111 protein-coding genes (2 of these 111 cut by a window edge) are annotated in these 113,809 nt (G+C 66.3%); 50 read left to right on the top strand and 61 right to left on the bottom strand.

Annotated features, from left to right (window positions below; all coding sequences use genetic code 11):
* The 4 genes in view from I1A62_RS21415 to I1A62_RS21400 are tightly spaced (at most 6 nt apart) and all read right to left on the bottom strand, a layout consistent with a single transcriptional unit that may run on beyond the window.
* Positions 1-797, bottom strand: partial view of an amidase gene (locus I1A62_RS21415; RefSeq protein WP_219459693.1) — the 5' portion only. The gene continues 475 nt to the left of window position 1, outside the view; only the first 797 of its 1,272 coding nucleotides appear in the window; it begins with the start codon at positions 795-797; the stop codon falls past the left edge of the window.
* On the bottom strand, positions 794-2,344 hold the full coding sequence (locus I1A62_RS21410; RefSeq protein WP_124394703.1) for a cation acetate symporter: 1,551 nt from the start codon (positions 2,342-2,344) through the stop codon (positions 794-796). The genes I1A62_RS21415 and I1A62_RS21410 overlap by 4 nt, the downstream gene beginning before the upstream one ends.
* Before the next feature lie 6 nt (positions 2,345-2,350).
* Positions 2,351-2,644, bottom strand: coding sequence for a DUF485 domain-containing protein (locus I1A62_RS21405; protein WP_124394702.1), 294 nt, complete (start codon positions 2,642-2,644; stop codon positions 2,351-2,353).
* A 2-nt stretch (positions 2,645-2,646) separates the two neighbouring features.
* A complete protein-coding gene (locus I1A62_RS21400; protein ID WP_219459692.1) occupies positions 2,647-3,240 on the bottom strand; it encodes a flavin reductase in 594 nt (197 codons plus the stop codon).
* A gap of 224 nt (positions 3,241-3,464) precedes the next feature.
* Here I1A62_RS21400 and I1A62_RS21395 point away from each other — a divergent pair, with 224 nt between their 5' ends.
* A complete protein-coding gene (locus tag I1A62_RS21395; protein ID WP_072936999.1) occupies positions 3,465-4,085 on the top strand; it encodes a response regulator transcription factor in 621 nt (206 codons plus the stop codon).
* 4 nt (positions 4,086-4,089) lie between these two features.
* On the opposite strand, the gene I1A62_RS21390 is transcribed toward I1A62_RS21395, so the two are convergent.
* From I1A62_RS21390 to I1A62_RS21360, 7 genes are read right to left on the bottom strand one after another with little or no spacing between them, the layout of a single operon-like run.
* Positions 4,090-5,049 (bottom strand): PDR/VanB family oxidoreductase, encoded by a 960-nt coding sequence (locus tag I1A62_RS21390; protein WP_219459691.1) that lies wholly within the window; start codon positions 5,047-5,049, stop codon positions 4,090-4,092.
* Between the two features lie 46 nt (positions 5,050-5,095).
* Positions 5,096-5,836: an SDR family NAD(P)-dependent oxidoreductase gene (locus I1A62_RS21385; RefSeq protein ID WP_124394699.1), complete on the bottom strand. Its 741-nt coding sequence runs from the start codon at positions 5,834-5,836 to the stop codon at positions 5,096-5,098.
* A gap of 28 nt (positions 5,837-5,864) precedes the next feature.
* Entirely contained in the window at positions 5,865-6,368 is a 504-nt protein-coding gene (locus I1A62_RS21380; RefSeq protein ID WP_219459690.1) for an aromatic-ring-hydroxylating dioxygenase subunit beta, read from the bottom strand.
* Positions 6,358-7,644: a Rieske 2Fe-2S domain-containing protein gene (locus I1A62_RS21375; RefSeq protein ID WP_219459689.1), complete on the bottom strand. Its 1,287-nt coding sequence runs from the start codon at positions 7,642-7,644 to the stop codon at positions 6,358-6,360. Before I1A62_RS21375 ends, I1A62_RS21380 begins: the two co-directional genes overlap by 11 nt.
* A 10-nt stretch (positions 7,645-7,654) precedes the next feature.
* On the bottom strand, positions 7,655-8,143 hold the full coding sequence (locus I1A62_RS21370) for a nuclear transport factor 2 family protein (protein ID WP_124394786.1): 489 nt from the start codon (positions 8,141-8,143) through the stop codon (positions 7,655-7,657).
* A 5-nt stretch (positions 8,144-8,148) separates the two neighbouring features.
* Positions 8,149-8,514 (bottom strand): hypothetical protein, encoded by a 366-nt coding sequence (locus I1A62_RS21365; protein WP_124394696.1) that lies wholly within the window; start codon positions 8,512-8,514, stop codon positions 8,149-8,151.
* Positions 8,515-8,557: 43 nt separating this feature from the next.
* Positions 8,558-9,721 (bottom strand): acyl-CoA dehydrogenase family protein, encoded by a 1,164-nt coding sequence (locus tag I1A62_RS21360; RefSeq protein ID WP_124394695.1) that lies wholly within the window; start codon positions 9,719-9,721, stop codon positions 8,558-8,560.
* 199 nt (positions 9,722-9,920) lie between these two features.
* Here I1A62_RS21360 and I1A62_RS21355 point away from each other — a divergent pair, with 199 nt between their 5' ends.
* Positions 9,921-11,426 carry a PAS domain-containing sensor histidine kinase gene (locus tag I1A62_RS21355; protein WP_219459688.1) on the top strand — a complete coding sequence of 502 codons (1,506 nt, stop codon included), beginning with the start codon at positions 9,921-9,923 and terminating at the stop codon, positions 11,424-11,426.
* A gap of 98 nt (positions 11,427-11,524) precedes the next feature.
* The gene (locus tag I1A62_RS21350; protein WP_083395744.1) at positions 11,525-11,794 is read left to right on the top strand and encodes a hypothetical protein; all 270 of its coding nucleotides are present in this window, start codon (positions 11,525-11,527) and stop codon (positions 11,792-11,794) included.
* A 75-nt stretch (positions 11,795-11,869) separates the two neighbouring features.
* On the opposite strand, the gene I1A62_RS21345 is transcribed toward I1A62_RS21350, so the two are convergent.
* The 8 genes from I1A62_RS21345 to styD all read right to left on the bottom strand — a co-directional run bounded on the left by I1A62_RS21345 (position 11,870) and on the right by styD (position 21,403).
* Positions 11,870-13,579: an amidohydrolase gene (locus I1A62_RS21345; protein WP_124394693.1), complete on the bottom strand. Its 1,710-nt coding sequence runs from the start codon at positions 13,577-13,579 to the stop codon at positions 11,870-11,872.
* 34 nt (positions 13,580-13,613) lie between these two features.
* Positions 13,614-14,144: a DUF5134 domain-containing protein gene (locus tag I1A62_RS21340; protein ID WP_219459687.1), complete on the bottom strand. Its 531-nt coding sequence runs from the start codon at positions 14,142-14,144 to the stop codon at positions 13,614-13,616.
* Between the two features lie 8 nt (positions 14,145-14,152).
* Positions 14,153-15,592, bottom strand: coding sequence for an APC family permease (locus I1A62_RS21335; protein WP_124394691.1), 1,440 nt, complete (start codon positions 15,590-15,592; stop codon positions 14,153-14,155).
* A complete protein-coding gene (locus tag I1A62_RS21330) occupies positions 15,585-17,543 on the bottom strand; it encodes a primary-amine oxidase (RefSeq protein ID WP_219459686.1) in 1,959 nt (652 codons plus the stop codon). The genes I1A62_RS21335 and I1A62_RS21330 overlap by 8 nt, the downstream gene beginning before the upstream one ends.
* Before the next feature lie 169 nt (positions 17,544-17,712).
* Positions 17,713-18,282: a TetR/AcrR family transcriptional regulator gene (locus I1A62_RS21325; protein ID WP_219461305.1), complete on the bottom strand. Its 570-nt coding sequence runs from the start codon at positions 18,280-18,282 to the stop codon at positions 17,713-17,715.
* Between the two features lie 53 nt (positions 18,283-18,335).
* Entirely contained in the window at positions 18,336-18,656 is a 321-nt protein-coding gene (locus tag I1A62_RS21320) for a multidrug efflux SMR transporter (RefSeq protein WP_206009000.1), read from the bottom strand.
* Positions 18,657-18,759: 103 nt separating this feature from the next.
* The gene (locus I1A62_RS21315; RefSeq protein WP_009475608.1) at positions 18,760-19,875 is read right to left on the bottom strand and encodes an NDMA-dependent alcohol dehydrogenase; all 1,116 of its coding nucleotides are present in this window, start codon (positions 19,873-19,875) and stop codon (positions 18,760-18,762) included.
* 40 nt (positions 19,876-19,915) lie between these two features.
* Positions 19,916-21,403: a phenylacetaldehyde dehydrogenase StyD gene (styD, locus tag I1A62_RS21310; protein ID WP_219459685.1), complete on the bottom strand. Its 1,488-nt coding sequence runs from the start codon at positions 21,401-21,403 to the stop codon at positions 19,916-19,918.
* A 171-nt stretch (positions 21,404-21,574) separates the two neighbouring features.
* On the opposite strand from styD, the gene I1A62_RS21305 reads away from it, so the two are divergent.
* From I1A62_RS21305 to I1A62_RS21295, 3 genes are all read left to right on the top strand, one after another.
* The gene (locus tag I1A62_RS21305; protein WP_012689757.1) at positions 21,575-22,240 is read left to right on the top strand and encodes an XRE family transcriptional regulator; all 666 of its coding nucleotides are present in this window, start codon (positions 21,575-21,577) and stop codon (positions 22,238-22,240) included.
* A gap of 360 nt (positions 22,241-22,600) precedes the next feature.
* Entirely contained in the window at positions 22,601-24,085 is a 1,485-nt protein-coding gene (locus tag I1A62_RS21300; protein ID WP_257890956.1) for an acetyl-CoA hydrolase/transferase family protein, read from the top strand.
* A gap of 237 nt (positions 24,086-24,322) precedes the next feature.
* The gene (locus I1A62_RS21295; RefSeq protein WP_124393994.1) at positions 24,323-24,910 is read left to right on the top strand and encodes a transcriptional regulator; all 588 of its coding nucleotides are present in this window, start codon (positions 24,323-24,325) and stop codon (positions 24,908-24,910) included.
* Positions 24,911-24,979: 69 nt separating this feature from the next.
* Here the strand turns inward: I1A62_RS21295 and I1A62_RS21290 are convergent, their stop codons facing one another.
* Positions 24,980-26,335: an ammonium transporter gene (locus I1A62_RS21290; protein ID WP_219459683.1), complete on the bottom strand. Its 1,356-nt coding sequence runs from the start codon at positions 26,333-26,335 to the stop codon at positions 24,980-24,982.
* 181 nt (positions 26,336-26,516) lie between these two features.
* Between I1A62_RS21290 and I1A62_RS21285 the strand changes: the two genes are divergently transcribed.
* On the top strand, positions 26,517-27,065 hold the full coding sequence (locus I1A62_RS21285) for a HutD family protein (RefSeq protein WP_219459682.1): 549 nt from the start codon (positions 26,517-26,519) through the stop codon (positions 27,063-27,065).
* Between the two features lie 295 nt (positions 27,066-27,360).
* Here I1A62_RS21285 and I1A62_RS21280 read toward each other — a convergent pair whose 3' ends face one another.
* The 6 genes from I1A62_RS21280 to I1A62_RS21260 form a co-directional block, all read right to left on the bottom strand.
* Positions 27,361-27,615 carry a hypothetical protein gene (locus I1A62_RS21280; protein ID WP_219459681.1) on the bottom strand — a complete coding sequence of 85 codons (255 nt, stop codon included), beginning with the start codon at positions 27,613-27,615 and terminating at the stop codon, positions 27,361-27,363.
* A 151-nt stretch (positions 27,616-27,766) separates the two neighbouring features.
* Positions 27,767-27,901 (bottom strand): hypothetical protein, encoded by a 135-nt coding sequence (locus I1A62_RS46430; protein ID WP_257890856.1) that lies wholly within the window; start codon positions 27,899-27,901, stop codon positions 27,767-27,769.
* Between the two features lie 201 nt (positions 27,902-28,102).
* A complete protein-coding gene (locus I1A62_RS21275; protein WP_219459680.1) occupies positions 28,103-28,456 on the bottom strand; it encodes a hypothetical protein in 354 nt (117 codons plus the stop codon).
* 259 nt (positions 28,457-28,715) lie between these two features.
* Complete coding sequence (locus tag I1A62_RS21270; protein WP_192581986.1) at positions 28,716-28,862, bottom strand: hypothetical protein; 147 nt, start codon at positions 28,860-28,862, stop codon at positions 28,716-28,718.
* 178 nt (positions 28,863-29,040) lie between these two features.
* Complete coding sequence (locus I1A62_RS21265; RefSeq protein ID WP_124393990.1) at positions 29,041-29,535, bottom strand: hypothetical protein; 495 nt, start codon at positions 29,533-29,535, stop codon at positions 29,041-29,043.
* Between the two features lie 129 nt (positions 29,536-29,664).
* On the bottom strand, positions 29,665-31,209 hold the full coding sequence (locus I1A62_RS21260) for an MDR family MFS transporter (protein ID WP_124393989.1): 1,545 nt from the start codon (positions 31,207-31,209) through the stop codon (positions 29,665-29,667).
* Between the two features lie 137 nt (positions 31,210-31,346).
* Here I1A62_RS21260 and I1A62_RS21255 point away from each other — a divergent pair, with 137 nt between their 5' ends.
* A complete protein-coding gene (locus tag I1A62_RS21255; protein ID WP_219459679.1) occupies positions 31,347-31,946 on the top strand; it encodes a TetR/AcrR family transcriptional regulator in 600 nt (199 codons plus the stop codon).
* A gap of 77 nt (positions 31,947-32,023) precedes the next feature.
* Here the strand turns inward: I1A62_RS21255 and I1A62_RS21250 are convergent, their stop codons facing one another.
* From I1A62_RS21250 to I1A62_RS21230, 5 genes are read right to left on the bottom strand one after another with little or no spacing between them, the layout of a single operon-like run.
* On the bottom strand, positions 32,024-32,599 hold the full coding sequence (locus tag I1A62_RS21250; RefSeq protein WP_219459678.1) for a TetR/AcrR family transcriptional regulator: 576 nt from the start codon (positions 32,597-32,599) through the stop codon (positions 32,024-32,026).
* Positions 32,596-33,585 carry a DUF3445 domain-containing protein gene (locus I1A62_RS21245; protein WP_124393986.1) on the bottom strand — a complete coding sequence of 330 codons (990 nt, stop codon included), beginning with the start codon at positions 33,583-33,585 and terminating at the stop codon, positions 32,596-32,598. The genes I1A62_RS21250 and I1A62_RS21245 overlap by 4 nt, the downstream gene beginning before the upstream one ends.
* On the bottom strand, positions 33,582-34,559 hold the full coding sequence (locus I1A62_RS21240) for a PDR/VanB family oxidoreductase (RefSeq protein WP_124393985.1): 978 nt from the start codon (positions 34,557-34,559) through the stop codon (positions 33,582-33,584). Before I1A62_RS21240 ends, I1A62_RS21245 begins: the two co-directional genes overlap by 4 nt.
* The gene (locus tag I1A62_RS21235; protein WP_219459677.1) at positions 34,556-35,086 is read right to left on the bottom strand and encodes a dimethylamine monooxygenase subunit DmmA family protein; all 531 of its coding nucleotides are present in this window, start codon (positions 35,084-35,086) and stop codon (positions 34,556-34,558) included. The genes I1A62_RS21240 and I1A62_RS21235 overlap by 4 nt, the downstream gene beginning before the upstream one ends.
* Positions 35,087-35,092: 6 nt before the next feature.
* Positions 35,093-35,476 carry an ethanolamine utilization protein gene (locus I1A62_RS21230; RefSeq protein ID WP_009475598.1) on the bottom strand — a complete coding sequence of 128 codons (384 nt, stop codon included), beginning with the start codon at positions 35,474-35,476 and terminating at the stop codon, positions 35,093-35,095.
* Between the two features lie 319 nt (positions 35,477-35,795).
* Here I1A62_RS21230 and I1A62_RS21225 point away from each other — a divergent pair, with 319 nt between their 5' ends.
* From I1A62_RS21225 to I1A62_RS21200, 6 genes are all read left to right on the top strand, one after another.
* Positions 35,796-36,989 carry an FAD-binding oxidoreductase gene (locus I1A62_RS21225; protein ID WP_219459676.1) on the top strand — a complete coding sequence of 398 codons (1,194 nt, stop codon included), beginning with the start codon at positions 35,796-35,798 and terminating at the stop codon, positions 36,987-36,989.
* 45 nt (positions 36,990-37,034) lie between these two features.
* On the top strand, positions 37,035-38,396 hold the full coding sequence (glnT, locus tag I1A62_RS21220; RefSeq protein ID WP_219459675.1) for a type III glutamate--ammonia ligase: 1,362 nt from the start codon (positions 37,035-37,037) through the stop codon (positions 38,394-38,396).
* Between the two features lie 24 nt (positions 38,397-38,420).
* Positions 38,421-39,317 (top strand): glutamine amidotransferase family protein, encoded by an 897-nt coding sequence (locus I1A62_RS21215; RefSeq protein WP_124393981.1) that lies wholly within the window; start codon positions 38,421-38,423, stop codon positions 39,315-39,317.
* The gene (locus tag I1A62_RS21210; protein WP_219459674.1) at positions 39,305-40,003 is read left to right on the top strand and encodes a protein glxC; all 699 of its coding nucleotides are present in this window, start codon (positions 39,305-39,307) and stop codon (positions 40,001-40,003) included. The genes I1A62_RS21215 and I1A62_RS21210 overlap by 13 nt, the downstream gene beginning before the upstream one ends.
* Positions 40,004-40,012: 9 nt before the next feature.
* Positions 40,013-41,329: an FMN-binding glutamate synthase family protein gene (locus I1A62_RS21205; protein ID WP_005569862.1), complete on the top strand. Its 1,317-nt coding sequence runs from the start codon at positions 40,013-40,015 to the stop codon at positions 41,327-41,329.
* 95 nt (positions 41,330-41,424) lie between these two features.
* Positions 41,425-42,654 (top strand): allantoate amidohydrolase, encoded by a 1,230-nt coding sequence (locus I1A62_RS21200; RefSeq protein WP_219459673.1) that lies wholly within the window; start codon positions 41,425-41,427, stop codon positions 42,652-42,654.
* A 43-nt stretch (positions 42,655-42,697) separates the two neighbouring features.
* On the opposite strand, the gene I1A62_RS21195 is transcribed toward I1A62_RS21200, so the two are convergent.
* Positions 42,698-43,294: a TetR/AcrR family transcriptional regulator gene (locus I1A62_RS21195; RefSeq protein WP_219459672.1), complete on the bottom strand. Its 597-nt coding sequence runs from the start codon at positions 43,292-43,294 to the stop codon at positions 42,698-42,700.
* Between the two features lie 80 nt (positions 43,295-43,374).
* On the opposite strand from I1A62_RS21195, the gene I1A62_RS21190 reads away from it, so the two are divergent.
* Complete coding sequence (locus tag I1A62_RS21190; protein WP_219459671.1) at positions 43,375-43,761, top strand: DUF1304 domain-containing protein; 387 nt, start codon at positions 43,375-43,377, stop codon at positions 43,759-43,761.
* Positions 43,762-43,786: 25 nt separating this feature from the next.
* The gene (locus I1A62_RS21185) at positions 43,787-44,794 is read left to right on the top strand and encodes an NADP-dependent oxidoreductase (RefSeq protein ID WP_124393976.1); all 1,008 of its coding nucleotides are present in this window, start codon (positions 43,787-43,789) and stop codon (positions 44,792-44,794) included.
* Between the two features lie 60 nt (positions 44,795-44,854).
* Here I1A62_RS21185 and xylB read toward each other — a convergent pair whose 3' ends face one another.
* Genes xylB through I1A62_RS21165 form a run of 4 tightly spaced genes read right to left on the bottom strand, consistent with a single transcriptional unit; the run spans position 44,855 to position 49,650 of the window.
* Complete coding sequence (xylB, locus tag I1A62_RS21180) at positions 44,855-46,237, bottom strand: xylulokinase (protein ID WP_124393975.1); 1,383 nt, start codon at positions 46,235-46,237, stop codon at positions 44,855-44,857.
* Positions 46,234-47,157 carry a carbohydrate kinase gene (locus I1A62_RS21175; protein ID WP_124393974.1) on the bottom strand — a complete coding sequence of 308 codons (924 nt, stop codon included), beginning with the start codon at positions 47,155-47,157 and terminating at the stop codon, positions 46,234-46,236. The genes xylB and I1A62_RS21175 overlap by 4 nt, the downstream gene beginning before the upstream one ends.
* Positions 47,154-48,635, bottom strand: coding sequence for a mannitol dehydrogenase family protein (locus I1A62_RS21170; RefSeq protein WP_219459670.1), 1,482 nt, complete (start codon positions 48,633-48,635; stop codon positions 47,154-47,156). The genes I1A62_RS21175 and I1A62_RS21170 overlap by 4 nt, the downstream gene beginning before the upstream one ends.
* A 10-nt stretch (positions 48,636-48,645) precedes the next feature.
* Positions 48,646-49,650, bottom strand: coding sequence for an NAD(P)-dependent alcohol dehydrogenase (locus tag I1A62_RS21165; RefSeq protein WP_219459669.1), 1,005 nt, complete (start codon positions 49,648-49,650; stop codon positions 48,646-48,648).
* A 150-nt stretch (positions 49,651-49,800) separates the two neighbouring features.
* Here I1A62_RS21165 and I1A62_RS21160 point away from each other — a divergent pair, with 150 nt between their 5' ends.
* Genes I1A62_RS21160 through I1A62_RS21140 form a run of 5 tightly spaced genes read left to right on the top strand, consistent with a single transcriptional unit; the run spans position 49,801 to position 55,178 of the window.
* Entirely contained in the window at positions 49,801-50,823 is a 1,023-nt protein-coding gene (locus tag I1A62_RS21160; RefSeq protein WP_124393971.1) for a sugar-binding transcriptional regulator, read from the top strand.
* Positions 50,824-50,875: 52 nt separating this feature from the next.
* A complete protein-coding gene (locus tag I1A62_RS21155) occupies positions 50,876-52,201 on the top strand; it encodes a sugar ABC transporter substrate-binding protein (protein ID WP_219461304.1) in 1,326 nt (441 codons plus the stop codon).
* On the top strand, positions 52,198-53,163 hold the full coding sequence (locus I1A62_RS21150) for a carbohydrate ABC transporter permease (protein ID WP_124393970.1): 966 nt from the start codon (positions 52,198-52,200) through the stop codon (positions 53,161-53,163). Before I1A62_RS21155 ends, I1A62_RS21150 begins: the two co-directional genes overlap by 4 nt.
* Entirely contained in the window at positions 53,163-54,041 is an 879-nt protein-coding gene (locus tag I1A62_RS21145) for a carbohydrate ABC transporter permease (protein ID WP_124393969.1), read from the top strand. Before I1A62_RS21150 ends, I1A62_RS21145 begins: the two co-directional genes overlap by 1 nt.
* Positions 54,042-54,092: 51 nt before the next feature.
* Positions 54,093-55,178, top strand: a complete 1,086-nt coding sequence (locus I1A62_RS21140) for an ABC transporter ATP-binding protein (RefSeq protein ID WP_219459668.1) — start codon at positions 54,093-54,095, stop codon at positions 55,176-55,178.
* Positions 55,179-55,462: 284 nt separating this feature from the next.
* Here the strand turns inward: I1A62_RS21140 and I1A62_RS21135 are convergent, their stop codons facing one another.
* Complete coding sequence (locus tag I1A62_RS21135) at positions 55,463-56,917, bottom strand: amidohydrolase (RefSeq protein WP_219459667.1); 1,455 nt, start codon at positions 56,915-56,917, stop codon at positions 55,463-55,465.
* Between the two features lie 123 nt (positions 56,918-57,040).
* Complete coding sequence (locus I1A62_RS21130; protein ID WP_219459666.1) at positions 57,041-58,507, bottom strand: MFS transporter; 1,467 nt, start codon at positions 58,505-58,507, stop codon at positions 57,041-57,043.
* Positions 58,508-58,717: 210 nt separating this feature from the next.
* Between I1A62_RS21130 and I1A62_RS21125 the strand changes: the two genes are divergently transcribed.
* Entirely contained in the window at positions 58,718-59,623 is a 906-nt protein-coding gene (locus I1A62_RS21125) for an Lrp/AsnC family transcriptional regulator (protein WP_257890855.1), read from the top strand.
* Positions 59,624-59,784: 161 nt separating this feature from the next.
* On the opposite strand, the gene I1A62_RS21120 is transcribed toward I1A62_RS21125, so the two are convergent.
* The gene (locus I1A62_RS21120; protein WP_192581984.1) at positions 59,785-59,925 is read right to left on the bottom strand and encodes a hypothetical protein; all 141 of its coding nucleotides are present in this window, start codon (positions 59,923-59,925) and stop codon (positions 59,785-59,787) included.
* A 169-nt stretch (positions 59,926-60,094) separates the two neighbouring features.
* Here I1A62_RS21120 and I1A62_RS21115 point away from each other — a divergent pair, with 169 nt between their 5' ends.
* The 6 genes from I1A62_RS21115 to I1A62_RS21090 all read left to right on the top strand — a co-directional run bounded on the left by I1A62_RS21115 (position 60,095) and on the right by I1A62_RS21090 (position 66,648).
* On the top strand, positions 60,095-61,648 hold the full coding sequence (locus I1A62_RS21115) for an AMP-binding protein (protein ID WP_219459664.1): 1,554 nt from the start codon (positions 60,095-60,097) through the stop codon (positions 61,646-61,648).
* A 13-nt stretch (positions 61,649-61,661) separates the two neighbouring features.
* On the top strand, positions 61,662-61,799 hold the full coding sequence (locus I1A62_RS21110; protein WP_219459663.1) for a hypothetical protein: 138 nt from the start codon (positions 61,662-61,664) through the stop codon (positions 61,797-61,799).
* A 311-nt stretch (positions 61,800-62,110) separates the two neighbouring features.
* Positions 62,111-62,857, top strand: coding sequence for a FadR/GntR family transcriptional regulator (locus I1A62_RS21105; RefSeq protein ID WP_124393400.1), 747 nt, complete (start codon positions 62,111-62,113; stop codon positions 62,855-62,857).
* The gene (locus I1A62_RS21100; protein WP_124393399.1) at positions 62,854-63,609 is read left to right on the top strand and encodes a hypothetical protein; all 756 of its coding nucleotides are present in this window, start codon (positions 62,854-62,856) and stop codon (positions 63,607-63,609) included. Before I1A62_RS21105 ends, I1A62_RS21100 begins: the two co-directional genes overlap by 4 nt.
* Before the next feature lie 299 nt (positions 63,610-63,908).
* Positions 63,909-65,240: an FAD-dependent oxidoreductase gene (locus tag I1A62_RS21095; RefSeq protein ID WP_124393398.1), complete on the top strand. Its 1,332-nt coding sequence runs from the start codon at positions 63,909-63,911 to the stop codon at positions 65,238-65,240.
* 58 nt (positions 65,241-65,298) lie between these two features.
* A complete protein-coding gene (locus tag I1A62_RS21090; protein WP_124393397.1) occupies positions 65,299-66,648 on the top strand; it encodes an MFS transporter in 1,350 nt (449 codons plus the stop codon).
* A 70-nt stretch (positions 66,649-66,718) separates the two neighbouring features.
* Here the strand turns inward: I1A62_RS21090 and I1A62_RS21085 are convergent, their stop codons facing one another.
* Positions 66,719-67,810 carry a CdaR family transcriptional regulator gene (locus I1A62_RS21085; protein WP_192581935.1) on the bottom strand — a complete coding sequence of 364 codons (1,092 nt, stop codon included), beginning with the start codon at positions 67,808-67,810 and terminating at the stop codon, positions 66,719-66,721.
* Between the two features lie 315 nt (positions 67,811-68,125).
* Between I1A62_RS21085 and I1A62_RS21080 the strand changes: the two genes are divergently transcribed.
* A complete protein-coding gene (locus I1A62_RS21080) occupies positions 68,126-69,595 on the top strand; it encodes an amino acid permease (RefSeq protein WP_124393395.1) in 1,470 nt (489 codons plus the stop codon).
* A 66-nt stretch (positions 69,596-69,661) separates the two neighbouring features.
* Here the strand turns inward: I1A62_RS21080 and I1A62_RS21075 are convergent, their stop codons facing one another.
* Positions 69,662-70,057, bottom strand: a complete 396-nt coding sequence (locus I1A62_RS21075) for a WhiB family transcriptional regulator (RefSeq protein WP_124393394.1) — start codon at positions 70,055-70,057, stop codon at positions 69,662-69,664.
* Between the two features lie 191 nt (positions 70,058-70,248).
* On the opposite strand from I1A62_RS21075, the gene I1A62_RS21070 reads away from it, so the two are divergent.
* Complete coding sequence (locus I1A62_RS21070; protein ID WP_192581934.1) at positions 70,249-70,926, top strand: GntR family transcriptional regulator; 678 nt, start codon at positions 70,249-70,251, stop codon at positions 70,924-70,926.
* Positions 70,927-71,052: 126 nt separating this feature from the next.
* On the opposite strand, the gene I1A62_RS21065 is transcribed toward I1A62_RS21070, so the two are convergent.
* The gene (locus tag I1A62_RS21065; protein ID WP_192581933.1) at positions 71,053-72,564 is read right to left on the bottom strand and encodes an aldehyde dehydrogenase family protein; all 1,512 of its coding nucleotides are present in this window, start codon (positions 72,562-72,564) and stop codon (positions 71,053-71,055) included.
* 223 nt (positions 72,565-72,787) lie between these two features.
* Between I1A62_RS21065 and I1A62_RS21060 the strand changes: the two genes are divergently transcribed.
* Positions 72,788-73,477: a GntR family transcriptional regulator gene (locus tag I1A62_RS21060; RefSeq protein WP_124393401.1), complete on the top strand. Its 690-nt coding sequence runs from the start codon at positions 72,788-72,790 to the stop codon at positions 73,475-73,477.
* A 427-nt stretch (positions 73,478-73,904) separates the two neighbouring features.
* Positions 73,905-75,269 (top strand): MFS transporter, encoded by a 1,365-nt coding sequence (locus I1A62_RS21055; RefSeq protein ID WP_124393392.1) that lies wholly within the window; start codon positions 73,905-73,907, stop codon positions 75,267-75,269.
* A gap of 116 nt (positions 75,270-75,385) precedes the next feature.
* Here the strand turns inward: I1A62_RS21055 and yddG are convergent, their stop codons facing one another.
* From yddG to I1A62_RS21030, 5 genes are all read right to left on the bottom strand, one after another.
* Positions 75,386-76,444 carry an aromatic amino acid DMT transporter YddG gene (gene yddG / locus I1A62_RS21050; RefSeq protein ID WP_219459662.1) on the bottom strand — a complete coding sequence of 353 codons (1,059 nt, stop codon included), beginning with the start codon at positions 76,442-76,444 and terminating at the stop codon, positions 75,386-75,388.
* Between the two features lie 252 nt (positions 76,445-76,696).
* Positions 76,697-76,933 carry a hypothetical protein gene (locus I1A62_RS21045; protein ID WP_124393390.1) on the bottom strand — a complete coding sequence of 79 codons (237 nt, stop codon included), beginning with the start codon at positions 76,931-76,933 and terminating at the stop codon, positions 76,697-76,699.
* A gap of 151 nt (positions 76,934-77,084) precedes the next feature.
* Positions 77,085-78,545: an APC family permease gene (locus I1A62_RS21040; protein ID WP_124393389.1), complete on the bottom strand. Its 1,461-nt coding sequence runs from the start codon at positions 78,543-78,545 to the stop codon at positions 77,085-77,087.
* Between the two features lie 28 nt (positions 78,546-78,573).
* Positions 78,574-78,882 carry a hypothetical protein gene (locus tag I1A62_RS21035; RefSeq protein WP_124393388.1) on the bottom strand — a complete coding sequence of 103 codons (309 nt, stop codon included), beginning with the start codon at positions 78,880-78,882 and terminating at the stop codon, positions 78,574-78,576.
* A gap of 45 nt (positions 78,883-78,927) precedes the next feature.
* Complete coding sequence (locus tag I1A62_RS21030) at positions 78,928-80,226, bottom strand: NAD(P)/FAD-dependent oxidoreductase (protein ID WP_124393387.1); 1,299 nt, start codon at positions 80,224-80,226, stop codon at positions 78,928-78,930.
* A 283-nt stretch (positions 80,227-80,509) separates the two neighbouring features.
* On the opposite strand from I1A62_RS21030, the gene I1A62_RS21025 reads away from it, so the two are divergent.
* Both I1A62_RS21025 and I1A62_RS21020 read left to right on the top strand, forming a co-directional pair.
* Positions 80,510-81,100, top strand: a complete 591-nt coding sequence (locus tag I1A62_RS21025; RefSeq protein WP_124393386.1) for a TetR/AcrR family transcriptional regulator — start codon at positions 80,510-80,512, stop codon at positions 81,098-81,100.
* A gap of 98 nt (positions 81,101-81,198) precedes the next feature.
* Positions 81,199-81,372, top strand: coding sequence for a hypothetical protein (locus tag I1A62_RS21020; protein WP_192581932.1), 174 nt, complete (start codon positions 81,199-81,201; stop codon positions 81,370-81,372).
* Between the two features lie 10 nt (positions 81,373-81,382).
* Here I1A62_RS21020 and I1A62_RS21015 read toward each other — a convergent pair whose 3' ends face one another.
* The 5 genes from I1A62_RS21015 to I1A62_RS20995 form a co-directional block, all read right to left on the bottom strand.
* Positions 81,383-83,032, bottom strand: a complete 1,650-nt coding sequence (locus I1A62_RS21015; RefSeq protein WP_219459661.1) for an AMP-binding protein — start codon at positions 83,030-83,032, stop codon at positions 81,383-81,385.
* A gap of 189 nt (positions 83,033-83,221) precedes the next feature.
* Positions 83,222-84,022: an SDR family NAD(P)-dependent oxidoreductase gene (locus I1A62_RS21010; protein WP_219459660.1), complete on the bottom strand. Its 801-nt coding sequence runs from the start codon at positions 84,020-84,022 to the stop codon at positions 83,222-83,224.
* The gene (locus I1A62_RS21005; RefSeq protein ID WP_219459659.1) at positions 84,019-84,951 is read right to left on the bottom strand and encodes an acyl-CoA dehydratase activase; all 933 of its coding nucleotides are present in this window, start codon (positions 84,949-84,951) and stop codon (positions 84,019-84,021) included. Before I1A62_RS21005 ends, I1A62_RS21010 begins: the two co-directional genes overlap by 4 nt.
* Positions 84,952-84,996: 45 nt before the next feature.
* Positions 84,997-86,337 (bottom strand): 2-hydroxyacyl-CoA dehydratase subunit D, encoded by a 1,341-nt coding sequence (locus I1A62_RS21000; RefSeq protein WP_219459658.1) that lies wholly within the window; start codon positions 86,335-86,337, stop codon positions 84,997-84,999.
* 28 nt (positions 86,338-86,365) lie between these two features.
* Positions 86,366-87,538: a 2-hydroxyacyl-CoA dehydratase subunit D gene (locus I1A62_RS20995; protein ID WP_219459657.1), complete on the bottom strand. Its 1,173-nt coding sequence runs from the start codon at positions 87,536-87,538 to the stop codon at positions 86,366-86,368.
* Between the two features lie 141 nt (positions 87,539-87,679).
* Between I1A62_RS20995 and I1A62_RS20990 the strand changes: the two genes are divergently transcribed.
* The 11 genes from I1A62_RS20990 (at position 87,680) to I1A62_RS20940 (ending at position 99,371) form a co-directional block, all read left to right on the top strand.
* Positions 87,680-88,777 carry a CaiB/BaiF CoA-transferase family protein gene (locus I1A62_RS20990; RefSeq protein ID WP_219459656.1) on the top strand — a complete coding sequence of 366 codons (1,098 nt, stop codon included), beginning with the start codon at positions 87,680-87,682 and terminating at the stop codon, positions 88,775-88,777.
* A gap of 59 nt (positions 88,778-88,836) precedes the next feature.
* Positions 88,837-89,727, top strand: coding sequence for a PaaX family transcriptional regulator C-terminal domain-containing protein (locus tag I1A62_RS20985; RefSeq protein WP_124393379.1), 891 nt, complete (start codon positions 88,837-88,839; stop codon positions 89,725-89,727).
* A gap of 153 nt (positions 89,728-89,880) precedes the next feature.
* On the top strand, positions 89,881-91,125 hold the full coding sequence (locus I1A62_RS20980; RefSeq protein WP_219459655.1) for a CdaR family transcriptional regulator: 1,245 nt from the start codon (positions 89,881-89,883) through the stop codon (positions 91,123-91,125).
* A gap of 216 nt (positions 91,126-91,341) precedes the next feature.
* Positions 91,342-92,451, top strand: coding sequence for an ABC transporter substrate-binding protein (locus tag I1A62_RS20975; protein ID WP_219459654.1), 1,110 nt, complete (start codon positions 91,342-91,344; stop codon positions 92,449-92,451).
* A 4-nt stretch (positions 92,452-92,455) separates the two neighbouring features.
* A complete protein-coding gene (locus tag I1A62_RS20970; RefSeq protein WP_124393376.1) occupies positions 92,456-93,346 on the top strand; it encodes a branched-chain amino acid ABC transporter permease in 891 nt (296 codons plus the stop codon).
* Between the two features lie 7 nt (positions 93,347-93,353).
* On the top strand, positions 93,354-95,000 hold the full coding sequence (locus I1A62_RS20965) for an ATP-binding cassette domain-containing protein (protein ID WP_219459653.1): 1,647 nt from the start codon (positions 93,354-93,356) through the stop codon (positions 94,998-95,000).
* A complete protein-coding gene (locus I1A62_RS20960) occupies positions 94,969-95,727 on the top strand; it encodes an ABC transporter ATP-binding protein (protein WP_072937083.1) in 759 nt (252 codons plus the stop codon). The genes I1A62_RS20965 and I1A62_RS20960 overlap by 32 nt, the downstream gene beginning before the upstream one ends.
* Positions 95,728-95,774: 47 nt before the next feature.
* Positions 95,775-96,773 carry a hypothetical protein gene (locus I1A62_RS20955; protein WP_124393374.1) on the top strand — a complete coding sequence of 333 codons (999 nt, stop codon included), beginning with the start codon at positions 95,775-95,777 and terminating at the stop codon, positions 96,771-96,773.
* Complete coding sequence (locus tag I1A62_RS20950; RefSeq protein WP_219459652.1) at positions 96,770-98,002, top strand: phosphotransferase family protein; 1,233 nt, start codon at positions 96,770-96,772, stop codon at positions 98,000-98,002. Before I1A62_RS20955 ends, I1A62_RS20950 begins: the two co-directional genes overlap by 4 nt.
* Positions 97,999-98,544: a hypothetical protein gene (locus I1A62_RS20945; protein ID WP_219459651.1), complete on the top strand. Its 546-nt coding sequence runs from the start codon at positions 97,999-98,001 to the stop codon at positions 98,542-98,544. Before I1A62_RS20950 ends, I1A62_RS20945 begins: the two co-directional genes overlap by 4 nt.
* A complete protein-coding gene (locus I1A62_RS20940; protein WP_219459650.1) occupies positions 98,541-99,371 on the top strand; it encodes a 5'/3'-nucleotidase SurE in 831 nt (276 codons plus the stop codon). Before I1A62_RS20945 ends, I1A62_RS20940 begins: the two co-directional genes overlap by 4 nt.
* Here I1A62_RS20940 and I1A62_RS20935 read toward each other — a convergent pair.
* The 5 genes from I1A62_RS20935 to I1A62_RS20915 form a co-directional block, all read right to left on the bottom strand.
* Positions 99,313-99,567 (bottom strand): hypothetical protein, encoded by a 255-nt coding sequence (locus I1A62_RS20935; protein WP_219459649.1) that lies wholly within the window; start codon positions 99,565-99,567, stop codon positions 99,313-99,315. The two genes, I1A62_RS20940 and I1A62_RS20935, sit on opposite strands and share 59 nt — an antisense overlap.
* A gap of 71 nt (positions 99,568-99,638) precedes the next feature.
* Positions 99,639-101,075: an aldehyde dehydrogenase gene (locus I1A62_RS20930; RefSeq protein WP_219459648.1), complete on the bottom strand. Its 1,437-nt coding sequence runs from the start codon at positions 101,073-101,075 to the stop codon at positions 99,639-99,641.
* 35 nt (positions 101,076-101,110) lie between these two features.
* Positions 101,111-102,217 (bottom strand): NAD(P)-dependent alcohol dehydrogenase, encoded by a 1,107-nt coding sequence (locus I1A62_RS20925; RefSeq protein ID WP_219459647.1) that lies wholly within the window; start codon positions 102,215-102,217, stop codon positions 101,111-101,113.
* Between the two features lie 59 nt (positions 102,218-102,276).
* Positions 102,277-103,506: an NAD(P)/FAD-dependent oxidoreductase gene (locus I1A62_RS20920; RefSeq protein WP_219459646.1), complete on the bottom strand. Its 1,230-nt coding sequence runs from the start codon at positions 103,504-103,506 to the stop codon at positions 102,277-102,279.
* A 4-nt stretch (positions 103,507-103,510) separates the two neighbouring features.
* Positions 103,511-104,833 carry a cytochrome P450 gene (locus I1A62_RS20915; protein ID WP_124393366.1) on the bottom strand — a complete coding sequence of 441 codons (1,323 nt, stop codon included), beginning with the start codon at positions 104,831-104,833 and terminating at the stop codon, positions 103,511-103,513.
* A 344-nt stretch (positions 104,834-105,177) separates the two neighbouring features.
* On the opposite strand from I1A62_RS20915, the gene I1A62_RS20910 reads away from it, so the two are divergent.
* Positions 105,178-105,498, top strand: a complete 321-nt coding sequence (locus I1A62_RS20910; RefSeq protein WP_219459645.1) for a 2Fe-2S iron-sulfur cluster-binding protein — start codon at positions 105,178-105,180, stop codon at positions 105,496-105,498.
* A gap of 20 nt (positions 105,499-105,518) precedes the next feature.
* On the opposite strand, the gene I1A62_RS20905 is transcribed toward I1A62_RS20910, so the two are convergent.
* Complete coding sequence (locus tag I1A62_RS20905; RefSeq protein WP_219459644.1) at positions 105,519-106,457, bottom strand: LuxR family transcriptional regulator; 939 nt, start codon at positions 106,455-106,457, stop codon at positions 105,519-105,521.
* On the bottom strand, positions 106,450-107,577 hold the full coding sequence (locus I1A62_RS20900) for a helix-turn-helix transcriptional regulator (RefSeq protein WP_124393363.1): 1,128 nt from the start codon (positions 107,575-107,577) through the stop codon (positions 106,450-106,452). The genes I1A62_RS20905 and I1A62_RS20900 overlap by 8 nt, the downstream gene beginning before the upstream one ends.
* Positions 107,578-107,826: 249 nt before the next feature.
* On the opposite strand from I1A62_RS20900, the gene I1A62_RS20895 reads away from it, so the two are divergent.
* Both I1A62_RS20895 and I1A62_RS20890 read left to right on the top strand, forming a co-directional pair.
* A complete protein-coding gene (locus I1A62_RS20895; RefSeq protein WP_072937093.1) occupies positions 107,827-108,606 on the top strand; it encodes an enoyl-CoA hydratase/isomerase family protein in 780 nt (259 codons plus the stop codon).
* A 108-nt stretch (positions 108,607-108,714) separates the two neighbouring features.
* Entirely contained in the window at positions 108,715-110,397 is a 1,683-nt protein-coding gene (locus tag I1A62_RS20890; RefSeq protein ID WP_124393362.1) for an AMP-binding protein, read from the top strand.
* A 64-nt stretch (positions 110,398-110,461) separates the two neighbouring features.
* On the opposite strand, the gene I1A62_RS20885 is transcribed toward I1A62_RS20890, so the two are convergent.
* Positions 110,462-110,878, bottom strand: coding sequence for a MaoC/PaaZ C-terminal domain-containing protein (locus I1A62_RS20885; RefSeq protein WP_219459643.1), 417 nt, complete (start codon positions 110,876-110,878; stop codon positions 110,462-110,464).
* Entirely contained in the window at positions 110,875-111,327 is a 453-nt protein-coding gene (locus I1A62_RS20880; RefSeq protein WP_124393360.1) for a MaoC family dehydratase N-terminal domain-containing protein, read from the bottom strand. The genes I1A62_RS20885 and I1A62_RS20880 overlap by 4 nt, the downstream gene beginning before the upstream one ends.
* A 62-nt stretch (positions 111,328-111,389) precedes the next feature.
* Between I1A62_RS20880 and I1A62_RS20875 the strand changes: the two genes are divergently transcribed.
* Both I1A62_RS20875 and I1A62_RS20870 read left to right on the top strand, forming a co-directional pair.
* Positions 111,390-112,565: an acyl-CoA dehydrogenase family protein gene (locus I1A62_RS20875; RefSeq protein ID WP_124393359.1), complete on the top strand. Its 1,176-nt coding sequence runs from the start codon at positions 111,390-111,392 to the stop codon at positions 112,563-112,565.
* A 2-nt stretch (positions 112,566-112,567) separates the two neighbouring features.
* A protein-coding gene (locus I1A62_RS20870; RefSeq protein ID WP_219459642.1) for an AMP-binding protein crosses the window boundary here: on the top strand, positions 112,568-113,809 show its 5' portion. The gene runs 714 nt beyond the window's last position; the window shows 1,242 of its 1,956 coding nt (coding positions 1-1,242); the start codon lies at positions 112,568-112,570; the stop codon falls past the right edge of the window.

Genomic DNA, 113,809 nt, shown 5'->3' with positions numbered 1-113,809 from the left:
GACTGCGCGGTACCCGCGGTGGTCCTGAGCGCCGCGGTCATGTCCGGGGACACCTCGCCGAGTTCGAACCCACTCCACAGGCGGAGCCGGCGCGGCGCGGAAGGCTCGAGTACGGGCGCCCGGGTGCCGTCGCGCAGCGCCGTCCACGCGAAGTGCAGATCGGACACCGTGCGTGCCAGCAGCCCCACCGTGTCGAGACGGGGACTCAATCCGGTGATGCCCGCGGTCGGGAATTCGCCGTGGGCGGTGACGAAACCCGCGACTCCGCAGAACGACGCCGGCCGGGTCAGCGATCCCGCGGTCTGCGTGCCGAACGCCAGCGGCACCATGCCGGCGGCCACCGCTGCCGCCGAGCCGCTCGACGACCCGCCGGGCGTGTGGTCCACGGCGCGCGGATTGCGGGTGGGCCCGGGCTTGAAGTACCCGAACTCGGTGGTCACGGTCTTGCCGACCGGGAGCGCACCGAGTGCACGCACACGCGCCACACAGTCGGCGTCCGTCGATGCCGGTTCCGCGCTCCGCAGCTCACTGCCGCAGCGCGTCGGCATGCCGGCGACGTCGATCAGATCCTTGACGCCGACGGGAACACCCCACAGCACGCCGCCGGGATCGCTAATTTGGATCCGGGCGGCCGCAGACCGCACCGCGTCGGGATCGAGGTGGGCCCAGGCGTGGATCGCCGGGTCCAGGTCCGCGATCTGCGCGAGTGCCGCGTCCGCCACGTCGATCGGCGTCGTCGAACCCGCCGACAGCTGTTCGACCAGGTCCCGAAGTGGTGACCGTAGTTCCGTCTTCATTGCATCGCCGCCATCGTGTCGTCGTTCTTCGTCTCGGTCTGTCCGGTGAGCGCCCGGGTGCGCATCACCGAGAAGAGGCGGTCGGCCCGTGCCTTGGTCTCCCCGGACGGCGCCGACAGCAGCGCGACGACGACGGACACCGCCAGCGAGAGGGGCGCCACGGCGAGTGCCGGGTTCGAGAATCCGAGGATGGAGTCCGGCCCCTGGACGACCGGGCTGAGCAGGATGACGGTGATCGACAGCACCAGCCCGACGACGATGCCGGAGATGACGGCACGCGCCGTCATGCGCTTCCAGTACATGGTCAGCAGCAGCGCAGGCAGGTTCGCGCATGCGGCGATGGACATTCCCAGCGACGCGAGGAACGCGACGTTCTGCTTCTGCGCCGCGAACGCGATGGCGACGCCGATGACGCAGGTCGCCACGGTCGCCACCCGGGCCGCGCGGTGCTGGGCCTTCGCCGACACCGATCCGTTGCGGATCACCTGCCCGTACAGATCGTGTGCGATCGCACCCGACGTCGCGATCACCAGGCCGGACAGAGCGGCCAGAATAGTCACGAACGCCACGGCCGCGACGAACGCCAGCAGCACTCCGCCGCCGACGGTTTCGGCGAGTTGGGCGACCGCGAGGTTGCCGCCGCGGTTCTCGGACTTGATCACCTCGACCCCGACCAGCTTGGCGGCGCCGTAGCCAAGCACGGGAACGAGGAGGTAGAACGCGAAGAAGATCCAGATCGCCGTGTAGGCAGACGTTCTCGCCTGCTTCGCGTCCGGGACGGTGAGGAATCGGATCATGACGTGCGGCAGGCCGAGCACGCCGAGAACGAGCCCGACAGTCTGCGACAACTGGTCGAACGACGCCGTGCCCGACGTGCGCTGCGGTGCGACGAACGACTGACCGAATTCGGCGAGCGCGGTGCTGAACGGGCCGAAAGGGTTGAAATCGAAGCGCACCAGCACGAGAACGAACAGCACGACGGCGCACACCATGAGCAGACCGGTCTTGATGATCTGGATCCAGCTGGTGGCGAGCATCCCACCGACGAGCGTGTATGCGGTGGTGAGTGTTCCGATGATCAGCACGGCCACCGCGTAGTCGAGGTCGAACAGCAGCGACACGAGCAGTGCGGCGCCGACCAACTGCGACACGAGGTAGACCACGCTGATCACCACCGTGCTGAGCGCCATCATCGAGCGCACGTCCTTGCCGGGGAAGCGGGTGGCGAGGACATCCGCCAGCGTGAAGCGGCCGAGGTTGCGCAGCGGTTCGGCGATCAGCAGCATCGCGAGTACGAACGCGACCGGCACGAAGACCGCGAGGTAGAACCCGTTGAAACCGGTCAGGGCGATCGCGCCGGTGACGCCGAGAAACGAGGCGGCAGAGATGAAGTCGCCGGCGATTGCGACACCGTTCTGCCGGCCGGTGAGGCTGCCGCCCGCGACGTAGTGATCGGCGGCCGACTTGTTCCGTTTGGACGCCCACGCGGTGATCATCAGGGTGACGGCGACGAGCGCCGCGAAGAGTGACGCAGAGACGAGGTTCACGGCGCGTTATCCTTTCGCCAGGGACGCGGTTCGGGCGTCGAGTTCGGCGGCACGCGCCATGTAGTACCGGGCCACGACGATGGCGACGGCGAATTGCGCGACGGCGTAGATCCACGCCACGGTGACACCGCTGAACACGACGCCGTCCAGCAGCGAGGTGAACCCGCCGAGAATCGGCAGTGGCAGGAACAGGGCGAGGACCAGGGCGCTGAGACGGAACGTCAGGGCGGCGCGGGTATCTGCGAGCTCCTGCAGGTCGAGGTCCTGGGGGAGGTCTTCGGGTGGTGACGAGGTGTCCATGTCTATCTACCTCCGGCTGCGGCGGGAACGAGGGCGGGTGTCACGGTGATCGGATCGGACCATTCGTCGTAGAACAGCCAGTCGGGGGACTCGACCGGGACCGACAAACGGTGGAACTTGCGCTGGAAGTAGACGAGGCTGTCGCCCTGTTCGCGCGTCCGGACGCGGTCGAGTTCGATGAACATCACCGAATGCGATCCCATTGTCTTGATGTCGGCGATCCGGCCCGCGAGCACCACGTGGGCGGCGCGCAGGATCGGGACACCGTCACCGGTGTCCTCTTCCCAGATGTCCCACTGGAAGCGTTCCGCCATCGCTACTTTCGTCGCGCCCGCGAAATGCATGGCCAATTCTTCGTCGTCGCCGGAGAGCACGTTGATGCCCACCCGGCCGTTCTCCCGGAACACGTTGTGCATCGCGCTGTTCTGGTTCACGCACACGAGCGCCGTGGGCGGGGAGTCGGTGACCGAGCAGACGGCGGTGACGGTCATTCCGCAGCGCCCGGCGGGGCCGTCGGTGGTCACGACGTTGACCGCGGCGGGTAGATTCGCCATGGCGGTGCGGAAGTTCAATTGCATGGGAGTGAGTTCGGGCATTTCAGCCTCCGTGAGTCGGAACGGGAAGTCGTGTCACCACGTGGCGCCGGCGATCCTGAAGAAAAGGATATGACGCGCTCGTGCGCTGGAACATTGGCGGCGACGCTACTTTCTCGCAGTAAGTCGCGTACCCGGGTAGGGGATTTCTTCAGTTGGCTGTCGCTTCCGTTACGGTCGGTGTTGACTGGACGGAGAAGCAAGCGATCTGTGCGAGGCAGGATTCGATGGAGCAGCAAGAGACACGGGTTTACATCGTCGACGACGATCAGGAGTTGTGCGCATCGCTTGCGTGGCTACTCGATTCGGTCAACATCACGTCCGAGTACTACTTCTCGGTGCAGTCGTTCCTCGAGGAGTACCGCCGCGACATCCCGGCCTGCCTCGTCCTGGACGTCCGGATGCCGGAAGTCGGGGGATTCCAGCTCCAGGAGACACTCCTCGCCGACGAATCCCCGATTCCGATCATCTTCGTGTCGGCGCACGGTGACATCAAGATGTCGGTGCGGGCACTGCAGCGGGGCGCGCTGACGTTCATCGAGAAGCCCTACGATCCGCAGCACATGCTCGACGTGATCCAGGATGCGCTCCGGGTCGCGCGGCAACGATTCGGCGAGCGTCGCAACCGAACGGAATTGCAGGGTCGGATCGACGCGCTGACGGTGCGGGAACGGGAAATTCTCGCACTCGTGCTCGACGGGCTGCCGAGCAAGAACATTGCGAAAGAGCTGGGTATCAGCGTGAAGACGGTCGACGTGCATCGAACGCGCATCAAGGAGAAGACCGGAGCAGAAAGCATTGCGGTTCTCGTGCGCGACATTCTGCAGGCCGGACTTTCCGTGACCTGACAGTTCAGGGAAGCTCGACGACGAGTCGCGCGGACTTCGCGCGCGACACGCACGCGGCAATTCTGTCTCCCGCCTTTCTCTCACTCTTGGTGAGGCAATTGTCCCGGTGGTCGGGTTCGCCCTCGAGCACGTCCATCACGCACGTGCCGCAGATCCCTTCCCGGCACGAGGTGTCGATCTCGATGTCGTTCTCTTCGAGTACGTCGGCGATGGATTTTCCGGCCGGCACCTCGAACACCTCGCCCGTGTCGAGTTCCACCTCGAACGCCGTATCCGACTCGGTCGCGAGGGGTGTCGCCGCCTCGAAGTGTTCGAAGTGGACCGCGTCCTCGCCGACCGCAGGTTCGGCCAGCAGGCGCACCCGATCCATGAAACCTTCGGGGCCGCACGTGTAGACGTGGGTGGCGGCGGACGCGTCCGCCAGGATCTTCTCGAGCGCCGAGAACTGGTCGTCGCGCGTGAGGCCGAAGTGCTGGTGCACGTCCTGCCGGAAGTCCGAATTCTCCAGCAGGTCGACGAACGCGGCCTGCGCCCTCGTCCGCGCGAAGTAGTGCAGGTCGAATCGCTGCCCCTGCCGATGCAACGCGAACGCCAGACTCAGCATCGGCGTCAGCCCGATCCCCGCCGCGACGAGGATGTGCCGATCGGCGCCCTCGGCGAGCGTGAGCAGTGTCCGCGGCCCGCTGATCCGCAACTCGCTGCCGGTCGTCACGTGTTCGTGCAGCGCGGCCGAGCCGCCGCGCGGACCGGTCTCGCGTTTGACGGCGACGACATACGATTCGGGCTCGTGCGGCGGGCTGCACAGCGAGTACTGGGTGAGGACCTCGGTGGGTCCGAGGATGTCGATGTGGGCGCCCGCAGGGTACGGGTCGAACGGTGCACCGTCCGTGCGGACCAGCCGGAACGACTTGATGTCCGGCGTTTCCTCGACGATCTCCGCGACAGTGACAGTGAACATGCTCATGGTGATTCTTCCTCCGGTGCTGCGACCCGTCGCCCTCGAGCGGGGGTCAGCGCATGTACAGGCCGCCGTTGACGTCCCAGCAGGCTCCGGTCACCGACGCGGCGGCCGGGGATGCGAGGAGGGCGACCGTCTCGGCGATGAATTCGGGCGACCCCAGTGTGCCCACCGGGATGGTGGTGAGAATGGCCGCCAGTTTGTCGGCGGGCACCGTCTCGCGCACCACCGGCAGGTCCAGCGGTCCGGGGGACACCGCGTTGACGGTGACACCCGACGGTGCGAGTTCCCGGGCGAAGACCTTGGTCAGCGTTCCGACGCCGCCCTTCGCGGCCGCGTAGTGGGCCCCGGTCGCCGTGCCGCCGTTCTGGCCGGCGAGCGAGGCGATGTTGACGATGCGGCCGTAGCCGCGTTCGGCGAAGTGGCTCCCGAACACCTGGCAGCCGAGGAACGCGCCGTTCAGATTGATCTCGACGATGTCCGAGAACTCCTCCGGCCCGATGTCCATCAACGAGCCGGTCTGGGAACGGCCGGCGTTGTTGACGAGAACGTCCGCCCCGCCCCAGAGGTCGACGACCCGGTCGCGCAAGGCCTCGAAGTCGGACTTCTTCCGAACGTCGAGGACGGCGGCGACGGCGGTGTTACCGGAGGAATCCAGGCTCACCGCAGTCTCTTTCGCGGCGGCCTCGTCGATGTCCGCGACCAGTACGCGATATCCGCGGTCGTGCAACGCGCGGGCGATGGCGGCTCCGAGTCCGCGTCCGGCGCCGGTGACTACTGCGACGTGATCCATGTCGAACTCCTATTTCTGGAGGGAAAGGTCAGAGGAGGTAGCCGGAGGCGTTGACCGCGCCCTGCGAGTTGACGAGCCGGATGACCTTCAAGTCCAGCCGCGGCCCGGTCTCGGTGTAGCGGATGCGGTGCGTGACGTCGGCCGCGAGGGTCTGCTGGTCGTCGCGTTTGAAGCCCACGAGGATCTGTGCGGACCTCAGCGTGATCGAGTCGTCGGTGCGGTCCTCGACGGTGAAGCGGGAGACGGTGCGGACGGTGCGGGCCGCGGCGAGCGCGGACATCGAGTAGCCGGAGGTCAGGCGTTCGATCCGCATGCGCCGCATCCGGGTGTCGTCGTTGACCATGTTCAGCGATCCGTCGAAATCGTCGGTGTCGGGGTCGATGGGAATGACGTACCGGCCTTCGTCGGTCCAGAGCGCGTCCCAGGTCTGGTAGTCCTTGGCGTCGAGCAGGGCCGCTTCGTGCCAGACGAGTTCGATCGCCTGCAGTACCCGGGTGTCGGACAGTGCGATCGTCAGGAGGTCAGTGCTCATCGGTCATCATCTTCTTCCACATTGCGTACGCCTCGCGCATTCCGGTTTCGTCGGTGACGTGCGAGGTACGGTGCCCGTCGCTGTCGAGTGCTTCGCGGTTCAGGCCGCGGTTGACCATGATCGGCATTCCGGGTGCGCCGCGGGAGCCGCGCTGAACCCGGTCCCAGGCCTCGGAGTCGTCGGGGCTGCCGAACCCGAACGGGCCCTGGAAATGTTCGTGGATGCGGAGACGTTCGCGGTTGACGATCTCGGGTCCGCCGTCCATGCCGAGGGCGATGTGCCGGATCTCGGTCTCGTCGACCGCGATCGGGCGCAGTACCCGGAAGAACGACATCGACATCGCGACGTTGGGGAAGATGTTGAGGTTGAACCCGGCGCCGTGCATGGACCGGACGATGCGGCGGACCTGGTCGGCGGGCATCGTCTTCGACAGCTCCTCGACGATGTGGTCGAAGCGGGCCTGAATCTTCTCGGTGCCGTCGTCGTGGTCGAGGTCGACGTGTTCGGGGACCATGATGGCGACGCTGTGACCGTTGCCGAGCGCGTGGGTGACGGCGTTGTCGTCGGTCATGAAGGAGAGCATGTCGGCGGTTTCGGCGTCGACGGAGGACATCCAGGATCGGTGCACGATGGGGAAGTGGTAGCCGTCGGTGGTGTTCTCCAACTGGATCTTCCAGTTGCCACGGAAGCGGAAGCAGTGCTCGCCCTGGGTCTTGATCGGGTAGCCGGCGCCCTGCTTCATGAACAGGTCGATCCACACCTTCGCGTCACCGAGGAAGTCGTCGAGGGGTTCGATGTCGGGGTTGAAGCTGGCGAAGATCATGCCCGCGTACGACTCCACCCGCAGGCTCTGCAGCGGGAGGTCCTTCTTGTCGAGGTCCTCGTCGTAGCCGTCGGGGTAGGGGATGCCGCGCAGCCGCCCGTCGAGGGCGTACGACCAGCTGTGATACGGGCAGGTGAACCCGTTCGCCTTGCCCTTGGGGACCTCGCAGACGCTGGCCCCGCGGTGGCGGCACCGGTTCAGCAGGACGTTGAAATTTCCTTTGCGGTCGCGGTTGACGATCACCGGCTGCCTGCCGATGGTCGCCATCTTGAAGCTTCCGGCTTCGGGGATCTCGCTCTCGTGGGCGACCCACACCCAGGTGCGGTAGAAGATCCGCTCGAGTTCGGCCTCGAACATGTCGGGGTCGGTGTACAGCGATCCGTCCACGCGGTCGTCGGTGGCGAGGTCCGCGAAGTTGGTCTCCGACAAAGTCGGATCCAGTGAAGTGGTCATGGTGTCTCTTTCAATTCGATTCGAGCAGTCGCGGTGCCTCGTCGAGGCGGGTGGCGAACAGCTTCTGGGTCGTGAAGTGGCTGATCCGGGCGGCGCCGTCCCGGACTTCGCACTCGGCGGTGATGCGGGCGACGAGCAGTTCGGCCGATTCGTCCTCGTACCGCGACAGCTGTTGCATGACCCACCGCCCGTGCGCGGTGGGTCCGTCCACGTCGATCTGCTCGTTGCCGAGAAGGTGCGCATTTCCCCGGAAATGGGAGCTCGGTGGCAGGTACGCGGTGAGCATTCCGACGATCTCCCGGCGGCCCTGCCGCCTGCCGAACTTGTGCGCGTAGTCGCTGCCGACGCCTTCCCACACCGCGTCGCGGGTGAAGAGGGAGCCGAGTTCTTCGGCCGAGAACTGCACGGACGGAACGTCACACAGTTCCATGTAGCGGCACATCACCCGGTGAACGGCCTCGCGCGTCTCGCTGCGCTCGGACGTGCTCGCACGGTGCATGTCGCTCACACGCCGAGGTCGACGTCTTCGCGGACGGTGAGCGCGCGGCCGATGCGGGCTTCGATCTTCGCGTAATGCCACAGCGTGTACTCCCCGACCGTGGTGGTGCGGAAGAGGTTGCAGACGTCCTTGACGGTCTGCTGGGTGTCGACGTCGGCGAGGATGTAGCACGTCCACGGCCAGCCGTCCGACGGTCCGACCATGTGACTGTCGTCGTCGATGTCCCCGATCACCCGGACGCCGGGCGTCTCGGCCAGCGCGTCCATCATCCCGGAGAACGCCTTCCACACCAGGCCGCCCTGGCCGGTCGGGAGGTCGAAGAAGTTCTGGTTGATGCCGATGCAGAACAGCACTCGCAGTGGTGCGGTCATGGTTGTACTCCTGAAGGGTCGGTGGTCGGGGTGTGGTCGGTGCTCAGATGAAGCCGGGGAACGGCGGGATTTCCATGAGCACCGCACCGGCGCTGTCGTAGATGCCGTCGCCGAGGAAGGCGTGCTGCGGCGGGACCAGAGCCTCGCGCATGTACCGCTGCATGGCGTTGCCGTCGTAAATGGCGCCGGTGCCCGACAACTGGAAGGCAGTGTGCACGGCGGACGCCCCCGCCTTGGCGACGTGGGTCGAGGACAGGCGGAGAAGTGCCGCAAGCTTTTCCGGGACAGGATCGCCGGCGACCACCGTGGCGTATGCCTCGTCGGTGACCTCGTAGAAGAAGGCGCGGGCGGACCGCAGCGTCGCCTCCGCCTTGGCCAGGTCGATACGGTAGTAGGCGCGGTCGGCGAGTTTGGGCGCTCCGGTGATCCCGGTGCGTCCCGCGCCGACCTTGATCGCGTAGTCGAGCGCCGCGCGTCCCACCCCGAGATTGACGACGGCCAGCACCTGGGCGGCGTACGCGATGGAGGGATAGCGGTAGAGGGGTTCGTCGACGGTGGGGGTTCCGCCGCGGATGAACGTCCAGTCCTCGGGCACGACGACGCCGTCGACCTTCAGTTCGTGACTGCCAGTTCCCGAGAGACCGACCACGTCCCAGTTCTCGACGATCTCGACGTCCTTCGGCCACAGCAGGGCAGTGCGCGGCTTCCCCGCGGTGGAGTCGCCGCCGCGGATGCCCACACCAAGGATGTCGGCGCCCTTGCATCCGCTGGCGAACTTCCACTGCCCGCTGATCTTCAGGCCGCCCGGCACCTGTTCGGCGGGTTGCACCGGGAACAGGCCGCCGGCGAAGACGAGGTCGGGGCTGTCCTTGTACAACTCGGCCTGCGTCGAGAGGGGCAGCGCCGCCAGATAGACGAGGGCGGAGCCGAAACTCGCGACCCAGCCCGCCGACGCGTCCACCGCGGAGATTCGTTCGATCATCCGCAGGAACTCGCTCGGGGGCAGTGCATCGCCGCCGAACTGCCGGGGGGTCGCGGCGCGGTAGATGCCGACCTGCTTGAACTCGTCGATCATGTCGCGAGGCACGAACTTCTGTGTTGCGAACTCTTCCCGCCGCAGTGCGACGTGCTCGAGGACGTCCTCGAACGACAGCGTCCCGTTCGCGGCGGTGCCCGTCGTGTCGAGGGTCGGTGCGGTGGTGGTCATCAAATACTCCGATCGACGCGAAGTAGAAGGGGTGGGGCGTGTTTCGTGTCGAGTTCCACGCTATTGCGGTGGCGGGCATCACTCAATCGGTGCTTCCTCCCGCACACGTGCAGAGATGTCGCCTCGGAGTAAAGGAATTCCCTATCGTGTCCGCGGTCTGCACGCTCAGTAGACTCGACGTGAGCCCAAGGAGGCCGCATTGTCCGATCTCGCGCCGTCCGACTACGAACAACTCGTCGAGTCGCTCCGCTACTGCGTCCTGGTCCACGATGCGGCGACCAAGGACATCCTCTGGGCCAACAGGGCCGCGTCGGAACTGCTGGAGTTCACGGTCGAGGAACTCAAACCGCTCAAGGCCCCCGACATGAGTTCCCCGGCGAAGCGCTACCGCCGGTCGGTGGGACGGCGGTGGCTGCAGGAGGCCGTCGACAACGGGGCGGCGGTCACCGAGTGGGCGTATCGCGCGAAGAGCGGGCGGGAGGTCCTGACGGAGGCGATCGCGATCCGGGTCGAGCTGAGCGCCCGGACCGTGGTGATGGTGCAGTTCCGCGACATCGAGCAGGAGACGTCGATGCGCCGCGACCTCACGCGCACCGAGGCCGATCTCAGCCGCACCGAGGCCCGCCTGGCCGCGTTCCTGCGGAACATGGCCGAAGGCATCCTCGTCCTCGACGACGACAGCCGCATCACGTATGCGAGCGAGGCGGCCTCCGAACTCCTGAAGGTCCCGGTGGCATCGCTTGTCGGCGAACGTTTCACGGAGTTCTGCCGGGCGGGGCAGTCACGGGAGAGCGTGCGGCGGGCCCTGGACCTCACCACCGCCGACGGGGGTTCCCAAAGCCTGCGCTACGAGGTGGAACTGACAGCCGAGGAGCGCCGCTGGCACGCGGGAAGCTGCCAGCACATCGCGATCGAGAATGATCTGAGCGGGCACCTGCTGCTCTTCCACGACGTCACCGAGCACGTCCGCACCGAGCAGGAGCACGAGCGGGACTCGCAATACCTCAACTACCTGGCCCGCTACAACGCGATGGGCGACATGGCCATGGCCATCGCACACGAGCTGGCCCAGCCGCTCGCGGCCGCCACCAATTTCATCGCCGGAACGCAGAGCCGCCTCGGTGACGGGCAGAGCAGTCGCGACGAGGTGAGTTGGGGTCTCGGGGAGGCTCGCAAGCAGATCGACCGGGCCAATCAGATCGTCCGGAGCCTGCGCGAATACGTGACGCAACTCGAGGAGTCCCAGCAGATCGTCGACCTCAACGACATCGTCGACGAATGCGCGTATTTCGCCGACATCCGCGCGCGGCAGAAGGGCGTTCACGTCGAATACCTCCGCGCTCCCGGACCGGTCGCCGTCGTGTGCGAACGGGTGCTCACCGGACAGGTCATCCTGAACCTGTGTTTCAACGCCATCGACGAGATGGCGGAGTGGCCGGCCGCCGACCGCATCGTGACTGTCCGCACCGAGGCCACCGGGACGGAGGGCGTCGTGAGCGTCGAGGACCACGGCAAGGGTCTCTCGCACGTCCCGGACGGCCGAATCTTCGACGGCGCGTTCACCTCGAAGTCCACGGGCCACGGAATCGGACTCGCGCTGAGCCACCGCATCATCACCCGCCAGGGCGGGGCGATCACCGCGCGCGAGAACGAGCCGCACGGGGCGGTCTTCACGTTCACGCTACCGGTCGACCCGAACCGCTGAGCGGCCACGACTCGCAGGGGTAAAGGTTTCTTGGATTCCGTTGAGCACGATCCGGTTCTAGCGTTATGGGAAAAACACCGCGGCCCCGGAGGTACCTCGTGGACTATTCGCATCACCATCGCACATTCCTGACCTGTTACGCCGACACCCACCGCTACGGCTGGCATCACGTCGACCTGTTCGTGCACGACGAGCACGGCAACGAAGTGAACTGGGTGCACTGGCAGGTGCGGGAGGACGGACCGGACGGCGCCGACGTGGCCACCGCGCGCGTCGAGCCGAACCTGCGGCGGACCACCGACTGGCAACGCGGAATCAGCGCCGACGGAAGCGAGTACTGGATCGCGGAGGCCGCCTGGGCGCAGTGACGTGCCCGGACACCGAACGGCCGGTTCACCTACAGCAGTGGTGAACCGGCCGTTCGGATGTCGTCGGTATCGGGCCTACGCGACACTCTCCGTGACGCGCTCGAACACGACCTTCCCACCCAGCACGGTCGTGACGACCTGCATCGCGGGGATGTCGTGCGGGTCGATGGTCTCGAGGTCGCCGTCGAGGATGCACAGGTCGGCCACCTTGCCGGCCTCGAGTGATCCTTTCCAGTCCTCGGCGAAGTCCTGCCAGGCCGCGTTGATCGTATATGTCCGGACGGCGTCGGCGAGCCCGATGGTCTGGTCGGGTCCGCTCACCGCGCCACTGGCCTTGCTTTCCCGCAGGATCATCGTCGAGATGCCCTGGCGCCAGTCGGGTGGTGTGACCGGTGCGTCGGAACTGCTCATCAGGTGCACCCCGGATTCGACGGCGCTGCGGTACGGCCACTCGTAGGCGGCGCGTTCCGTCCCGACCACCCCCACCTCGAGGTCGGCGATCGTCCACTTGATCGTCGGGTTCATGTTGACGCCGATATCGTTGTCGGCCAGTCGCTGCAGGGTGGCTTCACTGATGAAGTCGCCGTGGATCAGGTAGTGCCGGGCATCGTCGCGGGGGTGCGCGTTCTGTGCGGCGATGATCGCCTCGGCGACGGTGTCGATGGCGCGGTCGCCGGTGACGTGCACACCGATCTGGTAGCCGGCCTCGTGGCCGATGCGGACCATCTCGGTCACCTCGTACACCTGCCGTTCGTCGGTGTCGCCGCCGACGCACAGGGAGCCGCAGCCGCCGCCGACGTACTCCTCGTGCATCCACGCGGTCTTGCTCGGCGGGATGCCGTCGGCGAACACCTTCACCCCGAGGACCCGGAACATTCGTGGGTCCACCGTGTCCGGGACGTCGATGCCGGCGAGGTTCTTCCCGAAATCCTCGGCGGAACCGGACATTCCGGTGGGCAGGAGGAGAAGGTTGACGCGGGCGCCCAGTTCTCCGCGGCGGGCGAGGTCGGCGTACACCGACAGGCCCTCCGCACCCATCGCGCCGCCGGCGAGGGCTTCGCCGCCGGGGCCGATCGCGGGGTCGGTGAAGCTGGTGATTCCTTCGCTCTGCAGGATCGAGATCGCCGAGCGGAGTGCTTCCTCCCGGCGCTCCCGGGTGAGGGCGGGCAGCACCCTCTGCACGAGGGCCTGCGCCCCCTCCATGACGATGCCGGTCAGCAGGCCGTCCTCGCCAATGGGCATGAGGCTGCCGGGCGGCAACGGGGTGGTCTCGTCCACCCCGGCGAGGGCGAGTGCCGCGCTGTTCACCCACGACGTGTGACGGGAAAAATCCTGCAGGAACACGGGATTGTTCGGGGACACCTCGTCGAGGTCCCAGCGGGTCGGCGTCCGCCCGTCCTCGGCGAGGCATTCGTCGAGATAGCCGTCGTCCCAGCCCGTTCCGATGATCCAGGCGCCGTCCTCGGCGGCCGAGGCGGCCTCCCGCACGCGTTCGCGGACATCGGAGATCGACCGGACGGCCGGGAACGACACGTCGAGCGAGAGCGGCGGCGTGTCGAGTCCGTAGGCGATGGCGTGCAGGTGCGAATCGTTGATCCCCGGGAGGATCGTCTTCCCACCGAGATCCGTGACCACGGTGTCCGGTCCGATCAGGGTTTCGATCTCCGCGTCGGTGCCCACCGCGTGGACGAGTCCGTCGCGGACCGCGAGGGCGGTGGCGATGGTGAAGTCCTCGTCGACGGTGAAGACCTTGCCGCGGGTGTAGACGGCATCGGCGTAACTCATCGGTTCCTCCAGGGTGCTGTCGGTGGGAGGGCGGTCAGGCGGCCATCGGGGCCATGCCCAGGATCATCAGTGCGGATCCCGCTGCCGCGGTCTTGACGCCGGAACGGCGCTCGCGGCGCGGGGTGGAGCGGAAGAGATACAGGGTCGACAGTGCCCAGCACACGAGCACGACGAGGGGAAGCCAGCCCGTCGAGATTCCTGCGCCACCGTGGTGGTGGCCGGAGGGTGTCGGCGCCGACGCCGCCGACGCCGCCGGGGTGGTAGCGGACATCGGCGCCAGGAGCAGCAGCACCCCCATGGCCGTGAGGTCGACCGCGCACGGAATCGCGGTCCGGCGGTGCATGGTCTCACCGGTGACGAACACAGCGAGGCCGATGAGGACGGCGCCCTCCAGCAGGTGGATCCCTGCCGGCACGCCGGGGATCATCATCGCGACCATGGACAGCGCCATCGCACCGTGCGCAATCTGGACCCGGCAGTCGGTTCCGTGCGCCCGCCACATCGGGACGAGGGCCCCGACCGCTCCGACTAACATCGCCGCGTGCACGGCAGGGATCTCGAACATCGTCGGACTCAGACCGTGGGAGTGAGTTCGCGGTGCTGCCCGACGTCGGCGCGGCTCTGCCGGGTGACCCGGGCGACGACCAGTCCGGCGACGAAGAACAGAGCGATCACGGCCAGCAGGATGTCCGCGAGCAGTTCCGACCCGCCGATCAGGGTGGTGAAGTTGTCGAGCACCAACCAGGTGACGGCCACCAGACCCACACATCCGAGCACGGGGGCGATGCGGGTGTGCCAGAGCCGGGTGTCCAGCCGGGTGCGGGCGAAGAACGCGATGATCGCGACGCTGGTGAGCACCATCAGCACCAGGATGCTCACGGTGGCCAGACCCGCCATCCAGGTGAACAGTTGCAGCACCGGGTCCGCGCCGGCGAGTGCGAACACCCCGACGACCACCGTCGCGGAGATCGTCTGGGCGATCGAGCCGACGTGCGGGGAACCGTGCTTGGGGTGGGTGCGGGCCAGTGCCCGCGGGGCCGCACCCTTGCGGGCGAGGGCGAACACGTACCGGGAGATGGCGTTGTGGAACGCCAGCAGCGCGGCGAACAGACTCGTGACCAGCATGATCGCCATGACGTCGGCGGCGGGTCCGCCCAGGAACTGCGCGGCGGCGGCGAACGTCAGCCCGGCAGGGTCGGCGGCGGCCGCGTCGGACACGTTGTCGCTGCCGAACGCGAGCACCACGGCCCAGCTGGCCAGGGCGTACACCAGTCCGATGACGATGACGGCGGCGTACGTCGCGATCGGGATCGTGCGCCGGGGGTTGCGGGCTTCCTCGCCGTAGATCGCGGTCGCCTCGAAGCCGATGAACGACGCGATCGCGAACATCAATGCGACACCGGGGGATCCGCTGAAGAACGACGTCGGGGTGAACGACGCGAAGTCGATGCCCGCGGCTCCGCCCTTCACCAGGACGCCGAACGACAGCGCGAGGATGATGCCGATTTCGAGGACGAGGAGAACCCCGAGCACCTTGGCGCCCAGATCGATGCTGCGGTACCCCAGCACGGCCACGAGAGCGATGAGGACCAGCGCCCACATCCACCACGGCAGGTCGGGTCCGCCGTACTGGACGACGAGGCCCTGAATGGTCGCGGCGGCCAGGCCGTACACGGCGGCCTGGATGGCGGTGTAGGTCAGCAACGCGAGGCCGGCGGCCCCGAGTCCGCAGGATTCGCCGAGACCCTTGGCGACGTAGGCGTAGAACGCGCCGGTGTCGACCATGTGGCTGCTCATCGCCGCGTATCCGACGCTGAAGACGAGCAGGACCAGCGCGGCGATGAGGTAGGCGGTCGGGGCGCCCGCGCCGTTGCCGATCGCGATCATGACGGGCAGGGCGCCGCCGATCGCCGTGAGGGGAGCGGCGGCGGCGATGACGAGGAAGACGATCCCGACGACGCCGATGGATCCGCGCAGCTTGCCGGGTCCGGAACCCGTGGTGGTGTCAGACATGAGTGCCTCCGTCCGAGTGGCAGCCGCTGCCTCCGGTCGAGCAGTGCTTCGACGTCGTGCGGGGCACGTCGAGAGAGGGGTTGCGGTCGAAGAAACCGTTGGGCTTCAACGTGAATCCGGTGTAGTCGACGGGCATGATCGGCCAGTCCTCCGGGCGCGGGAAGTGGGTGAGACCGAACGTGTGCCACACGACGAGGTCCTCGTTCTCCAGATCGCGGTCGCCGGCCACGAAGCTGGGCAGTCCGGCGCCGCCGGCGTGCTGGTTCACGAAATCGCCTGCCGCGTACCGCTCCTTCTCGTCGAACTGCGTGACCCACAGGTGCTTGGTGGCGAACGTCGCCCGCGCCGCGATCGACGAGTCGTCGTCGGCCAGCAGGATCGGCTGTCCCTCCGGGTGCAGTGCGTACGCCACCGGCTTGCCCAGACGGTTCAGCTTGTTCGGGTTGCTGATGTGCCACACGCGTCCGACGCTGTTGTCCGCGAGGCGCTGAGCCTCGGATTCCTTCGTCAGCGGTGTGCGCTCGAGGGTGAACGCATTGCCGTGCAGGTTCCCGGGGCCCATCTTCACCCGCTTGGTCTGCACTTCCTCGACGGAGTTGCGGTCGCCGTCGATCATCATGTCGAGGCGGGCGCTGAACAGGTGCTGGTGGTACGGGGCGCCGAGGCCGGGGGCGATCTCCGACGCGTACGGGTAGTCGCCGCCCGGGTGACCCGACGTGAACACGACGCCGGTGGCCTTGACCTCGAATTCGATGGTGCCGTCGAGGTAGAGGTACCAGAAGAAGCCGTAATCGTAGTTGCCGATCGTGGTGAAGAAGGAGACGACCAGGCGGCGCTGGCGGCGCGTCTCCGCCGAGCCGGCCCACAGGTCGGTGTGCTTCCACAGCACGCCGAAGTCCTCCTCGTGCATGCACACGGCGTTCTTCAGCGTCTTGGGGCTGCCGAACTCGTCGGCGATGACGGCGTCGAAATAGGTGATGTCGCCGACGCAGTCGCAACCGAGTTCCAGGGCGTTCGCGTAGCGGCCCACCATGTACTCGCCGGTGTCGAAGTAGTTCTGCCACGACCGGACCGGCGAGGGGTCGCCGTAGGGCACGACCATCTCGGCGATGGACGCGCGGTGGATGATCGGGCGGACCCGGTCGCCGTCGGCGAATCCGAGCTGATGGAGGACGAGTCCCTCGCGGGCGTCGAAGCCGACGCGGAACGACCACTTCTCCCAATCGACGCGGTTGCCGTCGACGACGAAGCTGGGGCCCTCGGGCTGGGTGATCTCGATGGGCTTCTGGGTGGTGCGCAGCGGGCCGGTGACGGCGAGGTCGTCGAAGTTGCCGGACTCCTCGGGGATCGGGACGGCGCCGAGGTCGAGGACGTCGGTGACGGTCCGGTTCATGACGTCGACGAAGCCGACGAGCCCGTCGATCGGGTGGGCCCAGGCGTGGTCCTTCGGGTGGTCCTGGCGGAACGCGAGCCCGCGGAGGATCCGCTTGCCGGTCTCGCCGGGGTAGTCGAAGACGCCGGCCGAGAGGGGAGCGACCCGGACGTCGGCGACGTCGAGTCCGCGCGCGGCAAGCGCGGCGAGCCAGCGTTCGTCGGTGGACAGAACCTGCTCGACGAGTTCGAATTCCTCGTCCAGGACCGGCATCTGACCGTCGCGGGTGGCGTCGAGGGTGACCGAGCTGATCACCGACCGCTGGGTCACGGACACCACGACGTCCACGGCGTTGGGCGACGAGATGTCGTGCAGCAGAACGCGGAATCGGCGATCGGTGTCGTTGGTCTCGGCCGGGTACAGCGTCGACTTGTCCGGTTCCTCGAGACCGACGTAGACGAATCGCGTCTGCTCGGTCAGCGCGTCGGCGGCCTCGAGGATCTCGCGGAGCGATGCGATCTCTTCGACGGTCGGCAGCGACAGCGGGTGGTCGATACGCGCAGGGGAAAGGGTGGGCATGTCGCGATCCTTTGGTTCTACGGGTGTTGAATAAAAAGCTTAGTGACGTACGTTACAACCGAGGTGCCCTCGTGTAAACAGTGAATTTCGGATCCGGACATACTGGGCGTCCGGTCAAAGGTGCGCTATCGGACTCCGCAGCAACGGAATTGGACGAGCGTACGAAAAATCAGAGAGTGGTGACGAACCGCTCGAGCATCTCCAGCTGACGCTCCGACGACGTCTCGCCCGGCGTGAGGACACCCAGAATCTGCATGCCCATCATCATGTTGAGCAGTTGCTCGACCACGATGGTGACGTCGATGTCGCCGACGGTGCCCTCCTCGCGGGCCTGCTCGAGGAATATCGCCATCTGCTCACGCCAGCGGTCCATCGTCCGCCGGTTGGTCGCGGCCATCTGCTCGTCGTACATGGCCCGCGGCCACAGGGAGGCGGCGATCCGGGCCTCGAGGAGTTTCTCCTCGTTGAGCGGCATCACCTCGCGGCACAGGATGCGCAGGGCGTCCAGGCCGGTCGCGTCGCCGAGTGCCTCGGTGATCCGGCGATCGGTGGCCTCGGAGATGTGCTCGTACGACGTCCGGAGGATCTCGTCCTTGCCGGCGAAGTAGTGGCTCAGCGCGCCGTTGGTGTACCCGGCCTCGGTGGCGATGTCGCGCATGTTCGCGGCCTCGATACCGCGGGCAGCGATCAGCCGCCAGGCGGCGGCGGTGATGCTTCGCCGACGTTCGTCGTGATCCACGAGCTTAGGCACGACGTGTACCTGCCCCACCAGCGATCATGCGACCCACGGTATCAATGAGCTCCGCCGAGATTGAGCACGACCACTCCGGAGACGACGAGACCCAGTCCGAAGATCTTCGTCGCGGTCAGCGGTTCACCGAGGAATGCGGCCCCGATCGCGACGATCGCCGCCGTCCCGAGCCCCGACCACAGGGCGTAGGCGATCCCGACCGGCACCGTCTTGACCGCCTGCGACAGGAACAGGAACGCGACGACGTACCCGGCCAGGCACCCGACCGTCGGCCACAGCCGGGTGAAGCCCTCGGTGGACTTCAGCAGGCTCGTGCCGAACACCTCGGCGGCGATCGCGGCGAGCAGGAACACGTACGGCATGGCACTCCATCACGAATCAACGGACATATCGGGCGTCCGTGACAGAGAACCACGCCGGGGGCGGTGGCGCGCACGCCGCCCCACCGCTCCCGGGTGCGAGCACCTACGAGTACATGATGACGCCGCGGACGTTCTCGGCCTTCCGCATCGCCTCGTAGCCGTCGTTGATCTGATCGAGTGTGTATGTCCTCGTGATCATCTCGTCCAGCTTCAGCTGACCCTCCATGTACAGGCGGAGCAGATGCGGGATGTCGAACCGGATGTTCGCGTTCCCGAACCACGCGCCCTTGAGGGTCTTGCGCATCGCCGTCAGATCGAACAGGTTCAGATCGACGTCGTTCTGGGTGACGTCGCCGACCGACACGTGGACGCACGTGCCCCCCTTCGCCACGAGGCTCATCGCCGGAGCGATGATGCGGCCACTCGCATTCGCGACGGTGATGAGCACCTTGTCGGCGAGTTGGCCCCACGTCAGGTCCTGGAGGAGGGGGAGTGCCTCGTCGATGCTCGCCGCGGTGTGGGTCGCGCCGAAAATCTTGGCCTGTTCCCGCTTGAACTCCGAGGGGTCGACGACCACGACGTGCCGGGCGCCGGCGAGCGCGGCGCCCTGAACCGCCCCGCACCCGACGCCGCCCATGCCGATCACCACGACGGTCTCACCGGCCTGGACGCCGGCGGCGTACACCGACGACCCCCAGCCGGTCGTGACACCGCAGCCGACCAGCGCCGCCTTGTCGAGCGGGATGTCCTTCGTGATCTTGACGCAGGACGCCTCGTTGACCACCGTGTACGGCGAGAACGTCCCGATCAGGCACTGGATGGCAGCGTCCTTGCCGCGAACGTGATGCCGCGCCGTGCCGTCCGAGATCTGCCACCCCTCGAGCAGGTGGGCACCGAGGTCGCAGATGCTGGACTGTCCGGTCGCGCACTGCCGGCACCGCCCGCACGCGGGGATGAATCCGAGTGCGACGTGATCGCCCTTCTCGACGCTGGTGACGCCCGGTCCGACCTCGAGCACCACACCGGCGCCCTCGTGCCCACCGATGAACGGGTAGTACTCGAGCGGCAGACTGCCGTCCCGGACGTGTTCGTCCGAATGACACATCCCCGACGCCGCCAACTGCAGCAGCACCTCCCCGTGCTTCGGCGGGTCGAGTTCCAGTTCTTCGATCTGCCACGGCTGACCGGGCTCCCACAACACAGCGGCCTGGGTCTTCATGTGTCCTGCTCCTGTCCGACGACGTCGATGCTGTACGGGATCAGAGAATGATGGTGACGACCTTCTCCTCGGTGTTGGCTTCGATTCCGGCCCAGCCGAGTTCGCGGCCGGTGCCGCTGGTCTTCATGCCGCCCCAGGGCAGGGCGGGATCGATGGGTGCCCAGCCGTTCACCGCGACAGCTCCGGCGCGGACCTTGCCGGCGAGGATGTGGGCGTGGGACACGTCGCGCGTCCAGATCGAGGCGGCGAGCCCGTAGTCGGTGGCGTTGGCGATCGCGATCGCCTCGTCGGTGGTGTCGAACGCGATGACGGTGCCCACGGGGCCGAAGATCTCCTCCCGCGCGATCTTCATGTCGTTGTTCGCGTCCGCGAAGATGGTCGGCTGGACGAAGAACCCGTCCCCGTCCGGGCGGCCACCGCCGGCGGCGACCCGGGCGCCCTCGCTGCGTCCGGCCGCGATGTAGTCGAGGACGGTGTCGCGCTGCTTCGCGTTGACCAGGGCGCCCATCGTGGTGGCTGGGTCGAACGGGTCGCCGAGGACCTGCGCGGACGCGGCGGCGGCGAGACCGTCGACGACCTGCGAGTACAGCGACCGGTGCACCAGGATGCGGGTGCCCGCGGCGCAGACCTCGCCCTGGTTGAAGAACAGTCCCATGGCGGTGCCGCCCACGGCGGCCTCGAGGTCGGCGTCCGGGAGGATGATCTGCGGGGACTTGCCGCCCAGTTCGAGGGTGGTGCGCTTGAACGTGTCCGCGGCGCGCTTGGCGATGATCCGGCCGACGCGGGGGCTGCCGGTGAAGCTGATCTTGTCGACGCCGGGGTGGGCGGCGAGTGCGTCGCCGGCGATCTCGCCGAGGCCGGGCACGATGTTGACGGTGCCTGCGGGCAGTCCGGCCTCCTCGAGCAGCGTCGCCAGGTGCAGGATCGACAGCGGTGCGTCCTCCGGCGGCTTCACCACCAGGGTGTTCCCGGCGGCCAGGGCGGGGGCGATCTTCCACGCCGAGATCATCAGCGGGGTGTTCCACGGGACGATCGCGCCGATCACACCGACCGGTTCACGGACGGTGTACGAGTGGGTGGGCTGACCGAAGTAGCCGGCGGTCGGGATGGACTGGCCGGTGATCTTGTCGGCCCAGCCGGCGAAGTGCCGGAACGTGCCCGCGGCCATCGGGATGTCGAGCATCGTGGGCTGGCCGACGGGCTTGCCGACGTCGAGGGCCTCGAGCCGCGCGAGGATCTCGGCGTCGCGCTCGATGAGATCGGCGACCTTGTTCAGGATCCGTCCGCGGGCGGCGCCGGGCAGTGATCCCCATTCACCGTTCAGCTGCGACCGCGCCGCGGCGACGGCGTCGTCGATGTCCTGCCCGGTTCCGGCGGCCACGTCGACGAGGGGGCGGCCGGTGGCCGGGTTCAGGTCCGTGAACGTTCCGCCGTCCGAGGCCGGACGCCACTGCCCGCCGATGAACAGCTGCGTGGCGGTTCCATCAGGAAGCCCTGTGGCACTGACGTTCTCGTGTACTGCGGTCATGGCGTCAACTCTCCCGGTGGTGTTGTGATGGCTGTCACAAGCATGCGGGCGAGGGGGCGGCGTCGTCTTGCACGCACGCGCATGGTTGTTGCTCGTATGCGCACCGATTCACCATCCGGGGCCACTGAGTCGCGGTTTCCTGACAGTAAACAGCGCTGTTACGATGCGGACGTGACGACTCGACCCGAGACCGAGGTTCACCGCGACACGGGAGACCCCGCGCCCGTCGAGCGGGAGGTGCCGTCCGACACGCCGACCGGGCCCGATCTGGAGAAGGTGATCGCCCGGCAGGTCCGGGCGCTCCGCAAGGCCAGCGGCCTGTCCGTCGGCGACATGGCGGCCAAGGTCGGGATCTCGAAGGCGATGCTGTCGAAGATCGAGAACTCGCAGACCTCGTGCAGTCTGTCGACGCTGGCGCGTCTCGCCGCCGGACTCGACGTGCCCGTGACCTCCCTGTTCCGGGGCGCCGACACCGCCCGCGACGCCGTGTACGTCGAGGCGGGCCACGGCGCGGTCATCGTCGGGCGCGGCACCCGGGTGGGGCACCACTACGAACTTCTCGGCGCCCTGCGCGGGCAGCACAAGCGACTCGAACCGGTGCTGGTCACGCTCACCGACGCCAGCGAGACGTTTCCGCTGTTCCAGCACGCGGGCACCGAACTGCTGTACATGCTCGAAGGCGTCATGGTCTACGGACACGGCGAGGCCGAGTACACGCTGCGGCCGGGCGACTCGCTGCTCCTCGACGGCGAAGGCCTGCACGGTCCCAACGACCTCGTGCGGTTGCCCATCCGGTTCCTCGCCGTCACCGCGTACCCGGACCATCACGAGGAGTAACGACCAGAACGGCGGCCTGCGCTGCTGCTTGTGACCGAGCGTCGGAAATAAGGGGAGGATCGTTGTGCTCCCCGCTCGCGGCACCGAGAGGCGTGGTGGTGACGAGGATCACGCGTCGGCGAGACTTCGAGCGCTATTTCGACGGGCGTGCCGACTCTGCCGACGAGCGGCGCGCCGCTCGCGACGAACGGTAGTGGGTCGCCGTCGCCGGCGCGTTACCCCTATGACCTGGCGAACATCCCCCCTTTTCGGGGTGTCCGCATCACATCCCGCGCTCCTACACTGGCCGCCGTGAACATCCAGATCAGTGCCCCCGCGTCGCAGTCGAGCCGGATTCGAAACTCGGTATTCCTGCAGAAGATGACTGTGGCGGAGGAGGCGGTGAAGGTCATCGGTCACGGTGACACCGTCGCGGTGAGCGGCTTCGCCAGTGCGGGCACACCGAAGGCGATCATCCCGGCACTGGTCGGCCGAATTCACGCTGCCCGCGCGGCAGGCTCGAACTTCACCATCGACCTGCTGACCGGGGCGTCCGTCTCGACCGAGACAGAGCGAATGCTTGCCGAGGTCGACGGAATCGCGCTGCGGATGCCCTACCAAGCGGAATCCACGGCTCGGCAGAAGATCAATGCGGGGCGGATGGACTACGTCGACATACATCTGTCGCACGTGGCGCAGCAGGTGTGGGAGGGCTATTACGGCCCGGTGGACGTCGCCGTCGTCGAGGTCGCCGGCATCACCGAGACCGGCGAATTGATTCCGTCCGCGTCCGTCGGAAACAACAAGACCTGGCTCGATGTCGCGGAGAAGGTCATTCTCGAGGTCAACTCGTGGGTCCCGGACGCGATGGACGGCATTCACGACATCTACTACGGCACCGCACTGCCCCCGCACCGCCGGCCGATCGAGCTCACCGACGTCGAGGACCGTATCGGTCAGCCCCACTACCGGGTGGACCCGGGCAAGGTGATCGCGGTCGTGGAGACGAACGCGCCCGACAGCGCCAGCCCGCTGACGGCCCCCGACGCGGTCAGCGAGGCGATCGCGGCCCACGTGCTGGAGTTCTTCGACCACGAGGTCCGGCGCGGACGCCTCCCCGAGAACACGTTGCTGCCGCTGCAAGCCGGCATCGGGAACGTCGCCAACGCCGTTCTCGGTGGTCTCGACCGGGGCCCGTATCGGGGATTGACCTGCTATTCCGAGGTGATCCAGGACGGCATGCTGCATCTGATCAAACACGGCACCGTCCGGTTCGCGTCGGCAACGGCGCTGGCGCTCTCGGAGGCCGGGATCGCCGAGCTGACGTCCAACATCGACTTCTACCGCGAACACATCCGCCTCCGCCCGCAGGAGATCAGCAACCACCCCGAGGTGGTACGTCGGTTGGGGATCATCGCGATGAACGGGATGTTGGAGGCCGACATCTACGGAAACGTCAATTCGACGCACGTGATGGGGACCAAGATCATGAACGGCATCGGCGGGTCGGGGGACTTTGCGCGCAACGGCTATCTGTCGATGTTCCTGAGCCCGTCCACGGCGAAGAACGGGGCGATCTCGTCGATCGTCCCAATGGCCCCGCACGTCGATCACACCGAGCACGACACCCAGGTAGTGGTGACCGAGCAGGGCCTGGCCGACTTGCGGGGGTTGTCGCCACGTCGCCGGTCCAGGGTGATCATCGAGCGCTGCGCGCATCCCGAATTCCGGCCGCTGCTCACCGACTACGTCGAGCGGGCGCAGGCCGCTCCGGGGGCCGCAGGCCATACTCCGCATCTGCTCGGGGAGGCATTCTCGTTCCATCAGCGGTACCTCGCGACCGGCACCATGCGAGCCTTTCACTGAAAACGAGGTGACTGCCGAGGGTGCGGACAGGTGACCTGGCGGAGCAGCGCCTCGGGGATCTCCGTCCCGGGATCCGACGACCCGTACCTGTCCGCGTGGCGGCTGGGGCGCCGCGTCCGGATTGTCGGGTAGGGCGCTTACCCGGACCATCACGAGAAATGACCCGCACGATTTCGTCCTTCCTCCACGCCGTGTGCCGGGCGTAGAGTGGCGAGTGGTCGAAAGGTCGTGGTAGCAATGTTGGCGACAGTTCAGATAGCGTCCGGCGGAAAAGCGGCGCTGCCCTTCGATCCCGCCGAGCCGGTCAGCCTGGCCACCGCGGGGGCGATCGGTCTCTACTATTTCGATTACGGCACCGATGCGCGGATGAATGCGGATGATCACGGCGACTTCTACGTCGTTCAGATCCCTTTGTCGGGCACGGCCCGAATTACCTGCGGTGCAGAAGAATTCGACTCGACCATGACGGTCGCGTCGATTTTGTCGCCGGGACGCCCCGCCACCATGGAGTGGCACGAAGGGCATTCTCAGTTGATCGTCCGACTGGCGCGCCGCACCCTCGAGGAGCACTTGCAGGAAATTCTCGGGAGTCCGCTCGAGCAACCGCTGCGATTCGAGCCGCAGATGGAACTCGGTAGCCCTGCTGTGTGCAGGTGGCGTGAGGCGGTCGAACTGCTCGAACACGAAGTCGCGAATCATGCAGCAATCACTGGTGATTCGGCCGCGATGGAGGAATTCGATCGAATCGTGCTGACCCAGTTCCTGTCCGCCCAGCCGAACAACTACAGCGACCGGCTTCGGAGTCTGGCTCAGAGCCTGACATAGTCGGCGACGCAGCAGGGCCCTGCCCGCGGAATGCTGCGGACAGGGCCCGGTTTGCGTTGGGGCGCTGGATCAGGCCTTCGCGGCGTCTCCCACCGCTTCGGCGGTGATGGCTTCCGCGCCGAGCACCGCGTCCGCGCCGTGCTTGGATGCGCCGGTGAGGCCGACGGCGTCGAGCACGTATGCCGTCTCGCCGTGGACGGACACGTCGAGGCCGTCGTATTCGCTGTCCTGGTCGGCTCGGATGCCCATGAACTTCTTCAGTGCCAGGACGATCACCAGGGTGACGACGAAGCAGTAGGCGAGAACGGCTGCCACGGCGACGCATTGGCGCCACAGCACGTCGAAGCCGCCGCCGTACAAGAGTCCCGCCGCGCCGTTTGGTGCGGCCGGATCCGCGAGGAACCCGATGAGGACGGTGCCGAGGATGCCACCGACCAGGTGCACACCGACGACGTCGAGCGCGTCGTCGTAGCCGAGCCGGTACTTCCAGGAGACCGCGAAGCAGCAGACCGCACCGGCCGCGGCGCCGACCGCCAGCGCGCCGAGGGGCGAGACGGCGCCGCAGGCGGGCGTGATCGCGACCAGGGCGGCGATCAGTCCGGATGCCGCGCCGAGCGACGTGGCCCGGCCTTCTCGCAGCTTCTCGACGGCCAGCCACGCGCAGATACCTGCGCACGCGGCGGCGACCGTGTTGAGGATGACGACCGACGCGCTGTTACCGGCGGACAGCGCCGAGCCGCCGTTGAACCCGAACCAGCCGAACAGCAGGATGCCGGCGCCGAGCATCGTCAGGGGAAGGCTGTGCGGGCGCGGCGAGACGGGGAACGTCTTGCGGGTCCCGAGAACCAGGACGACGGCGAGGGCGGCGATGCCGGCGTTGATGTGCACCGCCGTGCCGCCGGCGAAGTCGATGGCGCCGAGGGTGTTGGCGATCCATCCGCCGATCACCGATCCGTCCGCCGAGTCGAACGCGAACACCCAGTGAGCGACGGGGAAGTAGACGAACGTCGCCCACAGTCCGGCGAACAACATCCATGCGCCGAACTTCATCCGGTCGGCCAGCGCACCCGAGATGAGCGCCACGGTGATAGCGGCGAACAGCAACTGGAATCCGGAGACCAGCGCGGGTGGAAGTCCCGGTTCGGCGGGGGCCTCCAGAAGCGAACTGGAGCCGAAGAACTCGAGTGGGTCGCCCAGGAGGCCGAGGCCGCCGAGGGAATTGCCGAGCACGGCCGAGTAGCCGAACACGATCCACAGCACTCCGACGACGGCGAACGCGCCGAACGTCATCATGGCCATGTTGAGCGTGTTGCGCACGCTGACCATCCCGCCGTAGAACATGGCCAGGCCCGGCACCATCAGGCTCACCGCCGTGAAGGCCGCCAGAATCCAGGCGGTGTCGGCCGCAGCGACTGCTTCGTTCATAGTCGTCCACCTTGATCGAAGATGGCGAGACACGCGCAGTGTCCGCCGATGGGAATCAATGTCTATCGACAGTGAACCAAAGCTGAGATTGCAGAAATAGTGCGTTGCGTGACGAATATGTTAAGGATAGGTCTGAGAAACAAAGTATCTTGATAGTGGACAATTCTGGTGAGGGGGAACGGTGGCAGCAGCTCGCGAGGCACGCATCATCCGTCGCGCGGATCGTCGCGTCACGCCGTGGGCCAACGGTGCAGGGACGACCGCGGAGATCGCCGCCGGAGCCGCGTCCCGGTGGCGGTTCAGCGTCGCGATGCTCGACGGGAGTTCGACGTTCTCGCCGTTCCCCGAGGTGGACCGCATCTTCACGGTGATCGGCGACCATCCGGTGTCCCTCGACTTCGGCAATGCCCCGATGGTGATCCCGCGCCTCAGCCCGACCCCCTTCGCCGGCGAGGACGGCCCTGCCTGTGTGGCGGCCGGGGCGACCGAGGCGTTCAACGTCATGGTCCACCGGTCCACGACCGCCGCCTCGGTGGACATCGTCGAGATCGGAACGGCGCACGAGATAGCCGCCCACGGGCGGGTCGCCGTCCTCCTCCTGGTCCTGAGCGGAGGCCTCACGACGGACCTCGGGCCGCTCGAACCCGGCGACTGCCTCCTCGTCGAACAGGGGTCCGTCCACCTGTCGGGCCCGGCGTCGGTCGTGTTCGCCCAGATCCTCCCCAGGTGAGCGCCAAAGCGTGCCGGGGCACATTTTGGCACTCACCTGGGGCATGACCTCGCGGTCGATCCGCACCGTCAACGCGTCGGGTGATGCGCGGTGCATCACCGAGGGTCGCGGCCAGATGGGAGCGGCTCCAATCCGAAATCGTCGTGCACTCTCTCACTCGGTTCGATGGGAAATGGTTGCACCGAGGGGTTGTGGCGGCGGTGATGCGCGGTGCATCACCACGGAATTTGGTGATGCACCGTGCATCACCACTCCGGTCTCTTTCGCAGATTGTCGTTTTCGCGCTGAGTGTTGATCAGATCGTCGAGGCCAGGGTCGCGTTGTAGTGCGCGAGCATCCGCTCGACGAGTGTCAGGCCGATCGTGCTCTGGAGTGGCACGGAATCATCGCTGTTGACGGTGAGAGCGGGATGGGCGGTCCGGGTGGGATTCTCGCCCAGATCCTCCCTAGGTGAGCGCCAAAGCGTGGCGGGGCACATTTTGGCACTCACCTGGGGCATGACCTCGCGGTCGATCCGCACCGTCAACGCGTCGGGTGATGCACGGTGCATCACTTGTGGATGCCGGTGATGCACGGTGCATTACCGAGGGTCGTGGCCAGATGAGAGCGGCTCCAATCCGGAATCGTCGTGCACTCTCTCACTCGGTTCGATGGGAAATGGTTGCACCGAGGGGTTGTGGCGTCGGGTGATGCACCGTGCATCACCACTCCGGTCTCTTTCGCAGATTGTCGTTTTCGCGCTGAGTGTTGATCAGATCGTCGAGGCCAGGGTCGCGTTGTAGTTGCGCGAGCATCCGCTCGACGAGTGCCAGGCCGATCGTGCTCTGGAGTGGCACGGAATCATCGTTGTTGACGGTGAGAGCGGGATGGGCGGTCCGGGTGGGATTCTCGCCCAGATCCTCCCTAGGTGAGCGCCAAAGCGTGGCGGGGCACATTTTGGCACTCACCTGGGGGATTCACCTCGCGGTCGATCCGCACCGTCAACGCGTCGGGTGATGCACGGTGCATCACCACGGAATTTGGCGATGCACCGTGCATCACCACTCCGGTCTCTTTCGCAGATTGTCGTTTTCGCGCTGAGTGTTGATCAGATCGTCGAGGCCAGGGTCGCGTTGTAGTTGCGCGAGCATCCGCTCGACGAGTGCCAGGCCGATCGTGCTCTGGAGTGGCACGGAATCATTGCTGTTGACGGTGAGAGCAGGATGGACGGTGTGGGTGGGATCGGTGGTGAGCATCCAGGCGAACCTGCCCTCGTTGTGCCTACAGCGGTACACCAGTCCGTCGGCCGACGGTGCCGCGGCGAACAGTGCGTGCGCCCAGGTTCGGGTGTTCGCGCCCGGATCCTCCCTAGATGAGCGGCAAAGCGTGCCGGGGCACTCTTTGGCACTCACCTGGGTGATTCACCTCGCGGTCGATCCGCACCGTCAACGCGTCGGGTGATGCACGGTGCATCACTTGTGGATGCCGGTGATGCACGGTGCATCACCGACGGTCGTGGCCAGATGAGAGCGGTTCCAATCTGGAATCGTCGTGCATTCTCATCCACTTCGATGTGACATGGCTGCATTAAGGGGTTGTGGCGGTGGTGATGCACGGTGCATCACCACTCCGGTCTCTTTCGCAGATTGTCGTTTTCGCGCTGAGTGTCGGTCAGACCGTCGAGGCCAGCGTCGAGTTGTAGTGCGCGAGCATCCGCTCGACGAGCACCAGGCCGATCGTGCTCGGGAGTGGCACGGAATCATCACTATTGACCGTGAGAGCGGAATGGACGGTGTGGGTGGGATCGGTGGTGAGCATCCGGGCGAACCTGTGGCGAACAGTGCGTGCGCCCAGGTTCGGGTGTTCGCGCCCGGATCCTCCCTAGGTGAGCGACGAAGCGTGCCGGGGCACACTTTGGCACTCACCTGGGGGATTCACTTCGCGGTCGATCCGCACCGTCAATGCGTCGGGTGATGCACCGTGCATCACCACCGGTTCAGTCCGCCAGCAGGTCGTGGGCGATGGCGCGGATCCGATCGTCCTGCCCGCCCTCCGCAGCGAGGTTGGCGGGCGATTGCCCGTCCGGGAGCCACCCGGATGGGCTGAGCCACCAGGAACTCACTCCCCAGGGGTCGTGCTTGGCGTTCAGGAGCTGGTTGATCTCCGCGACGACAGGCCGGACCTTCGCGGTCGCCGAGTCGAATTGGAAGCTGGGGTAGAGGTAGCGGCCGCCGATCTCGTAGCCGACGATGTCTCCGCGTTCGCGTAACCGGCTGGCGGGGCTGCGTCGGTTGCTGTCGCGGGAACGCAGGACATCGGCGATATCACTCGCTTCGAGATGCGGACGCTCGAAGATCGCCTGTCGTGCCGTGGTCTCGATCCGGGCCCGCGCGATCGACTCCGTCATCGTGTGCGCGGGCACCGCCGAGGCGATGGAGGCACCGTCGGGCAGGGCACGGAGTTCCGCGCCCGGGTCATGGTCGATGCCCATGCTCGTCTCCCTGCGTGCGACGGTAACAGCAGCATACGTCGTTGTCGCTTCTGTGCTTTCGTCTCGTCCATCTCAAACCCATAGCTCGAGAGCATGACTTCAGCCGCCCAAGATTTCGGCGGCCGGCGGTCAGTGTCCGATGCTGTCGGCGGGCTCGGCGACGTCGTCCGGGGTGAGGGTCTCCCGGAGCGGTACTTCCTTGATGAGCCAGGCGAGGACGAACGCGGCGGCGGCGATGACGGCCCCCCACAGAAAGATCGCGTGGGTGCCGTTGACAACGGCTTGTTTGAACACGATCTGCACGGCCTCGGGAAGTTGATGCAAGGCTGCCGGGGTCATCCCGGATGCGCTGGGCGTTCCCTGCCCGCCGGTGTCGCCCAGCGACGACGTGAGCTGGTTGGCGTAGATCGCACCGAGCAGGGCGACTCCGATCGATCCGCCCATGTTGCGGGCGAAGGTGGCGGTGCCGGTCGCGGTGCCCATGTCTCGGATCGGCACGCTGTTCTGCGCGATCAGGTTCGTCGTCTGCATCAGGCAGCCCATTCCGACGCCGAGCGCCACCATGTAGAGACCGGTCTGCGCGACCGAGGTGTTCGCGTCCATGGTGGAGAACAGCCACAGGCCCACCACCAGCATGGCGGCGCCGACGATCGGGATCGCCTTGTAGCGCCCGGTCTTGGTGATGAGCAGGCCGCCGGCGAGTGAGACGACCATGGCCGAGATCATCATCGGCATCAGCAGCAGCCCGCTGTTGGTGGCGGATTGGCCCTGAACGAACTGCTGGAACTGCGGCAGGAAGGTGACTCCACCGAACATGGCGAACCCGACCACGAATCCGAGGGCGCTGGCCACGGAGAAGTTTCTGTTGGAGAACAGTTGCAGGGGGATGATCGGCTCCGCGGCCCGGCGTTCGACGATCAGGAACAGGGCAAAACCGGCGATGGCCACGACCGCGAGTCCGATGATCTGCCACGAGCCCCACGCGTACTGGCTGCCACCCCAGGTGACCGTGAGGACCAGCGCGGTGATCCACACGCTGAGCACGCTCGCGCCCAGCCAGTCGATGGACAGTTGGGCGGCCTTCTTCGTGACCTCGCCCGGCAGGGTCAGGGTGGCCCACACCACGACCAACGACAGCAGCCCCAGGGGGAGGTTGACGTAGAACACCCACCGCCAGGACAGGTTGTCGGTGATGAAACCGCCGATCAACGGTCCGCCGATCATCGCCGCCGGCATCACGGCCATCATGATGCCCTGGTACTTGCCGCGTTCACGGGGGGAGACCATCAGCCCGATCACCGACATGATGCCCACCATCAGACCGCCCGCGCCGAGCCCCTGGATGGCCCGGAACAGGATCAACTGGAGCATGTCCTGGCTCATCCCGCACAACGCGGACCCGATCAGGAAGATCGTGATCGAGGACATGAACGTCGCCTTGTGGCCGAACAGGTCGCCGAGCTTGCCCCAGATCGGGGTGGCCACCGTCGAGGCGAGGATGTAGCCGGTCACCACCCAGGAGAGGTGGTCCAGCCCGCCCAGGTCGCCGACGATGGTCGGCAGGGCCGGGGAGACGATCATGTTGTCGAGCATCGCCAGAAGCATCGCGATGACCAGTCCGCTCATGGCGGTGATGATCTGACGCGGCGTCAGCGCAGCGGTTGCCTCGGGCATGTCGATGGCCTTCCGGATCACGTGTGTGCGGTCGAGTACCCTGAACCCGGGTCACTAACCGATCGGTAAGTCACGCTACTCACTAACCGATCGGTCAGCAACCCTGGTCCGATCCGGGAACGCGAGAGGAGGTCACTGTGAATGCACCGGAGGATTCCAGCCGGACCGGCACCCGTGAGCGGATCCCTGCCGTCGCATTGAAGTTGTTCGCGGAGAAGGGCTACGACGCGACCTCGATGCGCGAGATCGCCGAGCAGCTGAACATGACCAAAGCGGCGCTGTACTACCACTTCGACAGCAAGGAAGACATCGTCCGGGTCCTGGTGGCCGGCCTGCTCGAGCAGATCGTCGAACTCGTCGACTGGGCCCGCACGCAACAGCGCGGCCCGGACCTGCGGATGGAAGTGCTCTCACGATGGCACGACATCATGCAGGCGCGCGGCCTGGCACTGTTCCGCTTCGCGGTCGCCAACAACCGGGTGTTCAAGGAAGCCGGCCCGGACAAGCTCAGCATGACCCGGCACCTCGCCGACCTCTACGACATCCTCACCCCCACCGACGCGACGGTGGAAGATCGACTACGCATCCGGCTCGCCCTGATGTCGATGAACATGGCCGGCATCGCCGCGAACACCATCGACGCCAGTGACGACGAAATCCTGTCCGCGGCCCGCAAGATCGCATCCGAACTGATGCCCCGCGACCTCGACCACGACAGCGGCGTCGACGGACGATGACGGACGGGGTTCTCGCCCAGCTCCCCAGGTGAGTGGCAAAGCGTGCCGGGGCACACTTTGCCACTCACCTGCGGGAGTCACCGCGCCGTCGACAGAATCCGGCGCAGGCGCTCGATGGCGCGCTCGGTGGCGGGGCGATCCTTCGCGATGAGTTGGTGCATGATGAAGCCCTCGATCGCCGAGTACACCAGCAGGGTCAGATCTTCGTCGGCGATGATGCCCAGGCGGGTCAGGGCCTGGGACGTCGCCTCGATGTACGTCGCGTAGAGCAGCTTCACGTGTGGGTCGAGACGCGGTGTCCGTCTCGATTCGAGCATCAGTTCGTACTGGAAGACCTGCAGGTCGGGGTCGCGGGCGACGAGGTCCGTGAGGTGCTCGACGAAGTGGTCGAGTGACGACCCGTCGGCGATGTCGGCGAAGACGCTCGCGCTCTTGTCCAGCGCGTACCGGAGTGCGGCGTCGACGAGGGCGTCCGTCGACGCGAAACTCTGCCGGACTTCCGCTTCCGTGATGCCCGCCTCCGCGGCGACGGCCCGGACCGTCAGACCGCGCAGACCGTCGCGGGCGATCACGGAGACTGTCGCGAGGACCGTATCGAGTCCCGGATCGCCGGGGAGCGCCACAGTGCGCGGTCGCCGCTCGGTGAGCGTCACGGCTCGACGTTCCCGTGCGCGGCAAGCCATCTCATTCCGGGCTCGCGGGTGCGGCTGATGCCCTTGTATTCGGCCATGTCCACCGGAAGATCCTCGAGGACCTTGTACAGCCGTGCACCCCACTCCGGGACGGACGCGACGTCGCGGAGCGGGAGCAGGTAGGTGCGGATGAGGAACATGACGGCGCCGGAGTGCGCGAGCCGGATCAGATGCTGCACTTCGGTTCTCAGGAACAGTCGGTCGCCGACCTCGTCGAGCGGTCCGTCGGCGAGGGTGCGACGGTCCTTCCCCCACTCCGGATAGGTCTCGGTCGACGTGTCGAGTTTGCCGTCGACGGTCAGGGTCCAGTTGGTGCGCCGGTAGCTCTGGCCGGGTTCGAGCCGCATCAGGAAGTTGTGGGCGCGGGTGATGATCTTCTCGGTGTGGACCCGCGGGACGGGGCCGTGGATCTCGAGGAAGCTCATCCCGACGTCGAATCCGAAGGACCAGTCCGCCGCGAACGTCACCAGTCCGGCGTCGCCCCACAGTTGTCCCTCACGCTGGTCGAGCAGCACGACGTCTTCCTGGATCTGGCCGCAGATGTAGACAAGTGGCGGCGCCGGCAGCGTGGCGAGGTCGCCGAACACGAAGCTGTGCTCGATCCCGAGGAGGTCGTTCCGCCAGAACCAGCTGTCCCCGCGACGTTCGAGGGCCATGGTGTCTGGGTATTCGGCGGCGAGGGTGCGCATCAGAGTGAGCATCGCGTCCCATGCGGTCGGGACCATGTGAGGTAGAACTTGGTGGCGAGAGGGGTCGTCCGCGAGGATTCGTTCGCGCTCGGCGAGTTCCTCGTGGTACCGGGAATCGATCTCCAAGTGCGTGGTGCCCCAACGTCCCGCCACGGTCGTAGCGGTGTTCCCGGCGGGCTCGACGTTGGTGCTGTAGCGGTACTGGTCGCGAGGAAAGGGGAAGGGAAAACGCGCGATACGCGAGTCGGTCGAGGTCACAGTTCCAGCTCCAATCGGTCTCCTACGGCCCGTGACACGCACGGCATGATCGAATCTCCGGACGCCTTCTCCTCGTCGGTGAGGTACAGGTCGCGGTGCTCGACCTCGCCGCCGCGGACCGACAGCCGGCATTCGCCGCACACCCCCTGGCGGCACAGGTTCGGGACGGTGATTCCCTTGTCCAGCAGGGCTTCGAGAAGGCTGGTGCCCGAAGGGACGGGGAGGATCATCCCGGTGCGTCCGAGCTTGGCGGCGAACGGGTTTCCTTCGGGCAACGGGCCCGCGCCGAACGCCTCCGAGTGCACCCGGCCCGGCGGCCAGCCGCAGTCGCGGGCCCACTCGGCGACCGCGGCGATCATCGGCGCGGGTCCGCAGGTGTAGACGTGGGTGCCGAGTGGTTGATCGGCCAGTGTCGGGACGAGGCGCTCGGCGAGTTCCCCGGGGGTGGACACCGTGACGAGCCGGTCGCCGCACAGCGCCGCCAGTTCGTCGGCGTGCGCCCCCTGACGGTCGCGGAAGGAGTAGATCACCTCGAACGACCGACCCCACTCGAGGGCGGCCCGCACGTGCGACAGGATGGGGGTGACGCCGATCCCGCCCGCGACCAGGATGTGGTGCCGCGCGTTGAGGATCGGCGCGAACGCGCTGCGCGGACGGCTCACCCGGACCGTCTGCCCCGGCTGGAGGTCATGGACCCAGCGCGAACCGCCGTGGCCGTTCTCGTCGAGCCGGACCGAGATCGCATAGTGGTCCGGCTCGATCGACGGCCCCGTCAGCGAGTACGAGTTGTGCCTGCCCTCGGACCAATTCACCGCGATATGGCTGCCCGGGGTGAACGTCGGCAGGGCGCGGCCGCCCGGGTCCGCGAGGACGACGTGCCGGACACCCGGACAGAGTAGTCGGGCCCCGCTCACCGTCAGGGCAAGCGCGCCGGAAACATTATCGCCCGCAACCGTTTCGAGCACCATGGTCATGGCAGTTCCTCCGCGTCGGCTCGGTAACCCAGGTACGCGCTGTGGCGCCGGGAGAAGTGGTAGTAGACGGTCAGCTCTTCGGAACACCCTGTGCACGGCGTCTGCCCGCCCACGGTCACCGGGACGTTCGGCGACGTCGTGTGGCAGTGCGCGCAGTACACGTCGCGCACCCCGGTGTCCCCGTCGCTGATCACGGCGGCGATCTCCGCGGGCAGCGCGCCCGCGGAGATCAGGTGGGAGCGCACCGCCCCCACCGTCCGCTCGGAACCCGCCACCACGAATCGCCATCCGATGCGCGCTTCGGACAGCAGGTCGTCGAACCCGGATCCGTCGACGTTCTCGACGGCCAGCGTGCGAGTCGGTACCGGGGCGACCCGCTCGGACAGTTCGCGCAGCACCCGAGCGCCGACCGAACCGTCCGAGACGAGCACGTAGAAGGTGACGAGAGCGCCGGCCGCCAGGTCGTCGACGGCCGAGTAATCGGACCGCCACCGTGGGACGCTCGTCGACCTCATCGAGACGGCCATCGCAGATCAGGGTGCGAAGGAACGGTGGCCGACGAAGTAGGCCAGCGCGCGGTCGGGGGTGGTGAAGCGGATGCGCGACCCCTTGGGGAAGAAGATCGCATCCTTCGCCTTCGCCACCTCGACCTGGCCGGTGTCGAGGTTCTCCAGGGTGAACTCGCCTTCGAGGACGACCTTCATCTCGTCGTACGCGTAGTAGTAGTCGAGCGGGGCGTCGGTGCGCTGGAGTTCGAAGTAGCCGGCCGACATCTCGGAGCCGTCCGGGTTGGCGAAGACGTCGTCGATGTATCCCTTGGTGCCCGGGTACTCCGAGACCGGCATTTGCGGCAGGTTCTCGTGGAATCCGGCGGTGACGCGGAATGGGACGGCGGTGGGCTTGTCGGTCGTGGTCATGGAGTCTCCTGTGAGAGGCGATGGAGGGTGCAGAAGAGCAAATCCCCTTCGTGAAACTCGGGGTAGCAACAGGAAACCACATCGCACATTTCCACGGCGTAAATCTAGTCGTCGGCCCGAAGAATGTGCTGTTCAGGACCGCATTATCCTGCAGAAGCCTTAATCGAGCGGCAGATTTTGGTGATTCGGCCACAACATTGCCGTAACGCGATGGACATAGTAGAACTGTTTCATGGTGAACAACAGCGATTCATGAGGTGAAACGAACCGCTACCGCAGCCACCAGAGCCCGACCGTCCGGCCGAATGAAGGAAGCAACGTGACAGAGACAGCAAAGTTCGTGATCGTCGGTGGAGGACTCGAGGGTCTCGCCATCGCGTGGTCGCTCGCGGACCGCGGCGAGACCGACGTCCTGGTCCTCGAGCGCGACACCTTGTGCTCGGGCATGACCGGCAAGTCGTCCGGCGTGGTCCGGTGCCACTACGGGACGCCGTCGCTGGCGGCGATGTCCTGGTACGGCGTCGACATCTTCACCCGGGCCACCGAGATCTTCGGCGACGACATGGCGTTCCGCCAGTGCGGGTACGTCGTCGGCGTCGGCGAGAACAACATCGACCCGCTCAAGGCGAACGTCGCGATGATGCAGGGCCTCGGCATCGACGTCGACTACATCGGCCACGACAAGATGGCCGAGCTGTGGCCGGGCCTGCACCTCGACGATTTCGCCGCCTTCGCCTACGAGCCCCTCGGCGGCCGCGGCGAGGCGTACATGGCCGGTATGGCGTTCGGCGCGTCCGCCCGCAAGCTGGGCGTCACGATCCGCCAGAGCACTCCGGTGACGTCGCTGCTGCAGAACGCCGACGGCCGCGTCTACGGCGTGACCCTGGGTAGCGGCGACCAGGTGCACGCCGAGCACGTGATCCTCGCGACCGGCCCGTGGGCGCCCGAACTCGGTGCCGGAGTCGGCGTCGACATCCCGGTGAAAGCCCAACGCGCGCAACTCGTCCTGATCGACCAGGGGGTACCGACACCGGAGGTGCCGGTGCTGTCGGACCTCGCCGGACTGCAGTACATCTGCCGCGAACCCAACGGCGAACTGCTCGTCGGGAACAGCGACCATGCCGCGCCCGAATACATCGACCCCGACAAGTACAGCAACCGCGCGGACGACAGCACCATCGAGAAGAACATCATGAAGCTCGGCAACCGGCTGCCGGACATGCCGGACCCGCGCATCACGTCCTCGTACGTCGGGGCGTACGACGTCACCCCCGACTACAACCCGATCATCGGGCCCGCACCCGTCGACGGGCTGTTCCTGGCCACCGGGTTCTCCGGTCACGGTTTCAAGATCTCACCCGCGGTCGGGCGCCTCGTCGCCGACATGCTGCTCGACGACGGCAAGACCACCCTCCCGAACGTCGAGCCGTCCGACTTCCGCTACTCGCGCTTCGAGGAGGGCGATCTCCTCTTCAGCCTGCACCCCTACGAGGGCGCCGGCGAGATGCGCTGACCCACAGACCACCTCACCCGTAGACCACCAGTTCAGGAGCTCCCCATGGCTGTCGACACTGCTGACGCGTTCACCGCGCAGAACATCGTGACATCCCCACCGCAGACCTTGTCCGAGGTGGCCCGGGCCACCGGAACCACCTTCATCCTCGCCCTGTTCGTCACCCTGTCCGGGAAACCGTGCGCCAAACTCGTCCCGATCGAGGCCGTCGAGCAACTTCAGGACGACGGCGTGGGCTTCGCCGGCTACGCGGCCGGGCACATGGGGCAGGAGCCGAAGGACTCCGATCTCGTTGCCGTGCCCGACGTCTCGTCGTTCACGCCGATCCCGTTCGTGAAGCCCGGCCTCGCGATCGTGCACTGCGACCCCCACGTGGAGGGCGCACCGTGGCCGTATGCGCCGCGGGTGATCCTGAAGGAGACGCTGAAGAAGGCGGCCGAACTCGGCCTGTCCGTCAACGTCGGGGCGGAGATCGAGTACTTCCTCGTCAACCGCACCGGCGACGGTCCCCTCACCACCGCGGACACTGACGACGTCAGCCGTCAGCCGTGTTACGACGCCCGCGACGTCACCCGGATGTACGACCACCTCACCGAGGTGTCCGTGGCCATGAACACGCTGGGGTGGGGCAACTACGCCAACGACCACGAGGACGGCAACGGGCAGTTCGAGCAGAACTTCGACTACGCCGACGCGATGACCACCTCGGACCGGGTGATCACCGCCCGGTACCTGTTGTCGGTGATCGCCGAGAAGCGGGGCATGAAGGCCACGTTCATGCCGAAGCCGTTCTCCGACCGCACCGGGTCGGGCATGCACCTGCACCTGTCGCTGTGGAACGAGGGCGGTTCGGTGTTCCCGGACGGTGACGACCCCAAGGGGCTCGGACTGTCGAAGACCGCGTACGCGTTCATCGCCGGCATTCTGGAGCATGCGTGCGCGCTGCAGGGTGTGATCGCCCCGACGGTCAACTCTTACAAGCGAACCGGCGCCACCTCGACGAGCAGCGGCGCCACCTGGTCGCCGCGGTACGCCACGTACGGTGGCAACGACCGCACCCACTACCTGCGGGTGCCGGACAAGAACCGGGTGGAACTGCGCGGCGGCGACGGCTCCGCCAACCCCTACCTCGCGGCCGCCACCGCCATCGCCGCCGGCCTGGACGGCATCGCCCGCGACCTCGACCCGGGCACCCCCGGATCCGGCGACAGCCCCAGCGACATGCTGCCGATGACGCTGCTGCACGCGATGGACGCGCTGGAATCGGATCCGATCGTGACGGGCGCCCTGGACGTCGCGGGCCCCGGCGTCGCCGAGTACTTCGCGAAACTCAAGCGCGAGGAGTTCTTCGCCTGGCACAACACCGTCTCCCCCTGGGAACTCGACCACTACCTGACAGCGTTCTGACAGACCTCCCGAAAGGAGACATCCATGTGTGGAATCGTCGGACTTCACCTGCGTGAGCCGTCCCTCTACCCACAACTCGGCGCCCTGCTCACCGACATGCTCGCGCAGATGTGCGACCGTGGACCGGACTCGGCCGGGATGGCCATCTACGGCGACCGCACCTGGTCGCCGGAAGGGGAGTCGACGGTCTCGCTGCTCGACTGCCCCATCCCCGCAGCGGATCTCGCCGCGACGCTGTCGTCCACCCTCGACACGACGATCACCGGACTCGACCTGGACCCGACCACGATCCTGCACGGGGTCGTCGGCGCGGAGGATCTCGCGGCGGCCGTGCGCAGCCTCGTCCCCACGGCACGGGTCATCGGCTTCGGCGAGGATCTCACCGTCCTCAAGGGCGTCGGGAACCCCGTCGATCTGGCGAACCGGTTCGGGCTGCCCGCCGCCACCGGCTGGCAGGGCGTCGCCCACACCCGGATGGCCACCGAATCCGCCGTCACCGCCGAGGGTTCGCACCCGTTCTCCGTCGGCCCCGACGAGTGCCTGGTGCACAACGGGTCCTTCTCGAACCACATGAGCATCAAGCACCAACTCGAGCGCGACGGCGTCGTGTTCGACAGCGCCAACGACACCGAGGTCGGGGCGCGGTTCGTCGCCAAGCAACTCGCCGAGGGCGTCGACCTGGAGAAGGCGCTGCTCATGCTCAACGAGACGTTCGACGGCTTCTACACCCTCCTCGTCTCCACCGCAGACTCGTTCGCCGTGGTCCGCGACGCCATCTCCTGCAAGCCCGCCGTCATCGCCGAAACCGATCAGTGGGTCGCGATGGCCTCCGAATACCGCGCCCTGGCGAACCTGCCCGGCGTCGACAACGCCCGAATCTTCGAGCCCGAACCGGAAGAGGTGTACGTATGGCACCGGTAGCCACCACCGAAGCAACTGTCCTGAACCTCGCGTCGTCGAGCACCCGGTCCGTCAACGAGCGGCTCACCTCGCCCGAGGCGCCGAGGACGGTCACCGTCACCGGCCCCCAGGGTGCGCACGCTCTCGCCTGCGGCCTCGACTCCGACATCGACGTCACGATCGAGGGCCACGTCGGCTACTACTGCGCCGGCATGAACCAGCACGCCACGGTGACGGTGACCGGCAACGCCGGCGTCGGGGTCGCCGAGAACATGATGTCGGGGACGGTGCACGTCAAGGGCGACGCGTCGCAGTCCGCGGGCGCCACCGCCCACGGAGGGCTGCTCGTGATCGACGGCAACGCCGCCGCCCGCTGCGGCATCTCGATGAAGGGCGTCGACATCGTCGTCGGCGGCAACATCGGGCACATGTCCGCGTTCATGGGTCAGGCCGGACGTCTCGTCGTCCTCGGCGACGCCGGCGAGGCCCTCGGCGACTCGCTGTACGAGGCCCGGATCTATGTGCGCGGCACCGTCGCGTCCCTCGGCGCCGACTGCATCAAGAAGGAGATGCGCGACGAGCACCTGACGGAACTGCGGGAACTGCTGGATCAGGCCGGTTTCGACGCCGACCCGTCCGAGTTCACCCGCTACGGGTCCGCCCGCCAGCTCTACAACTTCCACGTCGACAATGCCAGCGCCTACTAGGAGAACGTCATGAACACCCCGAACCCGGCCCTGCGCGAATCGGCGACCTTCGACCGCGGCGTCATCTCCGAGATCCAGCGGGCCGCCGAGACCGGCATCTACGACATCCGCGGCTGGGGCGCCAAGCGGAAGCTGCCCCACTTCGACGACCTGCTGTTCCTCGGGGCGTCGATGTCGCGATACCCGCTCGAGGGGTACCGGGAGAAGTGCGACACCGACGTCGTCCTCGGCGACCGCAACGCGAAGTTCCCGCTGCACCTCGACATCCCGATCACCATCGCCGGCATGAGCTTCGGCGCACTGTCCGGGCAGGCGAAGGAGGCCCTCGGCCGCGGCGCCAGCGAGGTCGGCACGTCCACCACCACCGGTGACGGCGGCATGACCCCCGAGGAACGGGGGCAGTCGAAGAACCTCGTCTACCAGTACCTGCCGTCGCGGTACGGGATGAACCCCGACGACCTCCGCAAGGCCGACGCCATCGAGATCGTCCTCGGTCAGGGCGCCAAGCCCGGCGGCGGCGGAATGCTGCTGGGGCAGAAGATCACCGAACGCGTCGCCGGGATGCGCACCCTCCCCATGGGTGTCGACCAGCGGTCGGCATGCAGGCACCCCGACTGGACCGGTCCCGACGACCTCGCCATCAAGATCATCGAACTCCGCGAGATCACCAACTGGGAGAAGCCGATCTACATCAAGGTCGGCGCCACCCGCACCTACTACGACGTCAAACTCGCCGTGAAGGCCGGCGCCGACGTCGTCGTGGTCGACGGCATGCAGGGCGGCACCGCCGCCACCCAGGACGTGTTCATCGAGCACGTCGGCATCCCTACCCTGGCAGCGATCCCGCAGGCGGTCCAGGCGCTGCAGGAGCTCGGCGTCCACCGGAAGGTGCAGCTCATCGTGTCCGGTGGGATCCGCAGCGGCGCCGACGTCGCGAAGGCCATGGCGCTCGGTGCGGACGCCGTCGCGATCGGCACCGCCGCCCTGATCGCCTTGGGCGACAACAGCCCTCGCTACGCGAAGCAGTACGAGGAACTCGGCTCCGCCGCCGGGTTCTACGATGACTTCCAGGCCGGTAAGGACCCCGCCGGGATCACCACCCAGGACCCGGAACTGTCGAAGAACCTCGACCCCGTCGAAGGCGGCCGCCGGCTCGCGAACTACCTGCGGGTGCTCACCATGGAGGCGCAGACCCTCGCCCGCGCCTGCGGCAAGTCGCACCTGCGCAACCTCGAACCCGAGGACCTCGTCGCCCTCACCGTCGAGGCGTCGGCCATGGCCCGCGTGCCCCTCGCCGGAACCACCTGGATTCCGGGAGCACTGTAGGCGGCTCCGCCACCCGTGCGTGCGTAAGGAGTCCAGGGACTCGTTGAGCACGCACGGGCGCGAAGCACCCGAACTACGAGTAGAGGACCCAATACATGACTTCGTTCGATTCGCTGTGGGCGACCATTCTCGACGTGGGACAGCACAAGTCGACGCGCGGTTACCGCCGCTTCGCGTGGAACGACGCCGACATGACGCTGCGCGAATGGTTCGGCGACTGCGCCCGGCAGCGGGGGATGAGCGTCGAGGAAGACCGCAACGGCAACCTCTGGGCCTGGTGGATGCCCGAGGGGTGGTCGGGTGATCCCCGCGACGCGTTCGTCACCGGGTCGCATCTCGACTCCGTGCCCGACGGCGGCGCCTACGACGGACCTCTCGGGGTCGTGTCGGCGTTCGCGGCGATCGACCTCGTGCGAGAACGGGGGATCGTGCCGACGCGTCCGGTGGCGGTCACCGCGTTCTCCGACGAGGAGGGCGCCCGGTTCGGTGTCGCCTGCGTCGGTTCACAGCTGTCGACCGGGGCGGTGGCACCCGCCCGTGCCCTGGCGCTGCGGGACAACGACGGCATCAGCCTCGGCGAGGCGCTGATCTCCGCCGGCCGCGACCCGCACCATCTCGGCGAGGACCCCGACCTCGTCGACCGCGTCGGCGTGTACGTCGAACTGCACGTCGAGCAGGGGCGCGCTCTGGACCTGATCGACAGCCCCATCGCCGTGGCCTCGTCGATCTGGCCGCACGGCCGGTGGCAGTTCGTGTTCTCGGGGGAGGCCAACCATGCAGGCGCCACCCGGCTCGTCGACCGCCGCGACCCGATGCTCGCGTTCGCGGCCTCGGTCCACACCGCACGGTCCGCCGCGGCGCTGCACGAGGCGGTCGCCACGTTCGGCAAGGTGCGGGTACTTCCCAACGGTGCCAATGCCATTCCGTCCGAGGTGCGGGCGTGGCTCGACGCCCGGGCCGCCGACGAGGAGACGCTGACGAAACTGGTGCAGCAGATCACCGCCGAGGCCCAGGCCTACGCGGCCGCCGACGGCATCGGTCTCGACGTCGACGCTGAATCGGTCACACCGATCGTCGAGTTCCCGCACGACACCCGGGAGCGACTGCGCCGCTCCCTCGCTCACCTCGGCGACATCCCCGTCCTCCCCACCGCGGCCGGCCACGACGCGGGGATCCTGTCGGCTAAGGTGCCCACCGCGATGATGTTCGTCCGCAACCCGACCGGTGTGTCCCACTCGCCCGACGAGTTCGCCGAGGCCGACGACTGCAATCGGGGCGCGGAAGCGCTCGCGGACGTGATGGCCGACTGGGTGACCACCGCCTGACCCCCAGGTGAGTGGCAATGCGTGCCGGGGCGCTCTTTGCCACTCACGTACGGGAGGGGCTCCACTCCTCCAGCTGCTCGACGGCGGTGTTCGCGACCGCGACGGCCTCGTCGCGGTCGACCCGCGACAGCAGGAGGGCGCTGACGGACAGTGATGTGAGGAGCCGGGCCCGGTGCTGCAGGGTGGCGGCCGAGGCGTCGGGGTCGTGGGCGCGGAGTGCGTGGGTGAGCGCCCCGGACAGTTCACGCTGGTAGCTCTCGACGACGGACCGTTGCGCGTCGTCGTGTGCGGCGAAACCGGCGGCACTGTTGAGGAGCAGGCAGCCGCGACCGGGGGCGTCGTCGGGGAGGGCGGCGAGGGCGCCGGCGAGGCTGCGGTAGTAGTGCGCGGCGGCGTCGGGGCGGGTCGGCTCGTCGGTCAGGATGCGCAGCCGGGGGCGCACCACCCGGTCCAGGTAGTCGTGGACGGCGGCGTCGAAGAGTCCGCGTTTGCTGGTGAACGCGTTGTACAGGCTCGACCTGTTCAAACCGGTGACGCGCTCCAGGTCGGGTATCGAGGTGGCTTCGAAGCCCTTGTCCCAGAACAGGTCGCGGGCCCGGCCGACCACTTCGGCCGTGTCGAAGTCCTGCGTGCGCGGCATGACGATCCTCACTCGTGGTTGTGAAACGACCATTTCAGTATATATTGAAATGGTCAGTTCAGAACGAGGAGGAGTTTCGTATGGTTGCCGCGGGTCTTGTTCTTGCCGCACTCGCCAGTGCGCTGCACGTGTACATCTTCGTGCTCGAATCCGTCCTCTGGACCGCTCCGCGCACCCGCGCGACGTTCGGAACCAGCGCCGACGAGGCCGCCGCCACCCGGGAGCTTGCCTTCAACCAGGGCTTCTACAACCTCTTCCTGGCGATCGTGACGGCAGTCGGCATCGTCGCCGTCGCCATCGGCGCCACCGCCGTCGGTTCGGCCCTCGTGTTCGCCGGCGCGGGCTCCATGCTGCTCGCGGCGCTCGTGCTCCTGCTGTCGTCGCCCGACAAGGCTCGCGCGGCGATCACGCAGGGGACGCTGCCGCTGCTCACCGTAATCCTCCTCGCGCTCGGACTGGCGCTGTGACCGCAGAAGTATCGAAAGGAACACCATGACGCCGAGCACCCAGATCCAGCTGATCAATCGGCCGGTGGGCTGGCCCACCCAGGACGACTTCCACACCGCCACCGTCGAACTGCCCGCGCTCGAGCCCGAGCAGGTGCGCGTGCACAACGAGTTCGTATCCGTCGATCCCTACATGCGCGGCCGGATGAACGACGTGAAGTCGTACATCCCGCCGTTCGTGCTGGGCGAGACGATGACCGGCGGCGCCGTCGGTCGCGTCGTCGAATCCACCGCCGCCACCCATCCGGTCGGCTCGGTGGTCGTCCACGACCTCGGGTGGCGCGACGTCGCGCAGGGCGACGCCTCGGCGTTCCGCGTGGTCGAAGAGATTCCGGGAGTGCCGATCTCGGCGTATCTGGGGATTCTCGGCCTGACCGGGCTCACCGCTTACGTCGGCCTCGTGCACATCGCCCACCTGAAGGCCGGCGACGCCGTGTTCATCTCCGGAGCCGCGGGAGCGGTGGGGACCGCCGCCGGGCAGATCGCGCGACTCGAGGGCGCGTCCCGCGTCATCGGATCCGCCGGGTCCGCGGAGAAGGTCGCGCTGCTGACCGACCGTTACGGATACGACGCCGCCTTCGACTACAAGCAGGCGCCGGTGCGCGAGCAGCTCCGCGGACTCGCGGGTGACGGCATCGACGTCTACTTCGACAACGTCGGCGGCGACCACCTCGAGGCAGCCCTCGACGTCATGCGGCCCGGTGGGCGGGCCGCACTGTGCGGCGCGATCGCGGCGTACAACGCCACCGAGCGCACGCCCGGCCCCGACAACATGGTGAACATCATCAGCCGCGGGCTCACCCTCGAGGGCTTCACCCTCGGCAACTACACCCACGTGTTCCCCGAGTTCGCCGCCAAGATGGGACCGTGGCTCGCGTCCGGCGACGTGGTGCACGACGAGACCGTCGTCGACGGAATCGAGAACTCGGTCGACGCGTTCCTGCAGCTCATGCGCGGCGCGAACGTCGGGAAGATGCTGGTCAAGGTGGCGTAGCCGCCCCGTGCGTGGTTAGAGAGTCCAGAGACTCGTCAACCACGCACAGGCGCGAAGCGCCTATCCCCTGGCCTCCGCGTACCGCTCGCGGACGTCGGGTGCCGGGTCGGCCTCGAAGCGCCGGGTGGACGTCTGGCTCCACTGCGGCGGCTCCGGGGTCCCCGCCAGGGTCCAGGCCGCCTGACGGCACGCGCCGATCGCGACGTATTCCGCCGGACGGGGCACGAGGACCGGCGCCCCGAAGATGGCGGGCGCGAGTTTGCACAGCGCCTGTGAGCGGGCGCCGCCGCCGACGAGGAGAATGCGACGCACCGTGACGCCCTGGGCGATCAGGTGGTCGATGCCTTCCGCCAGGCCGCACAGCAGCCCCTCGACGGCCGCGCGGGCGAGGTGGGCGGGCGTCGAATTCGCCAGCCGCAGACCGTGAACGGAGCCGGTGGCGTCGGGACGGTTGGGGGTGCGTTCGCCCTCGAAGTACGGCACCATCACCAGGCCGCCGCTGCCGGACGGCGCCGACAGCGCCAGCCGCGACAGCTCGTCGTGATCGACCCCCAGCAGCGAGGCGGTCGCGTCGAGGACCCGGGCGGCGTTCAGCGTGCACACGAGCGGCAGCTGGCGTCCTGTGGCGTCGGCGAATCCGGCGACGAAACCGCCCGGATCGTTCGCCGGTGTCACGGACACCGCGGACACGACACCCGACGTTCCCACGGAGACGACGACGTCGCCTTCCCGGGCGTCGAGAGCAAGGGCGGCGGCGGCGTTGTCCCCGGTACCCGGTCCGACGGCGGCACCCCAGCGGGTCTCTCCGATCCGCTCGGCGGGTCCGGCGACGCGCGGCACTGCGGCCGTGCGCCCCCGCAGTGCCAGCGACAGCAGGTCGGGGCGGTAGGAATCCGTTGCGGCGGAGAAGTATCCGGTGCCGCTGGCGTCGCCGCGGTCGGTGGTCAGGGTGCCGAGGTCGGATCGGCCGGTGAGCTGCCAGGCGAGCCAGTCGTGGGGCAGGCACACCGCGGACGTCCGGTCGGCGTTCGCCGGTTCGGAATCGGCGAGCCAGCGCAGCTTGCTGACGGTGATCGCCGCGAGGGGCACGACACCCACGGCGTCGGCCCACGCGTCCGGACCGCCGAGGTCCTCCACCAGTTGTTCGGCGGCGCCTGCGGAGCGAGTGTCGTTCCACAGCAACGCCGGACGCACGACCGTCCCGGTGTCGTCGAGGCACACCATGCCGTGCTGTTGCGCTCCGACCGACACCGCCGCGACGTCGTCGAGTCCACCGGCGGCGGCGACGGCGCTGTCGAGCGCCTCCGCCCACGCCTGCGGATCGACCTCGGTGCCGTCCGGATGCGACGCCCTGCCCTCCCGGACGAGGTCACCGGTCGCGGCGTCGCAGACGATCACCTTGCACGACTGGGTGGACGAATCGATGCCCGCGACGAGGGTCATTGCCGGACACCCGCCGCGCGGTCCAGCGTGTCACGGGTGGGGAGGTCCGCCCCGGCGCGCGCGACCGTGAGACCCGACATCAGCACGGCGTTGTCGAGCACGTTCCGCAGTTCGTCCGGACCGATCGCGCGGAGGGCGGCGCGGCTCTCCGCGCCGAGGAAGCCGTGCGACCAGAATCCGTCGAGGAGTCCGGCCATGAACGCGTCGCCGGCCCCGACGGTGTCGACCACCTCGACGTTCCGGGCTGCGACCTCGACGAGTCCGGCCGCGCAGACCGCGAAGGCGCCCTCGGCGCCCTTCGTCACCGCGACCATCGCCGGACCGCGCGACAGCCACTCGCGGGCGATGTCGACCGGATCCCGGTCGGGGTCGTACCAGCGCAGGTCTTCGTCGCTGACCTTGACGATGTCGGAGATCGACACGAGGTGCTCGATCCGCTGCCGGGCGCGGGCCCGGTCGGTGATCAGCACCGGTCGCACGTTGGGGTCGTAGCTGATCGTCGCCGAGGAGCGGCGGCGATCGAGCATGTTTGCCACGACGTCGCAGCCGGGTTCCAGCACGGCGGCAATGGAACCGGTGTGCACGAGCGGCGGGGCCGACGCACCGCTGGGAGAGGGGAGATCCCACTCGAGGTCGAACTCGTAGGTGGCGGATCCGGCGGCGTCGAGGGTGGCGTGCGCGGTCGCCGTGCGGTGCGCGGTGACGCTGCCCGCCGCGAGGCTCACCCCCGACTGCTCGAGGTGCCGGACGATCGCAGCGCCCCGGGTGTCGTCGCCGATCCGGGTGACGAATTCGACCGGACGCCCGAGCCTGCCGAGACCGACCGCGACGTTGAGCGGGCTGCCACCGACGTATTCGGTGGTGGTGCCGTCGCTCGCGGTGACGATGTCGACGAGGGCTTCACCGATGATCAGACTCATGACTGCACCTTCTCACGCAGGGCCTCGAGTGTCTTCCGTGCGCCGGCAGCGTGCAGTGAGTCCAGCGCCCAGAGATACGCGGTGACGAAACGCGGGTTGTCGGCGAGATCGCCGAAGACGGAGCGGTTCTCGATGAACGCCGTGCGGTTCTCGCGCTGGCTGCGTGCGATCGGCACGAGGGAGTCCTTCAACTGGTCGACGACGTCGATGGTGTCGCCGTCCTCGTCGACGCCCTCGGCGTACCGGGCCCAGCTCGCCACGATCGCGGCCGACAGGCGGACGGGCCGGTCGGCGATCAGATTCTCGCGGATCACCGGCAGCAGCCATTTCGGGATGCGGTCGGACGACTCGGCGCACAAGCGGGCGACGGTGTCGCGGATCTCGGGATTGGAGAAGCGCTCGATGAGCGTGCGTTTGTACTCGTCGAGGTCGACCCCGGGTACCGGTGCCAGGGTGGGTGTGGCCTCGTCGTCCATGTAGGCCAGCAAGAAATCGGCGAAGAGGGGATCTTGCGCGACGTCATGCACAAGCCGGTACCCGGAGAGGTATCCGAAATAGCACAGGCCCTGGTGGCTGGCGTTGAGCAGGCGCAGCTTCATCAGTTCGTACGGTTCGACGTCGTCGACCACCTGCACGCCGACGTCCTCGAACGCGGGGCGGCCGAGCGGGAACGCGTCCTCGAGCACCCACGACGTGAACGGTTCCGCCGCGACGGGCCACCGGTCGTCGACGCCGAAGCGCGACGACAACGCGTCCGTCACCTGGGGGGTGGTCACCGGCGTGATGCGGTCGACCATGGAATTGGGGAACGACGTCTCGGCGCGAATCCACTCGGCGAGGTCCGGGTCCTTCAATTCCGCGTACGCCAGGAACATCCGGCGCGCCACGTCGCCGTTGCCCTGAATGTTGTCGCAGGACATGACGGTCGGCGACGGCACCCCGCGCGCGCGACGCCGGGACAGGGCCTCGACGACGAGTCCGAACGTGGTCCGCGGGACGGCGCCGTCCGTGAGATCGTGCACGACGTCGGGGTTCTCGGCGTCGAACTCGCCCGTGTCGTGGGTGAAGTTGTAGCCGCCCTCCGTGATCGTCAGCGAGACGATCCGGGTGGTCTCCGCGGCGATCTTCTCGATGACCGCCTCGGGGTCGTCGGGGGCGAGGAGGTAGTCCACGATGGAACCGATGACGCTGACGTCCCAGGTGCCGTCGGGATGACGCAGCGCCAGCGTGTACAGGCCGTCCTGTGCGTCGAGGACGTCCTTCATGCGCCGGTCGCCGGGCAGGACGCCGACCCCGCAGATGCCCCAGTCGCGCGCCTGACCGCGCCGCAGCAGGCGGTCGACGTACATCGCCTGGTGTGCCCGGTGGAATCCGCCGACACCGAAATGCACTATGCCCACAGTGATGTCGTCGCGATCGTAATTCGGCACCTGCACGGTGTCGTCGAGGTGCGGCAGTGCCTGCGCGCTCAGTTGCATCGGTCTCTCCTCATTCCTGGACGCGTACGACAGCCTTGAGGCTGCCCGGCGCCCGGTCTGCGTTCAGTGCTTGCTCCGCTTCGGCGAGCGGAAATCTTCCGGTGACCATCGAATCGAGGTCGACCCGCCCGGACCGCGCGAGTGCGATCGCCGTCGGCCAGGTGTTGGCGTAGCGGAACACCCCGGTCAGCACCAACTCTCGATTCTGGATGGTCTGGACGGGCAGCGTCATCTCGGGGGCGCCCATGCCCACCAACACGACGGTTCCCGCGGGCCGGACCGCCCGGATGCCGGCCAGGACCGCGCTCGGGGCGCCGGAAGCATCGACGAACGCATCCACGTGCAGTCCCGCGACGTCCTGCTCGCGCGGGTCGAGCACCGCGGTGGCGCCGAATTTCGTTGCGACGTCGCGTCGCTGCGGATCCAGATCCGAGACGATGACCTCGGTGGCACCGAACGCGAGGGCGGTCTGCGTCGTCGCGATGCCGATCGGCCCCGCGCCCGCGATCAGCACCCGGGAACCCGCCGTGACGCCGGCCTTGCGGGTGGTGGCGATGGCCACGGACAGCGGTTCGCACAGTGCGGCCGCGTCCTCGGACATCTCGTCGGGAACCGGATGGGCGAAGGCCGAGCCGATGGTCACGTACTCGGCCAGCGCGCCGTCGATCGGCGGGGTGGCATAGAACTGCATGTGCGGGCACAGGTTGTAGAGCCCGCGCCGGGATTCGTCGGTGTCCGGGTCGGGGCGCTGCGGTTCGATGGAGACTCGCTGCCCGATCCGCGCCGCCGGGACCCCGGTGCCGACGCCCACGACCGTGCCCGACGCCTCGTGTCCCAGCACGATCGGCTGGTCGACCACGAACTCGCCGATCCGGCCCTCGCGGTAGTAGTGGGCGTCCGATCCGCAGACGCCGACCGAGGCGACGCGGACCAGCACGTCGCCCGGGCCGGGAGTGGGCACGGGGCGTTCCCGGATCTCGATCACGCCCGGCTCGACGAGCACGCTGGCACGCATCGTCCTGGGGATATCCGAAGGGAGTGTTGTGTGGGTCACACTTCGATGCTAGCGTATTGAGCAGAAGAACGCATAGTGATCATTTGCTCACGGTTTCCCGAGGCGTCGAGAACACACTCGACGGTCCCGGGAGCATGGCGAGGAGAACCAGTGACGTCCCCCATCCCGACGGCCCCGACGCCGTCTCTCATCGCGGCACCACCGCCGTCCACCACCGAGGATCTGCGCCTCGCGTTGCGTGCCGCAACGCTGTATTACCTCGACGGAATGACCCAGGCCGAGGTGGCGACCCGCCTCGGCGTCTCCCGCCCGACCGCGGGCCGGCTGGTGGCGCGAGCCCGCGCCCAGGGCCTGGTGCGCATCGAGGTGCAGGCCCCCGCGCATCTGCGTGATGCACTGCGTTCGGACGAGGAGCGCGCACTCGAGGAGAAGTTCGGACTCCTCGAGGCGGTGGTGGTCGCCGATTCCGTCGACGCCACCGGATCGATCGACGACCACAACAGCTTCGCCGGCGTCGGGCGCGCCGCCGCGTCCCTGCTCGTTCGCCGGATCCGGGAAGGCGACACCCTCGGATTCACGTGGGGGCCGGAGACGGTCGCCGTCGCGCAGGGCCTGCCGTCCGGCGCGGCCACGTGCGCCTCCGTCGTCCAGCTCGACGGCGCGGTGAGTGCGATCAACTACCAGACCGGAACGGAATATGTCCTCGGTCGATGCGCAGAGCAGCTGCAGGCCAACACTGTTCGGCTTCCCGTTCCCCTGTACGCGGACGCGTCGACTGTGGTATCCATGCGGGGCGACTCGGTCATCTCCAAGGCGCTCGAGGCGGGCCGGACCGCGGAGATGATGATGTTCGGCACGGGCGCCGTCTCGACGTCGACCACCCTGTTCGAAGGCAGCTTCATCGACACGGACATGCTGTCCGTGCTCACCGGCCTCGGTGCGGTCGGCGAGGTCGGCGGACGCTTCTACCGGCTCGACGGAACCGAGGTCGGCGGACCGCTGGACGAACGGGCCATGTCCGTTCCGCTCGACGACATCCGCGCGTGCGGGGGCTCGATCCTCGTCACGGGTGGCGTCGCCAAACACCAAGCGGCACTGGGTGCCCTCCACGGCGGACTGGCCAAGATGCTGGTCTGCGACATCGAATGCGCGCGTTGGCTGCTCGATCAGTAGCACCACGCAAGAGAGGTGAAGATCGGTGAAGAAACACAGGAAACCGGCGACGATGCTGGTAGCCGGCGCGGGGGTGCTCTCCCTCGCTCTCAGCGGATGTGCGGGCGCCGGATCGCTGGGCGCCTCGGACCAGACCATCACCATCGCGATGGTCTCCAACTCGCAGATGCAGGACGCCCAGAAACTCGCCTCGCAGTTCGAGGAGGAGAATCCCGACATCGACCTGAAGTTCGTGACGCTGTCGGAGAACCAGGCGCGTGCGAAGATCACGGCGTCCACCGCAACCGGCGGCGGGGAGTTCGACGTCGTGATGATCAGCAACTACGAGACCCCGCAGTGGGCGCAGTACGGCTGGCTGAAGAATCTGTCGGAGTACGCCCAGGCGACGGAGGGCTACGACGAGGCCGACTTCATCCCCACCCTGCGGGAGTCGCTGTCCTACGACGGGAGCATGTACTCGGTGCCGTTCTACGGCGAGTCCTCGTTCCTGATGTACCGCAAGGACCTGTTCGAGCAGGCCGGAATCACCCTGTCGGAGAAGCCGACCTGGGCGGAGGTCGCCGCGGCGGCGAAGCAACTCGACTCCGAGGACATGGCCGGCATCTGCCTGCGCGGCAAGCCCGGCTGGGGTGAACTGCTCGCACCCCTCGACACCGTCATCAACACGTTCGGTGGCCGCTGGTTCGACGAGGACTGGAACGCTCAGCTGACCAGCCCCGAGGTGGAACGCGCGGTCCAGTTCTACGTCGACCTGGTGCGCGAGTACGGCGAACCCGGCGCCGCGACGAGCGGCTTCGGCGAGTGCGCGACGCAGTTGTCTCAGGGGCAGGTGGCGATGTGGTACGACTCGACGTCCGCCGTCTCCACGCTCGAGGATCCGTCGTCGAGCGCCGTCGTCGGCAAGATCGGGTATGCACCCGCGCCCATCGAGGTGAAGGACAACTCCGGCTGGCTGTACAGCTGGGCACTCGGAATCCCCGAGAGCAGCGAGAACCCCGATGCGGCCTGGAAGTTCATTTCGTGGATGACAGACAAGCAATACATACGCACGGTCGGTGAAGATCTCGGCTGGGAGCGGGTGCCTCCGGGGAGCAGGCTCTCGACCTACGAGATTCCCGAGTACAAGGAGGCCTCGGCGGCGTACGGACCGCTGACGCTCGACGCGATCGAGAACGCGACCCCGGAAGCTCCTACGGTGCAACCGGTTCCGTACACGGGCGTGCAGTTCCTGGCGATCCCCGAGTTCCAGGATCTCGGAACCCGCGTCAGCCAGCAGATCAGCGCGGCGATCGCAGGCCAGCAGACCGTGCCCGAGGCGCTCGCCCAGGCACAGCAGTACGCCGAGGTGGTCGGCGCGACCTATCGGGAGGAACGATGACAACCATCGCCGAGAAACCCACCGCGGGCAGCACCTCCGACCGGGTGCGTGAACTGCGGGAGGCCAAGGACGACAGCGTCTCCCGGGCCGAGGGCTGGCGTCGCCGGGGGCCGTTGCTGCCCGCACTGATCTTCATGATCGTGGTGACCCAGATCCCGTTCCTGTTCACGCTGTACTACTCGACGCAGTCGTGGAACCTGGTGCGGCCGGGTTCCCGCGAGTTCGTCGGGCTGCAGAACTACGCGGACGTGTTCCAGGACAGCCAGTTCCGAGAGGTCGCGGTCAACACCGTGATCCTCATCGTCGGCACCGTACTGATCTCGGTGGTGCTGGGCCTGCTGCTCGCACTGCTGCTGGACCGCGCGTTCCTGGGCCGCGGCATCGTGCGCACCCTCCTCATCACGCCGTTCCTGGTGACGCCCGTCGCCGGTGCGCTGCTGTGGAAGACGACGATGTTCGACCCGGTGTTCGGCATCGTCAACTTCGTGCTCTCCCCGTTCGGGGTGGGGCAGGTCGACTGGGTCAGCAAGTTCCCGCTGGCCTCGGTGATGGTGAGCCTGGTGTGGCAGTGGACACCGTTCATGATGCTGCTGATCCTGGCCGGGCTGCAGTCCATGCCCCGCGACATCCTGGAGGCGGCACGGGTGGACGGCGCCAAGCCGTTCGCGATGTTCCGCGAACTGACGCTCCCGCACCTGCGCCGGTTCATCGAACTCGGTGCGGTGCTCGGCGCCATCTACCTGATCAACACGTTCGACGCCATCTACATGATGACGCAGGGCGGGCCGGGCACCGCCAGCGCCAACCTTCCCTTCTACATCTACCAGCGCGCATTCCTCGGTTTCGACATCGGGCAGGCCGCGGCGATGGGCGTCATCGTCGTGATCGCGACGATCGTCGTCGCAACCCTGGCGTTGCGCCTGATCTTCAAGAGCTTTTCCGGTAACGAGGAGGCAGCGTGATGAGTACCGACACTGCGGCGGCGCCGGTGGAGTCCGCTCCCGCCGCCCCGGAGACGAAGCGGGCGCGCAAGCATCGCAAATTCAGTCCGTGGAGTGTGGTCGCGTGGATCGTGGCCCTCGGGTTCTTCTTCCCGGTGGCGTGGATGGTCCTCACCGCGTTCAAGCAGGAGGGCGACGCCTACACGACTCCGCCGAAGCTGTTCTTTACGCCCACGCTGGACCAGTTCAAGGCCGTCCTCGACAGCGGAATCGGCACGGCACTGCTGAATTCGGCGTTCGCGACCGCGATGTCGACGATCGTCGTGCTCGTGCTCGGTGTCCCGGCGGCGTTCGCGCTGTCGCTGCGGCCGGTCCGCAAGACGAAGGACGCCCTGTTCTTCTTCATCAGCACGAAGATGCTCCCGATCGTCGCCGCGATCATCCCGCTGTACGTGATCGTCAACGACATCGGCCTGCTCGACAACATCTGGGCGCTGATCATCCTGTACACGGCGATGAACCTTCCCATCGCGGTGTGGATGATGCGGTCGTTCTTCCTCGAGGTCCCGGGCGAACTCCTGGAGGCCGCGAGCATGGACGGGGCGAGCCTGTGGACGTCGGTGCGTGAGGTGATCCTTCCGCTCGTGTCACCCGGCATCGCGGCCACCGCGCTGATCTGCGTGATCTTCTCGTGGAACGAATTCTTCTTCGCCGTCAACCTCACCGCCGTCCAGGCGCAGACCATTCCGGTGTTCCTCGTCGGATTCATCACCGGTGAGGGTCTGTACTGGGCCCGGCTGTCGGCGGCGGCGACGCTGGCGGCGCTCCCGGTCATCCTGGCCGGCTGGGTCGCGCAGAACAAACTGGTCCGCGGCCTGTCCTTCGGCGCGATCAAATGATCACCCCGGCAACCACTTCCCCCGACTTCGGTACCCACCAGAGGAGCAATCATGGCTGACATCGCGTACAAGGGCGCATCCTGCATCTACGAGAACGCCGACACGCTGGCGGTCGATACGCTCGACCTCGAGATCGAAGACGGCGAGTTCATCGTCCTCGTCGGGCCGTCCGGTTCCGGCAAGAGCACGGCGCTGCGGATGCTCGCCGGCCTCGAGGACATCGACGAGGGCACCATCACCATCAACGGCAAGGACATGGTGGGGGTGCCGTCGAAGGACCGCGACATCGCGATGGTGTTCCAGAACTACGCCCTCTACCCGAACAAGACGGTGGGCGAGAACATGGGCTTCGCGCTGAAGATGCGCGGCGTCGGCGTCGAGGAACGCAAGAAGAAGGTGGCCGAGGCGGCCAAACTCCTCGACCTCACCGACTACCTGGACCGCAAGCCCGGCAAGCTGTCCGGCGGTCAGCGTCAGCGCGTCGCGATGGGTCGCGCGATCGTGCGCGAACCGCAGGTGTTCTGCATGGACGAGCCGCTGTCCAACCTCGACGCCAAACTGCGCGTCCAGACGCGCACCCAGATCGCGGCACTGCAGCGCCGGCTCGGCACCACCACCGTCTACGTCACCCACGACCAGGTCGAGGCCATGACCATGGGCGACCGGGTGGCCGTCCTCAAGAACGGTAAGCTGCAACAGTTCTCGGCACCCACCGAGCTGTACGACCGGCCCACCAACGCCTTCGTGGCCGGCTTCATCGGTTCCCCCGCGATGAACCTGATGACCATGCCCATCGTCAGCGGCGGTGTGCGGCTAGGAAACTCCACGCTCCCACTCGAACGCGACCAGCTGTCGACCCTGCACGCGGCAGGCCTGGAGACCGTGACGGTCGGCGTGCGCCCCGAGCAGCTCGAACTGTCGACCGGGGACGGCGGCATCGAGGTGATCGTCGACCTCGTCGAGGAACTCGGGAGCGAATCGTACGTCCACACCCACATTGCCGGGGACGGAACCCAACTCGTCGCCCGGTCCCTGACCCGCACCCCCGCCCGGCTCGCCGACACCGTCTCACTGCGCAAGCGGGACGGAGCGGTGCACCTGTTCCACCCGAAGACGGGAGATCGAATCGGGGACTAGGCTTTCCCGGTCAGGCAGGCCGGTGGCCCGCGATCTGCATTCGCTCCAGGCACGTCGGCAGTAGGCGGGCAGACGCTGCGCCATCGGTCTCGGACGGAGACTGCCGCTTGCGGAGGCAGGGATGCCGGCGACCGAACCCGATGAAGGATTTCGAGCCGGTACGTAAGCGGAGCACAAAGGTCGCAGCACCTGCCGCGGCCGGTGGTGTGCATGCAGGAGTATGCACACCACCGCGTGCCTCGTCGGCGGCTTGTATCTGTCTGCTCAGTAGCGGCGACTAGCTGTCAAGTGACTGGATCTGTCGTGATCCTCGCGGCGCGGGCGGGTGGGGCGACGACATCGTCGGGAATTGGGCAGTCATAGGGGGTATCTGCGACCACGGTTTCGAACTCGTGCCGGGCGCTTTTCAACAGCTGCGGATCGGTGTACAAGTCGAGCGCGGTTGCCGCGATTGCCTTCGCTGCGTAGATCATGCCCTTATGGGCAGCAGGCAGTTTGCCTTGCGCAACGGATTGCCACGAGTGAATTGGGGTGCCGATCGCCCAATTGCTACCGGTCAGTTGGACTGTGGGTGTCACCCAACTGACGTCGCCCACATCGGTCGAGCCGTGCACGAGCGGTCGAGCTTCGCGGGTTGGTACCGGTGGCACTCCGGCGAAGAGACTGGAGTCATTGAATCTGCTCATTCCGAGTCGTTTTCGAGTTTCGGCGAGATCTTTCTGTGGGATGGTGAGCGTGAACCTTCTTGCCGATTCCTGGTCCACCTCGTCGAATGACACTCCGCCGAGTTTTTCGACGTTCCGATGGAGCGCAGCTTCGAGCACATCGTTGGGGAGAATTTCCGAGGATCCGCCGTCGAACTCGACCGAGACCTTGGTCCCGGTCATGATTGCAGCACCTTCCGCGACCTGGCATACCCTCTCATAGAGGTCACGCATTTCCGAGACTGTGCGTGCACGAATGACGTAGTAGGCGGCGGCTCTCGGTTGAACGACGTTCGGCGAGTTGCCGCCGCCATCGACTATGGCGTAGTGGATTCTTGAACTGTCGGCCATGTGTTCGCGGAGGAAGTTGACGCCGACGTTGAAAAGTTCGAGTGCGTCGAGAGCGCTGCGTCCGAGTTCGGGTGACACGCCGGCGTGCGCCGCGGTTCCACGGAACCGGAAGTAGGCCTGGCAGTATGCGAGGGAAAGCCATTGTGTCGATGTCATCGCGTTGTTCGGATGCCAGGTCAGTGCAGCGTCGACGTCGTCGAATGCGCCGGATTTGACCATGAACGATTTTCCGGCTGCGGCCTCTTCTGCAGGGCAGCCATAGTATCTGACAGTTCCCGCGATGCTGTTCTCTTCGAGATACCGGGCGATCGCGCTGGCGGCGAGCAGGGAGCCTGCACCTAGTAGGTGGTGTCCGCAGCCTTGACCGTTGCCCGAGAGATTGGCTGGGTCCGGTATGCGCTCGGCTATCCCCGATGCCTGGCTGAGTTCAGCGAGCCCGTCGTATTCGCCGAGCACTGCGATGATCGGATCTCCGTGCCCCTTCTGGGCCATGAAAGCGGTGGGTATCGCGGCAACGTCCCGCGTGATGGTGAACCCTTCTTCCTCGGCAACCGCAATCTGATTCTCGACCGCAGTGAATTCCTGCCATCGCAGTTCGGGCTCATCCCACGCCGCATCGCTGAGTGCTGTGTATCGAGGGGAAATCGAATCGATGATCGTATCGATGGTTGTCAAGTCGTCCATTCGGACTCTCCTTCTCTGTCGGGTTCTCTGTCGGGGTTGGATCCGGTGATGTTCAGCTGCCTCTCTGGAGGCGGTGGAAATCCCGGACGCTGCCAAACTGTGCTGTCACGCGGTACGGAAGGCCTACTTGGTGAGGACGGTTTCCACGGATGGCCGCGAGTTGTCGGTCTGCTTCGCGCGGCGGTCGAGAAACAGCGCGAACGAGGTCGTGAGGACGCAGAGGAGGCCGCATATTCCCCAGATGGTCCGGTATGCCTCAAATGACGTGACTACCTGCTGCGCGTTGTCGATGGTCACGGGGGTGAGCATCGACGACATGACCAGTGCGAAAGCCGCTCCAGCGATCGCCCCCGCGGCGGTGCGGGAACTGTTGTAGATCCCGGATGCGATTCCAATGGAGTCTTCGGGGGCTCGATCGACCACGATGGATGGGACGGTTCCGATCAGGACGCCTGTACCGAGCCCGAGAACGAACAGCCAGGTCGAGAAGAGTACAAGGCTCGACGGGGCGACGACCATGAGCGCGTATGCGGTTGCCGACACTGACGCGCCGAGAATCACTGCCCGTCTCGGTGTGACGAGGCGGGCGATGTGGTCGCTGAGCGTTGAGCCGATGAACGCGCCGAAAGTGTTCAGCGAAAGAGCGAGGCCCGCCATCGCGGCAGTGGCGCCGAGACCGTACCCGTAGGTGTCCGGGTCAGCTCGCAGGAACAGCGCACTGGGAGCTTGTGAGCCGAAGAGTTGGGCTCCGAGTAGCGCAGCAATGATCATCGGTAGTACGAGTCGTCCCTCGGCCATGATACGGAAGTTCACGAGCGGATCGCGGACGTGTCGCTCGACGGCCACCCATATCGCGAGGATGAGACAGCCGACGGTGGCGAGCCCCAGAATGAGTGGATTGGTCCACCCGAACGCGTTGCCGTTGGCGATTCCGCCCAGGAAGGTAAGCAACCCGAGCGACAGCAGGGCTGCTCCGGCCCAGTCGACTCGACGCTGCGTTCTCACTGACGTCTCACGAACGAGCAGGTGCGCAACGGGAACGCAGGCCGCCATCACGATGCCGGGGACGAGAAGTACCAGCATCACGTTGTCGATCCAACTCATCAGCCAGCCCGACAGAAGGCCTCCGATCATCGCGCCACCGGTCAGCGCTCCGATCAGATACGCGATACTGCGTCCGGCCGTCTCGGGCGAGCGGTGCCGAATGATCGTAAATTCGAGCGGTAGGAATGCGATCAACGGCGCCTGCAGCGCCCGGCCGAGTAGCAGCACCGGAAACGATGGTGCGAAGGCAACGAACAAGGACCCCAGGGCAACTGAGGAACAGGCGAAGACAAGCATCTTGCGGTGCCCGTATACGTCACCGAGTTTGGCGACAATGGGGACGCACGTCACTGACGTCAGCAGGAAGATCGCCGACACCCAGTTCAGGCTTGCAGCCGACGTGCCGTGAAGATCGCCGATGTTGGTCAGTAGCGGGGGATACCAGCCTTGCAGCAATCCGCTGCCGAACTCCATGACAATCAGGAACCCGACAACCGCAGATGACCGGGCGCGGATCGGTCCGCCGGAACGCGGTGCAACGCGCATCTAATCCTCCAAGAGCCGCGGTGTTGTGAACACGTTGTATGCTCACACTGGCAAAATTCGGTTAGGTTAACTGTCAGGATTGCCGAGAAGATGGCTTTCAGATATCAGGATTCGGGTCAGAGGGATGCGGATCTCCGATTGATCCATGCACTACAGGTGGAGCCGAGGGCTTCCTGGGCAGATCTGGGGCGCGTTCTTCGGACGGACCCGGTGGCCCTGGCGCGACGGTGGGCGCGGATCGTGGCGGATGGTCACGCCTGGGTGACCGGTGTGCCGAGGCGGTATCCGGTCAGTGCCATTGTGGAAGTCGAGTGCGCACCGGGAAGCGCGGGGGCGGCCGGTGAAGTGCTCGAAGCCGAAGCGGAGGTCCTCACGCTGGACTACACCGCCGGTCGGCGCGACATCATCGCCGCTGTCGGGACATCGGACATGCACGCATTGTCGGCACTGACGCTCGACAGGCTGCACCAGCGTGACGTCATCACCCGGGTGCGTACGCACTTGGTCACCGAGTATCTCTTGCAGGGAGACTCGTGGAGGTTGGACATCCTGACGGATGCGGAAATTCGATCAATCCCCGTAGCCCGTGCACCTCGCGCACGTGCCGCGCGCTCGGTGTCGGACACCCTGGCTCAGATCCTCTTCGAGGAGCTGTACCACGACGGACGGGCCTCTACCGGGCACATCGCTGAAAGAGCAGGCGTCAGTACACAGACCGTCGCCGACGCGATCTCGACGCTGCGCCACTCGGGGCGCCTGATTCTTCGAACCGATGTGGCACGGGTGTATACGGGGTGGCCCGTCAGTGCTTGGTATTTCCTGCAGGTACCTGCGTCCGCAATTCACTTGCTCACACAACGTCTGGGCGAGATGCACGAGGTGCGTCTCGCTGCAGCAATCTCGAGTGAGTACAACCTCGCGATGGCGGTCTGGCTTCGAGATCTTCCGGACGTGAACCGATTCGAGACGTTGTTGGAGAAGGCGATCGGCGGAGCCGCAGTCGTCCGCGATCGTGCAGTCGTGATCCGACCCGGAACCCACCTGGGAAGAAGTCTCGACAATAGCGGCTTCGCGACGAAGATACCGCCGGGACCGCACCGATTTGACAGTATGTAACGTCGAGGCGAATTCAGCTGACTGGTTAGCCGCTCGGCCCTTCGACCACATCCGTCACGTTGATTATCTTGGAACCCAGACGTCGCATCGACTTTGCCGCAATCCGGTTTCGACGACGAGACCACGATCGTCGGCAATAGCTCACTCACGCTGTGGCACAGTCACCGCCAGCTCGACGAGTAGCGGTCGACCCCGAGCAGCCGCGTCACCTGCAGACCGAGAAGCTGCGTCTGCGGCACGGTCAGATCGTGCCGGTAGAGATCGAGACCTGGTCGTCGGGAACCGTCTTCCACGTGATCCACACCGGTGCGAGTGCGACTCGCATCTCGACGCACACCTCGGCACAGGCCAAGATGTAATGACCTCGTGTGAGGAGGACGCATGTAGAAGACGCGAAGTCCACGGCGTGGTCGGCGTGCCCGACTCCCGCGGCAGCGCCCTCACCGAGTCCGAGTCGACGTAGGAGGAGTTGTGTTTGTCCCGTTCAGTGTCAACGATTTTCTCGACCGCGCGGAGACCGTGTACGGGGATCGGATCGGTGTGGTCGACGAACCTGACCAACCCGCCGCGTCCCAGGGGTCGCTGAGCTACGCCGAGATCGCCGACCTGGCCCGCCGCCAAGCCGCCAAGCTCGACGAACTCGGCATCGGCGCCGGTGAGCGGGTCGCGATCGTCAGCCACAACTCGAGCCGGTTGATGACCTCGTTCTTCGGGGTCAGCGGTTCGGGGAGGGTGCTGGTGCCGGTCAATTTCCGGCTGCGCCCCGACGAGGTCCGTTACATCGTCGAGGACTCCGGTGCCCGCGTCCTCTACGTCGATCCCGAACTCGAGGAGGCGCTCGAGGAGGTCGACTGCGAGCACAAGTTCGTCCTCGGGTCGGACACCGACCTGTACGCCGCTCCCGGGGCGGTGTCGCAGCCGTGGGAGCCGGACGAGTCGGCCGTCGCCACCCTCAACTACACCTCCGGGACCACCGCCCGCCCGAAGGGTGTGCAGATCACCCACCGCAACATCTGGGTCAACGCGGTCACGTTCGGGCTGCACGCCGGGATCGGTGACCGGGACGTGTACCTGCACACGCTGCCGATGTTCCATTGCAACGGCTGGGGTCAACCGTTCGCGCTGACCGGCGTCGGCGGCCGGCACATCGTCCTGCGCAAGGTCGACGGCGCCGAGATCCTGAGGCGGGTCCGCGACCACGGGGTCACGGTGCTCTGTGGGGCGCCGGCGGTCGCGTCCGCGGTCCTCGAGGCCGCACAGACCTGGGAGGGCGAGATTCCCGGCCGGGACCGGGTGCGGATCATCATGGCCGCTGCGCCGCCGCCGACGACGACCGTCGTGCGGGTCGAGGAGGAACTTGGTTGGGAGTTCATCCAGATCTACGGTCTCACCGAGACCTCCCCGCTGCTGACCGTCAACCGCGCCCGCGCCGAATGGGACGACCTCGACCCCGAAGCCCGGGCGGCGAAACTGATCCGGGCCGGCGCCCCGGCGCTCGGTGTCCGGCTGCAGATCGAGGAGGGCGAGGAGGGTGCGGGGGAGGTGCTGGCCCGCTCCAACGTGGTGATGGAGGGCTACTGGAACAAACCGGAGGAGACCGAGAAGGCGCTGGCCGGTGGCTGGTTCCACACCGGTGACGGTGGCGCGATCGGCGAGGACGGGTATCTGACCATCGCCGACCGGAAGAAGGACGTGATCATCACCGGCGGTGAGAACGTGTCTTCGATCGAGGTCGAGGACTGCCTGTTTTCCCACCCGGCCGTGTCCGAGGTGGCCGTGATCGCGGTGCCGAGCGAGAAGTGGGGAGAGACGATCAAGGCCCTGGTGGTCCTGACCCCGGGCACACCGTCCGACAGCGGCACGGAGGCGGAGTTGATCGGCTGGTGCAAGCAGCATCTGGCCGGGTTCAAGGCACCGACCTCGGTGGAGTTCCGAGATGAGTTGGCCCGCACCGCGACCGGGAAGCTGCAGAAGTTCAAACTGCGCTCCCCGTACTGGGACGGACACGGACGTCAGGTCAACTGACATCGAGTTTGCAGTGTGGGACGTACCGGCCGTGCAGGTCGATACGTCCCACGACCGTCTCGCCGAGGCCCAGCACTTCCGCACCAACGGGCCCTGCAACTCGATCGCACCGCGCGACAACGGCCAGTACCACCGGCTGCCTCGCTTCTGAGCGCACCAGCCACGACCTCGTCAGACTGTGCCGATGTCCAATACGCCCCTGCCTAGGACGGCAGCCGGGCTGCGCGGAATACCCCGTGTAAATCACTGCCCTCGATTCTCGCTCAGCCGCACAGCCGAATCGACTTCCTGTGCAGCTGGGCGTCCCATTGGGTGGGGCGAGCCCGGTCGAAAACCGGGCAGCAGGTACGGTGAGAGAAGATAAAGTATAGTTATGATGTTTAAGCGTGGGGTGGAGCCTCGGCGGACGCACCCTCCGGCTTTGTCAGACTCTCATCCGTCCTGAAGTGCGTTGGCGGGGATATGAATTCTGTGGAGAAAGACGTCTTCTCTGTCGATCTCGGTCGAGTGCGGGACGACTCCGTCTCGAAGTTGGTCGACGGCGTCGTGCATCAACTGGAGATGACGATCGCGGTCGGCCTGCTGGCCGGCGGGGAACGGCTACCCACCGAGGCCGAGCTGGCCGGCAAGCTTCAGGTCTCGACGGTCACATTGCGGCAGGCTCTGACCGTACTGAGGGACCGCGGTCTGATCGAAACCCGGCGAGGCCGGGGCGGCGGGAGCTACGTCCGCGACTTCGGCACCGCCGACCGCGAACGGGCGGACGCACAACTTCGGACGACGAGTGCAGAGAAGTTGCGGGACCTCGGGGACTTAGTGGGGGCACTGACCGGCGCGGCTACCCGCCTTGCGGCCCTGCGCGCGTTGCCCGAGGACGTCGATCGACTCGAGGATCTCGCGCGGAACTTTGCCGAGGCCACTCGTGCGGACGTTCGACGCCGCGCGGACAGCCGCTTCCACATCGAACTCGGTGCCGCCGCGCAGTCGTCGCATCTGACGACGTTGATCGTCCAGGCGCAGGCGCAGGTGGCCCCGTTGCTGTGGGACACCGATGCGCTGGATCCGCACGATGCGATCCGTGAGCACGCGTTGATCGTGGAGGCCATCCGCGACCGTGATCCCGACGCGGCGCACCGCCATGCGCTGGAGCATTGTGCGCGCGAAACCCGCGTTCTGGTCGATCGGCACCTCGCGTTGGCGGCGACGTGAAGAACGAGGACGGCGGCCGGCCCGCGCAGCTTGCGGATCTGGATCGGCTGACCGCAGAGATCACCGACTATCTGCGCGTGACGATGGACAGCCTCACGCGTGTGCGCTCCGACATGCGCGAGTTGCTCGACGCCGTCGAGCGGGACGGGCGTCGACCCGCCCGCTCCGATCTCAGCGGAATCCGAGAGAGTCTGCAGGGGTGTCTGCGGAACCCCGAGTACGCGGTGGATCGCATCGGCGTGGCCACCGCCGTGGACTATCTGACGGACAGCCCGTACTGGATGGAGTGGTGGGGTTACGACGCCCACGGTGACCTCGAGTTCATCGGCCACAGCGTCAACCCCGGACAGGTCTCCTTCTACGACTACTCCAACCGGGGCTGGTTCTCCATACCCCAGACCTGCGGCACTCCGGCCGTCATCGGACCGTACGTCGACTTCGGCGGTATCGACTCCTACAGCTACACCGTCACGATCTCGGTACCGGTGGTCACTGCGGGGGGTTTCGCCGGCGTCGCGGGTGCCGATGTTCTGGCGCATCGGTTCGAGCGCTTCCTGTTCACGGGGGACCGGGACCGAAGTCCTGTCGTTCTGGTGAACGCGGACCTGCGCGTCATCGCCTCCACGACGTCCGGATACCTGCCCGGCGACCTTCTGCAACCGGGCGAGGTCGCGTCGTGGGCCAGGTCGGAACTGGCCGCGGACCTCTTCCCGAACGGCAGAAGCTGGCAGTTGGTCTCACCTCTGGCCTGATCCAGGCCACCGGTAGTCCTTGACCTGGCACTTCACGCTAGAAATTTAAAAAGTGAAAATATCTTCTATTGCTTATAGACTCTCCTTGTGCCACGATGATGTGGCGGGCGTCACAACTCCTGCGGCGCGCGGGACTACCGCCGGCGGTAGGAGCGAGCTAGGACAATCGCCAAAAACGTTGTGACGCATGCAGCTTTGTGGAAATCCGCCGCCGTTGTCGGGTCCCGCAACTTAGAGGTCGATCACTTCGGCCTTCGCTGCAGCCGTCAACTTCACTACTTCGGTTTCAGGAGACATGCATGTACGACGTGATCGTCGTTGGTGGCGGTACAGCGGGAGTGGCCACGGCCTACTTCCTTCGAGACCTGAAATTGGATATCTGTGTGCTCGAGGCGACCGGTGAAGTGGGAGGTAGGTCGAACACGGTCGATCTCGCGGGGGCGAGTGCGAACTCCGGTGCACTGTTCATCTACCGGAACACCCGGACCGAAGAACTTGCCACCGAACTCGCGCTCGACGTCGTGCCGTTCGAACCCACGACGTACGGAATCCACGTCAACGGCAAGACGATCGTCGCCGAGACCAACGAAGACCTCGTCGCGCGTCTCGACCTGGCCGACTCCGAAAAGGCGGAGCTGAGCGAATTCATCGACAGTGCCCTGCTCGAATACCACGAGCACACGAGCAACGGCGTGCTGGACCAGGACGACCAGGGGCTGGCCACCGAAACGCTCGCCGAACGGCTGAGCCGACTGCAGCCCGGCGTGCGTCAGATCATCGACGCCGCCCTGCGCGGCGGGGCGGTCGGAGACCCGGCCAAGCTGTCGGCGAAGTACGCCCTCCGATACTTCGCGAGCTACCTCGCGCGAGAGAAGCGCAACCGATCCTTCGCGCTCGGCGGTATGCAGGCCATCCCCAGGGCGATGCACGGCCACCTGCCTGCGGACACCGTTCGGTTCGACACCGTGGTCACCGGTGTCGCTATCAAGGACGAGGTGGACGCCTACGAGGTCAGCTTCATCGGACCGGAGGGAGTGGGAACGCTCCTGACCCGTCATGTCGTGTCGACACTGCCCGCCCCTCTGGTGCCCAACGTCTTCGGTGATCTACCGACATGGAAGACCGACGCGCTCAACAGCTTCGACACTCCCGGCAGCACCACGCTCAATATCGTCGCCGACATCGACGGCCTGTCCGGCATCGAGGACTGGGCGTTCATCGTGACCGCCGGAATGCCGTTCGACGCGATCATCAATCCGACTCCGGGCCGGGTAGGACCCAACTGGGATGCGGGCAGAGTGCAATTCACGTGCTACGGAAACTCCACCGGGTTCCAGCCGGCGTTCGCCGAAGACGAGGCCCGCGTCGCTGACTGGGTGGAAAGCTTCCTGACCGTTGCGCCGCAGCTCAGGGGAAGGATCACAGGCGTTCACGCACGCACGTGGGAACACTGCTTTGCGCTACTCGGTCCCGATCGCGCCGCGAATCTGGCCGAACTCCAGCGATCGGTGGGCTCGATCCACTTTGCCGGGGACTACACGTCCGAGACCGCGGGGACCCACGGGGCGTACACGGAAGCAGAACGTGTCGCTTCCCTGATCCGGGCCTCCGTTGCTTCCTCGAACAACTGACCGACACTGGCCGGCCCGACACCGACTTCAGAACACCATCACTGACGAGGAGCTCGTTATGACGACGATCAACCCCTTGGACGATGCGCCACTGTCCAGATTCCACAAGAAGCTAGCGCTGTTCTCCTCCGGCGGACCGTTTCTCGACGGCTACGTCTTGTCGATCATCGGTGTCGCGATGGTGCAGTTCGCGGACCAGTGGAGCCTGTCGTCCGTCGAACAGGGCCTGGTCGGTGCCTCGTCGCTGATCGGAATCCTGCTGGGCGCCTACGCCGGTGGATGGCTGACCGACAAATTCGGACGTGAGATTCTGTTCACGATCGACCTGGTCGCCATCATCGTGTTCTCCGTGGCTCAATTCTTCGTCCAAGACGTCGTGTGGCTGATCATTCTGCGCCTGCTGATCGGTATGGCCGTAGGTGCGGACTATCCGATCGCCACTTCCCTGCTGACCGAGTTCACGCCGCGCAAGTACCGGGGTCCGTTCCTCGGCGCATTCGTCGCGATGTGGTTCGTCGGCGCCGCAGCCGCTTACGTCGTGGGAGAATTCCTAGCACGAACCGGACACGAAGACGCGTGGCGTTGGATGCTGGCCAGTGCCGCGGTGCCTGCGACCCTGATCGTCCTCGCCCGGGTCGGAACACCCGAGTCACCCCGCTGGCTTGCCAACAAGGGGAAGATCGACGAAGCCAACGAAGTGATGCGGAAGGTCTACGGACCTACCGTCAGCATCGCAGACCTCCCGAGGGAAGACGGCACCGTCAGCGTCAAGGATCTCCTGCGATCCGGATACGGAAAGCGGATGGCCTTCATCACGCTGTTCTGGACCTGCTCGATCGTACCGCTGTTCGCCGTCTACGCGTTCGCACCCGCCATCCTCGGGGCACTGAAGCTCGAAGGCGATGCCGCACACTTCGGATCGGCAGTTATCACGATCCTGTTCCTCGTCGGATGTGTCGTCGCGCTGCTTCTGGTCAACCGGATGGGCCGGCGACCCCTGCTGATCCACAGCTTCCTCTGGTCCGGACTCGCTCTCCTGATCCTCGGACTGTTCCCCGAAGCGCCGAGCGGGATCATCATGGCGTTGTTCGCGATCTACGCGGTGGTCATCGGCGGCAGTCAGATCCTGCAGTGGGTCTACCCGAACGAGCTGTTTCCCACCGAGATTCGCGGTTCCGCCGTGGGCATGGCCTCCTCGCTCAGCCGCATCGGCGCCGCAGTCGGCACGTTCCTGGTGCCGCTGTCGCTCAGCGGTATCGGCATCGGCCCCACGATGCTCATCGCGGCCGCCATCACCCTCCTCGGCGCTGTTCTGTCGCAGATCATGGCACCCGAGACCCGCGGAATGGCACTGACGGAAAGCGCCGCACTGAGCACCACCACGCGCACGACGCTGCCCACGGCCTGACTCCCGGCCGGCAGCACGAACGTAGTTCGCAAGTACCCGGGCGCTCGCCGAGCGTCCGGGTACCTTGCGGCTATGAGGGATTCACCGTTCCCGGAGCCCCGACCAGCCTTCCCAGCGAGAGGCCGACGTGCAACTCCAAGCGGTCCTGGCCGATCGACAGATCCAGCGTTGTGAGTTCCTGAATTCGACGTAGCCGGTAGTAGAGGGTCTGCCGATGAATGCTCAGAGCATCGGTCGACGCGGCAATGTCGCCACCCTTGTCGAAGAAGGTCTCGGCGGTGACGAGAAGGTCTCGGTTCCGGTGCTCGAACAGCGCCCTGACGGCCGGGGTGATGACCGCTTCTGCGATGAGCTCCGCGGATGCTACTGCGGCCAGCCGATACACGCCGAGTTGATCCCAGTACGCCACCGGGCCCTTGGAGGGCTCGAGTGCGATGACGTCGAGGCACAGTCGCGCCTGCCGCCAGCTCCTCCCGGCATCGCGAAGATCCGAGTAGGTTCCCCCGACTCCGACGACGTTTCCCCCTGCGGAGTAGCTCTCGACAGCTGAGCGAAGTGTGGCGGAGGATGAATCCCGTTGCGCTACAAAGACGGCTGTGATCGGCCCCATCGGCACCGCCGTGATGCCTGACCGTCGATCGATCGAGGAGTGGTCCGTTGCGAGCATCGTGAATTCGGAGTCGTACACGCTCTCCGACGCCCGGAGGTGCTCGGCCGCAGCCGAAGACCTGCCCGGATCGCCTTCCAGCAGGTCCGCAAACACCCCTGCCGCGTGCCCGTTTCCCGATGCGTCGGCGGCGAGTAGCGCGCCCGCCTGAGCCGCGAGCGGCATCACTTCTTCGAGTTCACGGTCGGAGATCGATGCGTCGTCGTCCGGCAGGACGAACAAGAACCCGTACGTCTTTCCTCCGTGCCGGACGGGGAGGCAGATTCGTGCCTTCGAACCGGTATTCCTGTTCGCCGGTGTGCGAACCGGCCGCGTGGCGTAGGCGATTCCGCAATCGACGATCCACGTGCGGGTGTCCGCGTCGGTCGCTTGCCTGACGACCGACTGTGCGTGATCTTCGGACACTTCGATCGACCGGGCACTGTAGGCGATCATCTCGAAGTCGCTGCCGAGCAGCACCACGGACGCTCCCAGGTGCCGGCGCGTGCGTGCCATGAAATCGTCGACGCTAGCAACGGCAACAGCCCGGCCGATCTGATTCATGACTAATATATTAACATGCGGTCAGTCTAGCGATCATCCATATGTCTGACGTACACCTGTCTACTTCTGGCATCTGTCGATAGGCGTGGAGCGCCTCCGGGGTGTTATATGGATCACATCCAGATACGGGACTTGATCATCACGTCGGCGGGTGTGCCACTACCGCCGAGTGTGATCGAAGTCGCTGGGCGAGTAGAAGTCTCGCTCGGCGGATGCGGGCAGACCTCCCCGCGTCCACGTGTGTCGAATCGATCGTGAGAGCTGCCGATGTCTGATTTGGATAAGAATCCGTCACCCGCACTGCAGAAGAGCCTCAAGCAACGTCACTTGACGATGATTGCGATCGGCGGCGTCATCGGCGCCGGACTGTTCGTCGGCTCCAGTGCACTGCTGAACTCCTCGGGCCCCGCCGCAATCTTCTCCTACGCGATCACCGGTCTCGTCGTCATTCTCGTCATGCGCATGCTCGGCGAAATGGCCGTGGCAGACCCGTCGACGGGGTCCTTTGCCGGATACGCGCGTAAGGCGTTCGGAAACCGCGCGGGATTCACCACCGGGTGGCTGTACTGGTTCTTCTGGGTGGTCGTCGCCGGGGCCGAGGCCGTGATCGGCGGCAAACTCCTACAGCGGTGGGTAGATCTTCCCTCTTGGCCCATGGCGGCGGCGTTGCTGCTCGCCATGGTCGCCACCAACCTGCGGTCGGTGCGCAATTTCGGTGAGTTCGAGTACTGGTTCGCCGGCATCAAGGTCGCCGCGATCATCGCGTTCCTCGCAATCGGGGCGTGCTTCGTGGTGGGCCTGTGGCCCGGGCACAGCGCCGACGTCTCCAACCTGACCGATCACGGGGGATTCGCACCGAACGGATGGACCGTCGTTCTCTCCGGTGTCGTCGTCGCAGTCTTCTCCATGGTCGGCCCCGAGATCGCCACGATCGCAGCGGCAGAGTCCGAAGAACCCGAGAAGTCGGTTGCCAAGGCCGCGAACTCCGTGATCGGCCGTGTCGGAGTGTTCTATCTCGGCTCCGTCCTACTCCTGGCGATCATCGTCCCCTGGACCTCCATCAAGGTCGGCCAGTCGCCGTTCGTCGATGCGTTGAACGTCATGGGAATCCCGGGCGGCCCGGACATCATGAACGCGGTGGTCCTGGTTGCGGTGCTGTCCTGCCTGAATTCGAGTCTGTACACCGCCTCGCGCATGATGTTCGTGCTGGCCAATCAGGGCGACGCACCCCGTTCGGTCGCTCGGGTGGACAAGAACGGAGTGCCCCGCGGGGCGCTGCTGGCCGCGCTGTGCGTCGGGCTGGGCTGTGTTGCGCTCGACTACTTCTCGCCGACGACGGCGTTCGCGTTCATCGTCAACGCGTCGGGCGCCACGATCCTGATGGTCTACTTGATGATCGCGCTCTCCCAGATCAAGCTCCGGTCGATGCTCGGCCGGGAGAAGGCCCGCGAACTCCGCTTCAAGATGTGGCTCTTCCCGTACCTCTCGATCCTCGGGGTCGTCGGTATCCTCGCGGTCTTGATCTCGATGTTCTTCGTCGAATCCACGCGATCGCAGATCTCCCTCAGCCTGGGTGCCCTCGCCGTCACCCTGATCGCATACCAGGCTCGGCTCAAGTTCGGCCCCGGGCGCACGTCGACCGGTTCCGTCGAAGGCCGAAACATCGACGAGGCACGAGACTTCGACACCGAGGCCTCGTACGCGGTGCCGGCAGACGCGGCACCGAGCGACCGGTAGTCGCATGAGTTTCTCTGGGCCGGAGCGCGCTGCTCCGGCCCAGAGGCGTGCGCTACGTGGCTCCGCCTAGTCTGCTGAGTCCCCGGGACGCTCTTGTCGTCCGGGCTTGGGATGGCGGGAAGAAACGGTCAGACGTCGTGCGGCGCTTCCGCTTGCGGTGCTCGTTCCGGGCTGCCGGTGCGGCTTGCGGCCGGTCGAGAATCGACGATCGGACTCGGTGGCGCCGCCCCAGATTCCGTACGGCTCACGAACTGTCTGGGCGTACGTGTGGCACTCGGTCACGACCGGGCAGGAGTGACAGATCTGGGTGACGAACTCTTCGCGATAGCGCCGCGCCTGCCGTGTCTCGCCTTCGGGGGAGAAGAACAGGTCGGTGTCCATGTTGCGGCAGCGGGCATGCAACTGCCAGTCCCACATCTCGGTCGAGGGGGCGTACGGGTGCGCTGTCAGAGACGCGCTCATGACTTCTCCGCTTCTATCCGGTCTTTCACGCTATCGATGACCGTAGTCGGGATCACACCCACCGTCAATTGATTAGATCTGTGATCACAAGTAAGATGGGGTGGGTGTAACCGTCGGTGACCTCTCTCCGGCGATCTCGCCACAACTCGGAGGTCCTCATGGGCAGGCCGAACACTCTCGTTCTACGGGAGATGAAAACGACTCCACCGCAGGTTTCTTCGCCGAACCTGCTTGCGGACCGGGTATACGAGACCCTGCGCGGGCACATCGCGCAGGGCCACTGGGCGCCGGGGACGCAACTGCGGATCCGGGAGGTCGCCGCCCTGGTGGGCACGAGCGTGATGCCGGTCCGGGAGGCGTTCCGGCGGCTCGAGCAGGCGGGTCTGATCCTCACGGAGCCCTACCGGGGAGCGTCGGTGCGGGAGTTGAGCATCGACGAACTCGAATACGTGTACGACGTACGCATCATGCTCGAACCCGATGCCGCGCGTCGGGGCGCCCTCCTGGCCGACGACGCGGCCGTCGAGACGATGAGACAGCACTGGCGGCTGCTGGAGAAGGCGGCCGCGGACGGCGACATCGCGGGAGCCGTCGCTCAGGACGAACTACTGCTGTCGGCGTTGTTCTCCGCCGGCAACAACCCGGTACTCACCGGACTGATCCAGGGCATGTGGGATACCTGCCGTCCCTACAAGAACCTCTGGGTGCGCGATGCCGTCGGGCACGGACTGTCCCGGTGGAGCTATCTCGCCGACCTCGTCGCTGCAGTCGAAACCCGCGACGGCGACAGCGCATTCCGCATTCTCGAACACGTGTGCCGCACTTCTCGCTCCACCGTGCGGGGAATTCTGGATCCGCTGTCCGCCTGAGTTTCCGGGCACATCGCCGGATCACCAATAGATTTCACCGATGGAACCCGGTTCCGGAAAGAGCGTGCCGCCCACACGGATGACCGTGTGGGCGGCAGGGCAGGTCGGTTCGTGGCGCCGATCGAATCAGCGACTGTGGTTGTGCATGACGTGCTTGGTGCGGGAGTAGTCGTCGAGGGCGTAGATCGACAGGTCGCGGCCGTAACCGGAACCCTTGAATCCACCCCACGGGACCTCGTTGGCCAGCACCAGGTGTGAATTGACCCAGACCGTACCGGAATCCAGCCGCGCAGCGATGTCGTGGCTGCGGCGCGCGTTCTCCGTCCAGACCGAAGCAGACAGGCCGACGGGGACGTCGTTGGCGCGGCGCACGGCCTCGTCCTCGTCGGTGAACGTCTCGACGGTGACGACGGGTCCGAAGATCTCCTCACGGGAGCACTCGGCGCCGTCCGGGACGTCGACGAGCACCGTCGGTGCCACGAAGTAGCCGGTCCCGGCCAGCGCCGTTCCGCCGATGGCGACCCGGATGCCCTGCTGGGCGGCGCGATCGAGGTATCCGACGACCCGATCGAAATGGGCCTTGGAGACCAGCGGCCCGATCTCGATGTCGTCCCCGGAGCCGGGTTCGCCGACAGCGAGTTCACGGACCTGGGCGACGAAGAGTTCGACGAACTTGTCGGCGACCGACTCGTGGACCAGGACGCGGCACGCCGCGCCGCACTCCTGCCCGGAGTTCCAGAAGCTCGCGACTCGCAGCGACTCCGCTGCCTCCTCGAGATTGGCGTCGGCGAAAATCACGACCGGCGCCTTGCCACCGAGTTCGAGGTGGACCCGCTTGAGAGTCTCGGCGGCACCGCGGGCGACGGCGCGGCCACTGCCCACCGACCCGGTGAGGGCGATCATGTCCACGTCCGGGTGCTCGGCGAGCCGGGCGCCGACGACCGAGCCGCGGCCGGTGACCACGTTCAGCACTCCGGCGGGCAGCAGGTCGGCGACGAGTTCGGCGAACTTCAGGGTCGTCAGCGGGGTCTGCTCCGACGGCTTGATCACGAGGGTGTTGCCGGCGGCGAGGATGGGCGCGATCTTCCATGCCGCCATCAGCAGGGGGTAGTTCCACGGGGTGACCACCCCGACCACTCCGAGGGGTTCGCGCAGGATCACCGACAGGTGGTTCTCGACGTAATCCCCGGCCGCCATGGACGTGGTCGCGCGCAGCGCGCCGGCCATGAAGCGGAAGGTGTCGATGGTGCCGTCGACGTCGTCACGGGAGACGGCCAGGGGCTTTCCGGCGTTCACCGATTCGAGTCGGGCGAGCAGGTCGGCGTTCGCGGCGAGCCGGTCGGCGATTCGGTGCAGAATCTCCGACCGCTCCTTGGGGACCACGCGTGCCCAGGCTTCCGCGGCCGCTGCGGCGGCGCTCACCGCGCGGTCGACATCCTCGGTGGTGCCCTGCGGGATCTGCGCGATGACGTTCTCCGAGCTGGGGTCGATCACATCGAACACGTCGCCGGGAGCAGCTTGGTCGAACACACCGTCGACGAAGTGCGAGGTCGGGGGAAGATCGGCCGCCGTGATCAGCGGCGCCGAGCCGGATGCACGGCGTACCGTCACGTCCTCGACGGGAGTAGAGATGGACATCAGAGGTACCTCCATGATCGTGGAACTCGAGCTGCAGGCCCGGTCCGTTGTGGATCCCGAGCCGATTACGGCGGGCGTGCACAGTGCGGGTGGAACGGCGTGTATTCGGGGATTACCGAGGTGGGCGTGCCGCTGCGGTGCCTGCGTCTCACACCAGCCTAAAATGTAATCACAGATCACACAAGGGCGGATCTGATCTCCGGTTAATATGTGATCTGTGGTCATGTCCAAACGCGCCGAGCCGACACTTCTGACCGATCAGGTCTACTCGATGATTCACGAGTCGATCATGAACGGGGATCTGCCTGCCGGTGCCCGCCTGCGGGTGCGCGATCTCGCGGAGCAGGTGGGCACCAGCGTGATGCCGGTGCGCGAGGCGATCCGCCGACTCGAGGAAGCCGGTCTGGCCGAACGCGTGCCCCACCGCGGGGCGGTGGTGAAGGGCCTGACCCTCGCCGAGTTGGTGCACGTGTACGACGTGCGCCGGTTGCTCGAGGTGGAGGCCGCCAGGCTCGGCGCGCAGCGGATCAGCGCCGAGGACTGCGACCGGATGCAGGCAGAGTTCACGCTGATGCGCGCCGCCGTCGACGAGGGACGCGTGGTCGCCCTCCTCGACCACGATGAGGCCCTGCTGTCGATCCTGTACGAGGCCGCCGCGAATCCTGTTCTTCTGCAGACGATCCGCAACCTGTGGAACCACTGCCGGGCCTACAAGATCGTGGGCGCGCAGGGAAGCCTGGACTCCGGGGGAGACGACCCGCTGTGGCGCTTCCAGGAGCGCCTCGTTGCTGCTGCCCGGGACCGCTCGGGTGACTCCGCCGCAGCGGTCAACGAGGAATCGCTCCTCGACGCGACCGACCGCATCAAAGCGCTCCTGGCTACCGAGCAGGCTGCGTCGGCTGACGCCGGATAACGCGAACACCCCTTCTATGCCGTCGGCACGAGTCGCCGTCGAGCATTGCACCCTCGGGCGGGTATGACCCCCGAGTGACTACGGCCGGACGGTCGCGCCACCGAAGACGGTGAGCCCACGGCAGGGTGAGCTGTGGTGCCTTCTGCTGTGCCACCGGCGTGGAAGCACGCCCAGGGGGTTGTGTGATCTGTGATTACATATTATTGTTCTGTGACGAGGCGCACATCACACCAGCGGGTGCGGCAAGCAGTGAAAGAAGCCAGCTCGCATCGCCGGGTCGCCGACACGGCCTCCGGTCGAGAATCACTCGTTCTCGAATCGCCGTGCGTCTCAACAGGAATTGAATCAAATCCGACCACCTCGATATCGCCACCGAGGAATGCCGCATCAGGTCCGGGTCGGAAAGTATGTCAACAAGGAGTCCGAGATGACGACGACCAACCCGTTGGACGACGCACCACTGTCCACATTTCACAAGAAACTAGCGGTGTTCTCCTCGGGAGGGCCGTTCCTCGACGGTTACGCCCTCTCGATCATCGGTGTCGCGATGGTGCAGATCTCGGGCCAGTGGAACCTGTCGTCGGCCGAACAGGGCCTCATCGCGGCGTCCACGCTGATCGGCATCCTGCTCGGTGCCTTCGCCGGCGGTTGGCTGACCGACCGCTTCGGCCGGGAGGTCCTGTTCACCCTCGACCTGGTTGCGATCATCGCCTGCTCCGTCGCGCAGTTCTTCGTGGAGGGCGTCGTCTGGTTGATCGTCCTGAGGCTGCTGCTGGGCATGGCCGTGGGTGCGGACTACCCGATCGCCACGTCACTGATGACGGAGTTCGCCCCGCGTAAATACCGTGGTCCGTTGCTGGGTGCCTTCGTCACCATGTGGTTCGTCGGCGCGGCGGCAGCGTACGTCGTCGGCGAGGTCCTGGCGCGAACCGCCGGAGACGACGCGTGGCGGTGGATGCTCGCCAGTGCCGCACTCCCCGCAGTGTTGATCTGCGTGGCCCGGGTCGGCACGCCGGAGTCGCCCAGGTGGCTGCTCAGCAAGGGGAAGATCGACAAGGCCAACGAAGTTCTGCTCAAGGTTTACGGTCCCGGTGTCACCGTCGCCGACCTTCCTGCAGAGGAAGAGACCAACGTCGGCGTCAAGGAACTCCTCCGCTCCGGCTACGGCAAGCGGATGGCCTTCATCACCCTCTTCTGGACCTGCTCGGTGGTTCCGCTGTTCGCCGTCTACGCCTTCGCCCCGGCCATCCTCGGTGCCCTCGAGCTCGAAGGCGACGCCGCACACATCGGATCCGCCGCCATCACCATCCTGTTCATGGTCGGTTGTATCGTCGCGCTGCTGCTGGTCAACCGGATGGGCCGGCGCCCGCTGCTGATCCACAGCTTCGTGTGGTCGGGTCTCGCCCTGCTGCTGCTGGGACTCTTCCCCGGAGCGCCGAGCGCGATCATCATGGTTCTCTTCGCCGCCTACGCGGTCCTCATCGGCGGCTCCCAGATCCTGCAGTGGGTGTACCCGAACGAGTTGTTCCCCACCGAAGTCCGCGGTTCCGCAGTGGGACTGGCGTCCTCGCTCAGCCGCATCGGCGCTGCGATCGGCACGTTCCTGGTGCCGCTGTCCCTCACCAGCCTCGGCATCGGCGTCACGATGCTGATCGCCGCCGGCGTCACCCTCTTCGGTGCCGTGATCTCCCAGATGTGGGCACCCGAGACCCGGGGGCTGTCCCTCTCCGAGAGCGCCGGGCTCGGCCAGACCACCAAGTCGCCCGCTCCCGCGGAGACGATCTCCGTATAGCAGAATCTCACCCACTACACGTGAACCGTGTCCTTCGCTTCGAAGGACACGGTTCACTTGTGTCTCATGGCTTTCCGGGCAACGCCGCGCGGCACAGTCCGGTACTCGACCGGCAGTCAGTGGGTGTCGATCGCGCCGGCTTCGTGCTTGCGCCGGCGAATTCCCAGCGCGCTCGGGCCGCGCGACGAGTGACGTCGACCGCTGACGCGCACTGCCGCGCGATCCCGCGGTCGTTCGTCTGTGGCGGTGCTGTCCGGAGTCGCCGCTGCCGGGGGAGTAGTTTCGCCGGCCTTCTTGGGTTCGCGCGTTGCGACCCAGCACACCGTTGCGCCGACGCACACGATGGCGGTGCCGACCCAGAACGTGACACCGAGTGCGGTAGCCAGCATCAGCGAAGAGAACGCGGCCGACAGGACCGGCGTGAAGTAGGAAGCGGCAGCGAGCAGGGTCATGTTTCCGTGAAGAATGCCCACATTCCACAGCGCGTAGCCGAAGCCGATTGCGCACGCCGCTACCATTGTCGCCACCACCCCGGTCAGCGTGAGGTGGATGGGTTCGGTGTCGCTGAACAGGTACAGGACCCAGAACGATGCTGCGGTGAGCATGAAGAACGGAGTAATCCCGTTGTTGCCCTTGGCGAACAGCTTTGTCACGGTGCAGTACGAGGACCAGATGACGGCACCCAGCAGCGCGAGAGCGTAACTCAGGGGATTCGTGCGAATGTTCTCGATGGTCCCGGGCAGGTCGAGTCCGGTGTCACCGCCGAGGACCAGCGCGATCCCGGCGATCGACAGTCCGATGCCGGGAATGAACAGGATCGACGACCTCTGCCCGGTGAACAGGATGGCGAACAGGACTGTCAGGCACGGCCACAGGTAGTTCACGATGCCGACCTCGATCGCCTGCCGCGCGTCGGTTGCCAGTCCGATCGCGAGGGCGAAGCACACTTCGTATCCGGCGAACATCAGCGCACCGGTCAGCAGATAGACACGGTTGAACTCGCGAAGTTTGGGCCACCCGACGGTAAGGAACAACAAGACGGAGCAGCACGTGTAGATCATGGCCGCGCCGCCGATGGCGCCGAGACTCTCCGTGACCAGTCGGATCATGCCGACCATGGTGCTCCACAACACAATCGCTGCCAGGCCGGCCAGGGTTGCGTTCCGGCCAGTCATCGCCACTCTTGCCAAGATGATCCTCCTTCGTGCTGAGCTCAGGGATTGTCGAACCCGAACACCGTGACGTGCAGGCGAGGAGGGAGGTCGTCCCGCGGCACACCTGAGAGGTCTGTGGATCGAGTTGTCGTGGGCACCACGAACCGGCGTACATCGGCGCGAGGGAACCCGATCGTTACGCGGTTCTTACCTGAATGTAATCTGTGATCACAAAGTAAGCAAGGTGACGTGCGCCGCAGTGGTCGGTAGGCGTCACCCGGATTCGAGGTCCGTGGAGATCGCCACGGTCCCGAATCCGAGGTAGTGCACCCGCAACCCGCCCCGCCGCAGGGCGGAGGTCGCGTCCTGTACGCGGGTGGTCAGCCGGTGGAGCGTGGCGCGGTTGCATTCCGAGGTATGAAGGTCGTCGTCGAGGAGGTACGCGAACAACTCGTCGAGGGCCTGCCGGAACTCACGCACGTCCTGCCGGGCGGCGATGTGATCGACCATGGTCCTCACCTCTGGTCGGTGTATCGATCCTTGCCCTCCGCGCGTTGCAACCAGCAGAAATGATCAGGCGTGACAATCACTGGCACGGCAACGCCGAGTGGCCCGCTCGGGGAGCGGGCCACTCGGAACACCTTTCGAGGACATGAGCACGTCAGCGGAGCGTCCCTGGCGACCGAGGCGCCACCGCTGCGGCCGGGATGTCGGGGGAGGTGTCGCGCCACTGAACCGGGACGCGGTCCTGCACCAGGCGTCGATAGAGGAACAGGAGCACACCGACCGAGAGCAATCCGACTCCGAGTAGCACCTCCTTCCAGCCGCCGGCGTGGGAGAGGTCGGGGTTGAGGACGCCGACGACGAGGATGAAGGCGTTGAATACGGTGATGACGGCCGCAACCGGGATCCACTTACGCGACAACCGGATCGGGCGAGGCCAGTGCGGGCGATCCTTGCGCAGCAGGAGGAAACCACTGACGGCGAGGGTGATCGCCAGAATGTAGCCGAGATTGCTGGCAATGAGGATGGCGACCGGGTTGCCGACGACGATCAGAATCAGCAGGTTGACGGTCATCGTGATCCACAGTGACCGGCTCGGGACACCGGCGCGGTTGAGCTGATCGAGTTGGCGGATGGACATCTTCTCGGCCGCGATGCCGTACAGGGCGCGGCCGGCATCGGCGGACGAGGAGACCATGCTCAGGAACAACGCACCGCACAAGATTGCGGTGATGACCCCGGACAAACCGCCGGAAGTCGCCTGCACACTCGCCACCCCGTAGGTGATGGGATTGTCGGTGATCACAGCCTCCCCGAGTTGGCCGGTCGTCGCGATCGGCACGATCGTGTACGCACCGACCATGAACAGTGCGATCGACGTCAGCGCCTTCGAGGTGTCGCGACTGGTGTCCTTGTATTCGGGTGCGAAGACGGCGCACAACTCCGAGCCGTAGATCGCCCAGGCGGTGACATACAGCCAGACGACGAACGTCTTCCAGCCACCGTCGATGTGGGAGGTCAGATTCGCCGAGTGCCATTGGCCCGTGACGAACGGGCCGATCGCGAGAACGGTAAGGACGAGGATGAATGCGGCACCGATGATCTGGTTGAACCTGACGGCCACCTTGATGCCTGCGACGTTGAGGACCGTGCACGCGACGATCGTGATCGCCGAGACCAGGTGCGGGAATCCGAACGCGACGCCGGCCAAGGTGAACAGCGTCCACGTCGCGTCCGGGAACCACTGGGCCTGCACCAGCGACCCGATGGTCAACCCGACCAGTGAGAGCACCAACGCCCACCCGCACCAGTAGCCGAACGCGGCGAGCGGCCCGAGTGGGGCGAAGTACCGCTTCCACGCCTCGGTCGCGAGCATGGCGACCCCGCCGGGTTTGTCGGGGAACATTGCCGCCACTTCGGAGAAGATCTTGTTCTGCAGAAGGGCGACGGCCGAGAGGATCACGCAGATTGCCGCGGCGGGAATCGCGCCGAGCGCGCCGATGACGTATCCGACCGAGACGAACAACCCGGCGGCGATCGGCAGCGCGAGCATGAAACCGTGATACCAGCGCAGTGTCTTGTGCAATTGGTGTTGTGTTCCGGAAGAGTTCTCGCTCATGACTTTTCCTCGCAGTGGGTAGGCGTTGTCAGGCGAGCGGACTGACGGCGGACTCGGGGCATTCGGTGACCTCGATATCGACGCCGTCGATGACGGCGAACATCTTCATGAACTCGGGGAGGTTGGCGGCGTCGGCGTTGGCGGCGTCGGCTGCTTCCTTGCTCTCGTAGATCCACAGATCGACCCAGCTGCCGTCGGCGCGCTTGGCGCAGAAGGGGACCGACAGCAATTTCGGATGGGCGGCTTTGACTTCGGTGATCGCTGCCTTGCGGAGTGCGAAAAATTCTTCATTACTCGTCGACAGGGTGAAGGTGACCAGTTCGGCGCAGTACGACATCAGGGGTCCTTTTCATTCGAGGAGGGAGAACGGAGGTGGTGTGGGTCAGACCAGTTCGGGCAGAATGCGGGCTGCAGCGGTCTTGGCGCTCTCGATCGCGCCGTCGATGAACCCCGCCCAGCCTTCGGCGTAATCGCTGCCGGCAAGGCGGATGTGGCCGTGCTCGGTGGCGGCGGACTCCTGGACGGCGGCGAGTTGGTTGGGTCGCAGCATCGGCCAGGTCTGTCCGGACAGCTCGTCGGCGACCCAGTCGTGTCCGTCGACGGCGACAACGTCCAGGTCGGGAATCCATTCGCGCAGAGCGGCTTCGACGGCGCCACGGTCGGTGACATCGATGCGCGTGGAGTCGGAGCCGAACGCCACGATGAGGCTGTCGCCGTCGATGTCGTACTCGTATTGGAAGAAGTTCAGGGGGCAGGAGCTGGGGCCGAGTCCGGCGACCTTGCCGATGTCACCCTTGACGCGGACCCATACCTTCACCCCGGTCGAGGCCTGGCCCTCGGTGGCGACCGAGACCAGGTCACTGGGCAGCGCCGGGCTGAAGTCGATGGTGTTCAGCACGTTCAGGGGGAGGGTGACGATCGCCTTGCGTGCCGTATGGGTCCGGCCGCCGTCGACGGTGACGGTGACGCCGTCGTCATCCTGCTCGATCCGGGTGACCCGCGAGTTGAACTGTACGTCGGCGGTGGACTGGGCGACGATCGCGTCCAGGAGCGACTTGGTTCCGTTCTTCAGTTTGTACGTCGCGCACGCTTCGAACATCAGCTGCCAGTTTCCGCCCGCCAGCGCGCACCAGCGCATCGCCTGGGTGTAGGCGCCGACGTCGGGCAGGCCGCTGAAGGACAGGCCCCAGAAGCCTTCGACCAGGTCGTGCTGTTCCTGATCGAGGTTCAGCGCGGCGATCTTCTCAGCGATGGTGAAGTGGTCGAGTGCCTTGAGCTCGTCGCCGACGGGCCGGAATTGGTACGGGTTGGGAAGTAGCTCTGCCGAGCCGGCCAGAACCCCGGTCATGCCAGGGTCCATGAGGGCGAACAGTTGCTCGGCGGTGCCGGTGCGAACTCGACCGTCGGCCCGCCACAGCGCGCGTTCGGCAGTTGGGCTCGCCACCAGGGGAAGGTCGTAGCGGCCGATCTCCGCCCACACATGTGGCTGGGTCCAGTGCACCCAGGTGCCGCCGATGTCCAGCTTCCGGCCCAGGGCGCTGTCGCGGGTCCAGGTGCGTCCGCCGAGCCGGTCGCGGCCCTCGAGGATCGTGGCGGTGATACCGCGCTGGGTGAGTTCACGGGCGGCGGTGATTCCGGCGAAGCCGCCGCCGACGATGACGACATCGGTGTCGTAGTTCATGGTGTTCTCCTGGAAGCGAATGAGCAGGGCGAAAGGCACACGAGGAGGTGTCAGAGCAGCGGTCGAAGCAAACATGTCCAAATGGACAAGTGTGAGCGATGGCACAGAATATGCCTCATCGCGCCAAATTGGTCAAGTGGACAACTGTGGTTTCTTTCCGATGGGCACCTGCCGTAATCTTCATGGCACGCAGATCGCAGCAGTCACAGCTGGGCGTCCCGGATCTGCCGGGCGGTGCGAGACACCGGCGTCACGGCTCTCGAAGCTCATGGAAAGGAGCGGCATGTCTGCCGTCGAATCGGCCGCCTCGCGTCCGGCGCTTCGCTATGGCGAGAGGCGGACGGCGCTTCTCGCAGCTGCGGTGCGCGTGGGTGCCGAACAGGGCTTGCGCAATCTCACCTATCGCGCGGTCGCCCGCGAGGCCGGAGTAGCGCACGGTCTCGTCGCGCACCATTTCGGTACCCGCGATGCGCTACTCGAAGAGGCACTGCAGTACTCGCTCGCCAAAAGCGTGCCGGCGATCAGCGCACGGCCGGGAAGCGGGGACCTCGACGCGCTCTTCGAAGGGATCGTGGAGATGGTGCAGACGCTTCCCCACGATCTCGCGTTCCAGTACGAACTGATCCTCGAATCACGGCGGCGGCCGGAGCTGCGGCCACACGTTCAGTCGCTGTACCGGACGTTCGAGCAAGCCCTCGCCGACGAACTGGCATGCGGGGAGATGAACCTCGACCAGGACTTCGTGCACCTCATCTTCGCCGCCCTGGACGGTCTGGTCTTCCAACAGTTGTCGATCGCCGACCCGGAACGGACCGACGCTGCGCTGGCGCACCTGCGTAGCCTGCTCGCGCTCGCCGGCCACCGCTCGACGTGACGCCGTTCGTCGACCAGTACCGGGCTCGGCGGAGAGGGGAGCCCGGCGGTGGCCGAAGGGGTCGCCGCCGGGCGCCGACGAGGCTCACCGACGTCACGGTGGCTATCGCTCACAGCGGCTGGACGTCGATGCCGTGGTGTACGCGTTTCGGGATCGATGCCCAGAACGCGGACACCCGCTTCGAACTCAGGCTTGCGTTCGAGTTGTCGGCGTTGATCGAAACGCGTCGTGAATCCGATCAGCCGGAGGACGGTCCGGTGTCAGCGGAGTAGGTGAGTCCGGTCAGCTGTTGGACAGTGACTCCGGCGCCGGCTGGGTATCGAGGTCTGCGGCGGTGAGTGCTCCGGACGCAATTTCCTGCTGCACACGGAATTTCTGGATCTTCCCGGACGGTGTCATGGGGAGTGTGTCGGTGAAGTACCACAGCGACGGCGTCTTGTGGGCGGCGATTCGGTCGCGACACCAGGCTTTCAATTCGGTCGGGTTCGGTGGATTGGCGGGGTCTGCCGGTCGCACGACGGCGCCGATCTGCTCGCCCCATCGAGTGTCCGGAACCCCGACGATCGCAACCTCGGCCACGTCGTCGTGCCGGAACAGTAGTTCTTCGATTTCGCGGGGATAGATGTTCATGCCGCCACGAATGATCATGTCTTTGAGTCGGCCGGTGATGCGGAGGAAGCCTCGTTCGTCCATCGTTGCGAGATCACCCATGTACAGCCATCCGTCGGCGTCGATGGCGGCGGCGGTTTCGTCCGGCATCTCGGAGTAGCCGAGCATCGTCTGGTAGCCACGACAGCATATTTCGCCCTGTTCACCGATCGGGACGATCTCCTGGGAGACGGGGTCGATGATCTTCACTTCCAGTTCCGGCAGCGGCTGTCCGACGGTGGTGGCCTGATCGGCCGGATCGTCGGTGACTCGGGTCTGGCTGATGACGCCGTGCATCTCGCTCTGCCCGAACAGGATCGTGACTTGGCAGGCGAGTTCGTCGAGCACCCGTTCGACGAGTGCCTGGGGAACTGCTGACGCGCCGGACAGCACGGTGTGGAGGCTCGACAGGTCGCGTGTTTCGCGGTCCGGGTGCTCGAGAAGCGCGATGAGCATCGTCGGAACCATCAACGAGTGTGTTCCGCGGTAGCTTTCGAGCATCTCGAGCATCAGTGCGGCGTCGAAGCCGGGTAGCACCACAAAAGTCCCGTGCGCCGCGAACGTCCCGAGTTCGGTGACGGCACCGCCCCCGATGTGGTACATCGGCATTGCGTTGACGCAGACGACGTGGTCCACCAGCCCGGCCCGCTCGAACACGAACGTGGCTTCGTTGACGATTCCTTTGTGATGCAGCAGTGCGCCTTTGGGGAAACCGGTGGTTCCGGAGGTGTATTGAATCTGCACCGGGGCGGTGGGTGTGACAGCGGGCAAGTCAATTGCCGGATCCGCGGTCGCGATGAAGGACTGCCACTCGCTGGGTGTGACGACCATCCGGAGTTCGGGGAGTGACGGCCGTACCTCCGCCAGGACCGCTGTGAGGTCCGCGCCGCGATAGCTTTCCCGGTAGAAGAGCCCGACCGAGCGGGACTGGCGAAGGATGTACTCGAGTTCGTGGGCGCGGTAGGCGGGGTTCACGCCCACCACCACCATCCCGGCCATCGCGATCGCTTGCTGAAGGATTACCCACTCTGCACTGTTGGGTGCCCAGATCGCGATCCGGTCTCCGGGCGCGCAGTGGGCCAGCAGTGCCCTGGCCGCCTGCTCGGTGTCGGCGAGGAGTTGACGGTACGTCCACTCGCGCCGGTCGGCCGGATCGGGAGATCCGTCGACCAGGGCGAGGCGGTCGGGTACCGCCGACGCGGCCTCTCGCAACAGGTCGCCGACGGTGATGTCGCGGACGCCTGAGCTCGGTGTCGCCGGCCAGAGAGACTTTTCGAGGGGCATGATGCAATCCTGCCTTCGGGCTGTGCGGGGTGGGGGAAGTTGGTGGAGCGTGAGGTGCTCGTGACGAGGAAGCCGGAGTCGGCTGCGAAGTGGTGTCTCAGTCACCACGCAATGTAATACACATGTGGAGCTGATCGCTATGAATTCGTCAAAATAGTGCGGATGAGCTGAGGCGCGGCACTGGAGCCCTCACCCCGCCGAGATGCCGCCATTCGGGCTGACCGCTTGACCGGTGATCCGACGGGCCTGAGGGCTGCACAGGAACAACACGAGGTCCGCCACGTCGACCGGTTCGGCGACACCCAGTGACGCCAGTCCGGCGGCCTTCGCGAAAAGCTTGGCGCTGAACGGCTCGGCCATGACACGGTCGTAGGCGCCGGTGTCCCGGATGAGCGACGGCGTCACCGCGTTGACGCGGATACCGTCGCGTTTGGCCTCCATCGCAAGGGTTTTGGAGAACATCACGATGGCTGCCATGGCCGCGCCGATGACGGATTCTCCCGGGGTCGGATGTTTCGCCGCGTCGGAGGCGATGTTCACGATCGCGCCGCCGTGCTTCGCCCGCATGTGTGGAAGTACGGCCCGGCACATGTTGATCGGGCCGAGCGCCTGCTGCAGCAGGATCGACGGAACGTCTTCGGGGGGCGTGTCGTGGAACAGTCGGGGCGTGAACGCGCTCACCGTGCTGTTGATCAGGACATCGGCAGGCCCCAGCGAGGCCGACAGTTCCTCGGTCACCCGCGCGGCCTCGGCGGGCTCGTTCACATCGCCTGCGGCGAAGAAGGCCCAGACACCCGAAGCGAGTGATCGAATCTCCGCCGCCGCCTTCTCGCCGCGTTCGGTGTTGCGGCCGACCAGACCGATGCGCTGGGTGCCCGCCCGGACCAACTGACGGGCGACCTGCAGGCCTACGCCGCTCGTCCCGCCCACGATGTAGACGGTCGCCTCGGACAGGTCGGGCACCCAGACTTCGGGTGTGTCTGTGGTCATCGGATGTTCCTCTGCAGTTCGAGGGGCACCGGTTTGCCGGTGCCCGGATGGGAATGGCCGGGCCTGCCGTCACAGTCCTGGCAGTGCGGCGTCGCGCTCGACAGGCTCGCCCGGAACTGCTCTTCGGTCGCTTCGTCGGACGACGTCGGCGCCTCAGCGGTGCCCGCGTAGTCGTCGCGGGCCAGCAGTCCGGCGCCGTACGCACCCGCGATCTGTGGCTGATCGAGTAATTCCACCGGGTGGCCCAGCGCCCGCGCGACGTGAACACGCGCGGCCGGGTTCTTCGCCACTCCGCCCGTCATCACCGTCGGTGTCGCCTTGCCGACCTGCGCCACCAGTCCGAGTGTGCGCGCCGCGACCGCTTTGTGCACGGACGCGGCGATGTCCGCCTTCTCGCGGCCCTGCGCCAGTAGTGAGATCACCTCGGTCTCCGCGAACGTCGCGCACATACTGCTGACCTCGAGACTCTCGGAACCGGCGAGCGCGAGTTCGCCGACCGCGCCGATGTCGACTTCCAGTGCCCGCGCGAGCACGTCGAAAAAGCGGCCGGTCCCGCTCGCGCACCGGTCGTTCATGGCGAACCGTTCCACGAGGCCGTCGTCGTCGACGATGATGGCCTTGCTGTCCTGTCCGCCGATGTCGATCACCAGCCGCACACCCGGGTGCAGGGCGGCGGCGCCCCGGGCGTGGCAGGTGATTTCGGTGAACGTCCGGTTCGCCCCGGGGACCAGTTTCCGCCCGTAGCCGGTGCTGATGGTCCGCCGGATGTCGGATTGCGCGACACCGGCGTCCGCCATCGCCCCGTCCATTGCGCGCGCGACCGCTTCGCGGCTCACGGCTCCCATCTGGACGACACTCGATCCGCGCAGGGTGCCGTCCTGGTCCACGACGGCGGCCTTCGCCGTGGTGGACCCGAGGTCGACGCCCATGACGAACCAACCTGGCGTTGTCTTGTCTGCGGAGGTGGCGGCCATCTAGATCACGGACTTCATCCGTTGCACGTCGATGGCCTCGAGCATCGCCTCCAGTCGACTGTCGAACAGTTCGTCGTTGTAGAACGACGCGTCGGCGACGTCGCCTTCGAAGAAGAACGACTTGACGCCGCGCTCCGTCTCGGCAGCGCGGGCGAGCATCGTCTGCGGATTGGTCATGGCCCGGCACGTCCGCGTCGAGTGGAACGCGATCCCGTCGATCGCGTACTCGTCCAGCCGGCGGAGCAGGAGTTCCTGCAGGTTCTTCAGTCCGTGGTTCAGCGGGCAGAGCAGGTAATGCTGTGCCATGCCCAGGAGTGGGTTGTCGACATCGATGAGCTGCGGCTCCTGCCAGAAGGATTCGTGGGTGTAGCGGCCGGCGACGACGGCGACGTCGTACTCCGCGAACTTCCGGGTGAGGAAGCCGAGCTTGTTCCAGTTCATGATGCCGTCGAAGTACACGCGGTAGCGTTCGTCCGCGACCGCGCTGACCCCGTCGGTGACCCGCTGCTGAATCTCGGCCTTCACGCCGGCGAAGTAGTCGACCAGCGCCTGATTGCCGGGCAGGAAGTTGATCGGGGCGATGCTCGCGACCCAGTCCCAGTAGGTCGCAGGCGTGGGTGCCTGCGTGCAGAGCGCCATTCCCTCGAGGCGCAGCTCGGAGGCCCGTTTGATGTAGGACATGCTTTCGCTGAGTCCATCCCAGTCGAACGGTCTGCCGGTCTGGTGTTCGAGGAAGGTGATGAGTTCGCGCAGTTGCCCTTCGACGTACTTGCTCACCTCGGTCCACTCCTCGCCCCGCATGTACCCGGCGTCGGGTTTGTTGCCCCACAGCATGGGGATCGAGACGTTGAACAGCGGGAGCTTGCGATCGAAGACCCGGTACGTCATGGCGTCCCATTGCTGACCGGTGCTGCATCCGGCGTAGCCGTTGACGAAGAAGTCCGGGGCAGGCAGTTTGCTCGCCAGTTCCTGCTGGTCGACCATGCCGACCACGCCGGTCTCCCGGTCGGCCGCGGTTTGGTGCGTCAGCACGGCGCAGCCCAGATGTGTTCGCGCATAGGAGCAGAGCTCACCGATGTAGCCGTACTCGGCGCCGGCCGCCTGGGCGGGCCCTTCGAGGTGCTGGGCGGCCAGTCGAGCGGCGAACGCCTCGCCGTGGCACCACTCCAGGCCCGCGGCCTGGAACAGCGGGTTCAGTGCGGCGCCGTTGTACCAGACGACGTGCTTCCCGCGTTCCTTGGCGGTGAAGATGTTCTCCCAATAGTCGGCCACCAACTTGCCGCCGACCCGCGTACTCGACAAGCGGCGGGTCTTTTCCTTGCTGATCTCTTCGATCGCCATGGCGAACTCCTCTGAGTGAAAGTCGAATTCAGGACGGGACGGGTGCGAGCTGACGGCGAATGCGTTCCACGAAGGTCTCGATCTTGGTGCGGAGCGTCTCGACGGGGTTGCCTTCGTGCTCGGTCTCGAGGAGCAGCAGCGGTATCCCGTGTGCGTCGAGCGCCTTGCGCAACTCCGGGTAGTAGAGCATGTGGGGTTCGCAGAACTTCGCCATCAGGACGACGACACCGTTCGCGCGGCTCTTTTCGAGTGAGTCGATCAAATAGGTGTCCCAGTCGACCCCGACGGTGACCCGTGTCGGGCAGGGGGCGTTGTCGTTACGGTCCAGGTACCACTCCGACAGCGCCTCCAGCGGATCGCCGTGCTCGGGGACGTCGGTCGAGATGTACCGGAAACCGGTGTACAGGTCGTCGTCGACGACGATCACTCCGGATTCCTCGATCACATCGAGGACCTCGGGGCGCGGGGCGTGGCAGAAGTGACCGGAGAGATGCAACCGCACCAGATCGTCGGGTGCGTCGGCACTCGGGTCGAGCCGGACCAGAAGCCCGTTCAGGGCGGCATTGTGTTCGTCGATGTCCATCACCATGCTCGACTTCACCAATACCTGCATGTCGCTCGCAGTGATGCGCGCACGGCCCGTGCGCCGCAGGTCGTAGAGTTCCCGGAGCAGGCGTCGATTCGTGTTGAACAGCCGAATGCTCTCGGCGAGTGACTCGTCCGTGATCGTCGCCCCGACGACCCCCTCGATCTCGAGCTTGAGTTCGTGCACGCGGCCCGCGACCCGCGGCTTGGTCCACGGATCGTCCATCGCGCTGGTGAACTGCGCGAAGTGCACCGGTTTCTCGGGCCGCGCCCAGCGGATCACGTCGACGGCGCCGAGGAGTTGCACGCAGTGATCGGCGGCGACGAAGCCGTCGAAGACGTCGAGTTCACCGACTGCGGCCTGGTCGGCGACGCTACGCGTGTAGCCGCAGTAGAACTCGGCAAGCAGGTTGCGTCCCTCCGTGATCGGGGTGCGGCTTTCCTGGACGATCACCGGCAACGCACCGGCGGCGTGCACGATCTCGGAAGGAAAGTTCATCGGAAAGGAACCGATCACGCGGTTTCCGTGCTTCGTTTTCCATGCCTGCGCATAAGTGACCGGGTCATCGGCCGCCGCTCGCAGCGACGACATGACGGTCGGATCCAGTTCGTTCACATCCAGCCCTTCGACTTGGTGGACGGATACACCGCGACGACTGACGAACTGCGCCGCGGCGACCTGACTTGAGATATTACGTTATTGGATAGATAGTTTCCATAGATGTCAAACATCAATTCGATTCTTCGGAGGATTCAGATGAAACAAGTGCTGGCTGGAGTGCGGGTCGTCGAACTCGCCGGGATCGGCCCGTCGCCCCACGCCGCGATGCAGCTCGCGGACCTCGGCGCCGAGGTCGTGCGAATCGAGCGTCCAGGGGGTGTGACGCAGCTGCTGCCCGTGGACAAGGATGCGGGACTGCGTAACCGGCGCTCGGTGAGTGCCGACCTGAAGGACCCCGCCGACCTGGCGAGGATCCTGAAGCTCGTCGACAAGGCAGACGTCCTCATCGAGGGTTACCGGCCGGGTGCGGCGGAGCGACTGGGCATCGGTCCCGACGTGTGCCGTCAGCGGAACCCTCGGCTCGTGTACGCCAGGATCACCGGTTGGGGCCAGGACGGCCCGCTCGCGCCCTATGCCGGGCACGACATCAACTACCTTGCGCTCACCGGTGCGCTGAACGCCATCGGACGCGACGGCGAGAGGCCACTCGCACCGCTCAACCTGGTCGCCGACCTGGGCGGCGGTTCGATGCCGGCGGTCACCGGCATTCTCGGCGCCCTCTACGCGAGGGAACAGACCGGTGCCGGAGACGTGGTCGATATCGCGATGGTCGACGGGGTGAGTGCGCTCATGACGATGTTCTGGACACTCACCGAGAACGGGCTCTGGTCCGATCGGCGCGGGACCAACGTCATCGACGGCGGGGCGCCCTTCTACGACACGTACGAGTGCGCCGACGGTCGGTACATCGCGGTAGGCGCAGTGGAGCCCGTCTTCTATGCGCAGCTACTGACGGGACTCGAACTCGACCCCGCGGGTCTGCCGGACCAGTACGACGAGTCGGCATGGCCGGCGCTCCGGAAGACCTTCGCCGACGTCTTCGTCACGCGGAGCCGAGACGAGTGGGTGCAGGCGTTCGCGCACCTCGACGCGTGCGTGACGCCCGTGCTGGCCCTCGCCGAGGTGCCGGATCACCCGCACATCGCCGCGCGCAACACGGTCGTGACCGCGTTCGGTCAGCGTCAGCCGGCGGCGGCGCCACGCTTCGCCGAGGCGCCACCCGCAACCTATGCGTCGCCCCGCCCACCCGGCGCCGACACCGAGGCGGTATTCCGGGACTGGGGTGTCGAATGACGATCGCTGACCGGGGCCTCGAGGGGTGTTGTGGCAACGGGCTGACGTGATGCGCGACGATGACACTTATGTCTGACTCGAAGCCGTCCGACTCGAAACCGGAGTCCACCCCCGACAAGGAAGTGGCGTCGACCGGAAGCGCGCGGTCGGTTCTCGTCACCGTGCTCGGCGAACTCGTCGAACCGTACGGACAGCCGGTGCGGACGGCCGCGCTTCTCTACGTCCTCAAGGGACTCGGGTACGGGGAGCATGCCGCCCGGCAGGCGATCGCGCGCACAGGTTCCGCAGGTCTGATCGCCGCCGACCGCAACGGACGCGAAACGCAGTGGACGTTGACGGACAAGGCGCATCGGCTCTTCACCGAAGGTGAACTCCGTGTCTTCTCCACCGACGTGGACACCACGCAGTGGGACGGCAGGTGGCTCGTCGTGAACGTGCCGATTCCGGAGTCTCACCGCTCGACCCGCAAGAAGCTCTATGCCGCGCTGCGGTGGGCCGGGTTCGGGAACCCGGCACCCGGCGTCTGGGTCACTCCCCACGTCGACCGTGCCGCGGAAGCGGAACGAACCATCGAGTCTCTCGGATTGACCGCCAACACGGTCTCATTCGTCGGGACGCTCGCCGTCCCCGGGATTCCCGAGAGCGAACTCGTCCGCCGTTCATGGGATCTGGACGCCGCCGAGAAGGAGTACGACGAACTGCTCGACCGCTTCGATGCGCGAACCTTCCAACCGGGCGACGAGTTGCTGTTCGCGCACCTCCAACTCGCGGACGCGCTACGGCGCATGCCCTACATGGATCCGCGGCTCCCCGAGGTGCTGCTGCCGGACTGGCGCGGGCTGAAAGCCGCCCGGCGGCTGCGGGACCTCCGCGCCGAGTGGACCCCCACCGCCCACTCGCACTGGCGTCGGATCGCCGGTCTCGACGTACCCGCCGCTCAGGTGCCGTAGGCGGTTTCGGGGACCTTCCCATGTTCGGTCCAATAATTTACAGTGTGGTCTGTGGCACAAAGGGCGAAGCAGGCAGGGAACGGGTCGTCCGCATTACGGCCGGGCGGCGAGCCGGAGCCGGCTGCCGATTCCCGAGAGGAGACGCCGGCCTCGTTGTCCTGGAAACTGAGACTGGAAACCACGCTTGCCGACCGCGCGGCAGCGGTCGGGACGCTGTCCTGCCTGATCAGCGCTCTGTCCGACATGCTCGAGGCAACGGTATTCCTGATAGGTCCCGCCGGGCAGGTGATCAGCCGGGCCGTCCCTCCGGGCGCTTCGTCTACCGCGATCCCTACGCTGGAGCGACTCGAGTCGCCGGGAGGACCGGTAACGGTCGGCGCGCCTGCCGGCGTCGTGCGAGTGGATGGTGGGCGGACGGGCGGCCGCGACTACATGCTCGGTTCGGTCGTCGACGGCGACCACCACTTCGGATGGGTAGTCACCCCGATCGAAGGATCCGTGTCCGTTGCACATGTGCAGTGGGCCGTGGACCGGGCAGTGGTCCACCTGACGGCCGAGTTCGTCTCCCAGCGGCGGATCGCCCGCGTGGCCTGGAATGCACGTGCGAACCTGGCGCGGCAGATGGTTCGGTCGACTACTTACGATGCAGATCTTCGGGCTTGCGCGGAGTACCTCGGCGTCGATCTGGCCGCGGACCGGGTCATCGCGTTCGTCCTGGAACGGGGCCGGTCGTCGGGTTCGGCAGTCGATGCGGGCCGCCTCGGTGATCTGATCTCCGAAGATCTCGACGTCGACATCCTCACGATTCGCGGCACCGAGGGCGTCATCCTCTCGATCGAGGCGCCGGCAGGGGTCGGGAATGCGACGGTGATCGCGCGCTGCAAGGCGGCAGTCAACAAGGGCCTAGACCGGATGGGTGACCGATTTGCCGTCGCGGGCATCTCGTCGGTGACCCGGCCCGGTCAGCTCCGACGGGCATACCGGGAGGCATTCGAGGCTGCCCGGTGCCTTGACCGATACCCCTCGGAATCGAACCGCGCCATCGCCTGTGACGAACTCGGGCCTGCACGATTACTCGTAGCGAACAGCAATGAACAGTCCGTTCGGATGTACGTGTACGACGTTCTCGGGGATTTACTTGCGGGGGGAGTGTCGAACAACGACCTTCTCCGTACCCTGCAGGAGTTCTTCGATAGTGGACGGAGTGTGCGCGACACCGCAGTGCGGCTGGATGTGCACGAAAATACTGTGCGACACCGACTGGGGCGGGTGCACGACATCACCGGTCTCGACGTGGCCGCAAACTCGAACGATCAGCTCAGTGCCCAGACTGCATTGTTGATTCTCCGACTGCAGGGTCACCACGCGGTGCCGGGCTTCGACCGGGTAGCGCGTTGAACGTGGGGCAGATTCGAGGGAGCTGAACCCCTCCTTGTCGACTTCTCCAATGCGGCGACGTGAGTCCGGGCCGAAGTTCTTGACCTTCGAATCGACGACGGCTTTAACTGGCGCCCAGCGTGTTCCAACTCACATGCTTCGGAGTACGAATAGCAAGGAGTCCCTATGCGATCCGTCAACTGGACGAGAAAGCGACGACTAGCGGGTGCAGCCGCGATGGTTGCTGCGCTTCTGGCACTCACCGGATGTGGCGGCCCGGCCGGTGACAACTCTGGTGCCGTCCGGATTGGGCTCCTCGCCAATCTCACGGGTGACGCGGCGATGTCGTTCGGCAAGCCCTTCGAGCGAGGATTCGAACTCGCTCTGCACGAGGCCGAACCGATACTGGACGAGTCCGGTGTATCGATAGAGGTCCTCACCGAGGATGCCAAATCTGCCGTACCGTCGGCGGTAACCGGGTACAACAAACTCCGTCAACAGAGTGTGCCACTCGTTGTCCAGGACTCGCAGAGCCCACTCGGTCAAGCGGTGGCGCCCCTGGCGAACGAAGACCGGATCACCCTGGTCAGCGGGGCCGGGAGCGCATTGGAGAACTCGGGCGGGTACTCATTCCGATTCACCGATCTGAGCACCCCCACGATGTCGGTCGGCAGTCGCCTGGCCGAGGAGGGCCACACCCGTATCGGTCTGGTTGTGGCCGGCGACAATCCATCCTTCACCACTCTGGCGGAGGCAACCGAGAAGGGGCTACCGGCCGGATTTGCATCTCGGCAGGAGGTTTCGTCCCAGGACACCGACTTCTCCGCTGTGCTCGCGAATCTCAGGCGGGACCGCCTCGATGCCGTGGTTCTCTCGGTCCTCCCGGCCCAGGCCGGAAATCTCATCCTCCAGATGAAGAACGCCGGTGAATTCGAGCACGTGAAACTGATCGGAACGGTTGCGATCAGCGGTGAAACCTACACGGTGGCCCGGGACTCGGCCCGAGGCTTCGAGTTTCCGCAGGTGTGGGCGCCAGGCGGAACCAATCCCACCGCCTTCGAACGACGGTACACGGAGAAGTACGGTGAGGTCCCCACTGCCTACGGTGCCCTGGGTTATCAGGTCGGCTGGACCACAGTGGCCGCCGTGATCCAGGCAGAGAAGAATGGAACCGTTGACGGTAGCGCTCTGCGCGACCTCCTTCCCGCTGCCTCGACTTCGGACCTGGTGCGAGAACACGGGATTCTCGGGCTCGAAATGACCGCGGACGGTCTCGCGATCTCGAGCGGGGTCATGGCCACGTTCGCAGACGGAGGAGCCATGGTCCTCGCCGGATCGGCCGGGTGAATCCATGGACTTCCTGCTTCAGCAAACCGTCAACGGGATCGTTCTCGGCAGCGTATATGCGCTCTATGCATCGGGTTTCGGTCTGGTGATGGCAAATCTCCGGATCTTCCACGTCGCGCATGCGGCGGTGTTCACCTGGGGAGCAATCTTCGCCTGGGAGCTCACATCACGACTCGGCTGGTCCCTCATGGCAGCCTTGCCGGTCGTCGCGGCGCTGGCGGGACTACTCAACGTGCTGGCCTACTTCCTGCTGATCCGCCGAGTCCTTCATCGCCGGGGCGGCGAGATGGCGGCCTTCATCTCCTCGATGGGCGGCCTCATCGTGCTCGTCGAGCTGGCACACCACCACCTCGACGGTGCCGTCGTGCGAATGAACGCCGACGCGTTCACCAGTGCACCTCTGTCGATCGGCCCGGTTCGGATCACCACCCTGCACCTGATCATGGTGTGCCTGGTGCTCGTCATCGTCGCCGTGACCAGTTGGCTGCTCGCCCGCACGGAGCTCGGCCGGGAGATCCGCACCGTCGCTTTCGACAAGGACACCGCCGCGATTCTCGGCGTCAACGTGGATCGCGTCAGCGCCGGAGTGTTCTTCGCGTCAGGCGCCATGGCAGGTGTCGCCGCGTCGTTCGTCGCCATCGCGTTCAACGTCATCGATGCCGGACTCGGCTCGACCTACCTGGTGATCGCGCTCGGAGCCATGGTGGTCGGCGGCTTCGGCAGTGTCGGCGGCATGCTCGTCGGCGGTCTGGTCATCGGGATCGTGTCCACCTATGCGACGGGGTACCTGTCGAGCACCTACCGCGATCTCGTCGTCTTCGTCCTGATGCTCCTCTTCCTCGCTCTGAGGCCCGAAGGTCTGTTCCGGACCCGCGCAGAACTGACAAGGGTGTGACCCGACCATGACAGAGTTCTTTTCGATCTTCGGTGCGTACGACTTCGTGATCAGGGACGGAATCGTCCTCTCACTCGTTGCCCTGTCGCTCTACGTTGTGCTCAGCGCCGGAATCTTCGCTGTGCCCCAAGTCGGTTTGATGGCTGTCGGGGCGTACGTCTCGGCTGTACTTTCCGTCGATGCAGGGGCCCCGTTCGTGGTCTCTCTCATCGGGGGGACGCTCGCATCCGGATTCGTCGCCCTGCTGCTGGCCGGTCTGTTGCACCGCCTCAACGGCATCTACCTGGCCATTGCGAGCATCGCGTTCGCGGAAATCGTGCGGGTGGCGGTGCTGAATTTGCCACTGACCGGGGGCGCACAGGGCAAGGTGGGCATCCCACGAACCACGACCGATCTCGTGATCTGCATCGTGGTCGTCGTCGCCGTTGCGGGTCTCATCGCACTGAAGCGTTCGCGATTCGGGCTCGCGATCAGTGCCATGCGGGAGGACTCCCTCATGGCGAGCCACCAGGGAATCGACGTCGTCCGCTACCGGACCGCGTTGTTTGCGCTCTCGGGGATCCTTGCAGGAGCCGCCGGCGCCCTCCACGTCCACATGTCGGGCTTCGTGGAACCGGGCCAGTTCAGCTTCGAACTACTCACCCAGCTACTAGCAATAGTGGTCATCGGAGGGACGGTGTTCGTCACCGGCTCGCTCGTCGGCGCCCTCGTCATCATCGGCCTGCCCGTCGCCTTGACCGGTCTTGCCGCGTATGAGGCACTGGTCAACGGCGTGCTGATCGTGCTGATCGTCGCCTTTGCGCCGAGCGGAATCCTCGGGAGTCTCCGCTCGTGGTGGCCGGTCCGCAGCAGTCCCTTCCCACCGGACAGCGCGGACGAGACATCCGCGGAGCGGGTGCTCCCACTCGTGCGGGACGACGGGCCCGCAGGCGACACCGTCCTCGAGGTCCGAGATGTGGTCATGTCATTCGGGGGCCTGCACGCGCTGGACGCTGTCAGCGTCGAAGCACGATCCGGGGAGGTACTCGGCATCATCGGCCCGAACGGATCGGGAAAGACGACTCTCCTGAACGTGTTGTCCGGCGTCTATCGTCCGGAGAGCGGAACCGGCACCTTGCTCGAGCACGACTTCGCCGAACTCTGGGGGCACCCACACGTCACGGCTCAGTCCGGGCTCGCCAGGACTTTCCAGAACATCCGACTGATGGACGAGGAGACTGTGTCGACCAACGTCCGGCTGGGCATCGCTCGGCGTCCAGGCATCGACGTGCACGAGCGGACCCGAGATCTGCTCACCGAAAATCGTCTCGACTGGGCCGCCGACATCCCGGTGGGCAGCCTGCCGTACGGGGTGCGACGACGGGTGGAGATCGCGCGTGCCCTTGCGCGAGAGCCCCGCGTACTACTGCTCGACGAACCAACCGCAGGTATGAATCCCACTGAGCGGCAAGACGTGTTCGACACGATCTCGGACATCAGATCGCGTGGTGTCGCTGTGATCGTGGTGGAGCACGACGTGGCGATGATGCGTTCCTTCTGCGATCGGCTCGTCGTATTGGACTTCGGCAGGAAAATCGCCGAAGGCAAACCCGACAACGTACTCGATTCCAAGGAGGTCATCCGTGCCTACATCGGATCCGGTTCTCTCGCTTGAGGATGTCAGCATCTCCTACGGGCACGTATCTGCGGTCACGGATGTGACGCTGACACTATACGCGGGGGAGACCCTCGCTCTCATAGGTCCGAACGGGGCAGGCAAGTCGACGTTGCTCCGCGGAATCACCAATCAGGCCCGTAAGGGCAACGGCAAGATTCGCTTCGGCGGACGGGACATCTCCTCCACTCCGACGCACCGGATCACCCGCGCCGGGATCGTCCATGTCCCCGAGGGCCGCCAGGTCGTGGCGCCACTGACAGTCCGGGAGAACCTGCAGCTCGCGGCACATGCAGCGGGACGCTGCCCCCGACGGGAAATCGAAGCCTCGATAGACCGTGTCCACGAACTCTTCCCGCCCCTCGCGCGCTTGCGCAATACTCCCTCCGGCCTACTCAGCGGCGGCGAACAGCAGATGGTTGCGATCGGACGGGCGCTGATGGCGCGACCAGCGGTGCTGCTGCTCGACGAGCCCAGCATGGGCCTGGCCCCGGTCATGGTCGAGGTGATCTACGAATTCCTCGGCGAACACCGGGACGCACTCGGTGGGGCAGCCGTCCTCCTCGCCGAGCAGAGCCAGATCGCGCTCCGAGTCGCCGACCGTGCAGCGGTCCTGTCCCGTGGCCGGCTGGGCTTCGTCGGGCCGAGCTCCCAGATGGACGAATCCTTGATCGCCGAAGCGTATCTCGGCACCGGCCGGACTGCCGGGGTGCCGGAAACGGCCTAGTTCCAACGCTATCCATTCCACAACCGCACCTATCGAGGAGAACCACGATGATCACAGATGCAGACTCCGAGTTTCATCCCAGGGACCCGGACGATCGGACCTGGACCGAGACGATGTTCCTGCCATTCGCCATCCCCGACGAGGGCATCTTCGGCAATGTGTACGTTCTCGCCCGCCCGAATGTCGGAATTGCCACGTCGTCGATCCTCATCGGCAAGGGATTCTGCACCCAGCCGTACGAGATCGCATTCACCGATCCGCAGGTACACCTGCCCTGTCCCGAATCCTTCGCCAAATTCACGCTGGGGAATGGGCTCAGCGTGAACGCTCCGACACCCAAGGAGTACGACGTCAGCTACGAGAACGCACTGGGTGCGTGCTCACTGGACCTGTCGTTCCGGGCCCTGCACGAGCCGTTCGATCCGGGCGATCCCGAGCAGAATCCGCTCCTCGCGGCGGACCGGAGTACGGCGGACAGTCGACACGGTGACGAATGGGAGAACGGCCATTTCGAGGTGAAGGGGCACATCACCGGAAACCTCGAGCTGCGCGGCAAGAAATACAAGGTTGATTGCTACGACGGGATGGACCACAGCTGGGGCCCCCGCACGGAGACAGGTACCCGCTCGGTGGCGTGGGTATCGGTGAACTTCGGGCCCGAATTGGCCGTTCACCTCGCCGTCCTGATCGACCTGCGAGACGGTCAGGTCAGATACGAGAAACTCCGATTCGGTTTCGTCGTGGAGAACGGTGAGGTCCATCCCGTGGTGGACGCCGACATCCGAGCAGAACACACGGAACTCCTGGCAATCAACAATCACATCCGGATCACCGATGCGCGAGGAAAGGAGTACGAGTTCTTCGGCACGGCGATCTCGAGCCACCCCTGGTACAACTTCAACCCCTCCCACGTCAGTTATCAGGGGGTCTTCCGCTACCACTGGGGCGACAAGGTGGGATACGGGGAGATGGCCGACATCTACGGGTTGGACTATCTGGCAGAGCGGATGTCCAGTCACGGCCGTGCACGGGGGCTGAACGCATGAACGATCACGACCTGACGTGGGGTCTCGACTTCGACGACCGCGACGACCCCTCGCCGGATTTCATCGACGCAGTCCGTCGGGAGTACCCGACGGAGCGTGAGGTCGACACGATGCTCACACGCAAGATGAGCCGCCGCAAAGGCCCGTCGTATCGCCGCCCGGATCTCGCCGAGATGGCCAAGATCCTCGACGAGTTTCTCGGCCACGAACTCGGTACGTCCAACTTCGAGATACGAGATCTGCACTGGTTCACCGGGGGAGTGTCCAAGATCCAGATCGGTTTCACACTCGACCGTGACGATCCCGCGGGGCGCCGTCGGTCGGAACATCTCGTGCTTCGGATGGACCCCAGTGAGGGATCGAATGCGACGAGCCGCGCTCGTGAGCACGAACTGTTGACTCTCATGAACGGTGTGATCCCGGTGCCGAGACCGCATTTCCTCGACGCCGAGGGGGAATGGTTTCCGGAACCGGCGCTGATCTACGAGTTCGTGGAGGGCGTCACCAAACCTTCGGCCACGGGAACCGGGCGGATCAGTGGTCTCGGTACGGATTTCGGGCCGGACCACGGGAGGGTGCTGGCACCTCAGTACCTCGACCACCTGTCCAAGATCCACAACACCGATGTCTCGGACCGGTCGTTCACTCATCTGCAGGTTCCCCGCACCGGTTCCACCGAGTCGGCGGAATGGATGGTGCACCATGCGCTGCGCTGTTGGGAAGAGGACCGGGGCGAGGATTCCCCGCTCATGGAGATCACGGCGAACTGGCTGCTGAGCAATCTGCCCGTCCTTGATGTCGCCGGTGTCGTCCACGGCGACTTCCGCAGCGGGAACTTCCTTTTCGACGAGGAGTCCGGTCGGATCCTGGGGTGGCTGGACTGGGAGCGTGGCCTCATCGGTGATCGGCACCGTGACCTGGCATGGATCACGCTCCCCACGATGGGCCACTACGACGCCGACGGACGTTACTTCGTGTGTGGCCTCATCCCTCTGGACGAGTTCTTCGATCGATACACCGAGGTCTCCGGTCTCACCGTCGATCCGGAGCGGCTGCGGTTCTACCAGATCCTGAACTGCTTCACCATCATCGTGTCGACGATGGCGTCCTCCTACCGCATCGCCCGGCTGGGAAAGTCACACCAGGACATCCTGCTCACCCGCGTGGAGGGACTGGTCCCGGTGATCTCTCGCCAACTCATCACGCTCCTGAAGGGGAAGAACACATGATGGACCACAGTGAGAACACCCTCCGTGCTGCGATCAAGTCGCTGCGTGACACCGTCGCACCGGCGGTCGACCCGCTGGATCCGCAGGCCGTCGAGCAGCTTCGACTGACGATCGATTTCCTCGAATTCCTGCGGACCCGCGTCTACGACATCCATGCCCGGCAACGCTACGAACTGGGCCGCCAGATGGACATCGCACAGGCCCTTCTCGACGACGCCGCGTTGATCTCTCCGGACGTCGGCGACCGACTCACCCGCGCCGTATCCGATGCGCGATCCGTCCACGCCGATGCGGACGCACATACCCAGGATCTGCGCGCGTCCTCGCAGAAACTCTGGGCGGTCGTGCGCGGTGTCCTCCGAACCGCCCGGCAGGCGCCTGAAGACGTCCGTGAACGTATCAGCACCAGAGTGATCGGGGGAATCGAGCCTTTAGTCGAGATGGAAAGTGCGTGGTATCTCCCGTTCGGGTTCGAACCCGATCCCGGATCGGTTCCGCAGTTGGAGGAACTCCTCGACCGCGCCTCCTCTGACGCCGGATGAGAATCCTCGTCACAAATGACGACGGCATCGAGGCAGCCGGACTTGCGGCACTCGCTGCCGCAGCTGAGGGCGACGGCCACGAGGTCGTGGTCGTCGCTCCCAGCGCCGAGTCCAGCGGCAGCGCATCCAGCCTCGGCGTGATCCGGGACAGGAATCGAGTGACGGTGTCGGCGCGAGATATTCGAGGCCTCAGCGGAATCGCGGCATTTGCGGTGGATGCCCCACCCGCGCTCGGGGTCCGGGCCGCCTGCAGCGGCGCCTTCGGGTGGAAGCCGGATCTGGTTGTGTCCGGTATCAATCCCGGATTCAACACTGGCCGGCTCGTCCTGCATTCGGGGACGGTCGGCGCCGCGCTCACGGCCGCATCCCTCGACGTCTGCGCCGCCGCATTCAGCACCGAAGCGCAGTCGGTGCTCGGTCTCGACACGACCAGTCGGGTAGCCACAAGTGTCATCGGCGGATTGCTCGATGCCGGGCTGCCGCCAGTCGCGGTGAACGTGAACGTGCCCGCGCTTCCGTTCCCGGAATTGAAAGGCCTGAGTTTCGCTGATCCGGGACCCGTGAGTTGCGATGACGTCGCCTTCGACTTCGAAGGCAATAGTCTCGCGCTGCGCAGGCGGCGCAACCCGCCGCCTTACGACGACCGATCGGACGCTGGCCTCGTCGCCCGTGGCCTGATTTCGGTTACGGTGCTCGCACTCCCCTGGAGGACGGACGCGAATGCCGAAAGCCGTGTCGTGGCAGCCATCGAGCGGCGTTGGATCCAAGCTAGTGCATCGTGCGAACGCGCGAATACGACCTCCGCCTGTCGGGGCGCGCGGGTGTGAGTTTCACGGTGCATAGTTCGTCGAGCCGCCGCCGGACGCTGTCGTTGACGGTGGAGTGGCCGGTGAGGAGACGTTGCAACCTGCGGTAGAACACGGCGGGGTAGACGCCGAACTCGGGCAGGATGTGTTCGTCGCCGCCGCCGAAGGGTGCCCATTTGACCGCGAAGTCGAGCATGGCGAGTTCTTCGTTGGTCACCGCCGTCTTCCGTTCTCTCGTGTGGGTGTGGGTGCGGCCGTGCATGGTGTCGCACGGCCGCACCCGGGGGGTCATCGCACGTCGAGGTAGATGCTCTTGAGCTGCTGGTAGCTCGCGAGGCCCTCGGGTCCGAGTTCGCGGCCGAGGCCGCTGTTCTTGATGCCGCCGAAGGGGGCGGTGGGGTCGTTGGAGTAGCCGTTGATCCCGACCGTTCCGCTGGCGATGCCCCGGGCGAATTGGGCGCCGCGTTCGGGGTCCGCGGTCCAGATGGAGCCGCCGAGTCCGTAGTCGGAGTGGTTGGCGATCGTGACGGCTTCGGCCTCGTCGGTGTAGGGGATGACCGACAGGACGGGTCCGAAGATTTCTTCCTGGGCGATCGTGTGGCCGGTCTCGACGTCGGCGAAGACGGTGGGTTCGACGAACCATCCGTGTTCGGCGTCGGCGGGTCTGCGGCCGCCGGTGGTGACGCGTCCGCCGTCCGAGCGGCCCTTCTCGATGTATCCCTCTACCCGGTCGCGTTGCCGGGACGACACGAGCGGTCCCATCTGGGTCGTGTCGGACAGCGGGTCGCCGACCGACAGGCCCTTGGCGAGGTCGGTGATGGTGTCGACGATCTCGTCGTAGCGGGAGCGGGGTGCAAGGACGCGGGTGCCGAGCCAGCAGATCTGCCCGTTGTTGAGCAGGGTGGCGGCGTAGAACGACTCGATGTTCGCGGCGAGGTCCGCGTCGTCGAGGACGACGGCGGCGGACTTTCCGCCGAGTTCGAGGGTGACGGGGCGCAGCAGTTCGCCGCAGGTGCGGCCGATGGCGCGTCCGGCGCCGGTGGAGCCGGTAAAGGAGATCTTGTCGATCCCGGGGTGGGCGACGAGGTAGGCGCCGAGGTCGCGTCCACCGGGGACGATGTTGACCACACCGGCGGGGAGTCCGGCGGCGATGGCGGCTTCGGCCATCAGGAACGCGTCGAGCACGGTTTCGGGGGACGGTTTGAGGACGACGGTGCAGCCGGCGGCGAGGGCGGGGGCGAGTTTGAGGAATGTGATGGCCTGCGGCACGTTCCACGGGACGATGGCGCCGACGACGCCGATCGGGGAGCGGGTGACGAGTGTGGAGCCGCCGAGCATGCCGGGCCGGATCTCGTCTTCCTGCTTCGCCGCCATGTCGGCGTAGTAGCGCAGCAGGACCGGTGGGAACCCGCCCTCGAACTGCCGGGCGAGGGTGATGGGCATGCCGTTCTGGCTGCTGACCCGGGTGGAGGTGTCCTCGGCGCGGGATTCGAGTTCGTCGGCGAACCGGTTCAGCACCTCGGCGCGTTGGGCCGCGGTCCACGACGACCACTGGGTGAGTGCGGCGCGGGCGGCGTCGACGGCGTCGTCGATGTCGGTTTCGGTGCCCTCCGGCACGGAGCCGATGCGCTGCTCGGTGGTGGGGGAGATGACCGGGATCGTCGAGTCGCCGGCGGGCCGGGCCCATCCGCCGCGGATGTAGAGATCGGGGTAGTCGATCGTCATCGGGGTGTCCTTCTCGAGGTTCGGTGGTGGGGTCGTCAGTCGTGCAGGAGCACGGGTTTGAGGACTTCGCCGCGGTGCTGGGCGTCGATCGCGTCGTTGATCTTCGCGAAGGGGAAGGTGGTGACGAGCTTGTCGAGCGGGAACTTCCCGGCCTTGTACAGTTCGACGAGTTCGGGGATGAACTCGTCGGGGACGCTGTCGCCCTCGATGATTCCGGTGATCGTCAGCCCCATGGCGAGGGAGTTGATGATGTTCAGCGGCACCGAGGCTGCGGGGTCGGCGGGGACGCCGATGAGTCCGATCTTGCCGTGGAAGGTCATGGCGCCGATGAGGGATTCGATGACGGCCGGGACGCCGGAGGTGTCGATCGCGTAGTCGACGCCGGCGGGGATGATCGCGCGGACTTGCTCGGCCAGCGGACCTGCACCGGGGTCGATGACATGGGTGGCGCCGAGTTCGAGGGCGAGATCGCGTCGCGACTGGTGCGGTTCGACGGCGATGATCGTGGCGGCGCCCTGCACGACGGCACCCATGACGGCGGCCAGGCCAACCGATCCGGCGCCGGCGACGAGGATCGCGGATCCGGGTCGGCAGTCGAGGGAGCGCATGACGGCGCCGGCGCCGGTCTGGATTCCGCAGCCGAGCGGAGCGAGGAGTTCGGCGGGAACGTCGGCGGGAACTTTCACGACGTTGCGTTCGAACGCGAGGCTGTAGGTGGCGAAGGAGGACTGTCCGAAGAACAGGCCGGTCAGGGATTCGCCGTCGGGGGTCGACAGCGGGCCGGTGCCGTCTTCGCGGACTCCGTCGTAGGCGAGGTGCATGAATTGGTGGCAGTAGGAGGGCGCCCCGGTGGTGCAGGAGGGGCAGGTTCCGCAGCTGTTGAAGGTGATGGCGACGCGGTCGCCGGCGGCGACCTTGGTGACACCGTCGCCGACTGCGCGGACGAAACCGCAGCCTTCGTGGCCGAGGACGGCGGGCAGCGCGGTCGGGAGGGCGCCGTCGCGTGCGGCGAGGTCGGTGTGGCAGATGCCGACCGCTTCGATCTCGACGAGCACCTCGCCGGCCTTCGGTCCGTCGATGGTGATCGTTTCGAGCGAGAACTCGGTGTGGGGTTCTCTCGCGACTGCTGCGAGTGCTTCCATCGTCAATGACTCCATGTCTGTGGGGGCCGGCCCGACAGGGACCGGCGTGGATCGAATGCTCAGAGAGCGGCTTCCCGCAACGGCGTCGCGGGATCGGCGAGGGCGGTGCGGTCGACCTTGGTGCGATTCCCGATGAACTTCTTTCCGGCCATGAATTCGCCTGCGGCATTCACGGTCTCGACGGCCACCGGTATCCCGTCGCTGTCGAGATGGAACAGTGCGAACGACGTGGCGGAGGAGTCGCCGCGCAGGATCGGCTGCGTGTCCGGCCCGATCATGCCCGCCATCTTCATCTTCAGATCGAACTGATCCGACCAGAACCATGGCACCTCGTGCGGTGGGAGCGGGGCGCCCATGATGACCGCCGCCGCCTGCTTCGCCTGTTCGACCGCACTCGGAATGCTCTCCAGCCGCACCATCTTCCCGAGCGTGTCGTGCAGTCGATACGTCACGTCCCCGATCGCGAGAACGTGCGGATCGCTGGTGTGGGCGGACCCGTCGACGACGATTCCGGCGAGGCACTCGAGTCCGGAGTCGCGTGCCAACGCGTCGTTCGGGATGGCACCCACCCCGACCAGGACGACGTCGCAGGCGATCTCGGTTCCGTCACCGAGTTCGATCCCGGCGACGCGGCCGTCGGAGCCGGTGATTCCCCGGACCTCGGCCCCGGTGAGAATGCGGGTCCCGCGGTTCCGGTGGAAGTCGGTGAGTGCCATCGACAGTTCCCGGCTCGCCACCCGGGCCAGCACCCGGTCCTCCCGCTCGATCACCGTGACGTCGCATCCGCGGGCGCGGGCCGACGCCGCGACCTCGAGTCCCACGTACCCACCGCCGATGATCGCCAGCGCCGATCCGGAGTGCACCGCCTCGCGGAGCATCGTGGCGTCGGCGAGGGTGCGGAGGCTGAGCACGCCCTCGAGATCGCTTCCCGGGAGCGACAGCGTCCGCGGCGCGGCGCCCGTCGCGAGCACGAGTGTCGTGTACTCCAGCACCGTTCCGGACACGGTCGTCGCGGTGCGCGCGTCCCGGTCGATGCGGCTGACCGGATCACCGAGCAGCGTGTCGATCTCGTTGTCGGCGTAGAACGATTCCGGTTTGAGCCACTGCACGAACTCGTCGTCGGCGTACTTCTTCGACAGCGGCGGGCGGTGATAGGGCGGATGGGTTTCGTCCCCGCACAGGACGATGCGACCGTCGAACTTCTGCTGCCGCAGCATGCCGGCGAGAGTGCCGCCGGCGTGTCCGGCCCCGACGATCACCACGGTGGGTGACGCATGTGACGTGACCATGGTGTTACCGGGTGAACTCGATCTGGACGGGCATGTTCTTGAGCCCGCCGACGAAATTGGTCTGGATCATCTTCGTGTCGTCGGCGAGTTCGAGAGACTCGATGTGGGGGAGCAGTTCCTCGAACATGATCCGCAGTTCGAGCTTCGCCAGGTGCTGGCCGATGCACATGTGCGGGCCGTAACCGAAAGCGATGTGCTTGTTGGGCCTGCGGGTGATGTCGAAGGTGTCGGGGTCCGGGATGACGTCCGCGTCGCGGTTGCCCGACTGGTACAGCAGCATGAAGCGGTCGCCCTTCTTGATGTCGCGGCCGCGCAGCGTGTAGTCCTGCGTCGCCTGACGCATGAAGTGCTTCACCGGCGAGGCCCAGCGCAGCGATTCGTTGACGATGTGCGGGGCGAGCGCCGGATCGGCCTTGGCCTTCGCGAGGAGTTCCGGGTTGCGGCCGAGTTCGAGCATGCCGCCGGCGAGGGTGCTCGACGTGGTGTCGTGACCCGCGGTGGCGATGGCGATGAAGTAGCCGTAGGCCACCTCGTTCGGGTAGTACTCGCCACTCTCGTTGCGTGCCACCGAGATGATCGTCGCGAGATCGTCGCGGGGGTTGGCCCGCCGGTCCTGCAGCAGCCTTTCGAAGTAGGCGTAGAAATCCTGAATCGTGGCCACCCACTGCTTCGCGGCGGCGTCCGGGGTGAGCGGTTCGACATCCTCCCGCGCGGCATCGGGATCGGCCGTGCCGAAGAACTCCTGCGTGAGGGCCATCATGCGGGGCTCGTCCGATTCCGGCACCCCGAACAGGCTCATGATGACGTGCAGGGGGTAGTGGAGGGCGAAGTCCTTGACGAAGTCGATCCGGCCGTCCGTCTTCAGAAGCCGGGCGACGGCAGCCTTCGCGAGGTCGCGGATGGTCGCTTCCCACTGGGCGAGGTTGGTGGGCCGGAACCAGTCCAGCGCGATGTCCTTGATCGCGGTGTGCTCCGGCGGGTCGAGGTAGGTGAGGGTCTCGAGGATGCGGAGGCTGCCGTTGTTGATGCTCTTGGTGAACTGATCGCCGGCCTGGTTCGCCAGGATCGGGTTGACGGAGCCCTTGTCCTCGCCGCCCGCACTGGTGAAGATGTCGGGCTGCCGCTCGATCTCCATGATGTCGGCGTGCTTGCTCACCAACCAGATGGGGTCGTAGCCCTCGACCACGGCGCGGCCCAGAGGATTGTTCTCCCGTAGCCAGCGGTAGGCCTCGAACAACGCGTCGTTGTCCCGGTGTCCCTCGGGTAGGACGATCTGACGGGCGACGGTGTCCGGAATCAGTTCCGTGACCTGCTCTGTAGTGCTCATCAATTCCCCTTCGTGGTGCAGTGAGTTCCGGCGCCGTACGTCGCGGCGCCCTCGCCGACTGGAGTGACTTCAGCCTGTCAGCCACGAGAGTGAGGGGCATCACACCATTGATCGAAAGTTGTCCACCTAACGGGGTATGTGCGCTGGGTCACGCGGTCGCCGGACGCCTCCTGTCGCGCAACTTCACCCCACCGGAGGGGGGTAATCCGTCGAAGTGGTGATGTGCCGGATGAGTGACCCGCGACACAATTTTCGTACTGAACGCGGCCGGGATCGCAGGGACGGCAACCCGCTCGGCGCGACGGCCGCGCAGATGTTCACCGGTCAACCTGAAGGAGATCGCCATGCCCACCGTCGTGTACCAGCTTCCAGACGGCTCGACGTCGTCCGTCGACGTTCCCGTCGGCCAGAGCGTGATGGACGGGTCGGTCCGCAACAACCTTCCCGGCATCGTCGCCGAGTGCGGCGGTAGCTGCTCCTGCGCCACCTGCCACGTGTACGTGAACGACGATTCCAGTGCGGCATTCGGCGAACCGACGTTGGAGGAACAGGACCTTCTCGAATTCCTCGACGGCGTCCAGCCGTGCTCGCGTCTCGCCTGCCAGCTCGTGCTCACGCCGGACGTGGACACCGTCACCGTGACCGTGCCGTCCGCGGACGCCTGAAGGGACATCCACCGGCCGCGTCACCGGGTGCCGGATTGATACTTCGCGATCAGTTCGGCACGGTTGGTGGCACCGAGTTTCCGGAGGATGCGTTTCACATGCGACTTGACCGTGTCGACCGTGATGAACAGTTCGGCGGCGATGGTGGAGTTCGACGCCCCGGTGAGAATCAGCCGGACCACATCCGCCTCGCGTTCGGTCAGCGGGTCGAGCAGGCGCCGCTCGGCGTCGTCATGCTCGGCATCGACCGGCGTGAGCTCGGTAAATGCTCGTGCAGTCACTGCGTCGAACTCGGTGTCGCTGCCCCACCGCTGGGCGCTCTCCCGGAGGAGGGCATCTTGGTGGTCGCGACGGGATTCGAGCCCGACCCGCTCGAAGCATCCGCCGAGTACCTCGGCGAACACTCCCAGGGCGTTGCGTCGTGATCCATCCAACGGTGTCCCGACGTGGACGAGCGCCGCAGCAGTCCCGTCGACGACAATGGGCACGACGGTGAAACCGTTCGCGCCCAGTGCGTCTCGCAGTTCGGCGAGAACCTGGGCACCGGCCGTTACTGCATTCGTCTCGAGGGCGCATGCTTCCGGAGAACCTGCCGGGAGGCCGAACTCGGCGGGCAGAGCGGGCGTCGTGTGGGGGTCGGCGCCGAACGAGGCGACGGGAATGACCCGGTCGCCGTAGAGTCGCGAGAACACAACCTGGTCCGCGGAGCAGAGTTCGGCGACACGCTCGCACGCTCGCCGGACGAGTTCCGCACTCGAGGCGGAGTCGTCGAGCGAGTGGACGGCGCGATCGATACCCTTGGCGAGTGCACCGATGTCGGCGGTGCGCGTCGCAGCGAGTGCGTTCCTGCGGTCGAGGAGATCGACCAGACGCCTGCCGAGTTCGACGGCGTGCTCCGAAGTGGCCGTGCGCATTCCGGTGAGGGTGTCGGAGATGGCCCGATCCAGCTCGTCAGCCACCGTTCACCGTCTTGGCATGGGCACACAGCGCCGCCACCTCGGCTCGCGTCGAGACGCCGAGCTTCTTGAAGATCCGCTGGACGTGGGATTTGACGGTGCCGCCGGAAATGCACAGCCGACGGGAGATGGCCGCATTGGTCGCTCCTGTCGCCATCAGCGTGAGTACTTCCCGCTCACGAGCGGTCAACGTGTGCGCGCGGGGAACGATCGATACCTGCGTGGTGTCGTCCACGCTCGCCGCGCCGGCGCGCCGAAGTTCGGAGGTAGCCAGGTCCGGCATCGTGACGGGCGCCTGCTCGAGGTGTCGCAACGTCCGGGTGAGCCGTTGGACCTCGGTGTCGATGTGCTTGTTGCGCGCAGAGATCTGTTGCCGGAGGTCGGCGCGTTCCTTCGACGAGGCGCAGGCGCCCGCCAGTACTCCGACGATGTGGACGTCGGTGTCGGACAGGCTGTCGCTCTGGCGGTCGACGTGGATCATCGCCACCGCGCGGGCGTCGACGACGACGGGAACCGCGAGGTATCCGGCGGGCCGCGACAGGTCGATGAGTGGTCGGTACGTATGCCGGTAGGTGTCGGCGGCGTCCACTGCGTAGGGCCGGCGGCGCCGGACGAGTTCGGCCTCGCGGGGGGCCTCGCGCAGCGAGATCTCGCGTCCGTCAATGGCCGTGATGAGTTCGTGGAAGTCGCCTGTCAGTTCAGGGTTGACGGCGAGTGCGACGGGAGACCAGTTGGAACCGCGGACCACGGAGAACATCGCCTTGCCGTATCCCAGGCTCGTGCACAGTTCGTGCGTCACGACTTCGGCGATACGGTCCGAGCCGGTGTCGAGCGCACGCACGACCCGCTGTAATGCCTCGAACTGGGCTGTGTGCATGCGCAGTCGGCGCGCGATGTCGTCGCGGCTCGCGGCGTCGAGTCGCGCCACGAGTTCCGCGAGGCGCAGGGTGTGCTCGGGGGAGGCGACACCCTCACGCAGCTTCCGGGCCGCGAACGCACGGATCACCGTGAGATCGGGCTCGCCGTCCGCCAGCCGGATCAGGTTCGGCTCGCTGCCGAGAAGCTCCTGTAACTCTGCGACTGCCTGCTCGGCAAGCTCGAACGAACTCGTCGAAATGACCACTCACCACTCCTTGCGCCGCGGCCGCCGCACGGATGACGACGACACCGTCGCCCATTCCTGTGACGTATCGCACAGTATAGGAGGTGCCACCTGGGGCGTTTCCGCACCGTCCGCGACCTAGCTCCAATGTATATGGTCAGTCCAAATACGTCACGCGTTCCGTGAAAGTGATGCGAGCGGGATCTTGTCTCGGACGCCGCCGTCGTACTAGGGTCGAATGGTAAGACCAAAATTGAAAGGATCGGCCCTATGGCGCACCCCGTGCGATACGACGTCGACGAGCACATCGCCGTGCTCACCCTCGATCGCCCCGAAACCCGCAACGCGCTGTCCGACGACGTGCTCGACGAGCTGCTCGCCGCACTCGAACGTGCGCGCGGGGACGACGACGTGCGGGTTGTCGTGCTCGCGTCCTCGCACGAGAAGATCTTCTCGGCGGGCGGCGACCTCAAGGCGTTCGCGAGCGAGACGCCCACGATCGTCAAATACGCCGGTCTGGATCGCTTCCCGCGGCTGTATCAGCTCATCGGCGGTCTCGGGAAGCCGGTGATCTGTGCGGCGGGCGGCGACGTGCTGGCCGGTGCGTTCGGTCTCGCGCTGGCGTGCGATTTCGTGCTCGCCAAGGAGTCGGTCCGGTTCGGGTGCCCGGAGATCAACGTCGGTGTCTTCCCGTTCATGATCTCCGCCCTCATCTACCGGAACGTCGGGCGTCTCAAGGCGAACGAGCTGATGATGTACGGCGAGCTCATCACGGCCACGGACGCACTCGAACTGGGGCTCGTGAACCGCGTGATTCCGGACGACGACTTCGAGACGGAGGTCCGCGCATGGGCGCGGCGGCTCGCGGGCAAATCGCCGCTGCTCATGCGTCTGGGCAAGGAGGCGATCAACAACACCCGGGACATGTCGCTGCCGGATGCGCTCACGGCGCTGCAGTCCCAGCTCGCACTCGCATTCACGACCGAGGATATCGTCGAGGGCGTCACCGCGTTTCGCGAAAAGCGTTCTCCTGTATGGAGCATGCGGTGATCGCCGGACCGGGAGCTCGTTGCAGTTTCGGTCTAACCATTATATTGTGAGGGCCAACACAGAGTTTTCTATTCCCTCTTCACATCTGCGCACAGAGGAAGGCTTCCCATGGCGTTCGCATCGGTCACCGATCGCTATTCGGACGAACAGATCCGAGAGTTCTATGCCACCGGGCAGTGGCACCGCGACACCTTCTTCGACATGCTCGAGGCTCAGGTCGCCGAGCGGGGCGACCGTGTCTTCCTGACCGACGACACCAGCGGCGGCATCACCTTCCGGGAGTTGCGCGACAAGGCGCTGAGTCTTGCGGTGGGCCTTCGGCGCCACGGCATCGCTACCGGCGACCGCGTGTCCGTGCAGGTTCCGAACTGGATCGAATTCGCGATCATCGCCGTCGCGTTGTCGCGGCTGGGCGCCGTCCTGGTGCCGATCATGCCGATCTATCGCCGCGACGACGTCCAGTACATCCTCGGTAACGCCGGTGTGCGGCTGGCTATTACGCCGCAGAGTTTCAAGAAGTTCGACTACGCCGGCATGTACACCGACATCCTGGGTGCCGTCGAGTCGCTCGAGGATGTCGTCGTCGTCCGCGGGAGCGGCGAGTTGCCTGGTCGTGCGGTGTCGTTCGAGTCGCTGTTCGCGGACATCGGCCCCGACGAGGCGATCGCCGAACTCGGGCCCGGCGTCGGTCCGGACGCGCCGTTCGTCATCGTCTACAGTAGCGGCACCACGTCCCGTCCCAAGGGCTGCATCCACACGTTCAACACATTCGCCTGCGGATCCCGTCTGCTGGCGAAGGGGTTCGCGTACACCCCCGACGACGTGCAGTTCGGCCCCTCGCCGATCACCCACACCACCGGCCTGGTCACCAGCATCGTCCTCCCGCTCATGCACGGGGCGGCGTCGCATCTCATCGAGGTGTGGGAGCCGGTCCGGGGCATGGAACAGATCAAGGAACGCGGCTGCACCGTCGCGGTGAGTGCCACGACGTTCCTGCAGATGGTCATGGACGTCTACGATCCCGCCGTGCACGACATCGGCAGCATGCGGTTGTGGGTGGCGGCCGGCGCCCCGATTCCCGCCAGCTTCGTCACGAAGGCGGCCGAATTGTTCCCCGGCCTGCAGGTGCTCAGCCTGTACGGCCGTTCGGAGAATGTCACGACCACCATGTGCACGGTCGACGACGAGCCCGAACGGTCGCTCACCTCGGACGGTCGTCCGCTGCCGATGCAGTCGGTCAAGATCGTCGACGAACTCGGCAACGAGCTTCCGCGCGGCGAGGAGGGCGACGTCGCCTACAAGGGCGCCATGCACATGCTCGGGTATCTCCACAATCCCGAGGAGACGGCCAAGCTGTTCACCCCCGACGGCTACTCCCTCTCCGGGGATCTCGGCCGGATGGACGAGGACGGCTACGTGCGGGTCACCGGCCGGACGAAGGACATCGTGATCCGTGGCGGCATGAACATCAGTGTCCGTCAGGTCGAGGATCTCCTGGCCGCTCATCCCGCCGTCCGCGGTGTCGCGGCGGTCGCGATGCCGGACGAGCGCCTCGGGGAGGCGGTGTGCCTCTACCTCGTCCCCGCGCCCGGGTACGGCGACATCACGCTCGAGAAGATCACGACCTACCTGCTCGAGCAGGGGGTGGCGATCCAGAAGGTTCCGGAGCGGCTGGAGATCGTCGAGGCGCTGCCGACGACGGCCACGGGCAAGATCCAGAAGAACGTGCTGCGTGCCCAGATCGCGGCGAAGATCGAGGCCGACCGGGAACGGGCGCAGGCCGTCAGCTGATCGAATAGGGAAGGGGGCGAAGCCGATCGGCTTCGCCCCCTTTCACATTATTCGAGAAGGGTGATCAGGTCGTGGTCACCACGACCGTCGCCGATCCGGTGACCACCGGGCCCTTGTCTCCGGAGGCGACGAGATCGAGCTTTGCGAGCGACTCGCCATTGGTCTCGTCGATCGACACCACCGTGCCGCCCAGGGTCAGTGTGTCGCCGAGGAAGACCGGAGCGACGAACCGGACTCCGAAGGAGCGCACATGCTCGACACCGAACGTGTCGGACAGCCATCCGGCCAGGATCCCGGCCTGCATCTGGCCCATCGCGATGACGCCCGGAAAGCCCGACGTGGCCACGAAGCCGGGGTCGTGGTGCAGGGGGTTGAAATCGCCTCCCGCCCCGGCGAACCGGACGATGTCGGATTGGGTGACCGGGCCGACCACCCGGACGTCCGGAGTATCGCCGACGCGTACCTTGGCCGGTGTTCTCATCGCTGCTCTCCTCGTTCGATCAGGACTTCCTCGAGCCGGACCACGGGCTCACCGTCGGTGTCGACGTACTCGGTCTCGAGGGTCACGACGCGCATCGCCCCGCCGCGCTTGCCTTCTCGCTGCTCGTCGGCCACGACGCGGCGGGTGCCGACCACGTGATCGCCTGCGGTGAGCGGTCGCAGGTACGTCCACGTGACCGAACCGACCACCACCCGCGCGAGGGCCAGGCCCAGCGAGTCGACGAACGCGCGCTGGTCGCGCTGGTGTCCGGCGACGACCGTGTGCGTGAGAGTGGCCGGCACGCCGGCGAACCCGGCGTCGCGCGCGACGTCCGGATCCGTGTGGACGGGATCGGTGGTGAACGTGGCGCGCGTGAATTCGCGGATCTTGCCGCGTTCGACGTCGTATTCGACGCGGTCGACGACGCCGGCGGGGAGTGGGTCGGACATCCGGGCCTCCTTTTTGGACTGACCTATAGTATCATTGAGCCTAAATTCGTGAGGAGGGTGCAATGGAGCTCGCTGATTCCCCAGACGAGGCCACATTCCGTGCAGAGGTCCGGGAGTGGGCCGAAAAAGCGGTCCCGACGCTGCCGTGGCCGGAACCGGTCGATCTGGTCGACAAGGTGCCGTTCTGGCAGCAATGGCAGCGGCTGCTCTTCGACGCCGGCTACGGCGGGATGTCGTGGCCGAAGGAGTACGGCGGCCAGGCCGCCGACCCGATCCGCAAGGCCATCTTCACCGAGGAGATGGACCGGGTGGGCGCACCCGAGCGCCTCAACACCATCGGTGAGGATTTCGCCGGCCCCACCATCATCGACTTCGGGACACCCGCGCAGAAGGAACGGTTCCTTCGACCGATCCTGACCGGTGAAGAGATCTGGTGCCAGCTGTTCTCGGAGCCGGATGCCGGGTCCGACCTCGCCTCCCTCCGCACCAAGGCCACCAAGGTGGACGGGGGCTGGAAGGTCAACGGGCAGAAGATCTGGACCAGCCGCGCGCACATCGCCGCCCACGCCATTCTGCTCGCCCGCACCGGTGGCGGTCCGCGGCACAAGGGCATCACGTACTTCCTCGTCCCGATGGACAGCGAGGGAATCACCGTCCGGCCGCTCGCGCACATGCTCGGCGAGGCGGAGTTCAACGAGGTGTTCCTCGACGACGTGTTCATCCCCGACGACCTCGTCGTCGGCGAGGTCGACGGCGGCTGGAAGGTCGCGATGGGCACGCTCGCCTACGAGCGGGTGGCGATCGCGACGGGCCGCGTCAACACCAAGCGTGCCGTCGACGACATCGTCTCCGACATCGCGGGAATGACCGACGACGCGGGTCGTCCGCTCGGCGAGGACCCGGTGATCCGGCAGAAGGTCGCCGATCTCTACGGCCGGGCCCTCGTGCACTACCTCATCGGTCAGCGTGTCATCACCCTCGCGGCCAACGACGGCCCACCGGGGCCGGTCACGTCCATCGGCAAGCTGTTCTTCTGCCCCCTCGTCGAGGAACTCGCCGACTTCCGGCTGTCTCTCGAGCCGGTGGGCGGGCAATTCGCCCTCGACGACGAGCCGCAGAAGACGGCGCGGTGGCAACGGCTCGCATATCAGGCCCGCGGCACCGCCATTGCCGGCGGTTCCACCTTCATCCAGCGCAACATCGTCGCCGAGCGCATGCTCGAAATGCCGAGGAGCTGACCGTGTCCGACTACACCTGGCACCCCACCGACGAGTACGTCGAGAACGCCAACGTCACCCGGCTCGCCCGCGCCCACGGTCTCTCGGGCCTGGGTGAACTCCGCGCCCGCTCCGTCGCCGACGTGCGGTGGTACTGGGATGCCGTGGTCCGCGACCTCGGTCTGCCGTTCCGATCGCCGTACCGCGAGGTGCTCGACACCTCACGCGGAATCGAGTACCCGGACTGGTTCGTCGGGGGCACGTCCAACGTCGTCGACGCGTGTCTGGAGCGGTGGCTCGCCGACCCGGCGGTCGCCGACCGGACGGCCGTCGCGCACGAGGCCGAGGACGGCACGGTCCGCAGCCTCTCGTATCGCGAACTCGCGGCGGACGTCGAGCGGGCCGCGGCGGGACTGCGGGAACTCGGCGTCGGCAAGGGCGATGCCGTCGCCCTCTACCTGCCGATGATCCCCGAGGCGGTCGTGTCGGTGTATGCCGTCGCGCGGCTCGGTGCGGTGCTGGTTCCGCTGTTCTCGGGGTTCGCTCCGAGCGCGATCGCGTCCCGCATCCAGGACGCGGACGCCAAGGTAGTGATCGTCGCGGACGGAACGGTCCGCCGACGCAAGTCTGTCACGATGAAACCGGCCCTCGACGACGCGCTGGCCTCGTGCCCGACGGTGCAGTCGGTCGTCGTGGTCGAGAACGTCGGCGCCGAAGTCGAATCCACCGGCCGCGACATCTCCTGGGCGAAGCTCTTCGGGAACGGCGGCGACCCGGGCCCGGTGGAGGCGATGGACGCAGGCGAGCCGTTCGCGCTGGCCTACACGTCCGGTACGACCGGCAAGCCGAAGGGTGCCGTCCACACTCACGCCGGGTTCCTCGTGAAGACGGCCAGCGAGGTCGCGTACTCGTTCGACCTGAAACCGGGCGGCGTGTTCTGCTGGATCACCGACATGGGCTGGATCATGGGCCCGCTGTCGATCATCGGCACCCACGCCAACGGCGGAACCCTCGTGCTGTACGAAGGTTCGCCCGACGTGCCGGACACCGACCGGTTGTGGCAGCTCGCGCAGCGTCACCGGGTGACGATGCTCGGTGTCTCCCCGACGCTGATCCGTACCCTGCGCGGGCGGGACACGGACGTCGCGGCACGGTACGACCTGTCCTCGGTGCACACGATCGGGTCCACCGGCGAGCCGTGGGACCCGGACTCGTACGAGTGGCTCGCGCGGGACGTGTTCGGCGGCCGGGTGCCGATCATCAAC

It is taken from the genome of Rhodococcus sp. USK10, assembly GCF_019378875.1.
In the GTDB taxonomy this organism is placed as follows: Bacteria; Actinomycetota; Actinomycetes; order Mycobacteriales; family Mycobacteriaceae; genus Rhodococcus_F; species Rhodococcus_F pseudokoreensis.
The sequence above is the reverse complement of the archived record's forward strand: the minus strand, read 5'-3'. Positions and strand labels throughout refer to the sequence as shown.

Excerpts from the sequence above, each read along its gene's own strand:
- I1A62_RS21315 (WP_009475608.1), bottom strand. The coding sequence starts at position 19,875 with ATGAAGACCCAGGCCGCTGTGTTGTGGGAGCCCGGTCAGCCGTGGCAG.
- I1A62_RS21135 (WP_219459667.1), bottom strand. The coding sequence starts at position 56,917 with ATGGACGACTTGACAACCATCGATACGATCATCGATTCGATTTCCCCT.
- I1A62_RS21195 (WP_219459672.1), bottom strand. The coding sequence starts at position 43,294 with ATGCCGCGCACGCAGGACTTCGACACGGCCGAAGTGGTCGGCCGGGCC.
- I1A62_RS21335 (WP_124394691.1), bottom strand. The coding sequence starts at position 15,592 with ATGTCTGACACCACCACGGGTTCCGGACCCGGCAAGCTGCGCGGATCC.
- I1A62_RS21095 (WP_124393398.1), top strand. The coding sequence starts at position 63,909 with ATGTACGACGTGATCGTCGTTGGTGGCGGTACAGCGGGAGTGGCCACG.
- I1A62_RS21130 (WP_219459666.1), bottom strand. The coding sequence starts at position 58,507 with ATGCGCGTTGCACCGCGTTCCGGCGGACCGATCCGCGCCCGGTCATCT.
- I1A62_RS21060 (WP_124393401.1), top strand. The coding sequence starts at position 72,788 with ATGTCCAAACGCGCCGAGCCGACACTTCTGACCGATCAGGTCTACTCG.
- I1A62_RS20880 (WP_124393360.1), bottom strand. The coding sequence starts at position 111,327 with ATGTCCGACCCACTCCCCGCCGGCGTCGTCGACCGCGTCGAATACGAC.
- I1A62_RS20910 (WP_219459645.1), top strand. The coding sequence starts at position 105,178 with ATGCCCACCGTCGTGTACCAGCTTCCAGACGGCTCGACGTCGTCCGTC.
- I1A62_RS21300 (WP_257890956.1), top strand. The coding sequence starts at position 22,601 with ATGACTGTGGCGGAGGAGGCGGTGAAGGTCATCGGTCACGGTGACACC.
- I1A62_RS20940 (WP_219459650.1), top strand. The coding sequence starts at position 98,541 with ATGAGAATCCTCGTCACAAATGACGACGGCATCGAGGCAGCCGGACTT.
- I1A62_RS20920 (WP_219459646.1), bottom strand. The coding sequence starts at position 103,506 with ATGGTCACGTCACATGCGTCACCCACCGTGGTGATCGTCGGGGCCGGA.
- I1A62_RS21340 (WP_219459687.1), bottom strand. The coding sequence starts at position 14,144 with ATGTTCGAGATCCCTGCCGTGCACGCGGCGATGTTAGTCGGAGCGGTC.
- I1A62_RS20890 (WP_124393362.1), top strand. The coding sequence starts at position 108,715 with ATGGCGTTCGCATCGGTCACCGATCGCTATTCGGACGAACAGATCCGA.
- I1A62_RS20970 (WP_124393376.1), top strand. The coding sequence starts at position 92,456 with ATGGACTTCCTGCTTCAGCAAACCGTCAACGGGATCGTTCTCGGCAGC.
- I1A62_RS21005 (WP_219459659.1), bottom strand. The coding sequence starts at position 84,951 with ATGGGCGTCGACCTCGGGTCCACCACGGCGAAGGCCGCCGTCGTGGAC.
- I1A62_RS21405 (WP_124394702.1), bottom strand. The coding sequence starts at position 2,644 with ATGGACACCTCGTCACCACCCGAAGACCTCCCCCAGGACCTCGACCTG.
- I1A62_RS21240 (WP_124393985.1), bottom strand. The coding sequence starts at position 34,559 with ATGACCATGGTGCTCGAAACGGTTGCGGGCGATAATGTTTCCGGCGCG.
- I1A62_RS20950 (WP_219459652.1), top strand. The coding sequence starts at position 96,770 with ATGAACGATCACGACCTGACGTGGGGTCTCGACTTCGACGACCGCGAC.
- I1A62_RS21075 (WP_124393394.1), bottom strand. The coding sequence starts at position 70,057 with ATGAGCGCGTCTCTGACAGCGCACCCGTACGCCCCCTCGACCGAGATG.
- I1A62_RS21070 (WP_192581934.1), top strand. The coding sequence starts at position 70,249 with ATGAAAACGACTCCACCGCAGGTTTCTTCGCCGAACCTGCTTGCGGAC.
- I1A62_RS21390 (WP_219459691.1), bottom strand. The coding sequence starts at position 5,049 with ATGAGCATGTTCACTGTCACTGTCGCGGAGATCGTCGAGGAAACGCCG.
- I1A62_RS21000 (WP_219459658.1), bottom strand. The coding sequence starts at position 86,337 with ATGGCGATCGAAGAGATCAGCAAGGAAAAGACCCGCCGCTTGTCGAGT.
- I1A62_RS21105 (WP_124393400.1), top strand. The coding sequence starts at position 62,111 with ATGAATTCTGTGGAGAAAGACGTCTTCTCTGTCGATCTCGGTCGAGTG.
- glnT (WP_219459675.1), top strand. The coding sequence starts at position 37,035 with ATGGCTGTCGACACTGCTGACGCGTTCACCGCGCAGAACATCGTGACA.
- I1A62_RS21210 (WP_219459674.1), top strand. The coding sequence starts at position 39,305 with ATGGCACCGGTAGCCACCACCGAAGCAACTGTCCTGAACCTCGCGTCG.
- I1A62_RS21025 (WP_124393386.1), top strand. The coding sequence starts at position 80,510 with ATGTCTGCCGTCGAATCGGCCGCCTCGCGTCCGGCGCTTCGCTATGGC.
- I1A62_RS21290 (WP_219459683.1), bottom strand. The coding sequence starts at position 26,335 with ATGAACGAAGCAGTCGCTGCGGCCGACACCGCCTGGATTCTGGCGGCC.
- I1A62_RS21035 (WP_124393388.1), bottom strand. The coding sequence starts at position 78,882 with ATGTCGTACTGCGCCGAACTGGTCACCTTCACCCTGTCGACGAGTAAT.
- I1A62_RS21040 (WP_124393389.1), bottom strand. The coding sequence starts at position 78,545 with ATGAGCGAGAACTCTTCCGGAACACAACACCAATTGCACAAGACACTG.
- I1A62_RS20925 (WP_219459647.1), bottom strand. The coding sequence starts at position 102,217 with ATGGAAGCACTCGCAGCAGTCGCGAGAGAACCCCACACCGAGTTCTCG.
- I1A62_RS21380 (WP_219459690.1), bottom strand. The coding sequence starts at position 6,368 with ATGAGCACTGACCTCCTGACGATCGCACTGTCCGACACCCGGGTACTG.
- I1A62_RS21215 (WP_124393981.1), top strand. The coding sequence starts at position 38,421 with ATGTGTGGAATCGTCGGACTTCACCTGCGTGAGCCGTCCCTCTACCCA.
- I1A62_RS20990 (WP_219459656.1), top strand. The coding sequence starts at position 87,680 with ATGAAACAAGTGCTGGCTGGAGTGCGGGTCGTCGAACTCGCCGGGATC.
- I1A62_RS20930 (WP_219459648.1), bottom strand. The coding sequence starts at position 101,075 with ATGACGATCGACTACCCCGATCTCTACATCCGCGGCGGATGGGCCCGG.
- I1A62_RS20965 (WP_219459653.1), top strand. The coding sequence starts at position 93,354 with ATGACAGAGTTCTTTTCGATCTTCGGTGCGTACGACTTCGTGATCAGG.
- I1A62_RS21265 (WP_124393990.1), bottom strand. The coding sequence starts at position 29,535 with ATGGGCATCGACCATGACCCGGGCGCGGAACTCCGTGCCCTGCCCGAC.
- I1A62_RS21030 (WP_124393387.1), bottom strand. The coding sequence starts at position 80,226 with ATGAACTACGACACCGATGTCGTCATCGTCGGCGGCGGCTTCGCCGGA.
- I1A62_RS21280 (WP_219459681.1), bottom strand. The coding sequence starts at position 27,615 with ATGCACCGTGCATCACCCGACGCGTTGACGGTGCGGATCGACCGCGAG.
- I1A62_RS21205 (WP_005569862.1), top strand. The coding sequence starts at position 40,013 with ATGAACACCCCGAACCCGGCCCTGCGCGAATCGGCGACCTTCGACCGC.
- I1A62_RS21145 (WP_124393969.1), top strand. The coding sequence starts at position 53,163 with ATGAGTACCGACACTGCGGCGGCGCCGGTGGAGTCCGCTCCCGCCGCC.
- I1A62_RS20975 (WP_219459654.1), top strand. The coding sequence starts at position 91,342 with ATGGTTGCTGCGCTTCTGGCACTCACCGGATGTGGCGGCCCGGCCGGT.
- yddG (WP_219459662.1), bottom strand. The coding sequence starts at position 76,444 with ATGACTGGCCGGAACGCAACCCTGGCCGGCCTGGCAGCGATTGTGTTG.
- I1A62_RS20885 (WP_219459643.1), bottom strand. The coding sequence starts at position 110,878 with ATGAGAACACCGGCCAAGGTACGCGTCGGCGATACTCCGGACGTCCGG.
- I1A62_RS21235 (WP_219459677.1), bottom strand. The coding sequence starts at position 35,086 with ATGGCCGTCTCGATGAGGTCGACGAGCGTCCCACGGTGGCGGTCCGAT.
- I1A62_RS21085 (WP_192581935.1), bottom strand. The coding sequence starts at position 67,810 with ATGGCACGCACGCGCCGGCACCTGGGAGCGTCCGTGGTGCTGCTCGGC.
- I1A62_RS21260 (WP_124393989.1), bottom strand. The coding sequence starts at position 31,209 with ATGCCCGAGGCAACCGCTGCGCTGACGCCGCGTCAGATCATCACCGCC.
- I1A62_RS21015 (WP_219459661.1), bottom strand. The coding sequence starts at position 83,032 with ATGCCCCTCGAAAAGTCTCTCTGGCCGGCGACACCGAGCTCAGGCGTC.
- I1A62_RS20915 (WP_124393366.1), bottom strand. The coding sequence starts at position 104,833 with ATGAGCACTACAGAGCAGGTCACGGAACTGATTCCGGACACCGTCGCC.
- I1A62_RS21385 (WP_124394699.1), bottom strand. The coding sequence starts at position 5,836 with ATGGATCACGTCGCAGTAGTCACCGGCGCCGGACGCGGACTCGGAGCC.
- I1A62_RS20895 (WP_072937093.1), top strand. The coding sequence starts at position 107,827 with ATGGCGCACCCCGTGCGATACGACGTCGACGAGCACATCGCCGTGCTC.
- styD (WP_219459685.1), bottom strand. The coding sequence starts at position 21,403 with ATGACCGCAGTACACGAGAACGTCAGTGCCACAGGGCTTCCTGATGGA.
- I1A62_RS21045 (WP_124393390.1), bottom strand. The coding sequence starts at position 76,933 with ATGGTCGATCACATCGCCGCCCGGCAGGACGTGCGTGAGTTCCGGCAG.
- I1A62_RS21320 (WP_206009000.1), bottom strand. The coding sequence starts at position 18,656 with ATGCCGTACGTGTTCCTGCTCGCCGCGATCGCCGCCGAGGTGTTCGGC.
- I1A62_RS21175 (WP_124393974.1), bottom strand. The coding sequence starts at position 47,157 with ATGAGTCTGATCATCGGTGAAGCCCTCGTCGACATCGTCACCGCGAGC.
- I1A62_RS21345 (WP_124394693.1), bottom strand. The coding sequence starts at position 13,579 with ATGAGTTACGCCGATGCCGTCTACACCCGCGGCAAGGTCTTCACCGTC.
- I1A62_RS21295 (WP_124393994.1), top strand. The coding sequence starts at position 24,323 with ATGTTGGCGACAGTTCAGATAGCGTCCGGCGGAAAAGCGGCGCTGCCC.
- I1A62_RS21150 (WP_124393970.1), top strand. The coding sequence starts at position 52,198 with ATGACAACCATCGCCGAGAAACCCACCGCGGGCAGCACCTCCGACCGG.
- I1A62_RS21270 (WP_192581986.1), bottom strand. The coding sequence starts at position 28,862 with ATGCTCACCACCGATCCCACCCACACCGTCCATTCCGCTCTCACGGTC.
- I1A62_RS20985 (WP_124393379.1), top strand. The coding sequence starts at position 88,837 with ATGACACTTATGTCTGACTCGAAGCCGTCCGACTCGAAACCGGAGTCC.
- I1A62_RS20875 (WP_124393359.1), top strand. The coding sequence starts at position 111,390 with ATGGAGCTCGCTGATTCCCCAGACGAGGCCACATTCCGTGCAGAGGTC.
- xylB (WP_124393975.1), bottom strand. The coding sequence starts at position 46,237 with ATGACCCTCGTCGCGGGCATCGATTCGTCCACCCAGTCGTGCAAGGTG.
- I1A62_RS21330 (WP_219459686.1), bottom strand. The coding sequence starts at position 17,543 with ATGCCCACCCTTTCCCCTGCGCGTATCGACCACCCGCTGTCGCTGCCG.
- I1A62_RS21395 (WP_072936999.1), top strand. The coding sequence starts at position 3,465 with ATGGAGCAGCAAGAGACACGGGTTTACATCGTCGACGACGATCAGGAG.
- I1A62_RS20955 (WP_124393374.1), top strand. The coding sequence starts at position 95,775 with ATGATCACAGATGCAGACTCCGAGTTTCATCCCAGGGACCCGGACGAT.
- I1A62_RS21140 (WP_219459668.1), top strand. The coding sequence starts at position 54,093 with ATGGCTGACATCGCGTACAAGGGCGCATCCTGCATCTACGAGAACGCC.
- I1A62_RS21090 (WP_124393397.1), top strand. The coding sequence starts at position 65,299 with ATGACGACGATCAACCCCTTGGACGATGCGCCACTGTCCAGATTCCAC.
- I1A62_RS21365 (WP_124394696.1), bottom strand. The coding sequence starts at position 8,514 with ATGACCGCACCACTGCGAGTGCTGTTCTGCATCGGCATCAACCAGAAC.
- I1A62_RS21065 (WP_192581933.1), bottom strand. The coding sequence starts at position 72,564 with ATGTCCATCTCTACTCCCGTCGAGGACGTGACGGTACGCCGTGCATCC.
- I1A62_RS21400 (WP_219459692.1), bottom strand. The coding sequence starts at position 3,240 with ATGCCCGAACTCACTCCCATGCAATTGAACTTCCGCACCGCCATGGCG.
- I1A62_RS21370 (WP_124394786.1), bottom strand. The coding sequence starts at position 8,143 with ATGCACCGTGCGAGCACGTCCGAGCGCAGCGAGACGCGCGAGGCCGTT.
- I1A62_RS21200 (WP_219459673.1), top strand. The coding sequence starts at position 41,425 with ATGACTTCGTTCGATTCGCTGTGGGCGACCATTCTCGACGTGGGACAG.
- I1A62_RS21170 (WP_219459670.1), bottom strand. The coding sequence starts at position 48,635 with ATGCAACTGAGCGCGCAGGCACTGCCGCACCTCGACGACACCGTGCAG.
- I1A62_RS21080 (WP_124393395.1), top strand. The coding sequence starts at position 68,126 with ATGTCTGATTTGGATAAGAATCCGTCACCCGCACTGCAGAAGAGCCTC.
- I1A62_RS21375 (WP_219459689.1), bottom strand. The coding sequence starts at position 7,644 with ATGACCACTTCACTGGATCCGACTTTGTCGGAGACCAACTTCGCGGAC.
- I1A62_RS21230 (WP_009475598.1), bottom strand. The coding sequence starts at position 35,476 with ATGACCACGACCGACAAGCCCACCGCCGTCCCATTCCGCGTCACCGCC.
- I1A62_RS21190 (WP_219459671.1), top strand. The coding sequence starts at position 43,375 with ATGGTTGCCGCGGGTCTTGTTCTTGCCGCACTCGCCAGTGCGCTGCAC.
- I1A62_RS21360 (WP_124394695.1), bottom strand. The coding sequence starts at position 9,721 with ATGACCACCACCGCACCGACCCTCGACACGACGGGCACCGCCGCGAAC.
- I1A62_RS20945 (WP_219459651.1), top strand. The coding sequence starts at position 97,999 with ATGATGGACCACAGTGAGAACACCCTCCGTGCTGCGATCAAGTCGCTG.
- I1A62_RS21055 (WP_124393392.1), top strand. The coding sequence starts at position 73,905 with ATGACGACGACCAACCCGTTGGACGACGCACCACTGTCCACATTTCAC.
- I1A62_RS21185 (WP_124393976.1), top strand. The coding sequence starts at position 43,787 with ATGACGCCGAGCACCCAGATCCAGCTGATCAATCGGCCGGTGGGCTGG.
- I1A62_RS21165 (WP_219459669.1), bottom strand. The coding sequence starts at position 49,650 with ATGCGTGCCAGCGTGCTCGTCGAGCCGGGCGTGATCGAGATCCGGGAA.
- I1A62_RS21010 (WP_219459660.1), bottom strand. The coding sequence starts at position 84,022 with ATGACCACAGACACACCCGAAGTCTGGGTGCCCGACCTGTCCGAGGCG.
- I1A62_RS21155 (WP_219461304.1), top strand. The coding sequence starts at position 50,876 with ATGCTGGTAGCCGGCGCGGGGGTGCTCTCCCTCGCTCTCAGCGGATGT.